The organism is Bradyrhizobium sp. SZCCHNS1050 (genome assembly GCF_032484785.1).
Lineage (GTDB): Bacteria > Pseudomonadota > Alphaproteobacteria > Rhizobiales > Xanthobacteraceae > Bradyrhizobium.
Window position 1 is genome coordinate 4417131 of record NZ_JAUETR010000001.1, and the last position, 112533, is coordinate 4529663.

Genomic DNA, 112533 nt, shown 5'->3' on the forward strand with positions numbered 1-112533 from the left:
GCTTCGCCGATCGATCCGGTGCTGGGCTGATGGCCGGCATCTATGATTTCACCGCGACCTCGCTGAAGGGCGAGGAGGTGCCGCTGAAGCGCTTCGCAGGCCAGGTGCTGCTGATCGTCAACACCGCCAGCGCCTGCGGCTTCACGCCGCAATATCGCGGCCTCGAGGCGCTGCACCGCGCCTATGCGGACAGGGGCTTTGCCGTGCTCGGATTTCCCTGTAACCAGTTCGGCGCCCAGGAGCCCGGCACGGCCGAGGAGATCGGCGCGTTCTGCGCCGGCAAGTACGACGTCACCTTCCCGCTGTTTGCGAAGATCGACGTCAACGGTACCGATGCACATCCGCTCTACAAGTTCCTGAAGGGCGAGAAGACCGGCCTCTTGGGCTCGGCGATCAAATGGAATTTCACCAAATTCCTGGTCGATCGCCGTGGGAATGTGGTGTCGCGCCATGCGCCGACCACCACGCCCGAGGCGTTGAAGAAAGAGATCGAGGCACTGCTGTGAGCGACAACGAGACGACTGCGACCCCATTTCCTGACCGGCTGTCGGTCGATCCGAAGAGCCCCTACTACAATGCGGAGATCCTGTCGCGCGACGTCGGCATCCGCTTCAAGGGCGCCGAGAAGACCAATGTCGAGGAATACTGCATCAGCGAAGGCTGGATCCGCGTCGCCGCGGGGAACGCCAAGGACCGCCACGGCAACCCACTGACCATCAAGGTCCACGGCCCGGTCGAGCCGTATTTCAAGGATTGAGGCGACTGCGCTGCGGGCCTCTGGTGGTCGTATCGGCCAACCTCTAGCCTCAGCGATGAGGCAAACCGCCAACCCAGGACTCGTCATGCCCGGGGCTTGTCCCGGGCATCCACGTCGTCATTCCAGGCGCCCGACATGGATGGCCGGGACGGAGCCCGGCCATGACGGTGTGGAGAAGGGCGGGGTCGAAGCAGCTTTGCCCCCGCGTCGCGATGGGTAATTTAGAACGTTGATCGCAGATATTTGAGCGTCGTTCAAAATTATATTGAACGTCGCTCACATTCCGCTACACTCACCCATATCCGCACCGTCGGCACCGGTCCCGACGCGCGACGTCCCCAGGCGTTTGCGCGATCGGACCCCTGCGTGCCGTCTCCCGGCGGGGTCACAGAGGGTGATGACGATGGCCTATTCGGAACGAGATCTGCGCGCCGCCGCCGGGGCAGGCGCGATCGGGCCCGACGAGTTGCAGCGGTTGCTGACCTACCTCGAGCAACAAGCGAAGCCGGGTCCGGCGGCGCACGCGAAATTCGATGCCGCGCATCTGCTCTGGTACGCCGGCGCGCTGATCGTCATCGGAGCCATGGGCCTGTTCTCGACGGTGGCGTTCTCGCAGATGGGGGGCCGCGCCCTGACGGCCTGCGCGCTCGCCTATGCCGCCGCGTTCGGCTTCGCCGGCGACCACCTCTGGCGCCGGAGCTTGCGCGTCCCAGGCGGCCTGCTGATCGCCATCGCCGTGTCGATGGCACCGCTCGCCGTCTACGGCCTCCAGGCCGAATTCGGCTGGTGGGGCAAGTTCGGCAAGCCCGGCACGGTTCATGACTTCTACGTCTGGATCAAGGGCAGTTGGCTGTTCATGGAGATCGCAACCATCGCGGCGGGCGCGATCGCGCTGCGCTTCTATCGCGTGCCCTTCATCGTCGCGATCATCTCGGTCGCGCTGTGGTTCATGTCGATGGACCTCACGCCCTGGATCTTCAACGTCGGCCATTTCGACTGGGAGATGCGCCGCGTGGTGTCGATCTGGTTCGGCCTCGGCATTCTCGCGGTGGCGTGGATCGTCGACTACAACAGCCACAGCCGCGACTTCGGCTTCTGGCTGCACCTGTTCGGCCTGATGGCCTTCTGGGGCGGGATCACGGCCACCGAAGGCGCGACCGAGCTGGGCAAGGCGATCTACTGCCTGCTGAACGTCGGCCTGCTCGCGATCGCCGTCATCATCGTCCGCCGCGCCTACGCCGTGTTCGGCGCCATCGGCATCACGATGTATCTCGGCCACCTCGCCGACGTCGTCTTCAAGGACTCGCTGCTGTTCCCGTTCGCACTGTCGCTGATCGGCGTCGCGGTGGTCGCTGCGGGGCTGGCCTATCACCGCAAGCAGCGGGTGATCGCGGAGTGGCTGGCCGCGAATCTGCCGGCGGCGGTGCTGCGGCTGCGGCCGCAGCAGGCCGCAGCCTAAGCCGCTGGATCCTGTGAATGTCGCAGCCGCCTTCGAGACGCCGCCTTGGGGCTCCTCCGAGTGAGGTATGTATCCGCAGAGACAGCGTATCCCCTCTCCATGAACACGCCACTCGGCGTGTTCATGATCTGGTGTGCGGTGCCGCCCTCGACTTTTGGCCCTCTTTTGGCCCTCATGGTGAGGAGCGCTACTCACGGCGCGTCCCGAGCCAGAAGGCCCCAGACCACTGAAACTCAGTTTGTGATGTCAGATTCAGATAATGAGAGCCAAGTTGAGCTCGGTATACCGTACGTTGTGCACCTTCTCCGGAGGTCGGCGATGCCTATGCATCTGGTTTCGCTGTGGCTGGTGCTATGCTTTGGCAATGTCTCTCCTGGCCACGCCAACAGCTGGCTTGCTGATGGCAATGAGAGCAGTCTCCGGATGCAGACGGGCAGCTACCAAGCCTATGTCGATCGGATCATCGCAGTCGAAAAGGATCTCGGACCGGTCGCATCCCCGGTGGCTGGGATCTTTCTAAGCGGGCCGGGCAAACCGTGGTTCAATCTCGCAAGCTTCGAGAAGCTACGGCGCTTCAGCGCGCATCATTCCGAGTTCGCCATTCGCTTCATCTCCGAACCGGGGCAGCCCATCAGCCGCCGCGCCATCGCGACCTGGGCGATGCTTGGGCTCCCCACGCCTGATTACGTCAGCTTCCTTCAGAGGATGATCGACTTGCGCGATCAGGACCTGATCTCGTTGCGGGAACTCCGACTCACGGTATGGCCATTTCCTCCCGATGCGGTCGTCTGCGATTATACTGATCCTAATTTGCAAGCTGCACTGCGACGCATCCTCGCCCTTGGTGATCTCACGCCTGAATTCAGGTCAAATGTCGTTGTCATCCTCTCGGGCAAGGTGTCCGAAATCCAAAAGCGAGGCGAGCCTCGTCAATGCCTGAAGTTGCGTTGACCGTGTACAAAACAAACCGGGGCCAATGGAGTAGTGTGACCGATTCGTTAGGCCCGCCGAAAGCGCGACCAACATGCGTCCGCTCATGCATTTTCTGGTGAAACCGATTCACAGCGGCGCTCGCCAGGAAAGTCGCCGGTCGAGTTCAAGCTACGGCGCCAAGCAATTGTTTTGGCTGGGATACCAGTGACAGTGCACAAAACCTCTCGCATTTGGAGACGACGCAGTTACTGCTTCTCCCGCAGCAGGAATTTAACGAGCCGTACGGCTGCCCAAGTTCCTAAGAGGCTGCCCAGACTCACGCCAGCCACGATGCCCAACAGCACGACGATGCTCCAGTCGCTGTGAATGCCTCCCGGCGCGAAACTGAGAGCGAAAGAGCCGATGGCCAGAGCAGCGTATCCAAGCATGGCGGCCCCCAGCGCGAAGCCGATCACGCCTGCGACGCCGATGAACCCTGCTCGTGTGGCTTTCCCCATCCAAACATCTCCGACAATAGGCTGTCCCCGGGACGCAAGAATTCTCTTGCCATCTGTCGGGACCGGCCAGTCTGGATCGTCCTTGGGGCGAACACAAATGCTGCACGCATGCAGTGAGCCGTCAAACTCAAACCTGGAGCAATAATCATGAGGATCACCGTCGAAACCACCGTCGCAGCCCCGATCGATCAGGTCTGGCGGGCCTATACGACGCCGGCCGACATCGTGAAATGGAATGCCGCGTCGGACGACTGGCATACGACCAAGGCGACGGTCGACCTGAGAGAGGGCGGCGCGTTCTCGTCGCGGATGGAGGCCAAGGACGGCAGCATGGGCTTCGACTTCGCTGGCACCTACACGAAGATCGTCGAGCACAAGCTGATCGAATACGCCTTCGGCGACCGCAAGGCCGAGGTCCACTTCGAGCCCGGCCCGAAGGGCGTTGTCGTTCGCGTCGTCTTCGATGCCGAAACGACCCATTCGATCGAGCAGCAGCAGGGTGGCTGGCAGGCCATTCTCGACAGCTTCGCGCGGCATGTGGAGGCGAAACGCAAGGCGTCGTGAGGGCGAGGGGCCGAGGTCCCGGCGGGCGCCGTGCGCGGCGCCCGAATCTTTCACCTTGACAAATTCCGAAAATCAGCAATACTGCGCGCATCCTGTCCTTTTCGCAGAGGGGCGTACGCGTCGTCACGAACGTCGGGGCAGGGATGCGGTGGCCGCAGCGGCGACGGTGGACGACCGGCGTCGCTACGGACGGAGAAGTCGTGTGGTCCTGGCCTCTCGACGCTGAGGTCAAGTCTGCGTTGTTGCTTGACGGCACGCGCGGGCGATGGGGGCAAAAGAGCCCGATCCCCAGGGAGAGCACGAAGGACACCGTTCCAACCATCGCGCAGGGAAGGCCGGAATGCACCGGTCGTACCTGTGGTTCCTGCCCCGTGCATTTTCTCACGCACGGGGGCCATGGGTTGCGGCCAGCACCCGGTCTTCCCTGCGCCCTCTGTATTTGTCGGAGGGACATGTCGATGCAGCACTCGGGCGCTCTGCGCCGCGAGGCTACGGTCGCACGTCCCTGAGCTGTTTGAGATGTGAAAGCGGTCCAACCTCATCGTCGTCCCGGCGAACGCCGGGACCCATACGCCGCGGCGGATGTGGCTTGGCAAGGTCTAACGGCGAGCCTGCCCCAAACCACTCCCTGTGGTTATGGATCCCGGCGTTCGCCGGGATGACGACGGTGGTTGTTGCGAGAACCCACCGTCTAACCGGCGTCATTGCGAGCGCAGCGAAGCAATCCAGGGGGACGCGCGAGACTCTGGATTGCTTCGTCGCTTCGCTCCTCGCAATGACGGAGTTTGGAGTGGCTGTATGTGCCGAGCAATGGCGCGAAATGAACGTGAGAGAGCGCAGCGCGCGTCCGCAATCCCTACGACGACAGCCGCATATCCAGCAGCCGCCGGCCCTCGGCGCGCAGCAGCTTCTTGACCGCGCTCGAGGCCACGACCTCGCCGTCATTGGCATAGGCTTCGTGGTTCTTCTCGATGTCCTCGAGCCGATACAGGTAGTTCACCATCACGGTCGCGGATTCGCGCTGGCCCTTGGACGAGAGGTCGCCGAGCCAGTTGATGCGCTCGAGCCTGGCGCCGTTGCCGAGATGGAAGCGGGCGACGGGATCGATCACCTTGCCCTTCGAGGTGCGTGCCTTCAGGAAGTAGTGCGCGGCGAGCGGCTCGATCACCGGGCGCAGCTCGGCGGTCATCTCGGCATCCTCGACCCAGCGCGGCTCGTTCAGCAGCTTGAGCACGTTGCGATCCTCTTCGGTCGCATCGGTCGTCGACTTCAGCCAGTGCATGAAGCCGGGCACCGGCGACAGCGTGACGAAGGTGTCCAGCTTCGGCAGCTCGCGCCGCAGCTCCTCGACCACCTGCTTGATCAGGAAGTTGCCGAACGAGATGCCGCCGAGGCCGCGCTGGGTGTTGGAGATCGAATAGAATACGGCGGTGCGGGCGCGGTCGGCCGGCACCGGCGGACGATCGACGGCGAGCAGCGGCGCGATGGCGCCGGGGATGGTCTCGGTCAGCGCGATCTCGACGAAGATCAAGGGCGCATCGGGCATCGCGGGATGGAAGAAGGCGTAGCAGCGGCGATCGACCGGATCGATGCGGCGGCGCAGATCGTCCCAGTCGTGGATCTCGTGCACTGCCTCGTAGCGGATGATCTGTTCCAGAATGTTCGCCGGCGTCGACCAGTCGATCTTACGCAGCACGAGAAACCCCCTGTTGAACCATGAGCTCAAGAGATGCACGACGTCGCGATCGAGCGCGGCGAGTTCCGGATTGCCCTTGATGAGATCCAGGAGATCGGTGCGCATCGCCACCAGCTCGGGCGTGCCGCCCGGCGCGCGGTTGAGCCGGCGGATCAGCTCCTGCCGGCGCGGCTCGGAGGCGAAATGCAGCGCGCTCGCGCCTTCGTCCGATGGCGTCGCGCGCCAGTCGTCGATCGCCTTGGCGAGCCTGGCCTTGTCCGGACCGAAATCATGCACCAGCGCGGTGAAGAACGCCTTGCGGCCCTCGGGGTCGAGATCGTGATAGCCGTCGAGAACGTCGCGGGCCATCGCCGTGCCCGAGGCCTCGCCGGCGCCGGACACCAGCGCCTCGCACAGCTCGGCCAGGCTTTTCGCATCATGCTTGTCGACAGGGGCGCCGCCGCCGCGCAGCAGCGTCCGGCCTCGCTCGGAAATTGTGGTGATCAGGTCGGTGAAAAAGGCATTGGCCATCTGATGTCGGTCGAATCCCGGAGCGTGATGAAGGCGATGTTACATGGATTTATGGCAAAGCTGGCGACATTCAAACATAACAAATCGTCAACGCCGCCGTCGCGGCGTGCATATGCGGCCGGCGTGTCATGCACCTGTCTGCTCCGCGAATTCGGTCGGAGTGCGGCCGGTGACCTGCCTGAAGGCATGCGAAAACGCCGGCACGCTGGCATAGCCGAGATCGGCGGCGAGCTGCTTGACGGAGAGGTGACGGTCGGTGGACAGCCGCTCGATCGCGGCCGCGATCCGGGCGCGCTGGCACCACGCCTTGAAGCTCAGCCGCGTCTCCGCCGCGAACAGCCGCGACAAAGTGCGGGCCGAGCTGCCGACCTTGCCCGCCAGGGTCGCCAGGTCCTCCTCGCTCGCGGGAGAGGCGAGGACGAGCTGGGCGGCACGTCTCGCGCGCGGATCCTGCGGCAAGGGGATGAAGGTCGAGGAATCCTCGGCGCGGCGCAATTCGAGCAGAGCGAGCCGCACCAGCAGCGCCGTGCGCTCGGGCCCGCCGTCCGCCGCGAACAGCGCCAGGATCGCCTGGTGCAGCAGCGGCGAGACCTGCACCACGAACTCGCGGTCGAGCCGCGCGCCCCGCGTCTCCCGCTTCAGCCAGTCCAGCTCGAAATACAGCGTCCGCATCTGGCTGTCGGCCAGCATGTCGATGGCGTGGCCATGGCGCGCCGGCACCCAGACCGCGCGGTCCGGTGGCACCAGCCAGCGTCCCCGCGGCGTCGTCACCTGCATCGTGCCGCGCGAGGCGTAGATCAACTGGGATTCACGGTGCATGTGCGGATCGAGCCGCGCACCTTTTTGATAGAGGCGCGCGATCAGATGGACGCCGGGCTCGGTCGTCACCCGGTCGGCGCCGAGCGGCTTCAATGGCGTGTCCACGATGGTCATTGGCGGCTTCTCGTTGGTCGCGTCGACTATAACCGATCCGTCAGGAATCGAGGACAGCTCCCATGAACAGCGCCCGCCGCGTCATCGGCTTCGTCAACGCGGCCCATTTCATCGACCATTATGCGATGCTGATCTTCGCAGCCGCGGTCATCATCATGGGCCCGGCGCTCGGCATGGCCTATGCGGACCTCTTGCCCTATGCGACGCCGGGCTTCATCGCCTTCGGCGCCGGGTCGCTCCTGACCGGCTGGCTCGGCGACCGCTGGAGCCGGCGGCACATGATGCTGATCTTCTATCTCGGCATCGGCTTGTCGATGATCTCGGTCGGCTTGGTGCGGACGCCGTGGCAGCTCGGCGCGGCGCTGCTTTCGATCGGACTGTTCGCCTCGATCTATCATCCGGTGGGAACCGCGATGCTGGTGTCCTATGCCGACCGGCTCGGCCGCGACATGGGGCTGAACGGCGTGTTCGGAAATCTCGGCGTCGCCTCGTCTGCGCTGGTGACCGGCGTGGTCGGGCAATATCTCGGCTGGCGCTTCGCCTTCGTCGTACCCGGGGTGATCACGGTGGCGATCGGCGTGGTATTCGCGCTGGCGGTTGCGCATGAGGACCGCCGGGGATCGAAGCAGGCGGCGGCGCAGGCCCGCGTCGCGCGCGACCAGATGTGGCGCGTGGTGCTGGCGCTGCTGCTGGTGGTGATCGCGATCTCGACGACGTTCAACGCGATCACCGTGGCGCTGCCAAAACTGTTCGCGGAACGGCTGGCGGGGCTGACGCAGAGCCCGGCACTGCTCGGCGTGATCGCGGCCGGTGTCTACGTGTTCGGCGCGATGACGCAGTACACGATCGGGCGGCTGCTCGATCGCCACGCGCTGAAGACGATCGCGCTGCCGCTGTCGCTGGTGCTGGCGCCGCTGCTGTATCTCGCCGCCGACGCGCGCGACTGGGCGCTGATCGTGGCCTCGATCGGCATCGTCATGGGTGCGTTCGGGCAGGTCACCGTCAACGACGCCATGGTCGGCAAGTACACGGCCGAGGAATGGCGTTCGCGCGCCTATGCGGTGCGCTATTTCATCGGCTTCACCGCGGCCGGCGCCTCCGTCGGCCTCGTCGCCTGGCTGTATGAGCGCGGCGGCTTCGTCACCATGCTGCAGGCCTTCGCCGCGCTCTGCCTGGTTGCGGTCATCGCCGCGCTGATCCTGCCGCCGGAGCTTCCGGCGGCGCAGCCGGCGCTGCGGCCGGCGCCGGCGGAGTGAGAATGCGATCCACCCAAATTTTCCCAATTGCCAGGCATCCGCCGCCGGCGCAGCCTGGGCCGATATGCGCGTGCGCATACTGATGAGACCCGATTGGCCACCATGCGGGCGGCTGCGCTGGCGACAAGTCATTGAAGCACGACACCATTGAGGATCGACCGATGATCAATCGCTTCAGGAGAATGCTGGTGCTCGGGATGGCCGCGGCGGCCGGCCTTGCAGCCACGCAGGCGCTGGCGCAGAGCGATGCGCAGCGCAACGCGATCAAGTCGGCGTGCCGGTCCGACTACATGGCGAAATGCGCGAGCGTGCCGCCCGGCGGCACGGCGGCGTTCCAATGCCTGCAGAAGAACATCGCGAGCCTGTCCTCATCTTGTCAGACGGCGGTCAAGGCGCTCGAGCCTGCCGCGGAGGCCAAGCCTGCGGCAGAGGCCAAGCCTGCGGCAGAGGCCAAGCCTGCGGCAGAGGTCAAGCCCGCGGCAGAGACCAGGCCCGCGGCGGAAGCCAAGCCGCCGGGGGAAACCAAGCCTGCCGCGGAAGCCAAGCCGGCTTCGGTGCCGTCCGGCCCGGCCAAGCCGGCCGTCGCCGAGGCGAGCAAGTCTCCCGAGCCTCCGAAGGCAGCGGCGCAGCCGGCCGCGGCCGTTGCGGCCGTGCCTACGCAGTCCCCGGCGGCCAAGCCGGCTGCAGCGGCGTCAGCGCCCGCAGCCCAACCGAGCGAGGCGCAGGTGGCCGCGATCCGGAGTGCCTGCGGCTCCGATTACCGCAAGGTCTGCGGCAGCGTGCCGCCGGGCGGCGCCGCGGCGCTGCAATGCCTGGAGCAGAACCAGGCCAAGCTGTCCGCTCCCTGCGCCCAGGCGATGGCGTCTTCGCGCGGCGGCGCCGCGCCGGCAACTGCGGCTGTCGCCGCGCCCGCGGTGACAACCACCGCTGCACCGGCGGCGCCGGCGCTGGTGCTGCGACCGCTGCGGCCGCTCGAGGAGTTGCGCATCGTGAGGGCCGCCTGCGGCGCCGACGCGCGGGCGTTGTGCAGCGGCATCGAGCCGGGCGGCGGTCGAATCGCGCAGTGCCTCGCGGCCAATGCCGGCGCGCTGACGCCTGGCTGCAAGGGCATGCTCGCGGAGTTCGCGGCCAATCGCTGATACCGGCGAACGCCGCCGTTCACGGTTACCACCGTTGTGCGCACGGGGAGTAGACGAGAGCAAATCCACCCAAATTGTCACAATTGTCGGGCGGGGGAGTCCCAGGCAAGGTCGCGACGGGGTGGATATTTGACCAATCAGATCACGATCAGGAGTTTGAAGATGAGCGCCATTGTCTCACGTGCCATTATTTCCACGCTGTGCGGATTGTTCATCCTGGCGGCGATGCCGTTCGTGTCGATGTCGGATGCCAACGCCGTGGTCTGCGCTCGCGGCGTCGTGCGGGCCGGCTGCGCCGGTGCGGCGGGCGCCGTGGTGGTTCGCAAGCCGCCGGTGGCGGCTGCGGCGTGCCGCACGGTCATCGTCAATGGCGTCGCGGTTCGGCGCTGCGTTTAAGCGACGCTTAATCGGTTTTCGGTATCGAGTTATTTGAAACCGTAATTGCGACGCGCAAGTTTTGCGCGTCGCATGCTGCTTTGCGCAAGCGAGGTAAGCTGTATTTAACGGTGCTCCCGGCAAGGTGCGGCTCGTATCCAACCTGCAATCCAATGGGAGAGGGCCATGGCGTTTTGGCGCTGGCTGCGTGACGCAGCCCTGGCAGCTGCGGTAGTCACGTTTGCCGGCAACGCCGCCGGCGCAGCCGGCTTGAAGGAAGAAATCGCGCCGACCGGCAAGCTTCGCGTCGCCATTGCCGTTGGCCCCGCCGGCGGTGCGTTCTGGTGCGTCAAGTCGGACAGCGGCTATTCAGGCGTTCCGGTCGAACTGGGCAAGGCCATGGCCGCGCAGGTCGGTGTGCCCGTCGAGTTCGTCGAGCATCCAAATTCCAATGCGATCACCGATGAAGCTGCTCGGGGCGTCTGGGATGTGGCCTTCATGCCGAAGGACGCGGAGCGCGAAACCAAGGTCTCGTTCGGTCCGGTCTACGATTCGGTCGAGACCACCTTCATCATCCGCGCCGGTCTCGACGTCGCCAACATCGCCGCGCTGGACCAGGCCGGCACCGAGGTTGCGGCCATCAACGACACGACCGTGCTGCGCGGTGCCAAGGCTTTCCTGAAGAAGGCGACCGTCACCGGCTTCAAATCCTACGAGGAAGTCTATGCGCTGCTCAGCGCCGGCGAGATCGACGCGCTCGCGCTGGCGCGCGATCAATTGAATCTCATCGCCAAGCAGATTTCCGGCACCAAGGTGCTCGCCGAGACCTTCAAGAAGACGGACACCGCGGTCGCGGTGCCGCTGAAGCATCCGCAGTCGCTGGCCTTCGTCACCAAGTTCATGACGGATTCCAAGGCGAACGGTCTGCTCAAGAAGGCCTACGGCGCCAACAATCTGAGCGAGTCGACTTTGCTCACCCAGTAAGCGCACCCGACGCTGCTTGGCCGACTCTCCCACGCCACCGGCGGGGGAGAGCCATCGTCTCAGCCGGCACGCTTCATCGTCAGTTCGGCGCCCGCCTCACAATCGGATCGAGGCCGCTTTCCGCGATGACGTGACGCGCGTCCGGTGATTGCAGGAACTTGATGAGCGCCTCGCCGGCCTCCGGCTCCTTGGCGGCCGTAGCGATGCCGGCGGAGAACACGGTGATCTTCTGCAGTCCGGCCGGCAGCGGCCCGACGATGTCGATGCCCTTCACCGGCTTGAGCTCGCTGATCTGCTGAAAGCCGATCTCCGCTTCGCCCTGGGCGACGATCTCGCCGACGGGAGTGGCCGGAATCATCCGCGCCTTGCCTTTCATCTCGTCCTTGATGCCAAGCTTGTCGAACATCTCGGTGGAGACGTAGACGCCGCTCGCGCTGTCCGAATAGGCGATGGTCTTGGCGGCGATCAGCATGCGTCTCACGGCTTCCGCGTTCGAAATATCGGGATGCGGCGTCCCCGACTTGACCGCGACGCCGATCGGCGAGTTGGCGAGGTCCGCGCGGCTATCCGGCGTCACCTTGCCCTTGGTGGTGAGATCGCTGAGCGCGTAGCCCACCATGATGAGGACATCGGCCGGTTCGCCGCGCTCGAGGCGAACGGGAATCGCATTCGTGGTTGTTCCCATCGACGGGCCGTAGGCAATCGTGACCTTGTGACCCGAGCGCCGCTCGAATTCCGGCACCAGGGATTTGAACGCAGCGGTCATGCCGCCGGAGATCATGACGTGGACTTCTGCGGCTTGGGCCGCGGTGGTCAGGAGGAACGCGGCCGAAGCGGCGAGACCGATGGTGCGGAGATGGGTCGAGAGGATCATGGCAGGCTCCGAGGCGAACGGCTGGAGGCCGGGGCGCCTTGGATAGCCCGACTGTGTCGGGAAGGCCAGCGCTCCACAGGGCCGGCCATCCCTCTGCAATGCGTCGCGCTTGCGGCGTCACTGTGTCTGCAGCGCGGCGAGACTGTTCGCCGCCACCTCAGCCGGCCTGATAGGCCGGCGCGGATGCGAGAAAGTCGTTATACGCGTCCGCATCGGGCGGCGTGAACATCTCGGCCAATGGATTGCGCCGTCGGCGCTGAGCGCCGATGTCGGCAAGCAGTTCATCGAAATGCTTGAAGTGATAGGGCGCGACGCAAAGTCCGCCATACACGCCCGCGGCAGGGCGCTCGATCCGCTTGAAATGCAGCATCATCTCGATGTTGTCGCGCATCTCGCGCTCGCTCGGTTGATGCGCCAGCTGTTTGTCGGCATACCGCACCAGCCAGTTGGCGGCCATGTCCGCACAGAGCACGGTGCAGAAGCTCGAATTGAAGCCGACGAATCCCATGTCGGGAAGATCGGGATTGGCGATCAGCCGATAGAGCCGGTACTGCCCGTCCGGATCGACCAGTCTGGCGCGGTCGGCATCCGACAGAAACGGGACCCCGAGCTTGTAGCCGATGGCGAGGATCGCGACGTCGGCCGGAATTCGTTCGCCGCCGCTGGTCACGATGGTGTTCGGCTCGTAATGGCCGAAGGTGCCGTAGACGGCCTTGATCCGGCCGTCTGCGACCATCGGGAAGAAGTCGGGCGTCGCGATCGGGACTGAGCAGTTCACGCCGTCCTCGATCCTGCCCTTCGGCACCATGTTGCATTTGGCGAGCTTCAACTGCATCTTGAGCAGGCTTTCCAGGCCGCGCCAATTGGCCGAGACGAGCGGCTTGGCCAGCAGATGGGCAAGGCGCGAGAGCGGGCCCATGCCCCAGCTTGGGAACATCTGCTCCTGGGCGCGGATATAGAGGATGCGCTTGAAGTTGATCAGACCGCCGATGAAGTAGGGAATGCGCCACACCGCTTCACGAAGCACGATCGTGACCGAGCGCGCGCCGGAGCGCACGGCGTTGACCGCGATGTCGGTTGCCGATTTCGAGCCGCCGAGGACCACCACGTCGCGCCCCTTCGTGAGCGCGGCATCGTTGTATTTCGAGGAATGCAGGATCAAGCCGCCGGCGGCCGCGAATTGATCTTCGCCGCCAAGCGACAACGTCTGCGGCTCGTTGAACTGACCGGTGCAGACGGCGACGAAATCGAAATCCTCCCGGCGCGTCCGGTCTCCTGTTTTGAGGTCGAGGCTCCATCCAGGCTTGCCGTCACTGCGGCGCTGCATCGCAAGCACGGTCGTGTTCAACCGCATCAGGCGGATGAGGTCGTGGGATTTCGCGTAGTCGGCAAGATAGGCATGGACCTGCGGTCCCTTCGGCCATTCGGGGTAGTGATCCGGCATCGCCTTGTCGGTGTAGCGATAGAGCTCCTTGGGGCTCTGCGTCTGCACGTCGGGATAGGACCGCGCGGGCTCCCAGACGCCGCCGAGATCGACGCTCCGCTCGACGATGGTGACGTCGTGCCCGCGGGCGGTGAATGCTTTGGCTGCAGCCAGGCCGGAGACGCCGGCGCCGATCACACAGACATTCTTTCGGCTGATCATGGGACCTCCTTGTTGTCGAGCGCGCAGCCGCGTTCGGGCGGCATTCGCCCGCCGCGCTGCAGAAGCCCGCGAGAGTTTGATGGCGACGAAGGTCGCCCGGCGCGACCGAGGCGTGCGATGCCGACGGATGCGGCAGCATCGAAATCAGGGCGAGACGGATCTCGCCGATCGCATCTCGTTCGAGCGCAGCCGCTGCTCATGCCGCAGGCGCACGGAGCCGATAGCGATGATCGCGCGCCGTTCGTACCGCAACAAAAGGGCGGGGGCGCCCGCTGGGGCCCGCGCTGCCGCCTAGTCGTTGGCCTCCGGGGGCAGGAAGTCGACCTCGTGTTCCGCCGAGATCCGCACCACTTCGGCTGGATCGGCGAGATTGTCGAGCATGTTGAACAGCGCTTCCAGCTTCTGCATCGGGGAGACCCAGAACAGCGCGCGCGCCGGCTTGTCGGATTTGTTGAAGTAGCCATGCGGAATACCGCGCGGCATGCGCACGAGGTCGCCGGCATTCGCCTTGACCCAGACGCCGTCGAGCTTGAGGTCGAGGACGCCTTCCTGCACCAGGATGAACTCGTCCTGGGTGGGATGAACGTGAACCGGCACGAACTGCCCGGGCTCGCTGTTGGTCTCGAAGGCGAACGTGGAGTCGGTGACGGCTTTCGGATAATAGAGCTGACCCAGGATATTCCAGGTCTTGCCGGCATAGCCGGTACCTGCGCGCGTGATGCCTTTTTCGAGTGTGATCATGCCGGATCTCCTTGCTGCACGCGTGGGAGGATCAAGCCGGGGCGACGCCGAGTCTATCCAGAAAACGAATCCCTCGACGTCAGTTGCTAATTATTATAGGTTTCAAACGATCTCGACGGGCGACGTAGGCCATGACTGCAGATGCAGCCGCTGATCGTAGTTGGAAGTCTCCGGCTGTGCCGCGGCTTACAGCCTATGGCCGTGTTGCAACGCACGATGTCGATGAGGCGGCTGAACAAATAGGCCGCATCTTCTGTCCGCATGGGCTGCAACCGGAGGCGGATACTGCGCGCGATTTCCTCGCTCTGCATAATTGCGCGGCATTCGATGGCTTTTCCATCAACTACGTCGCCTATGGCGGTGCGGTAACCATCGATCCGGGCTGTCTCGACCGCTTCTTTCTGCTGCAGCTCCCGCTGGCGGGGACCGCGCGGGTCTTTGCCGGGGCCGGCGAGGTCGCGACGGCGCCAGACCATGCGGCATCACTGCTGTCGCCGACATTGCCCACGCGGATGGTCTGGGACGCTTGCGCTCAGTTGATCCTGTTGCTCGACCGCCGTCTCGTGGAACAGCGCGCAGCAGCGCTGTCCGGGCGCGCGGTGCAACCGATCGAATTCGATCCCGCAATCGCGTTGTCGGGATGTCCTGGCTCGCGGCTCCGGGCTCACATGCTCGGGCTCGCGGACCTCGCCGAGCGTCTCGGCGGTGGGCGCGGCCTGCCACCGGTTGCGGCAGCCAATTGGCGCGAGACGCTGCTGGACATTCTGTTCGAGCAGCCCGGCAATGGCCTGGCGGAGGCGATCAGGCTGCATTCCGGCCGGGTCGAGACATTGCCGCAGGCCGTCCGCCGGGCGCGTGATCTTCTGGCAGCGCACGCAGCCGAACCGCTCGATCTGGCGCAACTTGCGGCGTCGTCAGGCGTGGGGATCCGGGCGCTGCAGGGCGGCTTTCGCCGCCATTTCGGGATGTCGATCTCCGACATGCTGCTCGACATCCGGCTGGCGCGGCTCAATGCGCAATTGATGGCGGCTCCACCGGAGGCGCGGATCATCGACATCGCCTTCGACCTTGGCTTCACCCATCTCGGGCGGATGGCGGGGGCCTATCGCAACAAGTTCGGGGAGGCGCCGTCGGCCACGCTGCAACGCGTGCAGCGCGGTCGCTTCACGAATTGACGTGCACGAAATCCCGCAGCAGCGGATAGATCTCGTTGTTCCACTTCTTGCCGCTGAACACGCCGTAATGGCCGACGCCGGCCTGCATGTGATGGACGCGGCGATAGGCGCGCACGTTGGTGCAGATGTCCTGCGCCGAGAGCGTCTGGCCGATCGAGCAGATGTCGTCACGCTCGCCCTCGACCGTCATCAGGCCGATGCGCCGGACTGCCTTCGGGTCGACGGGACGGCCGTGATGCATCAGTCTGCCTTGCGGCAGCAGATGCTCTTGGAAAACGTCGCGCACCGTCTCGATGTAGAACTCCGCCGGCAGATCCATCACCGCGAAGTACTCGTCGTAGAAGGTCTTGATCGTCTCGGCCTTCTCGACCTCGCCTTTGGCGAGATGGTTGGCGAGATCCATGTGCTGCTTGACGTGGCGTTCGAGATTCATCGAGACGAAGGCCGTGAGCTGCACGAAGCCCGGATAGACCTTTCGGAAGGCGCCCCTGCATTGAAAGGGCACGTAGTGGATCAGATTGTCCTCGAACCAGTCGATCGGCTTGCTCTTGGCGAACTCGTTGACCTTGGTCGGCTGGATCCGCGTGTCGATCGGTCCGGCCATCAAGGTCAAGGTGGCGGGGCGCGACGGATGGTCGTCCTCGCACATCACGGCGGTGGCCGCGAGTGCCGACACCGACGGTTGGCAGATCGCGACCATGTGCGGCCGCGAACCGAGCTGGCTGAGAAAACTGATGAGATGATCGGTGTAATCTTCCAGACCGAAGCGGCCGTGATCGCGCGGGATGTCTCGCGGATTGTGCCAGTCTGTGATATAGACGTCGTGATCCTGCAGTAGCGTCTTCACGGTGCCGCGCAGCAGGGTGGCGAAATGGCCGGACATTGGCGCGACAAGCAGCACCTTGGGCTGCTCCGGCGCAGCGTCCTTCTTGAAGTGCAGGAGCGAGCCGAACGGCGTCTTGAACGTGACCTCTTCGGTGACGGCGAGTTCGCGGTTGCCGACCATCACGCTATCGATGCCATACGCCGGGCGGGCGTAGGTCAAGGCTGAGCGGGAGATCAGCTCAAGCGCGGCGGACAGACGCCGCATGGCGCGGCTGGATAGCCCTGATGGGATCAGGTTGAGATAGCGCATGGCGGCTGCCGCGCTCTGGCGCCACGGCTCGGTCAGGTCCATGTGGTTCTGATAGGCTTGGTACAGCAGCGCCATCGCGTCCGATCCATTACATGCATTGCTGTATGCAATATCGGAGCCAGAACGGCCGAGTCTTGCCTGAAAAACTGGCATGTCGCTTGCTCGATGATATCTCCGACGTATCCGGCTCCGCGCATGATGCCGGTCGCACGAGCGGCACGATGGGCGAACGACAAACGACAATGCGGCAAGAGGGTAGGGCGACATGGCCAAAGCGACGTTGACCATCAGCAGCAAGAATTACTCGTCGTGGTCGCTGCGCGGCTGGCTGCTCGCCAGGTTTGCCGGACTGGATTTTGACGAGGTGATCGTCGGTCCGGACGACGCATCGGCTCGCGCCGAGATCCTGCTGCTGTCGTCCTCGATCCTGGTGCCGTGCCTGCGCCACGATGGTGCGACGATCTGGGATACGCTGGCGATCGGCGAGTACCTCAACGAGACCTTTCCGGAGGCGGGCCTGCTGCCAGCCGACCGCATCCAGCGCGCGCATTGCCGCTCGATTTCGGGCGAGATCCATTCTGGCTTCACGACCCTGCGGGCGTCGCTGCCGGTCAATCTCAAGGGCCACTTTCCGGGCTTCAAGGTCTGGACGCGGGCGCAGGCCGACATCGATCGCATCTGGGCGATCTGGCGCGACTGCCTGGACATATCCGGCGGCCCATTTCTGTTCGGCCAGCGTGGCATGGCGGATGCGATGTATGCGCCGGTGGTGACGCGCTTCGTGACTTATGACGTGAAGCTCGAGCCGCGGCTCAGGGCCTATGCCGACCTGATCATGGCGATGCCGGAGATGCAGCAATGGATCGAGGCCGCCAAGGCCGAGCCCGAGGAGATCGAGGAGCTGGAGGTCGAGTACTAGGTGTTCTGCCGTCAGCGGCGCGTGCCCGCGGCCCTTTGCAGCCGCGGCTCCAGCGAGAACGGCTCACGCCGCGGGCAGCGGCTGCTCAATTTGAAGCCGGATTTGCGTCTTCTCGGCGCGTGGCGCGAGCTGTCAGCACGTCACCATTGCCGTGTGGCGTCGGCCAAAACCCGGTTGTTGGCAATCAGTTCGGCTCGCGATGCCGCCCTGGCCTACCGATCTCTGCGTTGCAGACAGAGCGTGGCGTGGTTTTCGCATGGCACAATCCGCTTTCGGACGTGGTGGCCGCTGTGGCCGATCGATGGGCCGCAACGGTCGCCGATGTCGCGATCAACCGGTGGAGGCCGTCATGAACCAGCATGCAGTGGTGACCAAGTTCTCGCACGTGAAGCCCGAGGACACCGACTACAAGGGCGGTGGGTTGCGCGACTTCTTCCTGTACCGCGATCTCGGCATCGCCGACGCCACCGGCGGCCAGGTGATCTGCCACCTCGTCAAGGCCAATCCGGATTGTCCGCCGGTAGATGGCACAGGTTGGCATCGCCATGATTGCGATTTCCAGATCGTCATCATGATGAAGGGCTGGGCCCGCTTCATGTACGAGGACAAGCCGACCCTGGTGAAGGCCGGCGACGTCGTGCACCAGCGTCCCGGCATCGTGCACTACCTCTACGATTATTCCCCTGACATGGAATATATGGAGATCGTCAGCCCGGCCGACTTCAAGACGGTCGAGATGCCGCCGGCGACCGACAACGTGCCGCCGGTCACGCCCTGGACCTGAGCGCCAGATCTGCTTCTCCGTTAGTCTTTGGCATCCGGTTGCGGCAAGCGGCCGGAAGCTTCCCCTCACGATGTGGTGGGTCGTCTCCGATGTGTCCGACATCTAGCGTGAACAGATCGCGCACCCGATGCGGCATCCGATTCGGACGCGATTCGTTCCAGCAGCGTTCCAAGGATTAAGACTGCAAGGCAGCGCCGTCGCATTTTGAAACACGGCACGCGCGCTGCCTGTCTCGCGCCTTGGTGCTCTACATTGCCCCTTGCGACCGGTCTGGCGCCGGTCCATCACCCGCGAGGGGAGCATCGATCATGACCTTGACCACATTGGCTTGGCTCGCGCTCGCGGCCTACGGCGCGCATATTCTCGAGGAATACACGTTCGATTGGCGCAATTGGGCGCGGGCGGTGATGAAGCTGCCGGTCGAGTGGAGCGACTTCTACGTGACGAACGCGCTGGTGGTCGTGCTCGGCGCGGTGCAGGCAGAGCTTGCCGAGACGTGGCCGCCGGCCGCGCTCACCTACGCGGCGCTGATGATCATCAACGCCGTCTTCTTCCACATCCTGCCGTTCCTGCGCAGCGGAGGCAGATTCTCGCCGGGGCTGGCGACGGCGCTGATTCTGTTCTTTCCGATTGCAATTGCGATGTGGCGGCGAGCGTGGGGTGACGGTGTGCTCGACGTTGGAACGGCTGCCCTCGCGATCGTCGCCGGCTCGCTGCTGATGGCCTATCCGGTCGTGATGCTCAATCTGCGTTCAAAACCATATTTTCGGCAAGACCGGCCCTGAGCAGAACTCAGGGCCCGGCATGATCAATAAGACGAAGCGCGATCGGCAACGAAGCTCGGCTGCGGACGGCGTCCATTGCGCTCGTCAAATCGCGCGCGCGGGAACCGCCAGCCGATGACGGTGGCTTCGAGCGCGCCGCCGGATTCCTTGTTGTGCCATTTGCCATCAATGTAGAAGCAGGGGAACGGCAGTTGATAGGTGCCGCTGTGATCCTCGCACAGCACCTCGACCGTCTGTCCGGGCGGCGGCTCACCGCTGCCGTCGAATTGCGCCAGCCGTTTTTCGCGCGTAGCCATTCTGTCCATCTCCCTAAAAACGGGTCCCAGCCGGAACTTCAATGCGCGATTGAGGTCTCAGTATGGTATCAATCAGGAAACTCCGTCAGTTCCACGCAAAATCATGTGTTGGGCAAGCCAATGAGAAAATTGTGATGCGAAAATTCATTGCCGCGCGAATCATCTTTGCCGCGAGCGCGCTCGCGACAGGTGTGAGTTCTGCCGGACATGCGCAGGATATTCCGGGCATCGAAATCTGCACTGCAGAAAAGGCGATGGATCGACGGACATCATGTCTGCAGAGCAATATCGATTTCCTGCAGAAGACGATGACCAAGCAATCGCTCGATCAGCAGCAGAAGCTCGATGCGGCGAATCGGCAGATCCAGGCGCTGAAGGCTGCGCTGATCTCGCAGCAGGGCCTGATCGACGAACTCAAGGCGTCGCAGGCGAAACTTGCGGACGAGCTGAGGAAGAAGGCCGATGCGCCGGCCGCCAAGGACGCGGCGCCGGCGAAGCCGGCCGGCAAATAGCACGGCCCGCAGCGCAACAACGATCAAGCGCATGTGGATCTCCGCGCGCAGGATCGGGCGCTTCGATAGGAGAGAGGCGTGTCCACCAACCCGGCCCAGAAAGCGCTCTGGTTCATCGAGAGCCATCTGTCGGCGCCATTGACGCTGGATGAGGTCGCGGCCATCGCCGGCGTGTCGCGCTTCCACATCGTGCGCGCGTTCGCGGCGGCGACCGGCGTCTCGGTGATGCGCTATGTCAGGCTGCGCCGTCTCAGCGAGGCGGCACGGGCTCTGGCCTCTGGCGCACCCGACATTCTCAGTCTCGCGCTCGAGGCTGACTACGGCTCCCACGAAGCGTTCACGCGCGCGTTCCGCGACCAGTTCGGCGTCACGCCGGAAGCGGTGCGCGCCCGTGCGCGCCTCGATGGCCTCGCACTGCAGGAGCCGATCCTGATGAACCAGACCCCGCTCGATGATCTCGCCGCCCCACGCTTCGTCACCGCGCAGCCGCTGCTCGTCGCCGGCCTCGGCGATCGCGTCAGCGTCGACAATGGCGCGGGCATTCCCGCCTTGTGGCGCCGCTTCAACGAGATCGTGCACGAGGTTCCGGCGCGCCGCGGCGTGGTGGCTTATGGCGTGTGCTGCAACGGCGACGATGCCGGCAATTTCGACTACATCGCCGGCGTCGAGGTGGCCGATTTTTCCGACCTGCCTCGGACCTTCAGCCGCGTGCGGGTTCCGGCGGCGACGTTCGCCGTGTTCACCCATGCCGGCCACGTCTCGTCGATCCGCCGCACTGTACACACGATCTGGAATCGCTGGTTGCCGCAGTCGGGCTATGAGGTCGCCGATGCGCCGAACTTCGAGCGCTATGACCAGCGTTTCGGACCCGCTCACCGGCAATGGCGGCCTGGAAATCTGGCTGCCGGTGATCCGCTAAACATCGCGCGCGGTACCAACTTGCGTCGACACGCTGCAAGCGTCTCCCTCAGCAGGGCTGCTCTGCGGTCTCGCGCTCAGCCGCTTGCTTGGCAAGCCGTGTCGGCTTTGCGATAACCTCACGCCTAACAACCATGCGCCGCAGCGCGGCGACGAAAGCGGGAGGTCGTCCGATGTCCGACATGCGCGTGCTCGCCACCGATCTGGAATTTCCGGAAGGGCCCGTGGTGATGCCCGACGGCTCGGTGGTGCTGGTCGAGATCCGCGGCAAGCGCCTGACGCGGGTGTTTCCCGACGGCCGCAAGGAGATCGTGGCGCAGATTCCGGGCGGGCCGAACGGCGCAGCCCTCGGGCCCGACGGCAAGATCTACATCTGCAACAATGGCGGCTTTTCCTGGATTCCGACCGGCAAGATGATCATGCCGGGCCCACAGCCCGAGGACTATCTCGGCGGCTCGATCCAGCGCGTCGATCTGCAGAGCGGCACGATCGAGACCGTCGTCAGCCGCTGCGGCGAGCACGCGCTGCGCGGGCCGAACGATCTGGTGTTCGACCGTCACGGCGGCCTGTGGTTCTCGGACCTCGGCAAACGCCGCGCCCGCGACATGGACGTCGGCGCGTTCTATTACCTCAAGCCCGGCATGAGCGAGATCGTCGAGGCCGTCCACGGCATTCTGCCGGCCAACGGCATCGGGCTATCGCCGGACGAGAAGACGGTCTACATCGCGGAGACGCCGACCGCGCGTCTCTGGGCCTACGATCTCGCCGAGCCCGGCACGGTGAAGCCGCGCGAGGTGATCTATCGCGGCGAGCGCGGCCGCCCGATCGCGGGGCTCGGGGGCTACCAGATGTTCGATTCGCTCGCGGTCGAGGCGAACGGCAATGTCTGCGTCGCCACGCTGGTGACCGGCTGCATCAGCGTCATCGCGCCCGACGGCACGCTGGTCGAGCAGGTGCCGACTGGTGACCGAGTCACGACGAACATCGCCTTCGGTGGTCCCGAGCTGAAGACGGCCTACATCACGCTGTCGGGCAGGGGTGAGCTGGTGGCGATGGACTGGCCGCGACCGGGCCTGGCGCTGAATTTTCTGAACAAGTGACGCTCTACGTGATAGTTCCGTCATCGCGAGCGTCAGCGAAGCCATCCGGAGCGGCACATGCGACTCTGGATTGCTTCGTCGCTCGCTCTCCTCGCAATGACGGACACTGCTGATGCCCTTTCTTGAACCAGTCACCCTTCGCGGCCCGCATGCGAGCCTTGTGCCGCTGTCGGCGGACCATCACGACGCGCTGGTCGAGGCCGTCAGTGACGGCGAATTGTGGAAGCTGTGGTACACCGCAGTTCCGAAACCCGAGACCATGACCAAGGAGATCGAGCGGCGGCTCGGCCTGTTCGCCACGGGAAGCATGCTGCCGTTCACGGTGCTCGATGCCGACGGCCGTGTCGCCGGCATGACCACCTACATGAACGTCGATGCCGCCAACCGCCGCGTCGAGATCGGCTCGACCTGGTATGCGAAGCGGGTGCAGCGCAGCGCGCTCAACACGCAGTGCAAGCGGCTGCTGCTGGCGCACGCCTTCGAGGCGATGGACTGTATCGCCGTCGAGTTCCGCACCCATTTCTTCAACCAACAGAGCCGGCGCGCCATCGAGCGGCTCGGCGCCAAGCAGGACGGCATTTTGCGCAGCCACCAGATCGCGCCGAACGGTACGCTGCGGGATACCGTCGTCTACAGCATCACCGCGGCCGAATGGCCGACCGTGAAGGCGCATCTCGACTACCAATTGAATGACAAGCCGCGCTGACCGCGCTATGGCCGCTTGCCGCCTCGCGCGGCTGACGATGACGAGACCGGGACGAACGACCAGATGGATACCTTCGACTATGTGATCGTGGGCGCCGGCTCCGCCGGCTGCGTGCTGGCGAGCCGCCTCAGCGAGGACCCTGGGGTCACGGTGTGCGTGCTGGAGGCGGGGCCGCGCGACTGGCATCCCTACATCCATCTGCCCGCCGGCTTCATCAAGACCTTCTACATGAAGAGCATCAACTGGGGCTATCAGCAGGAGCCGGGGCCGTACACGGCGGGGCGCAGCATCTATGCGCCGCGCGGCAAGACGCTCGGCGGCTCCTCTTCGATCAACGGCCATGTCTACAATCGCGGCCAGCGCCAGGATTTCGACACCTGGGCGCAGATGGGCAATCGCGGCTGGAGCTATTCCGACGTGCTGCCGAATTTCAAGCGCATGGAGAAGCGCATCGGCGCCGGCGAGGACCAGTATCGCGGCCGCGACGGCAACCTCATCGTGACCACCATGGAATGGAAGGACACGCTGTGCGAGGCTTTCATGGATGGCGCTGTCTCGCTCGGTATCCCGCGCAACCCGGACTACAACGGCGCCATTCAGGAAGGCGTCTCATACGTCCAGCGGACCATCCAGAACGGCCGCCGCGTGTCGTCGGCGACCGCATTCCTGCGTCCGGCCAGCAAGCGGCCGAACGTCGAGGTTCGCACCCACGCCCATGCCACCGGCGTTGTGCTGGAAGGCAAACGCGCGGTCGGCGTGCGTTACAGCCGCGGCGGGCGCGGCGGGGCGCCGGTCGAGGTGCGCGCGCGAAAAGAGGTGATCCTGTCCGGTGGTGCCTACAACTCGCCGCAGCTCTTGCAGCTCTCGGGCATCGGCGCGCCCGCGCTGCTGCAGGAGCATGGCATCGAGGTGCGCCATGCGCTCAACAGCGTCGGCGAGGGCCTGCAGGACCATTACGCGCCGCGCACGGTGGCGCGTGTCAAGAACATCAAGACCGTCAACGAGCTCGCGCGCGGCCTCAATCTATGGGGCGAGGCGCTGAAATGGGCGGTGACGCGGCGCGGCATCCTGTCGCTGTCGCCGACCATGGTCTACTGCTTCTGGCATTCCGGCGAGACCGCCGAGCGCTCCGACCTGCAGCTCACCTTCACGCCGGCGAGCTACAAGGAGGGCGTGCAGGGCCAGCTCGAGGACGAGCCCGGCATGACGGTCGCTTCCTGGCAGCAGCGCCCGGAGAGCCGCGGCTACGTCCGCATCCGCTCCGCCGACCCGTTCGCGCCGCCGCTGATCCAGACCAACTATCTCACCGCCGAGCTCGACCGCCGCGTGGTCGTCGCCGGCATGAAGCTGGCGCGCCGGCTGCTGGCCTCGGCCCCGCTCGCGCCGTACTACGCCTATGAGGATTTCCCGGGACCGAAGGTGAACAGCGACGACGAGTTCCTGGCCGCGGCGACGCAGCGCGCCACCACCACCTTCCATCCCGGCTGCTCCTGCCGGATGGGCCCAGCGGACTCGACCTGGGCAACGGTCGACGACCAGCTCCGCGTCCATGGTCTCGAGGGCCTGCGCGTTGCCGACGCCTCGATCATGCCGCGCATGATCTCCGCCAACCTCAACGCCGCGACCCTGATGATCGGCGACAAGGCGGCGGACCTGATTTTGGGCAAGGCGCCGGTGGCGGAGAGTTTGTCGGCGTAGTTGGGGCCGTCGCCGCTTATCGTTCGAGCCCGTGTCGTGCCGCACGACCAGTGCGCCCCCCTCCCCCTTGCGGGGAGGGGTCGGGGGTCCCCGGGCGCTGAACTAAGTTGCAAGCTCACGTTCGGCAGATGGGCTTCGGCGTGAGCATTGACTTCGCCCTCTACGATTTAGTCTGTCTCGCGCGCGTTCAATCGCACATCATTGACAGTGGGACTCGTGGACCCCCACCCCGACCCCTCCCCGCAAGGGGGAGGGGAGTGCACCGCCTGCGCGGCAGACTATGCTTCCGATCACGAGCTTGACTACTTCACCAGCCTGAATCTCCCGCCCTCGACCTTGATCAGGAACGCCGAGCGTTCGTCGTAGCCGTTGTGGTCGGTCGGGCTCATGTTGGAGAGGCCGTTGTTGAGATAGATATCCTTGCCGCGCTCGAGTTCGTCGCGCAGCGCGGCGCGGAATTCCGGCGTGCCGGGCTTGGCGGCCTTCAGCGCGCCGGGAATGGCGCCCTTGAGCAGGGTTGCGGTGTCCCACAGATGCGCGGCGAAGATGTTGGGCTTGTCGCCATTGGCGGCCTGATAGGCGGAGACGAACGCGTCGTTGGCGCGGCGGAACGGATCCTCGGGCGCCAGATCGTCGGCGATCGAGAACGCTTCGCCGGCGAACACCGCGCCCTCGACATTCTCCTTGCCGAGCTTGATGAACTCCTGCGTCGCGACGCCATGGGTCTGGAAAATCCTCCCCACATAGCCGCGCTCGCGCAGCGCCTGTTGCGGCAGCACCGCCGGCGTGCCGGCCGAGGCGATGAACACCGCGTCCGGATTGGTGGCGATCACCTTGAGCGCCTGGCCGGTGACGCTGGTGTCGCCGCGGGCATAGACCTCGTGGGTGGTCACCGTGAGCCCGAGCTTCGGCGCCAGCTTCGTCACCTCCTGATAATAGCCCTCGCCATAGCCGTCGGACACGCCGATGAAGCCGAGCGTCTTCACCCCGGTCTTGGCGATGTATTTCAGCATCGCCGCGGCCATGATGTCGTCATTGGGCACGACCTTGAATGCCCATTTGCGCTTGTCGTCCATCGGCTGCACGATCGCGGTCGAGGCCGCCAGCGACAGCAGCGGCGTCCTGCTTTCGAGCGCGACGTCGAGCATCGGCATGGTAACCGGCGTCAGCGACGAGCCGATGATGACGTCGACACCGTCCTGGATCACCAGGCGGCGCGCGTTCTGCAATCCCTTCACGCTGTCGGATTCGTCGTCGAGCGCGATGTAGACGATCTTCTCGCCGCCGATCTCCTTCGGCAGCGCGGCCACTGCCTTGATCTGCGGCTGTCCGAGCGCCGAGCCGGGTCCGGTTGCGGACACCACGATACCGACCTTGATGTCGGCGCGCGCGGGCGCGCCGAAAGCCATCGTTGCAGCAATTCCGATCGCCGTGAGCGCGGCTCTCATCGCGTATCCTCCCCGTTGAGCGTGCTCGGCGCGTTGACTGGCCGAGACTTTGGCCGATGAGCGTAGCCGGACCGGCGGCCTCGTGTCTGTCCCCGTGGTTGGTGACGCGGGGCGGCGCTTCCAGCCAGGGCGGGTTGCTGCTAGGTTTCGGCGAACAAAGAGATCCGGGAGGAACGCATGGAGGCTCAGGAGCCTGGCATCGAGGCGGCCGGTGCCGTCGGCGCGATGGTGCTCGCGATCGGACAGCCCGCATTTCCGCAAGTCCTGATCGAGACGTTGCGCATCCTTGCCGATGTCGGTCACTGCATGGTGTTCGCCTTCGAGGACCAGCGCTCGGCGCGCTGCCTGCTCAGCACGGGGAACATCGCGATCGGGCCCGACCTCGGCGCGGCCTATTCGGAGCACTTCCACACCGCCGATCCGAACCGGGATACGATCTTTCGCGAGCGCGCGGAAGCGCGCCACATCCTGCTGCCGAACTTCGCGCGCCGCATGTACCCGAAGGGTTACCGCAAGCTGTTCTTCGAGGACTCCGAGATCGTCGACAAGGCCGCCACCGCGATCTGGGTCGGCGAGCACTGCACCTACGTGAACTTCTATCGTACTGCTGCTCAAGGCGGTTTTGCGCCCCACGAGCGCCAGCGCATCGCCGCGGTCGCCCCGATCGTGGGGGCCATCGTCGCGCGTCATTGCCAGGATCGCGCTGCCGCGATGGATCCGGCCGACAGATTTGCTTCGTTGTTCGCCGCCGGCGGACCGCTGTCGGTCCTGACCGCGCGGGAGAAGGACGTCTGCCGTCGCATCCTCGAAGGCTTCACCTCCGAGGCGATCGCTGGGGCTCTCGGCATCGCCCTCAACTCCGTCTTCACCTATCGCAAGCGCGCCTATGAGAAGCTCGGCATCGCCTCGCAGAACGAGCTGTTCGCGATCGCCCTCCGCCTGATGACGACACCGCGGCCGCTGAACTGAGCGGGGGGCTCGCCTGCTGTCACCCATCGCCGGGACAGACGTTGCCGGAGCGTGCGGCTAGCCTGCGCCGTCAGAACCGGAGACCGAGAGTGAGCACAGCACCGCATTTCGACATCGATACCGCCGCGTTCTGGGCCGATCCCTATCCGGCGCTGGCTCGCATGCGCCAGGAGACGCCGATCGCCTTCGTGCCGCAGCTCGGCAGCACGCTGTTGTGCCGTCGCGACGACATCTTCGTCTCCGAGAAGCAGATCGACATCTTCAGCTCACATCAGCCGCAGGGCCTGATGAACCGGCTGATGGGCCACAACATGATGCGCAAGGACGGCGCGGCGCACATGGCGGAGCGCCAGGCGATCGCGCCGGCGGTGTCGCCGCGCGCGGTGCGGGTGCACTGGCTGGCGCAGTTCCAGGCCCACGCCGACCGGCTGATCGACGCGCTCGACCCGGCGAGGGATGTCGATCTCGTCGGCGATTTCGCGCTGCCGTTCTCGGCCGAGTGCCTGAAGCTGATCACCGGCCTCACCAACATGCGCTTCCAGGACATGAATGCGTGGTCGCAGGCCATGATCGACGGCATCGCCAACTACACCGGGGATCCCGCGGTCGAGGCGCGTTGCAACGCCGCGACATCAGGCATTGACGCTGCCATCGACGACATGCTGCCGGTGCTGGAGAAGACCCCGAACCAGAGCCTGCTTGGCGTGATGCTCGCCACGCAAATGCCGATGGAGAGCATCCGCGCCAACATCAAGCTCGCCATCTCGGGCGGCCAGAACGAACCGCGCGATGCGATCGCCGGCACGGTGTGGGCGCTGCTGACGCATCCCGAGCAGCTCGCGCTGGCCATCCATGGCGAGGTGCGCTGGCTCCAGGTGTTCGAGGAATATGCCCGCTGGATCTCGCCGATCGGCATGTCGCCCCGGCGCATCGCCAAGCCCTGGACGATTCGCGACGTCGCCTTCGAACCGGAGGAGCGCGTGTTCCTGATGTTCGGCTCGGCCAATCGCGACGAGGCGCATTTCACCGACGCCGATCGCTTCGACGTCCGCCGCGACGTCTCCAAGAGCATCGCCTTCGGCGCAGGCCCGCATTTCTGTGCGGGCGCCTGGGCCTCGCGCGCGATGATCGCCGACGTCGCGCTCCCGACGCTGTTCGCGCGGCTCAAGAACCTGCGCCTGCGTGACACCGAGCCGGTGCGCATCGGCGGCTGGGCCTTTCGCGGTCTGCTCAATCTGCCGGTGACCTGGGACGCGACGCAGGATTGATCCTCGCCGCGGCCCTTGCGGGGGAGCGCCGTGCTCAGGCGGCCTCTACGCCCTGCCTGCTGCGATCGCCTGCGCCTCTGCGGCTGCGCGCTGCATGCTGGACGACATCTCGCCGGTGACCGTGCTCTGCTCCTCGACGGCGGCGGCGGTCGAGGTGACGTATTCGCTGACGTTCTGGATCTCGACCTTGATCGCGTTCAGCGCATTGACGACCTCGCTGGAGATCCCGTTCAGTCCGGCGATCTCCGCGCCGATCTTGTCGGTGGCGGCCTTGGCCTGCGTGGCGAGATTCTTGACCTCCGACGCGACCACGGCAAAGCCGCGGCCGGCATCGCCGGCGCGCGCCGATTCGATCGTGGCATTGAGTGCCAGCAGGTTGATCTGCCCGGTGATGTTGCCGATCAGCTCGACGATGCCGCTCATCGCCTGCGTCGCCTCGCTCAGGCGCTTGGCCTGCGAATCGGCGGAGGCGACCCGGTCAGCCGCCCCCATCGCGGTCTCGCGGGACTTCGTCATGGCCTCGGAAATCTCGCGCACCGAGGCGTTCAATTCCTCGGCACCCGCGGCGACGGACTCCATCATGCCGCGGACGCGCTCATTGCCCATCCGCACCAGCACTTGCTTGGTGACGTCGGTGGCGTATTTCACGACCTTGAAGGGCTTGCCGTTGAGGTCGAGGATTGGATTGTAGGAGGCCTGAATCCAGACCTCGCGACCGCCCTTTCCGATCCGCTTGTATTCCGCGGCCTGATATTCGCCGCGGTTCAGGGCGGCCCAGAAGTTGCGGTAGGCCGCACCGTCGCGCTCTGACGGATCGACGAACATCGAATGATGGCGGCCCTTGATCTCGGACAGCGTATAGCCGAGCGCCTGCAGGAAATTGTCGTTGGCGTTGATGATCGTGCCGTCCAGTTCGAACTCGATCACGGCCTGCGATTTGCTGATGGCGGCGATCTGTCCGGCGAGATCGGCATTCCGAAGCTTCTGGGCGGTCACGTCGGTGGCGAACTTGACGACCTTGAAGGGCTTTCCGTTCTGATCGAACACCGGATTATAGGACGCCTGAATCCATACCTCCTTGCCGCCCTTTCCGATCCGCTTGTATTCCGCGGCCTGATATTCGCCGCGGTTCAGGGCGGCCCAGAACTCGCGATAGGCGGCACTGTTGCGCTCCTCCGGCGAAACGAACATGCTGTGATGTTTGCCCTGGATCTCCGGAAGGCTGTAGCCCAGCGCATTCAGAAAATTGTCGTTGGCGGTGACGATGGTGCCGTCCAGGTTGAATTCGATCACGGCCTGTGATCGGCCGATGGCCGCGACCTGAGCGCTGTAGTCGAGGTTCTGCAGCCGCACGCTGGCGTCGGACCACTCGACGACCGTTCCGGCGCGGCTTCCGTCCGGGTGCTTCAAGGGCTGCGCGATCAGATCGAACGTCCACTTGCCGATCTTGATGGTGGCCCGGTGCTCGGAGGCGAGGGCCTGCAGCATGCGGCGCTGGTGGGTCGGGTCCTTGTGGAAGACGTCGATGTTGGTGCCGATGAGGCCGTCGACGCGGAAGTTCGGCAACTGCGTCTTGAGATCGGCCTCCGCCTCACGCATCAGCGCCCGTACCGCCTCGTTCATGTAGACGATGTTGAGCTTGTCGTCAGCGACCATCACCTTCGCGGTGATCGCGTTTGCGGCCAGGGCGGCCAGGGATGCGGCGTTGTTCTTGCGGCCAAACATGATGGTCTCCTGTGCAAACGATCACGCCAGCGATGTGCACATCCTCGTGATCACGCGGTAGTTGCTGTGATCCAGAGACGGCGCTGACTGCGATCATTCCTGAACTCGATGATTCCCGTAAATTCCCGGGGGCTTTATTCAATCTAACAGCTCGTCAGTAAGATTCGGTTAGGCAGCAATCTGCAGAGATGTTCTGATTGTGCAGGAATGGCCGTGAATCTGCGGGGCGTGTTCAAGTGTCGCAGGGCCGGGATTGCCTTAGATCACGATCGACATGATCCTCGGCGCTAGGCTCCAACCAGATTGGATGGTATCGGCTTCGACATGCCAGAGAAGGACATTGCCGAAGTCATCGCGGTGCCGAGGGTGTTTCTCGACAGCCTCGGCATCGGCATCTCGATCGTCGACAGTGCAACGGGACATATCCGGTTTGCGAACGCCGAATGCTGCCGGATCGTCGGATACACGCTGGAGCAGCTCAAGACCGGTGGGCTGACCTTTGTCGATCTGACGCATCCAGAGGACCGGGAGCGCAATCGGCTGCAGCACGACAAGCTGCTTGCAGGCGAGATCGCGACCTATCAGCTCGACAAGCGCTATCTCCAGCCGGACGGAAGCGTCGTGTGGGGACGCGTGACCGTCAATCCGGTCAGGGACGCCAGGGGCCGCCTGAAGTGGTTCTGCGCCGTGGTCGAGGACATCACGACAACCAGGATCCTGGAAGAACAGCTTGCAGCCGCGGAGAAGCTCGCTGGGCTGTCGACGTTCAACCTGATCGTCGATGCAGACGAGTCCAAGGGAGATTTTCCGCCGGCGTCGCCATCGTCGCTGCGCGACATGTTGTGCCACGTGCATCCCGAGGATCGGAACGGGCTCGAGCAGGTCATCCGTCGTGCGATCATGAAGCGAACCGGCTACACGCGCGACTACCGGGTGCTTGGCAAAGCCGGTGCGGTGCGCTGGGTCCGTGGCATGGCGACCTCCGTCTACAGCCCGTCCGACGGACGAACCCATCTCGTCGGCGCGACGATCGACGTCACCGCGGATCATCTCGATCGCGATAGCCAGGTGCCGGAGTCCATTCGCAGGATCCTGGAACACATTGAGACGAACTGGGATCAGAAGATATCGATCCAGCAACTCGCGGTTCGCTACGGCGTCAGCCCCCGCACGGTCTATCAGTACTTCGCGAAGAGTGGTGTGTCCTTGGCCGAGAAGATCAAGCTGACGCGAATCCAACATGCGCACCGCATGCTGTATGATGCGAAAGCGGGTGACACGGTGACGTCGATCGCCCTGCGATGTGGCTTCAGCAATCCGGGGCATTTCGCCAGGGAGTATCGAAAGATCTATGGTGAGACGCCGTCGGAAAGTCTGAGGCAGGCGTCATTGCCGCTGGCGGCGCGGGGTGAAGCCGCCGCTGCTCCGTCCGCCCGCTGATCGTCAGCCGACCTTCACGGCATCACGTCTGGATGGAGCACCGGCCAGATGTGCCCGACGGGCAATCTCCGCATGCTTCGTATGCGCGAAATGCCCGTCGGGTTAGTTTGCCGCAGCCGCGCCGGCTTGCGTCGTCGGGCAAATCAGACCGATGGTCTTGCCCATCCCGCCTCGAGCAGAGGGACGTACGCGTCGTCACGAACGTGGAGGTGGGCTGCGATGGACGTGACGGCTGTGCCAGACGAGCGCAGGCGGCACGGACGGCGAAGTCGTGTGGTCCTGGCCTCTCGACGCTGAGGTCAAGTCCGTGGTCGTTGCTTGACGGCACGCGCGGGCGATGGGGGCAAGAGAGCCGATCCCCAGGGAGAGCACGAAGGACACCGTTAAAACCGTTGCGCGGGGAAGGCCGGGTGGCGGGCTCAAGCGGTGGTCGCAACACCAAGTGTTTTCATTCGTGACAGCAGCTCGTCAAGCGCTTCTGCTGGAGTTTTCCATCCTAGCGTCTTTCTCGGTCGGGAATTGAGCGCTGCGGCCACGGCGGCGATCTCGTCAGCATCGTAGACGCTCAGATCGGTACCTTTCGGGAAGTACTGCCGCAGCAGGCCATTCGTGTTCTCGTTCGTGCCACGTTGCCAGGGGCTTCTTGGATCGCAGAAGTAGATCTGAAGGTCTGTATCGATCTTGAGGTCACTGTGTTGAGCCATTTCGGTCCCCTGATCCCAGGTTAGCGAGCGGCGGAGTTCTTTGGGCAAGGTGACGATGGTGCGCGTGATCGCATCGCGTACCGCTTCAGCTCCGTGTCCGGAGAGCGCAGGCCCATCCTTCGTACGTGGGCCATCGTCAAACCCCGGCAGCCGTGGAAGGTGCAGGAGCATTGTAAACCGCGTGCTGCGTTCGACCAGCGTGCCGATTGCCGAGCTGGCGGAGCCGACGATCAGATCTCCTTCCCAATGTCCCGGCACAGCTCGATCCGCGACTTCGGCCGGACGCTCACTGATCATGATCTCTGGCGATATGAAGCCTTTGCTGCGCTTCCGCGTACGCGCTCGGGGCACGCGCAGCGCACGTCCCGTTCGCAAACAGGACGACAACTCGCGTTTCAGCGCTCCTCGGCCCTGAACAAAAAGCGCCTGGTAAATGGCTTCGTGGCTGATGCGCATCGCCTCGTCATCCGGGAAGTCGATCGGTAAGCGCCGGGCAATCTGCTCGGGACTCCACGCTTTCGTCCACCCCTGATCCTGGCTAGAGCCCGCACGACCGGCCTTCCGCCGAACGCCGCCTGGAGGTGCGACAAACCCTGCAAGCCGCTCTTCAACATAAGCGCGCAAGGCGGCGTTGCTTGCAAGCTTGCTCGGCTTAGGACGCCGGGCCGATCGATCTGCATGCCACTGGGCGGCCGTCGCCCGATAGGCCATCTTGCCGCCGTGCGTGGCCGCATTGCGATCGAGTTCACGGGAGATGGTCGAGGGAGATCGATTGAGACGCCGCGCTATCTCTCGTACAGAATGGCGCTGCGCATTCAGCAGCGCAATCTCTTCGCGCTCAGAAAAAGAGAGGTGCCGTCCGGAGAGCGGCTTCGCTGAAGGTCGGAACATTGCCGGTGCCACGCCGCCCGCTTTTCGAAATAATCGGGGGCCGACAGCATCCGATAATCCAGCAGCCAGCGCAGCATTCTCGCTGTTCAACCCAGCGGCAATCCCACGCCAAAATTTCTGCTGTTCCGCACGCCCCGCAACTGGTGGGCGCCCCAATGATCCCAGCTTGCCCCGCGTTGACCGTTTCTTTCGAATGCCCATCGCAACCTCCTCATCGAGTGTTGCGACGACCAATTGAATCCGCCGGTCTGTCCGGCTGTACCTGTGGTACCTGCCGCCTGCATTCTTTTGAGCAGGCGGGCCACGGGCCTCAGCCGAGGTCCGGCCTTCCTCGCGCCCTCTCGTTGTTCAGGAGGGGCATGATTGCCGCATCACCTGGGCCTCATGGGCGGCGGGAAGGCGGCGTCGTGTCTTATGGGATGTCTCGGGCACAGTGTGATGGAAGGCGCCAACCGCAACCTCAGCCGTCGTCCCGGCCTTGCGCCGGGACCCATAACCCCAGGAATTTGTGTGAGGCACGCTGGTGGATCGATTTCGCTTCGCCACCATGGCCGGTGGCCATGGGTCCCGGCGCAAGGCCGGGACGACACCGGTCGTGACGCGCGAGTTCTGGCAAACGAGACATCGACCGGCGCCACCATCGCGGTTCGCCTTACGCTTCCAGCGCCGTCCTGATCATGCGCGCGAGGTCGGCGCTGACATACGGCTTCGCCAGCAGCAGCACGTCGGCATCGAGCCGGCCATGATGCACGATCGCGTTCTCGGTGTAGCCAGATGTGTAGAGCACCTTCAGCCCGGGGCGGCGCTTCTCGGCCTCGATGGCGAGCTGCCGGCCGTTCATGCCGCCGGGAATGATGACGTCGGTGAACAGCAGGTCGATGCGTTCCTGGCTGTCGATGATTGTCAGCCCATCGGCGGCATTGCTGGCCGACAGGGTGCGATAGCCGAGACGGCGCACCTGAGCCACGACGTAGTCGCGCACCAGCGCATCGTCCTCGACGATCAGGATGGTCTCGTCGCCGCGCGCGACCGCCGGCCGGCCGGGCTCTGCGGCCGGCGTCTCCGGCAGTCCGGCGGCGCGCGGCAGATAGAGCTTGACCGTCGTGCCGTGGCCTTCCTCGCTGTAGATCTTGACGTGGCCGTTCGATTGTTTGACGAAGCCGTAGACCATGCTCAGCCCGAGGCCCGATCCCTTGCCGACGTCCTTGGTGGTGAAGAACGGCTCGAACACCTTGTCGAGCAGTGGAGCCGGAATGCCCTGGCCGGTGTCGCTGACCGCGATCATGACGTAGCTTCCGGGCTTGGCGTCGCGGTTCAGTTGCGCGTAGTGCTCGTCGAGCGTGACGTTCTTGGTCTCCAGGGTCAGCTTGCCGCCGTCCGGCATCGCGTCGCGCGCATTGAGCGCGAGGTTGAGGATCGCGGTCGACAATTGGCTCGGATCGATCAGCGCCGGCGCGCTGTCATGGGCCAGCATCGATTCGATCTCGATCTGCTCGCCGAGCGTCGGCCGCAGCAGACGGCCGGCCTCGACGATGAGCGCATTGATGTCGGTGGCGCGCGGCTGCAGCGGCTGGCGGCGCGAGAAGGCGAGCAGGTGCCGGGTCAGATCGGCGCCGCGCTCGGCGGCGGCGCTGATCATGCCGGCGATGCCTGCGAGCTGGGGCTTGTCCTTGACCGCATCGGCAAGGATCTCGATCGTCCCGGTGATGACGGTCAGGATGTTGTTGAAGTCGTGCGCGACGCCGCCGGTGAGCTGGCCGATCGCCTCCATCTTCTGCGCCTGACGGACCTGGGCCTCGTTGGCCTCGATTTCCTGGAATCGCCGCACCATCGCTTCCGCGGCGCGGCGCTGCCGGATCTCCTCCTCGAGCTGCGCATAGGCCTTCTGCAAGGTGATGCGCGTCGGCAGCACCAGAAGCTGCGGCAGCATCTTGATCATGATGACGATGATTCCGATCGAGGTGACGCCGAGAAAGACGTTGATGACGTCCGTGATGGTCGAGGTCGGTACCCAGAGATCGACGATCGCAAGCAGGCGGGTGACCCCGACGACGGCCACGAAGGTCGCAAGCGCCCCGACGATTCCGCGGAACATGACGTCGCGCCAGCGCCGCCGCAGGAACGTGCCGACGACGAAGGCGATGGTGAAGAAGGCGCTGGCGATCAGTCCGTTGGATACGACCTGCAGCCATGCCCATACCGGCGCTCCCTGCAGACCCGCCGCTTGCACCGTCAACGTCGGCATATGCAAATCATCCTCAACAACGCAACGCGCCAAAATCCGGGGGCGGCCCGGCCTGTCGTCGTCGCAACCCGAACGGATCATTCAGCTTTTCGTCTCCGGCGCAAGGGCAATGGCGGCTTCGACGCGCATCGCGGCAGGGCGCCCTCGCCGCGAATGCCGCTCCGCCGCGCGGCGTCAAAAGCCTGCCACACATCCTTTACCGCCCGGTCACGCGGTTGTTAACGCGCCGACCTAAGCCGCTCGACACCGTCATCACCATGGGGAATGAACGAGATGTCGAACACGATCGCGCACAACCGGCGCGAGTTCCTGCGGCTGCTCGGAGCGTCGGCTGCGACCGCCGCCCTCGGCCAGAGCATCGAGCGCGCGCATGCCATTCCGGCGTTCAACCGCCACGGCAGCATCGAGGACGTCAAGCACATCGTGGTGCTGATGCAGGAGAACCGCGCCTTCGATCATTATTTCGGCGCGATGCGCGGCGTCCGCGGCTTCAACGATCCGCGCGCCGTGAAGCTGCCGAATGGCAATCCGGTGTGGCAGCAGCCGAACGGCGCGGGGGCAGTGATGCCGTTCCGCGTCGACAATGCCGGCCAGGTCTATGTCGAGGACGTCGCCCATGGCTGGAACGACGGCCAGAAGGCCTGGAACAACGGCAACTACGACAAGTGGATCGCCAACAAGGGCACCACGACCATGACCTGCTTGAACCGGCAGGATCTGCCCTGGCACTATGCGCTGGCCGACGCCTTCACGGTGTGCGATTCCTATTTCTGCTCGGTGATGGGCCCGACCGATCCGAATCGCTACTACTTGTGGACCGGTTGGGACGGCAACGACGGCAAGGGCGGCGGCCCGGTCATCACCAATGCGGAAGCCGGCTACGACTGGACCACGTTTCCGGAGCGGCTGGAGAAGGCCGGCATCTCCTGGAAGGTCTACCAGGACGTCGGTCTCGGCCTGACGGCGGAAGGCTCCTGGGGCTGGACCCAGAATCCGTGGATCGGCAATTACGGCGACAACTCGCTGCTGTATTTCCACCAGTATCAGAATTCGCAAGCAGGCAGCCCGCTATACGAGAAGGCGCTGCGCGGCAGCAACATCGCCAATGGCGGCACGTTCGAGAATCTGTTCGACGGGCTGCGCAACGACGTCCGCAACGGCACCCTGCCGCAGGTGTCGTGGATCGCAGCTCCGGAGGCGTTCAGCGAGCATCCGAACTGGCTGCCCGGGCCGGGCGCCTGGTACATTTCCAAGGTGCTCGACATCCTGACGTCGAACCCCGAGCTGTGGAGCAAGACCGCGCTGCTCATCAACTACGACGAGGGCGGCGGATTCTTCGACCATGTCGTCGGCCCGTATCCGGCGATGTCGCAGGCCTGGGGCCAGTCGACCGTCGATGTGAGCACGGACCTCTTCGCTGGCGACGGAAGCCACGTTGCCGGCCCCTACGGACTAGGCGTCCGCGTGCCGATGCTGGTGGTGTCGCCGTGGTCGCGCGGCGGCTTCGTGTGCTCGGAAGTGTTCGACCACACGTCTGTGATCCGCTTCATCGAGCGCCGCTTCCATCACAAGGCGCCCGATCTGTTCGAGAGCAACATCCCGGCGTGGCGGCGCGCGGTGTGCGGCGATCTCACCTCGGCGTTCAACTTCACTTCGCCCAACGAAGGCATGGCGCCGCTGCCGAGCACGGCCGGCTACAAGCCGCCGGCCGCCGACATCACCTCCGGTGCCCGCTTCGACGACTATCATCCGGTGCCGCCGGCCAAGCAGGCGTTGCCGCAGCAGGAGCCGGGCATTCGCCCGGCGCGCCCGCTGCCCTACGATCTCAGGGTCGATGGCGACGCCGATGCTGCGCACAAGACGTTCGCGATCCGCTTCGCCAATCCGGGGCAGGCGGGCGCCTGCTTCCACGTCCGCTCCGGCAACACCGCGACCGGTCCGTGGAGCTACACCGTCGAAGCCGGGAAATCGCTGCACGGCGTGTGGGACCTCGCGGCCAGCGCCGGCCAGTACGATCTGTCGGTGTACGGCCCGAACGGCTTCTTCCGCCACTTCAAGGGCGGCGTCGCCACCACCGCCGCGCTGGTCGACGTCGATACGGTCCATCTCTGTGATTGGGATGATGACGACGATTCGCGCAGCCTTGCGATCGCGCTCACCAACAAGGGGGCGAGCTGTGTCGTGACACTGGCCGACAACTATACGGGACGCAGCGAGCGGCACCGCCTGCAGCGTGGCCAGCGGCTGGAGACGCGGGTTCGCCTGCAGCAGACCCATGGCTGGTACGACCTGACGGTCACGACGGACAGCGATGCCAACTTCAACTGGCAGCTCGCGGGTCACGTCGAGAACGGCCGGCCCAGCATCAGCGACCCGGCGATGGGCAGGATCGCCGCGACCTGATCGCGAACGATATCGGGATGCGCCCGGAGCGATTTGGGCGCATCCTCAAGATGACGAGGTGACGAGACCTTCGGGTGCTGCGTCGTCGGCATTGGGATCGCCGGGCGCCGTCGCCCAGGCAAGTTCGACGAGGGTGACGATGCGGCGGCCGGCACCGTCGAGCTGGCAGACGATGAGCCCCTGGTCCTCGATATAGGTCAGCAGGCGCTGCGCCCGGCGCAACGAATGCGAGCCATAGGCGCGGGCGATCGCCGCGTCACTCGGGCAGGGGCGGCCGTCCTTGGCGGCGCGGGCGATCATCATGAACACGCCCTGCATGTCCTCAGGCAGCAGCGAGGCGCGCAGCGTGACGTCCTGCCAGCCGGCATCGTCGGCCGTCTCGTCGCCGCCGAGCCCGGCGCGGGCGCGGGTCAGCATGCGGCGGAACTCGTTGAGGTCGGGCACGGCCGTGCCCAGCCCCTCGATGCGGCAGCGGACGACGAATTCCTGGTAGAGCACGCCGACGGCGCGGAAGCCGGCGTCGGGCTCGGCCAAGACCGCGCGCAGCACGCGCTCGACGCGGGCTTTGCGTTCGGCGAGCTCCTCCTCGCTGACGGCGGGTGCTGGCGGTTCGGGGCGCAGCTCGAGCGCGGCGGACTTCGCCGCCATGAGCTGGTCGAGCAGCTCCGGTTGCGGCTTGCGCTGCGGCCGCGCGTTGGTCTCGGGCGGCGGTGCGGCGAGAATCACCGCGCGGGCGTCCTCGAGCGAGGCCTCCGGCAGCGGCATCAGCCGCGGCGTCGCGTTGCGCGGCTTGGTGTCGGTCGGGCCGATGCGCAGGCCGAGTGGACGGCGCGACAGCGCGGGGCCGAGCGCCATGAACTGGCCGCGCTCGAGATCGCGGAACGCCTCGGCCTGGCGCCGCTCCATGCCGAGCAGGTCGGCGGCGCGGGCCATGTCGATGTCGAGGAAGGTGCGGCCCATCAGGAAGTTCGAGGCCTCGGCCGCGACATTCTTGGCGAGCTTCGCCAGTCGTTGCGTCGCGATCACGCCCGCCAGCCCACGCTTGCGGCCGCGGCACATCAGGTTGGTCATCGCGCCGAGCGAGGCCTTGCGGGCCTCGTCGGAGACTTCGCCCGCGACGGCCGGTGCGAACAGCTGGGCTTCGTCGACCACGACCAGCATCGGGTACCAGTGGTCGCGGGAGATCTCGAACAGGCCGTTGAGAAAGGCGGCCGCGCGCCGCATCTGATTCTCGGCGTCGAGGCCTTCGAGGTTGAGCACCGTCGAGACGCGATGCATCCGCGCCCGTTCGCCGGCGACCTGCAGCGCGCGCTCGGTGTGGTCCTCGGCCGCGATCACGAGATGGCCGAATCGCTCGGCCAGCGTGACGAAGTCGCCCTCCGGGTCGATGATCGTCTGCTGCACCCAGGGCGCGCTCTGCTCCAGCAGGCGGCGCAGGAGATGCGACTTGCCGGAGCCGGAATTGCCCTGCACCAGGAGCCGGGTCGCCAGCAGTTCCTCGAGGTCCAGGGCCGCAGGCGATCCCGCCGCCGTCTGCCCCATCTCGATTGCAACCGTCATGTGCCCCGACTCAAGCCCGCTTCACGCAGAGGCTGGCGCTTAACAAGCGCGGGCGCGCACGTCGAGCGTTTGCAATGGACTGTCCCAGATTGCGGGATGGGCTGTGGATGGTTCGCAGATGGAACCCGATCGCGGGCTGCCCAGTTCCCTGTCGACGCGCCTCTTGCCGTGAGGGCCGGCGCTTGGGCCCGCGCGCATTTGACGGTACTGTGCGGCGAAAAAGGGGCCAGGAGTGAACGAGCATTCGGATGCCGGTCACGCGACGTTCAAGGCGTTCGCGCGCGGAGCCGACTTCCTGCAGGGTGGCGGGGAGATGGGGGCGCTCATGCGCATCCATGATTGGTCGCGGACGCCGTTGGGGCCGCCCGAGAGCTGGCCTCAGTCCTTGCGCACTTCGATCAGCACCTGCCTGGACTGCGCGTTCCCGATCCTGATCTGGTGGGGCCCGGAGCTCGTCATGCTCTACAATGACGAGTATCGCCTGATCCTCGGCTCGCAGAAGCATCCCGCGGCGCTGGGGGCGCCAGGGCGCGCGGTATGGTCCGAGATCTGGGAGGTCATCGGCCCGATGCTGCGGCACGTCGTTAGGCTTGGCGAAGCGACCCGCTCACGCGACATGCGGCTGTTCATCGACCGCCACGGCTACTTGGAGGAGACCTATTTTTCGTTCTCCTATTCGCCGATTCGCGATGAGACCGGCGGCGTCGGCGGCGTCTTCACCCCCGTCATCGAGACGACGGCCCGGGTCGTGGGCGAGCGCCGTATGCGGACCTTGCGCGATCTCGCCGCGCGCGGCCGTGCCGACAGTCTGGCGCATGCTTGTCGCGAAGCCACCGACGTCCTCGCCGAGAATCCGCATGATGTCCCGTTTGCGCTGATCTACCAACTCAGCGAGGATCAGCGATCGGCACGGTTGTTGAGCGCCGCGGGGGGGCACCCGGACAGCGCCATCGCGCCGGCGCAGATTGCCCTCGACAGTGACGGGCTGTGGCCGATCCGAGCGGCGGCGCGCGCGGTGGCGCCGATTCGCGTCGTGCTGGATCGTGCGAAATTTGCCGGCGTGCCGACCGGCGCATGGCCCGAGCCGCCACAGCTGGCGCTGGTGCTGCCGGTTGCGACGGGCCGGGAGCAGGCGACGGCGATCCTGATCTGTGGCGTCAATCCGCGCCGCGCCCTCGATGCCGAGCACCAGGGCTTCTTCGATCTGATGGCCGCTCAGCTCGGCAGCTCCTTTGCGGAGACGCTGGCCTATGAACAGGAGCGGCGCCGCGCAGAGGTGCTCGCCGAGATCGATCGGGCCAAGACCGCGTTCTTCACCAATGTCAGCCACGAATTCCGTACGCCGCTGACGCTGATGCTCGGTCCGCTCGAAGATGTCCTGCTGCGGTCGCAGGCCTTGCCGCCTGCGGATCGCGACCGGCTGGAGATCGCCGAGCGCAATGTCTTGCGGCTGCTCAAGCTGGTCAACACGCTGCTGGATTTCTCGCGGATCGAGGCCGGCAGGATGCAGGCGGTCTACGCGCCGGTCGATCTCGCGAGCCTGACCGCGGAGATCGCCAGCACCTTCCGCTCGGCGATCGAGGCCGCCGGTCTCAGGCTGATGGTGGATTGCCCGCCGCTGCCGGAGCCGGCCTATGTCGATCCCGAAATGTGGGAGAAGATCGTCCTCAACCTGCTGTCCAACGCGTTCAAATTCACCTTTGCGGGCGACATCGAGGTCCGGGTCGTCACCTGCGATCGTCATTTCGAACTGAGCGTGAAGGACACCGGGACCGGCATCCCGCAGCACGAGCTGCCGCGGCTGTTCGAGCGTTTCCATCGCGTCGCCGGCGCGTACGGCCGCACCCATGAAGGCTCGGGCATCGGGCTCGCGCTGGTGCATGAGCTCGCCAAGCTGCACGGCGGATCCGTCGCAGCGACCAGCGAAGCCGGGCAGGGCAGCACGTTCGCGGTCAGGATTCCCAGGGGACGAAGTCATCTGCCGTTCGACCAGGTCGACGCGGCGCCAGCGCAGGAACCGATCCTTCGCGGTGCGCGGCCCTTCATCGAGGAGGCGTTGCGCTGGCTGCCGGATCCGCCGCCGCTCGACGCGCATGCCGTTCCGGACATCGACATCACCACCCCCTCAGCCGGCAGGGCCGGGCCGCGCCCCCGTATCCTGCTGGCCGACGACAATGCCGATATGCGCGACTATGTCCGCCGCCTGCTCGCCTCGCGCTACGATGTCGAGACCGTCGCCGATGGCGAAGCCGCGCTCGCGGCCATCGCCCGCGACAAGCCCGACCTCGTTCTGTCTGATGTGATGATGCCGCGCATCGACGGCATGCAGTTGCTTGCGCGGCTGCGCGCCGATGAACGGGTCGGCACTATCCCGGTGATCCTGGTGTCGGCCCGGGCCGGAGAAGAGAGCCGCGTCGAAGGCATGGAGGCCGGTGCGGATGACTATCTCATCAAGCCGTTCAGTGCGCGTGAACTGCTGGCGCGCGTCGAGGCGCATCTCAAGATGGCCCGTCTGCGTGCCGAAGCGACGGAGCGGCTGCGCGCCAGCGAGGAGCGCTATCGCGCTTTCGTAACCGCGAGTTCCGACGTCATCTATCGCATGAGCCCCGACTGGCGGGAGATGCGCCAGTTGCAGGGCAAGGACTTCATCGCCGATACAATGAACCCGAGCCAAGGCTGGCTCGCGAAATACATTCATCCGGACGATCAGGCGCAGGTGACTGCGGCGATCAGCAGGGCGGTCGCGACGAAGGGCATGTTTGAGCTGGAGCACCGTATCATCCGGATCGATGGCAGCCTCGGTTGGATCCATTCGCGCGCCATCCCCATTCTCGGGCGTGACGGCGAGATCATCGAGTGGTTCGGGACGGCGCGCGACATCTCCGAGCAGAACAAGGCCGAACGGGAGTTGCGCAAGAGCGAGGAGCGCCTGCGCAGCGCGGTCGAGGTCGGTCGGCTCGGCCTGTGGGACTGGAACGTCGCGACCGGCGAGGTCTACTGGTCGGACGAGCACTTCCGCATGGAAGGCTATGGCGTTGGCGAACTGACTCCGAGCTACGAGGCCTGGGCGGCGCGCATCCATCCCGACGATCGTCCCGCAGCCGAAGCCGCGCTTCACCGCGCGATGGAGGCGCACCAAGAGTATGTCAGCGAGTTTCGCGTGGTGCATCCGGGGGGCGCAATTCGCTACCTCTACGGCCGTGGGCGCTTCTTCTATGACGACGCGGGACGACCGATCCGCATGACCGGCGCCATGGTCGACGTGACCGAGCGGCGTGAATGGGAGGAGCGGCAGAAGGTGCTGGTGGCCGAACTGCAGCATCGCACCCGCAACCTGCTGGGCGTGGTCAGCTCGATGGCCGACAAGACGGCGCGCGCCAGCACCGATCTCGGCGATTTTCGAGCTCGCTTCCGTGATCGGCTGGATACGCTGTCACGCGCCCAGGGCCTGCTGTCCCGCCTCAAGGAGCATGATCGCGTCACCTTCGACGATCTGATCCGTAGCGAGCTGTGGGCTGTCGCCGGCGGTTCGGAGCGCATCGGGCTGTCGGGGCCGTCCGGCGTAAGGCTGCGGTCGTCGACCGTTCAGACCCTTGCCATGGCGCTGCACGAGCTCGCCACCAACGCGGTCAAGTATGGCGCGCTGGCGCAGCCGTCGGGCCGGCTCTGCGTGGTCTGGTCGCTCGAGCGCGAAGGCGCGGAGGGACAGCCCTGGCTGCATATCGAGTGGCGCGAAAGCGGCGTCGACATGCCGCCGCCAGACACGATGCCCAGCGGCACGGGGCAGGGGCGCGAGCTGATCGAACAGGCCTTGCCCTATCAGCTCAGCGCGAGGACCTCGTACGCCTTCGAATCCGACGGTGTCCGTTGCACGATATCGATTCCCGTTTCGCTCACCACACTGGAGCTCGAGGATCATGCCTGAACGCTCGCTTCGCGACCGTCATATCCTCATCGTCGAGGACGAGTACATGCTTGCCGATGAGCTGCGCTGCGCCTTCGGCGACGCCGGCGGCACGATCCTGGGCCCGGTCGGAACCGTCCCCGACGCGCTCGCCTTGATCAAACGCGAGGGGCGGATCGAAGGCGCCGTTCTCGACGTGAATCTGCGCGGCGACATGGCGTTTCCGGTTGCCGATCTGCTAGTCGAACGCGGCGTGCCCTTCGTCTTCACCACCGGCTATGACGAATCGGTCATCCCGGACCGCTTCTCGAAGATCCTCCGCTGCGAGAAGCCGATTGCCGTCGACGGGATCATGCGCGCGCTCGGACGCCTGATCAAGAAGACGGCGCCGCAATGACGCGCCGGTCGGATGGAGCTGGGCGCCTCACACCTCGCGCCGGCTGAGGAAGGCGAGCCGCTCGAACAGGTGGACGTCCTGCTCGTTCTTGAGCAGCGCACCGTGCAGCGGCGGGATCAGCTTGCGCGGGTCGCGCTCGCGCAGCTGCTCAGGACCGATGTCCTCGTTGAGCAGCAGCTTGAGCCAGTCGAGCAGCTCGGAGGTCGACGGCTTCTTCTTCAGGCCGGGCACGTCGCGGACCTCGAAGAAGATGCGCAGGGCCTCCTCGACCAGTCGCTTCTTGATGTTCGGGAAGTGCACGTCGACGATGCGGCCCATCGTATCCGGATCGGGGAACTTGATGTAGTGGAAGAAGCAGCGGCGCAGGAACGCATCCGGCAACTCCTTCTCGTTGTTGGACGTGATGATGACGATCGGGCGCAGCTTCGCCTTGATGGTCTCGTTGGTCTCGTAGACGTGGAATTCCATCCGGTCGAGCTCGAGCAGCAGGTCGTTCGGAAACTCGATGTCGGCCTTGTCGATCTCGTCGATCAAGAGCACCGGTCGCTGCTCGGCCGTGAAGGCCTCCCACAGCTTGCCGCGCTTGATGTAGTTCTTGATGTCGGACACCCTGGAGTCGCCGAGCTGGCTGTCGCGTAGCCGCGAGACGGCGTCGTATTCGTAAAGGCCCTGCTGCGCCTTGGTGGTCGACTTGATGTGCCAGGTGAGCAGCGGCGCGTTGACGGCCTTGGCGACTTCCTCGGCCAGCACGGTCTTGCCCGTCCCCGGCTCGCCCTTCACCAGCAGCGGGCGCTCGAGCACGATCGCCGCATTGACGGCCACTTTGAGGTCGTCGGTGGCGACGTAGTCCTGGGTGCCGGTAAATTTCATTGCGTCTCGCTCATCGTTCGAACTTGTGTTGAGTGGCTACAGCGGCAACGCCGCTGCGGCCTTAAGATGATGGCTGCCATCGGAAGCAGAAATAATCAAGCGCGCCTGATCAATGAGAGGATCACGAGCACGATGACGGCGCCGATCGTGGCGTCCAGGATCGCCCCCAGCGTGCCGCTGGCAAGCGCAATGTGCAGCGCCGGCAGCACGTAGCTTGCGACCAGCGCGCCGATGATGCCGATGACCATGTTGCCGATCAGGCCGAAACCTGCGCCGCGCACGATCAGCCCCGCCAGCCAGCCCGCGACGGCGCCGATGATCAGTGCTGCAATAATACCCATCAAAGCCCCCATTCCACCTGTTGTTCCAGGGATTGTAGAGCAAAATGCCGGCGGGTCCAGCGTGGGGCGTGGAGCGGCCCTTGACGCGCCCTCCCAGCCGCGCGATCTAATGGGCATGTTCCTGCAATTCTTCACAGCACTGCGCGATGCGCAGGTCCCGGTCTCCTTGCGTGAATATCTCACGCTGATGGAGGCCGTCGACGCCGACCTCGCCGAGCATTCGGTCGAGAACTTCTACTATCTCTCGCGCACCGCGCTGGTGAAGGACGAGCGCAATCTCGACAAGTTCGATCGCGTATTCGGCACCGTGTTCAAGGGGCTGGAGAACCTGCTCGACGCGATGGAGAAGGCCGAGATTCCCGAGGAATGGCTGAGGAAGCTGGCCGAGAAATACCTCACCGAGGAGGAGAAGAAAGAGATCGAGGCCATGGGCTGGGACAAGCTCATGGAGACGTTGAAGAAGCGCCTGGAGGAGCAGAAGGGCCGCCATCAGGGCGGTAACAAGTGGATCGGCACCGCCGGCACCTCGCCGTTCGGCGCCTATGGCTACAACCCCGAAGGCGTCCGCATCGGTCAGGAGAAGAACCGCAACAACCGCGCCGTGAAGGTGTGGGACCGGCGCGAGTTCAAGGATCTCGACGGCAATGTCGAGCTGGGCATCCGCAACATCAAGGTGGCGCTGCGCCGGCTGCGCAAGTTCGCCCGCACCGGTGCGCCCGACGAGCTCGATCTGGACACCACGATCCGCGAAACCGCCAACCACGGCTATCTCGACGTGCACATGCGTCCCGAGCGGCGCAATGCGGTGAAGGTGCTGGTGTTCTTCGACATCGGCGGCTCGATGGATTCCCACGTCGCGCAGGTCGAGGAGCTGTTCTCGGCCGCCAAGAGCGAATTCAAGCACATGGAATATTTCTACTTCCACAACTGCCTCTACGAGGGCGTGTGGAAGCAGAACAAGCGGCGTTTCACCGACCGCACGCCGACCTGGGACGTGCTGCACAAGTACCCGCACGACTACAAGGTCGTGTTCGTCGGCGACGCCTCGATGTCGCCTTATGAGATCATGGTGCCCGGCGGTTCGGTCGAGCACGTCAACGAAGAGCCGGGGTCGGTGTGGCTCGACCGCGTCATCCGCACCTATCCACACGCGGTGTGGCTCAATCCGGTGGCGCAGAAGCACTGGGACTATTCTGAGTCCACCACCATCATTCGCCGCATCTTCTCCGAGCGCATGTATCCGATCACGATTGAGGGATTGGAAGCGGCGATTAAGGAGCTGGTCCGGTAGGCAGTCCCGTCATTCCGGGCGGTTCGGTCCTGACCGACCACCCCGAATGACGAGGTCGAAACGGCGCCGCGCGACGGCTGGACACGACGAAGGAAGAAGGCATGCCCCAGACCATCACGCGCGGCATCAAGGCGCTGCTCGATGAAGCCAACGCCGAGATCGAGACGCTCTCGGCGGCTGAGGCGATCGCGGCGGCGAAGCGCGACGATGTCGTGATCGTCGATATCAGGGATCCCCGAGAGATCGAGCGCGAGGGCAGGATTCCCGGCGCGTTCTCGTGCACCCGCGGCATGCTGGAGTTCTGGATCGACCCGCAGAGCCCCTACGCCAAGCCGATCTTTCAGCAGGACAAGACGTTCATCTTTCATTGCGCCGGCGGCCTGCGCTCGGCGCTCGCGGCCAAGACCGCACAGGACATGGGTCTGACGCCTGTCGCCCATATCGGCGGCGGCTTCGCGGCGTGGCGCGACGCCGGCGGGCCGGTCGAGGCCTGGGCGCCGAAGAAGAAGGATTGATCGCTGCCCATCCCGCGCGGACTTGACCCGCGTGTCCATCGCTTCGACAAGGTGGATCGCCGGATCTCAAGTCCGGCGATGACGACTGAATGTGAAGTCCGGAGCTCTTGCGCATGACCATCCACGACGACCCTCTCGTCTCCACCGACTGGCTCGCTGCGCATCTGGGCGATCCCAAGGTGAAGGTGCTCGACGCGACCTTCAAGATGCCGGGTGTGCTGCCGCTGCCGAAGGACGATTATCTGAAGGCGCACATCCCCGGCGCCGTGTTTTTCGACGTCGACGAGGTCTCCGACCATTCCAATCCGCTGCCGCACATGTATCCGAGCGCCGAGCAGTTCGGCCGCGACGCGGGCCGGCTCGGCGTCAGCAATGGCGATACGGTCGTGGTCTATGATTCCGGCGGCTGGGTCGCCGCGCCGCGCGCCTGGTGGATGTTCCTGTCATTCGGCCACACGGATGTGCGCGTGCTCGACGGCGGGCTGAAGAAGTGGATGGCGGAGGGGCGCCCGGTCGAGAGCGGACAGGTCACGCCGGCGCTCGGCACGTTCAGCGCGAAGTTCGATGCCGCGCGCGTGCGCCGGATCGAGCAGATGGTTGCCAATCTCGCCGGCAATGCCGAGCAGGTGATCGATGCACGGCAGGCGCCGCGCTTCGCGGGCGAGGTCGCCGAGCCGCGGCCCGGCCTCCGATCCGGCCATATCCCCGGCAGCCGAAATCTGCCTTATGCGGAGCTGTTTGACGCGGCGACCGGCGTGATGAAGCCGCTCGACCGGTTGCGCGAGGCATTCGGCGCCGCTGGCGTCGATCTCGCCAAGCCGATCGTCACCTCCTGCGGCTCCGGGGTGTCGGCGGCCGTGCTGACGCTGGCGCTCTATCGTCTCGGCATCCGCGACACCGCGCTCTACGACGGCTCATGGTCGGAGTGGGGCATCGAGAACGGTCCGCCGGTTGCGACGGGGCTGGCCTGATCGGCTGGCTCCGCCTATCGCGTGCGCGGCCCGGCAGCCTGCTGGCCGACCGCCTGCGGTTGACCAAACGGCTGCTGTCCGAATGGATCGGGGAAGGCAGTCTGTTGCTGCTGGGCGGCCGCGGCTTGCCGAGCCGACCGGAGCCGCTGGGCGATGCGCCGCTGCTTGGCGCGGCGCGCAGCGATCTGCTTCTCCCGGGCCTGGCGCTTCTTGAGGATGCTCCGGCGCAACTGAACGCTCGCGACCTTCACCGAGGCACGATGCTCGCTGGCGGCAGGCCGCTCCTGATGAGCCGGCTGTTCGGCCAGCGCGGCGAGCTTGGCCGCGATCGGATCGAGCACCGCCGGAACGGGCGCGAGCGCGGTTGAAGCGGCGGCTGCGGTCGTCATCATTGGATCGGCGCTGGCGATGACCTGAGGAACTGGCGGCGGTGGTGCGACCACGGCGGCCGCCGTTTCGCTCGACGCCCGCGGCGGGGCCGGCGCTGCAGTCTCGGGCGAGCTGTCCATGCTCGGCCTGTCGGACGCTTTTTCGACCGGAGCGACGATCGAAGCGGTCGTGTCCGGAATGGGGCGCTCCGGCTTGGTGCTCTCGATCCGGTCGTTCGTCGCGGACGCGGTCGCGACAATGGCGGAGGTGCGGGACGTGTCGACCGTTTCCGCGGGCAGCGAGGGCGTCGGCACGTCGGTGGCCACCGCAACGGGTGTCACTTCGGGCGCTTCTGTGAGCGGCGCCGCCGTCGACGGCGCGCTCGGCTGTTCGGACGTTGCCGGGGCAGCATCGGCCACGACCGGCGGCGGCGTCACCGGCGGTGTCGGAATCGAATCCACCCGCAGCACTGCGAGCACCGGCGTGGGCTCGGCCGGCGGTAGGAACGTCGTGAAGCCCGACGCCTGAGTCGTGCGCCAGGACGCGTTGCTGGCGAACTGCTCGTGGGCGGCGCGCAACAGGGCCGCGGCACCCATGCCGAAGATGGTGAGAGAGATGGAACAGACGATCGCGGCGACCAGAAAACGAAAGCCGGGAAGCATTGACGGTAACTCTCGCCACGGCAGCGGGGACTGCCGAGACATTCGAGCCAGTAGGGAACGCGGTGATCACAGGGAATAGCCGCGTTCGCGACGAGGCCGGCTTCTGCCGTGCATCGCGAATCAGGCTCAGGTCAGAATACCGGAAGTGTTCCCGCCCGCTCGGCAAATCACGGCATCGATAGGGCCTGCGGGGGCTTCGCCGCACTTTTTCGGCGGCGTGAGACTTCCGTGCAACGACGGAGACATGATCACAAATTGCCGAAGTCGGGCCGCTCTGGCCGGAATTGTCTTGAATGCGCCGCTATCTTCGGCCATCTGGCACAGCAAAGGTCCCAATCGGCGGCTTGGGGATACTGCAAGGGCGATGATGATCAGACAAATCCTGACGGTTTGCGCGGTCGCGGCAGCGGGCGTGACGGCAACTTCGTTTGCCGAGGCACAGCAGGTCTATCAGACCGCGCCTGGAGCGTATTCACCGGCGCCGACGCCTTACCCGGCCGACGCGCGCGGGCAGGGGCAGGATTTTGACGCGCTCGACGATGAGGATGCGCCCGGCAATTCCGCGGCGTTGCCGCCGCCCGGCCCGGTGATCTCGCCGGACGATCCGCGCTACGGTCGTCCAGCCAATTCGCCGGTTTATGGTGCTGCGGCTCCGACCGGTCCCATCCTTTCTCCCGACGATCCCCGATATGGACGTCCGGCCGGTGCGACGGTCTATGGGGCCGCTCCGACCGGCCCGGTGATGTCCCCGGATGATCCGCGGTATGGCCGCCCGGCTGGTCCGCCCCCGGTGATCTATGGTGATCGTCCCGCCTCCAGCCAACAGGCCTATGGTGGCGCCTATGGCAACAGCGCGCCTGGTGGCGACGCAGGCGCGCCGCGGCCGCCCGGCGCCGTCGTGGGCGCGGCGCAGGCCCCGTCCGCCGGGGATCGTCCGATGACGGTAGCAGCTCTGCCGCCTGAGGAACAACCCGATGCGGCGCCGGCGCCGCTGCCGGCGAACCTGCGCCGCCAGGAGGTCGACTTCGTCACCAAGGAGCCGCCGGGAACGATCGTCGTCGATACGCCCAACACCTACCTCTATCTGGTGCTCGGCAACGGCCGGGCGATGCGCTACGGCGTCCGCGTCGGCCGCGAAGGCTTCACCTGGACCGGTGTGCAGAAGATCACCAAGAAGACCGAGTGGCCGGACTGGTATCCGCCGAGCGAGATGATCGAGCGGCAGCCCTATCTGCCGCGCTTCATGGCCGGCGGGCCGGGCAATCCGCTCGGTGCCCGCGCGATGTATCTCGGCTCGACCGTGTACCGCATCCACGGCACCAACCAGCCGTCGACGATCGGCAAGTTCGTGTCCTCCGGCTGCATCGGCATGCTGAACGACGACGTCGCCGACCTGTTCGACCGGGTCAAGGTCGGCACCCGCGTGGTCGTGATGCCGGGCGGTGCGCCTCCGGGTTCCAGCAAGAACATGGCTGCTGCCGCGGCCTCACCGGCTCCGGCGCCCGTCCAGGCCCAGGCGACTGTGCCGGCGGCTGGCCAGCCCGCCAACATGCAGCCGCTGCCGCCGCCGGTGACGATCCGCTGAGGCGGGCGTGGTGCGCGCTGATTACGTTGAAAACACCCTCCTCGCGGAGGGTGTTTTGCTGTGAGGGCCGCGCTCGCCTGCTTCAAGCCAGCCGGCGCGGCGGCTCGGCTCCTGCGAGCCAGGTGGCGATACAATCGACCATCTGGCCGTAATGGGCGCGAAAACTCTCCTCGGTGACGTAGCCGAGATGCGGCGTGAGCACGACATTGCCGAGCTGGCGCAGCGGATGGGCGACGGGCAGCGGTTCCACGGAGAACACGTCGAGGCCGGCGCCGGCAATGCGCTTGTCGCGCAGTGCCTGCAGCAATGCGGCCTCGTCGACGATCGGCGCGCGCGAGGTGTTGACGAGATAGGCGGTGGCCTTCATGCGCGCGATGTCGGCCGCGCCCACCAGCCCGCGTGAGCGGTCGCTGAGCACGACGTGGACGGTGATGACGTCGGCGGCGGTGAACAGCTCCTCCTTGGTCGCGTAGCCTACTCCCGCCGCCTCGCAGCGTTCGGGCGTCAGGTTGGGGCTCCAGGCGATCACGTTCATGCCGAACGCCTTGCCGAGCCCGGCGACCTTGGTGCCGAGCTTGCCCAGCCCGATCACGCCCAGCGTCTTGCTCTCGATCTCCACGCCGCCCAGCGTCTGCCAGGGCTGCCCGGCATGCATGAGAGCATTCTCCTGGCCGATCCTGCGGGTCAGCTCCAGGATCAGGCCCATGGTGAGCGCTGCGGTGGGGTCACGGCCATATTGCGTGCCGCAGACCATGATGCCGCGCGCCTTGGCGGCCTCCAGGTCGATGGCGGCGTTGCGCATGCCGGAGGTGATCAGGAGCTTCAGCTTCGGCAACCGCTCGATCAGGGAGCGCGGCAATGGCGTCCGCTCGCGCATCGCACAGATGATGTCGGCATCGGTGAGCGCGCCGGCGGCCGCTTCCTCGTTGCCGAACGGCTGTGTGAAAGCCGTCACATCCACTCTGTCGGCCAGCCGGGGCCAGTCGGCCAATGAGAGGGCCGTATCGTAATAGTCGTCGAGGATCGCACAGCGCAGCCGTGTCATCGGCAGGGTCCATTCATCGGGGGACGGCGGCAATGGTGAATGCCGTCAGGAATGGAGCCATGCTTGCGCGCAACGCGCTGGTTGCGCAAGGCATCGTCACGCTCTCACGCGGAACCAGGAGACATCAGTCGAGGCGGGTCTTCAGCCTGAACGCGGCGTCATGGCCGTACTTGGCGCGCCAGGCGGGGCCGGGGCCGCGCATATAGTGCAATTCTGGCCGGTACGGGTTGAAGGCGCGCGCGACGAATTCGCGCCAGAAGCCGCGGATGTCGTCCGCGATCCCGGATCGGTCTTTGCGGTGTGCCGCCGGAGCGGGCAGGGAGGCTGAGGTGAAGGCTGCCATGACGGGCTCTCGCTGTTGTCGGTCGCGGCTTTTGCCGCTTGGGCGCGCGGGGTCTTGCGGGCCGAGACCGAGTGTCCCGCCGAATTAATTAAAAGATGGTTGCAATTGTCGTGATCCGCCACACACAAGGTGATGGACCCGTATTCGTCCGTGGGCGGCAGGCCGGGCCGGCGCAGGAACGACCGTGATTCTCCCGGCATTTGTTCCCGCCGAGACCGGCTCGCCGGTTGCCCTTTGGGGACCGCGCGGTTACATCAGCGGCAACCATTTTCCGAAAATTCCGGCAGGCTTCAAGGGACACGCGATGGCGCGCCAGTTCGTCTATTTCATGCAGGGTCTGTCCAAGACCTACCCGACCCGCAAGGTGCTCGATAACATTCACCTGTCGTTCTATCCGGACGCCAAGATCGGCGTGCTCGGTGTCAACGGCTCGGGCAAGTCGACCCTGCTCAAGATCATGGCCGGTATCGACAAGGACTATACCGGCGAGGCCTGGGTGGCCGAGGGTGCCCGCGTCGGCTATCTCGAGCAGGAGCCGCAGCTCGATCCGAAGCTCACGGTGCGCGAGAACGTCATGCTCGGCGTCGGCAAGCAGAAGGCGATCCTCGATCGCTACAACGAGCTGGCGATGAACTACTCGGAAGAGACCGCCGACGAGATGACCAAGCTGCAGGACGAGATCGAGGCGCAGGGCCTTTGGGATCTCGACAGCAAGGTCGACCAGGCGATGGATGCGCTGCGCTGTCCGCCCGACGATGCCGACGTCACCAAGCTGTCCGGTGGTGAGCGCCGCCGCGTCGCGTTGTGCAAGCTGCTGCTCGACCAGCCCGAGCTGTTGCTGCTGGACGAGCCGACCAACCATCTCGACGCCGAATCGGTGTCCTGGCTCGAAGGACACCTGCGCAATTATCCGGGCGCGATCCTGATCGTGACCCACGATCGCTACTTCCTCGACAACGTCACCAGCTGGATCCTGGAGCTCGATCGCGGCAAGGGCATCCCCTACGAGGGCAATTATTCGTCCTGGCTGCAGCAGAAGCAGAAGCGGCTGGAGCAGGAGGGCCGCGAGGATGCCGCGCATCAGCGCACTTTGGCGCGCGAGCAGGAGTGGATCGCGGCCTCGCCGAAGGCCCGCCAGGCCAAGTCCAAGGCGCGCTACCAGCGCTATGAGGAGCTGCTCAAGAAGGCCAGCGAGAAGCAGACCCAGACCGCCCAGATCATCATTCCGGTCGCCGAGCGGCTCGGCCAGAACGTCGTCGATTTCGACGGATTGTCCAAGAGCTTCGGCGACCGCCTGCTGATCGACAATCTCACCTTCAAGTTGCCGCCGGGCGGCATCGTCGGCGTGATCGGTCCGAACGGCGCCGGCAAGACCACACTGTTCCGCATGATCACCGGGCAGGAGAAGCCGGACGCTGGCACCATCACCATCGGAGAGACCGTGCATCTCGGCTATGTCGACCAGTCGCGCGACGCGCTCGATGGCAACAAGACCGTGTGGGAGGAGATCTCCGGCGGCAACGAGCTGATCCTGCTCGGCAAGAAGGAAGTGAACTCGCGCGGCTATTGCTCGGCGTTCAACTTCAAGGGCGCCGACCAGCAGAAGAAGGTCGGGGCGCTGTCCGGCGGCGAGCGCAATCGCGTGCATCTCGCCAAGATGTTGAAGTCGGGCGCCAACGTGCTGCTGCTCGACGAGCCGACAAACGATCTCGACGTCGACACCCTGCGTGCGCTCGAAGAGGCGCTGGAGGATTTCGCCGGCTGCGCCGTCATCATCAGCCACGATCGCTGGTTCCTCGACCGCATCGCGACCCACATGCTGGCCTTCGAGGGCGACAGCCATGTCGAATGGTTCGAAGGAAACTTCCAGGACTACGAGAAGGACAAGATGCGCCGGCTCGGCCAGGACAGCGTGATTCCGCACCGGGTCAAGTACAAGAAGCTGACGCGCTGATCCCTGATCTCGCGAGGCGCGACGCGGTCTCTGTTCCGAGACAAAGCGTCGCGCCCCGGCTGCGGCCAGTTGTCGCTTTTCCGCGTGCTGCGATTGCGTAGATACATGATCCGCAATCCCTCCCAGCCGCGAGATTCTTCACATGTCTTCCTCCGACGCGACCCTGTCCTCCAAGGGCGGAGCGCTGCGCCCCATTCCCATGCTGATCTTCGGCTCGCGCTGGCTGCAGCTGCCGCTCTATGTCGGGCTGATCATCGCGCAGGGCGTCTATGTCGTGCTGTTCCTGAAGGAGCTCTGGCACCTGTTCGCGCACGCGTTCGATTTCTCCGAGCAGCAGATCATGCTCGCCGTGCTCGGACTGATCGACGTGGTCATGATCTCGAACCTGCTCGTGATGGTGATCGTCGGCGGCTACGAAACGTTCGTGTCGCGGCTCAATCTGCAGGGCCATCCCGACGAGCCGGAATGGCTCAGCCACGTCAATGCCAGCGTGCTGAAGATCAAGCTGGCGATGGCCATCATCGGCATCTCGTCGATCCACCTGCTGCGCACCTTCATCGAGGCCGGCGCGCTTTCGTCGGGCAAGTCGAACTACACCGAGACCGGCGTGATGTGGCAGACGATCATCCACACGGTCTTCATCCTCTCCGCGATCGGCATCGCTGTGGTCGACAAATTGTCGAATGCCGCGATCGAAGAGGCGAAGCAGGCGGGGCATTGAGCGGCAGCCTCGGGTTCCGTCGGTGGCCTGCTGACGTTCACAAGTGCCGCGGGCTATGGTAGCCCTGAGGCATGGTTCGGCAGCTGCTACTCCGTTTGCGCAGGCTCGTTCTCGTCGGTCTGGCGCTCTGCATGTTCGGCGATGGCCAAGCGAGCGCGGCTGACGCCGCCTTCACGCAGTTCATCAACTCGCTCTGGCCCGAAGCCAAGGAGCAGGGCGTCTCCCGTGCGACGTTCGAGGCGGAGACGCGCGGGTTGGAGCCTGACTACAAGCTTCCCGATCTGCTGCTGCCCGGCCGGCCCGCGACGGGGGCGCCGGCGCAGGCCGAGTTCGTGCAGGTGCCAGCCGACTACATCAAGGAAGCGTCGATCGCGCGGCTGGCCGCGCACGGCGAGAAGCTGATCCAGCAATATCGTCCGGCACTCGCCGAGATCGAGCGCCGCTTCGGCGTGCCGGGGCCGGTCGTGCTTGCGATCTGGGGCCGGGAGACCGATTTCGGCCGCTATGCGCTGCCCTACGATGCGCTGCGCGTGCTGGCGACGCAGGCCTATGTCGGCCGCCGCAAGGACCAGTACCGCACCGAGTTCATCATGGCGCTGAAGATGCTGAGCGACGGCGTGGTGTCGCGCCGCGATCTCAGGGCGTCATGGGGCGGGGCGGTCGGGCTCACCCAGTTCCTGCCGTCGGAGTACTACAAGCACGGTGTCGATCTCGATGGCGACGGCAAGGTCGATCTCTGGCATTCGGTGCCGGACGCGCTGGGCTCGGCGGCGCTGCAGCTTGCCAACAAGGGGTGGCAGCGCGGCCTGCGCTGGGCCTACGAGGTCAAGCCGCCAGCGACTGTCGACTGCGCGATCGGCGTGCCGGAGGTGAAGAAGCCGATCGGCGAATGGCTGCGCGCCGGCTTTGTCCCGGTACGCGGCCAGCGGCTCAGCGCAGCCGAGCAGCAGCAGCCCGCGTCGCTGCTGCAGCCTGAGGGCATCTATGGTCCGGCGTTCCTGACGACGGCGAACTACTTCGTCATCAAGGAATACAATTTTTCCGATCTCTATGTGCTGTTCGTCGGTCACCTCGCGGACCGTATGACGAGCCCGGCTCCGTTCGCGACACCATGGTCGGCGTCAAAGCAGCTTCGGAGCAAGGACGTCGAGGCGATGCAGAAGGGCCTGACGCGGCTCGGTCTCTACGGCGACAAGCTCGACGGCAAGGCCGGCATGCAGACCCGCGCCGCGCTCGGCGCATTTCAGAAGAAGGCGGGCCTGAAGGTCGACTGCTGGCCGAGCGAATCGGTGCTGCAGGCGATCAACGCCGCGCGCTGAGCGGCCGATTCGGTGCGAAGGCCGGAGCCGGCAGTAAAAAGCCCGGCCGCAAGGCCGGGCTTTTCGCATCGAGATGTATCGTCAGGATCAGTAGCAGACGCGAACCGGGCGGGACACCCAGCCATAGCCGTCCCAATAGCGCTCACGGCGCCACACGCACGGCGGCGGGCCCGGCGGAGGGGCTTCGACGTAGACCGGACCGCCATAGGCCGGACGGCTGGATGCGATCGCGCCGCCGAGCAGGGCGCCGCCGATCAGGCCGGCTGCCACGCCGGCACCCACGTCGCCAGCCTTTGCGGCCGGTGCCGTCACGCTCAGCGAACCGGCGATGGTCGCAACCGCAAGCACTGCGGTCAGGATCTTCTTCATGTTCCGAGATCTCCTGGAAGGCGCCCTCGCAGGCGCCGGGTTGGTGATTCACGCACGATCTGGGCCGTCAGCATCGTGAGAAAACACGACAATCCGTCAACCCTTCGTAAACTCTGTTCGACCTGATGCGACGGAAAAACGGTTTTTTCTGGCCGTGCCGGCCACCGCTCTCGAAATTCCGGTGCAAGGTCATGGAATTAATGAAGGTGAACGATCACTCGCAAACCCGGACGCGGCGAATCCGCCAGCCGTAGCCGTCCCAGAAGCGCTGGCGCTGCCAATAGCAGGCGTAGCCAGGATCGGCGACGTAGGCAGGCCCGCCGTAATAGGAGTAGCCCGGTTCGTAAGAATATCCGGGCCCATAATAATAGGGATTGCTGCCCGCAGCGATGGCGCCACCGATGAGGGCACCCCCGAGCAGGCCGGCAGCGACACCGGCGGCGACACGACCATTGCGCGCTTCAGCAGGAGCAGGGGCCAGCGCTGCGGTCGACAGCGTTGCGACGGCGGCCAGGGCCGCAAGAGTCTTCTTCATGACCTTAACCTCTCTCACTCCAGGTCGGCGGATCGCGTATCAAGCGATACGGCAGGTTCACACATCCCGCTTGAATGATCAATGAACGGGGGCGTCCCATTGGACGACCCAAGTCCAGGATACGTTCAATGCTGCATTGCACAAAATTCACTACCGCATTGGAGCTGGCATGACCCCCACAATGGCGATGGTCGTGGCGATCGGATTGACGTCGGCCGTCTGCTACGCGCTGTTGGTTCGTGCCGACCGCAGGCCCAACCGCCGTCGTTCGTCCGCGGACAGTACCAGCGTCGACTCCGACGGGGGGGGGGGGGTCCAGCTCCAGTCAGGGCGGCGGTCTCGCAAGTTGGTTTTCCAATACCTCGCCGGACGTCATGGGAAACCCGATCGACGGCGGAGGTGACAGTGGCGACGGTGGTGGAGGGGACGGTGGTGGTGGCGACTGAGTTGCGCCTGCTCGATCGCCGCCCACCATTGTTATTCGGCGGTAACTTTGATCTGCGGCAAGCTCGTACAGTTGGAGGCATTCTAGATTGATCGGGAAATTGGAATAGCTTCAAAAGCGCCGTTTTCCCTTTGCGCGGGTAGCTGCGGATGACTATCGATACCTGACCAAGGACGATTGGCCGGTTTCTCATGATTGTTTGTTCCTGCAACGTCATCAGCGATCACGATATCCGCAACGCGGTGAAGTCCGCGGACGAACTGCCGCGGAACCCCAAGCAGGTCTACGGTTGCCTGGGGTGCAGCGCGGAATGCGGCCGCTGTGCGCGCACGATCAAGACGATCATCGACGAGGCGCTGGGTCCCTGTGCTCGCGCCTGCCAGGCCGGCTGTCAGCACGGCCACCACCATGGGACGACACCGGTGAAGGCGATCGATGACGACCTTCAGAGCCGTTTCGCGCTCGCTGCCTGCTGACAGGCATTGCCGTCAGTCGCATCGTTCTCCGCCCGAAAAATGCACATGAACGGGGGTCGTCTCCGCACTTCGAACCTGTTATTGAGCGCCTGCGGCCTCTAACTTTTTCGGAGCTTATCCATGCAGGGCGACCCCAAGGTCATCGAATATCTCAACAAGGGATTGCGCAGCGAGCTGACTGCCATCAACCAATATTGGCTGCACTATCGTCTGTTGAACAATTGGGGCCTTCTCGACATGGCGAAGGTCTGGCGCAAGGAATCCATCGAGGAGATGGAGCACGCCGACAAGTTCACCGACCGCATTCTCTTCCTCGACGGCTTCCCCAACATGCAGGTGCTCGATCCCCTGCGCATCGGCCAGAACGTCAAGGAGATCATCGAATGCGATCTCGCCGCCGAGATCGGCGCGCGGACGCTGTATCAGGAAGCCGCAACCTATTGTCATGGCGTCAAGGACTACGTGTCGCGCGACCTGTTCGAGCAGCTGATGAAGGACGAGGAGCATCACATCGATTTCCTCGAGACCCAGCTCGACCTCATCAACCGCATCGGTCTCGAACTCTACACGCAGAAACACGTCGGCGGCCTCGAGAGCGAGCACTGACGGCGTCGGCGAGGCGGCAGTCCGCTTCGGAACGGGAGGCGATTCAGGGCTGGTGTTTCAAGCCTTGAATCGACCGCCCCTGACGTCGAACCCGCTCACGCGATGATGCCGAAGGCGGTGACGGGTACGACCCAATAGACGAGCTGCGTTCCCGCAAACGCGCTTCTGAGCCGCTCGAGGAGCCGCTCGAGATCCTCTTCCGGCAACACGATCCGCACGACGACCTCGTCGGCATGTCCTTTCACCCGCTCTGCAGCGCTCCGCAGCCGGACGCGCGCACCGTGTCCGGCTGCTTCCGAGGCGGTGAAGCCCGTCACGAGATCGGTCTGCTCGCTCAGATGGTCGAGTACCTCGCTGTGAAGTGCATCCGGCACGATCAGGGTCAGGCAGACGGCTTGGCTGCTCATGTGGCTTCCTTCGCAGCAGCGCCGTAGCGGCGATACAGGATCGGCAACAGGATCAGCGTCAGCAGCGTGGACGACAGCAGGCCGCCGATCACGACGATCGCGAGCGGACGCTGGACCTCCGATCCGGGCCCCGATGCAAACAGCAGCGGGATCAAACCCAGCGCCGTGATGCTCGCCGTCATCAGCACAGGCCGCAGCCTGCGCTTGGCGCCTTCGACCACGATGCGCTGCTCGGGGACCCCGTGAGCGCGCAACTGGTTGAAATAAGACACCAGCACGACACCATTGAGCACGGCGATTCCGAGCAGTGCGATGAAGCCGACGGAGGCTGGAACGGAGAGGTATTCACCGCTCGAGACCAGCGCGAACACGCCGCCGATCAGCGCAAACGGAATGTTGACGAGGACGAGCAGGGCCTGGCGCACCGAGCCGAACGTGGTGAAGAGCAGCACGAAGATCAAGCCGATCGCGACCGGCACCACGACCGATAGACGCGCGGCCGCACGTTGCTGGTTCTCGAACTGCCCGCCCCATGTCAGCCGATAGCCGGACGGCAGCGGCAGCTCGGCTGCGACCCTTTGCTGAGCCGCCTGGACGAAACCGACCATGTCGCGGCCGCGGACATTGCTGCGAACCACGCTCATGCGGTTGCCGTCCTCACGATCGATCTTCACCGGGCCATCGACCCGCTGGATGCGTGCGACCTGCGAGAGCGCAACATGCTGGCCGGACGCAAGCGTCAGCGGCAGCGCCGCCAGCATCGTCGGCGCCTGCCGCGTGGCCTCACCGCCGCGGACCAGGATCGGCGTCCGGCGTCCCTCCTCGAGCGCGGTGCCGATCGTTCGGCCTTCGATCTGCGTGCGCAGGGAGGCCGAGATCGAGTCCACCGTGAGCCCGAGCCTGCCCGCCTCCATCCGGTTGACGACGATCGTGTAGTACTGCGCGCCTTCGTTAAGGGTCGTGTAGACGTCCTGGGCTCCATCGATATCGGATAGAATCGCCGACAGTTTCGCTGCGATCTCGTTGAGCTTGGTGATGTCCGGGCCGAAGATCTTGACCGCGACGTCGCCGCGGACGCCGCTGATCATCTCCTGCACGCGCATGTCGATGGGCTGCGTGAAGCTGAGCGAGACACCGGGGAAGCCGGTCAGAACCTCGCGAAGCGTCTCGAGCAGGACATCCCGGTCGCTGGTCTGCCGCTGGTCTGCCGGCTTGAGCACCAAGAACGTGTCGGTCTGATTGGGTCCCATCGGATCGAGCCCGAGCTCGTCCGAGCCGGTGCGCGCGATGATGCCGGCGACGTCTGGCACCTTCATCAACGCCGTCTGCAGCCGGGCATTGATGGCGAGGGACTCGTCGAGATTGACGGACGGCAGCGTCTCCACGCTGACGATGACGTCGCCTTCGTCCATCGTCGGCATGAAGGTCTTGCCCAGCCGGGTGTAGCCATATCCCGCGGCAACGAGGCAGACCAGCGCCGCGATGATCACCTTGCGCTCGTTGCCGAGCGCCCAGTCGAGCGCGGGCGCATAGACGCGCTGCGCTGCGCGGATCAGCAATGGATCGTCATGCGACGCGGATGTGAGCACGAAGGATGTTGCGACCGGAAGCACCGTCAGCGCCAGCAGCAGCGACGCGGCCAGGGCGAAGATGATCGCCAGCGCGACCGGAATGAAGAGCTTGCCCTCCAGCCCCTGCAAGGTCAGCAGCGGAACGAACACGATGATGATGATCAGGACGCCCGAGGCGACCGGCTGCAGAACCTCGCAGACCGAGCGGTAGACGATGTGGATCAGCGGCGTGGTGCTTGCGTGATCGTGCTTTGCGAGATTGCCGACGATGTTCTCGACCACCACGACCAGCGCGTCGATCAGCATGCCGATGGCGATCGCAAGGCCGCCGAGACTCATCAGGTTGGCGGACATGCCGACAGCCCGCATCACGATCAGCGCCATCACGATCGCGAGCGGCAGGCTGAGCGCAATCACCAGCGAGGCGCGCCAATTGCCGAGGAACAGCAGCAGCAGCACGACGACGAGCACCGTGGCTTCGCCAAGCGCCCGCACCACCGTGCCGACGGCGCGGTTGACCAGCCGGCTGCGGTCGTAGAACACGTTGATGGTGACGCTGCTCGGTAGCGACGGCTTCAGCTCATCCAGCCGCGCCCGAACGTCGCGCACCAATTGTCCGGCGTTGGCCCCGCGCAAGCCGAGCACGAGCCCCTCGACCGTCTCGCCCTTGCCGTCTTTCGTGACGGCGCCATAGCGGGTGAGGGCGCCGATCTTGACCCGGGCGACGTCGCTGACCCGGATCGGGATTCCGTCGCGGGTGTCGACGATGATCGCGCGGATGTCGTCGATGCCGCGGATGCTGCCCTCGATGCGGACCAGCGCGCTGTCCTCGCCCTGGTTGACCCGCCCGGCACCGTCGTTGCGGCTGTTGGCCTCGATGGCTTTGCGAAACAGCTCGGACGAGATGCCGCGCGCCGCCAGCGCATCGTTCCGCGGCACGATTTCGAAGGCGCGAACATAGCCGCCGAGCGCGTTGACGTCGGCAACCCCGGGCACGGTGCGCAGGGCCGGGCGGATGACCCAGTCGAGCAAGGTCCGGCGCTCGGCCAGCGACAGATCGGGACTGTCGATCGTGAACATGAACATCTCGCCGAGCGGACTCGTGATCGGCGCAAGGCCGCCGCTCACGCCCTCGGGGAAGTCGCGCGAAATGTTGGAGAGCCGCTCCGAGACCTGATTGCGGGCCCAGTAGATGTCGGTGCCGTCCTCGAAGTCGACGGTGATGTCGGCCAGCGCATATTTCGTCGCCGAGCGCAGGATCTTCTTGTTCGGCAATCCGAGCAGCTCCAGCTCGATCGGGACCGTGATGCGCTGCTCGACCTCTTCCGGCGTCAGACCGGGGGCCTTCATGATGATCTTCACCTGGACCGGCGAGACGTCCGGAAAGGCATCGATCGGCAGGCTCGGCAGGACGACGGCGCCAGCGCCGATCACCAGCAGTGTGCTCAGGATGACGAAGAGCCGCTGCGACAGCGCGAATGCGACAAGCCGCTGTAGCATCTACTGCCCCAGTCGCGAGAGGATGCCGCGCAGCGCCGAGATGCCGCCGATGGCGATCTCGTCCTTGTCCGTGAGGGGGCCGGCGATGACGACGTGATCCTGATCCTCCGCGAGCAGCGTCACGGGGACGAGCCGGAAACCGCCTTCCGTGGCGACGAACACCGAGGTCTGCTCGCCGCGACGGACGAGGCCGCTATAGGGAATCTCCCATGCGCTTTCGCCTGCCGAGATGAAGCCGATGCGAGCGGCCGCCATCTGTCCGGAATGCAGCTCACCGTTGTTTGGAATCTCGGCGCGGACGAGAATGGTCTGCGTGGCGGCATCTGTCGTCTCGGACACCAGGATGACCTGGCCCGGTGTCGCATAGCCTTCGATGTCGACCTTGGCGCCGGTCTTGATGGCGCCGATGTTGGTCGCGGGGATCGCGATCTCGGCCCATAGCGGCGACAGCCGCGCAAGCTTTACCAGGGACGCGGCCTGCTCAAGGCGCTGGCCCGGCGATACCGCGATCTCGACCACGGACGCGGCGCGTGGCGCCGTCACGGTGAGTGTCGCGCTGATCGCCGCCTCATTGCTGAGCCGGGCGATGGCTTCGTCCGACAGCCCGCTGATGTGCAGCATCTGCCGTCGTTCGGCGACGACGATGCTGGCCTGGCGCGCTTCGGCCTGGCTCGACTCCAGCACGCGTTGCGGGATGGCTTTGCCTTCGAACAGGTCGGCGTTGCGCTTCAACTGCTGAGCCGCGAGTCCCTCCTGTGCCAGCGCGTGCAGGTAATCGCGCTGGAGCGAGACGAAGCTCGGACTCTCCAGCGTGAGCAGCGGCTGTCCGACGGTCACGCGATCGCCGCGGGCAACAGCGAGGTTGGTGATCATCCCCGCGACCGGCGCGCTGACGACCCATAGTTGAGGCGTGGGAATGACGATCTGCGCGGGATAAGGCAGCGTCCTGTCCATCCGGCTGGAGATCGGATGCGTCACGCGCACGCCGAGGTTCTGCGCCTGGCTTGGCGTGAGCTTCAGCTCATCATCGGCCAACGCAGCGCAGGACGCGACGACGAGAGCCAGCGCGAGAGACGCGCGGGCCAGACGGCCTGCGGACCGGAAAAACAATCGCTTGAGCATTTCGATCAGGAATCTTCGCGTTCATGCATGACGCATTCTGCACACTATTTCGGCCAATTTCCGTATTTGTTGACCTGCGTCAACAGGGGCCGGTCACGAGCCCGCGAGCCGAGCTGAAAATCTCGCTTGAGACCTGTCTTGTCGCTAACGACTCGCAGCAGTCGCAGTCAGATGGCGCACATGCGCATCATACCGCATCGGCGGGAACGAAACAGCTGATGATGATGTCGCCGCGGTGATGGACGTACCACACCACGGCTTCGCCGATCGGGTTGCCGCGGTCGCGGATGATGGCGCGTTCCGGCACTGGCATCCACCGGCCTTCGATCGGTACCCAATAGGTGCCGTCACGGACGTCATAGGTGGTGCGGTGGCCGTCGGAGACATCGCAGCATGGCACGCCGTTCGGCGCGATCACGCTCTTGAACCACGCGCGGATGTCGGGCGGGACGTTGTCGAACTGCCCGTTGTCGAAGGCGGCCGCGACGGTCGCGCAGGCGAACGAGCCGATCGTGACAGCGGCCAGCATCGTCCTGCGCATTCGTTTGCTCCCTCCGCCGATCTACATGCCGCGCTGCGGCGCCGTCGCCAGCAAGTCGCGCAGCGGCTCGGCGTAGAACTTCGCATTTCCGGTGGTCAGGTGGCCGCGCGTTTCGGCCGAGGTCGGGATGAGGAAGAGCTTGCCGTTGGCGACGCGCTTCATCGCGTCGACCGTGACGCCGGTCTCCGGCGGATTGCGCTCGTCGTCGGCCGAGTTGATCAGCATCACGGTTGCCTTGATCTTGTCGAGATCGGCGGACGGATTGTAGTCGTGCGACGAGTCCCACTGATAGATGAAGTCGTTGGCGTCGGTGGGGATCGGCGTGGCGAGCCGCTCCTCGACCAGCTTGTCGGCCTTGGCGGCGGTCGGTGCCGTGAGCTGGTAGGCGATGGTGCCGCCGGCCGAGGCGGTGGCGTAGGCCGTGACGGCGTATTTCATCATGCGCGGCTGCGCGGTGTAGTTGCCGCCGTTGTAGTCGGGATCGTTGCGGATCGTCTCCAGCATCAGCCGGCGCAGCATCCAGTTGCGGGCCGCCATTTCGGTCGGCTGCGAGGCCATCGGCACCGCGACGTCCATGAAGTCCGGATAGCGCGTGGCCCACACCCAGCTATGCATGCCGCCCATCGAATTGCCGATCACGAGCCGCAGGTGCTTGATGCCGAGCCCCTCGGTCAGCAGGCGGTGCTGCGCGTCGACCATGTCGGCATAGTCATAGGCGGGAAATTTCGTCTTCAGCCCGTCGGAGGGTTTTGACGATTTGCCGTGGCCGATGCTGTCGGGGATGATGATGTAGTACTTGCTCGCGTCGAGCGGCTGGTCCTTGCCGAACAATTCGCCGGCGAAGGTCGGCACCAGCATGCTTCCGCCTGAGCCGCCGGTGCCATGCAGCACCAGCACCGGCTGCCCGGTCGGCTCGCCGACGGTCGTATAGTGCAGCCTCAGCTCCGGCAGCGTCTCGCCGGTGTGAAACTTGAAATCCTTGACGACGAAGTCGCCCTGCTTCGGGGCGGGATAGTTGGCGGCGCGGGCCGGCGCGCAAACAACGACGACGGCGGCAAGAACGGCGGCAAGCGGTCGAAACATGGACTCCCCCTGATCATGCGCGACTCTTCCGGTCGCGTCGGGGGCATGATAGCACGGTCTGCGACCTGGTTCAGTACCGGATTGATGGGACTCATCATGTGCCGCAACATCAAGACGCTGTTCAATTTCGAGCCGCCGGCGACGGAGGCTGAAATTCAGGCCTCGGCCCTGCAATTCGTGCGCAAGCTGTCCGGCTTCAACGCGCCCTCGCAGGCCAACGAGGCCGCCTTCGCCCGCGCGGTCGAGGAGGTGGCCGACGCCGCGCGGCGGCTCCTGACCTCGCTGCAGACCCAGGCGCCGCCGCGCGACCGCGAGATCGAGGCGGCCAAGGCGCGGGAACGCTCGGCGGCCCGGTTCGGCCCGCGCTGAGGCCCATCGTGCCCTGACGGAGGGCGAAGCTCAGAAACCCTCGTCGTCGTGGTCGTCGCGCCCCTGGGCGTGCTTGTCGTGCTTCTTCTTTTTCTTGCCCTTCTTCTTTTTCTTCTTCTTCGGGAGGTCGATGTCGTGCGGATCGTCGTCCTCGAAGGCCTCGTCCAGTGCATCGTCATGCGTGGTGGCGGCGAAGATGTCGCGCACCGCGACCAGCTCGGCCTCGCGCTCATGCGCCTCGCGATCGCGGTTGCGCTTGTAGTCGTCATAGGCGGCGAAGATCTGCTCCAGCCAGGGCATCAGCTGATCGATCGTCGGCAGCGTGCCTGGCGCTCCCGGCTCGCCCTGCGGACCTTGCGGTCCGGCAGGTCCCGGCTTGCCTGGCGGACCGGCCTCGCCGCGGGGCCCCTGCGGGCCGGGCCTGCCTTGCGGACCCGCCTTGCCGTCGGGACCGGGCTTGCCGCGCTGACCATCCGGTCCGCGCCGCCCGGGCTGCCCTTGCGGGCCACGTGGACCCACCGGGCCCTGCAGGCCGCGTCCGGCCGGATTCCTTGCCACTACCGCAACTCCGCTACACGTCTTTGATTCGCAGCGAAGCCTAACAGAGCCGCGACGACGGCAGCAATTGCAGCAGGGCTGCGAGGCCGATTGATCAACATCAATCGGCGCCGCATCCTGATGAGTTCCACGCGATGGGATATCGCGTGGTCGCCGTCGGATCAGGCCGAATAGGCCGGCACCGCGATGCCGTCGGCCGTGTAGATGCGGATCTTGTTGCGCAAGGTACGCACGGGCATGCCGAGCAGCCTTGCGGCGTGGGTACGATTGCCGTTGCAGCGCGCCAGGGTCTGCACGATCAGCTCGCGCTCGATCTCGGACAAGGGCGTGCCGATCAACAGCGGCAGGACCTCCGCCGCGGAGCGCGACGGTGGCATGGCAAGCGGCACGAGTGACGGACTTGCGGCTTCGGATGACAACTCTTGCGACATAACTCCTCCCGATCAACGCCCGCGCCGCCACTGAAACGACGCGTAAACATCGAGACCAACTAAACATCCAGCCCGTAAATCACCGTGGTCGGACAAGGTTAATGGGGCCTTAACGCCGGCGTCCGGCCGCCTCCAGCGCGCCAAATACCCCGAAATCGCCTTGGTTCTGCGCGGGTCTCGACCCATTTCGCCGGCGGCCGGCGGCACATCACGGCCCGCCCGGTCGGCATGCCCTCCGACAGCCATCGTCAATGTCGGCGGCGGGCCGTTTGCATTGCCAAATTCCTGCGGTGAGAGCGCGTCATTTCGAACACACCGGCGGCGGCGCATGCGTGGTGCCGCGCAAAGGGCTAAATTCGGCCCGATCGATTCGCTTGGTGGGGCACGATCGTCACACACGGCCATCGAATGACCTCAAGCCCAAATTCACTTCGCTGGAGACTTCATCCATGACAATTGCATCCTCGCTTCGCGGTCTGCTGGTGGCACTGACGGCTGCTTGCGGCGCCGTCATTCCGGCCACGGCGCACGCGGATGGCGGCTTCATCACGCTGACCATCTACAAGGCGGGGTGGATCATCGGCGGCTCCGGCGGCAGCGGCGTGTTGAACTTCCACGGCCGCGCCTATCCGCTGTCGACCGGCGGCCTCGACTGGGGCCTGGTGTTCGGCGGCTCGCGCACGGTGCTGCGCGGCCGCGTCAGCAACATCTGGCGTCCGTCCGACGTCGAGGGCGTCTACGGCGCCGCCGGCGCGGGCCTCGCCGTCGGCCGCGGCGTGCGCGGCATCGTGCTGACCAACCAGAAGGGCGCGGTGCTGGAACTCTCGGGTGAACAGATCGGCCTCTTGGCGAACGTCGATCTGTCCGGGCTCGCGATCACGATCAGGTAGTTGCGTCATCGTCGTCGTCATCGTGGCTGCGTAGCAACTCACAACAGGTGTCATCGCCCGCCTGCGCGGGCGAGGACCGTCGTTGCGTGCTGAGCACTGCCAACACCATCTCTCTCCCTCGCTCCTGCTCATAAGTCCGCGTTCTCGCCGCACCGCGTGCGCGAGGGATGCATCGTGCGAGCCCCATCGAAAATTGAGAGGGGCAGGGAAGGCCGGGAGCTCGCCGCTCCCATGGTCCGCGTGCAACAGATAAGCACGCGGCAGAACCACAGGTTCGGCGGAGACATCCCGGCCTTCCCTGCGCGCATGGTCTGACGGCTTATACGTGGTCTCCCTGGCGCGCCGGCTTGTTGGCCGCCATTGCACGCGTCACGCTTCCGCATGAGCACGCACGTGATACCAGCTTCGGGGTATCAGGACATCACGACTTCACCGTACGTGACAGCCGCGCTCGTCGGGCGCAGCGATCACGTCCACCGCGGCCCACCTCCACGTATCGTGACGACGCGTACGTCCCTCTGCATGAGGCGGGTTGAGCGGAAACATCGTCCTGATTTGCCCGACGAGGCTGGGCAAGAACTCAGTGTTCACGGTAAGATTTGGAGGCATGACGAATCGGCCGTTCAAGAGCGGCGAGAGCCGCGATCAAGAGAGCCTGCTTCCGCCTCGGATTGAGGATTATGTCGGGCCGGACAATCCGGTTCGTGCGATTGACAGCTACGTCAACGCCCTCGATCTTGCCAAGCTTGGCTTCCGCCACGCCAAGCGGAGGGGATTGGGTGTCGGGCAGCCGCCGTACGATCCGGCGGACCTGCTGAAGCTTTATCTCTATGGTTATCTGAACCAGATCAGATCGTCGCGCCGGCTCGAGCGTGAAGCCGGCCGCAATCTGGAGCTGATCTGGCTGTTGAGGAACCTGAAGCCCGGCTATCGGACGATTGCGAACTTCCGCAAGGAGAACTGGGCTGCCTTGAAGGCGGCGAACCGTAGCTTCGTCCTGTTGCTGCAGGAGATCGGGCTGATCGGCGGGACCCTGGTCGCGGTCGATGGCGCGCTGTTCCACGGCAATGCCAGCAAGGACAGCATCTTCACGCGCGGGAAGCTCGCCAAACAGATCGCCAAGCTCGATGAGGAGATCGAGGCGTACGGCAAGTCTCTCGACACCAACGACGCGACGGAAGCCAAGCGGCCCGGCGACGGCAAGGATGACAACAAGGATGGAGGCGATGTCGGGGACAAGATCAAGGAGCTGATGGCCAAGCGTGAACGCGCACAGTCCGATCTGGAGAACCTGGACAAAGGCGACAAGGGACAGGTGTCGAAGACCGATCCCGATGCGCGGCTGCTGAGCAAGGGCGACCAGACGATCGCAGGCTACAATGTCCAGAGCGTCGTCGACGACAAGCATAAGCTGATCATCGCCAGCGAGGTCGTCAATCGCAGCGATACAGGACACCTTCATATGATGGCGAAGGCGGCCAAGGAGGGCCTCCAGGTCGAGGCGCTGCAGATACTGGCGGATGTCGGCTATTACAACAGCGGGGATCTCAAGGCTTGCGAGGATGACGGCATCACCGCCTATGTCCCGCTGCATCACGGCAATGGCAAGAAGCACGGTCGCTTCACGCGAGGTGACTTCACCTACAATTCCGCAACCGACACCTATCAGTGTCCCGCAGGCCAAGCGCTGCATCCAACGAAGAAGCTCTGGAAGAATACGAGCGGCAGGATGGAACGCCGCTACCTGGCCTCCGTAGCGACTTGCGGCATCTGCCTCCTCAAGGCGTCTTGTCTCTCTGCGAAGGCAAAAAGCCGCAGCGTCTCTCGATGGGAGCACGAAGAGGTGCTGGATCGTCACCGCCAGAGGATGGCGAGCGAACAGGCCGGCCGATTGATGCGCCGCCGCTCAGCCATCGTCGAGCACCCGTTCGGCACGCTCAAGTGCCGCGCCGGCTATCAGCACTTCCTTGTCCGCGGCTTCGACAAGGTTCGCGGGGAATGGAGCCTGATGGCGCTCTCCTACAACCTCACCCGCGTCCTCAACATTCTCGGTTTCGACGACTTCCTCGCCCGCATCGCCGAATGGGCTCTTGCAGCTCTACATGCCACTTCTGGCAAGGCAAGGGGCGCATGGGAGGCGATTTCGTTTGCCCTCATCCGGTTCTGGACCATGATGCAGTCATGGCTCGAAATTGCACCGCGCCGAGCCCTCTCAGCCCCCTAATTCGGATTCTTGCCCAGCCTCGACATGGCAAGCGCGCGGACGTGCGACAAACTAACACGACGGGCAGTTGGTGCATGGCGGGGATGCGGAGATTGCCCGTCGGGTAAGGGTCGAAAATGATAGGGCCGTTCTGAGATCGGGGCACATCAGTCGTTTGCGCTCGAGCGTTGCGCTGTACAACACAGCGCCATCGCCCCTTGTGGGAGAGGGTATCGCCGGCCCACCAACGTAATCGGTTGGGTGAGGGGGGCTCCTCCGCAAGTTGAACTCGTCGAGGTAAACCCCTCACCCAAGCGAGTTTGCCGCTCTGTCCTACATGCCCTCTCCCACAAGGGGCGAGGGCGCAGTCATTGGCACTGCGCGGAGGTCGCCAGTAGTTTGCTCGCAGTGATGATGATGTTACTCATCATCATGGGATCTGAGGTCATCATGGGATCTGAGGCAAAATCGCTTGCCTCAGATCTTTGCCACATGCGCCGCCAGCTCCAGCCACGGCTGCTCCGTCCACGCACCCGACGCCGCGCCGGACGGTGAGGCGAGGACGAACACGGTCGGGAAATCATCCTGCTCCCGCTCCGGCTGCCGCCCCAGCGCAATCGTGCCGGTCGGCTTGCCATAAAACAGGCTCGCGGCCTTCTTGCTGGTGAAGGCGACGGTTGCAGGGCGATGGTGTCGGATCTTTGCGGCGAAACCGGCGACGTCGACGCCGGCCTTCAGCGCGACATGGTCCATGCCCGCGCCCAGCTTGCACAGATCGGTGAAGCCGATGCCGAGCGACAGCAGCGCCGGAAATTCCTGCGGCTGGTACAGCCGCGGTGTCAGGCCGACCGCGAACAGCGTGCGCCAGAAACGGTTGCCGGGATGGGCGTAGTAGTGCCCGGTCGCCGCCGAGCGTTCGCTCGCGGCGGTGCCGACGAAGACGAGGCGCAGGCCGGGCTGGAGCTGGTCGGGCAGGCGGTTCATGGCTGGCGTTGTCGCATTGTTGCAGCCGCTGCAACAGCCTGTTGCAGGGAGGCCGCATTGTTGCTGCGGCGTCCCTGGTCTAGGTGACGCGGAGCCACGGGAGCACCTGATGTCGCAACGTCGTCTGTACTATTTCGCCCTCTCCGGCCACGCGCATCGCGCGCGGCTGATGCTGAGCCTGCTCGGCCTGCCTTGCGAGCTCGTCGAGGTCGACCTCAAGGGCGGCGCGCACAAGCGGCCGGACTTCCTCGCGCTCAATCCGTTCGGCCAGGTGCCGGTGCTGGTCGACGGCGATGCCGTGATCCCCGATTCCAATGCGATCCTGGTCTATCTCGCCGGCCGCTATGACGGCTCCGGCACGTGGCTGCCGCGCGATCCGCTCGGCCAGGCCCAGGTCCAGCGCTGGCTGTCGGCCGCGGCCGGTCCGCTCGCGTTCGGCCCAGCGGCGGCGCGGGTTGCGACCTTGTTCGGCGTGCCGCTGGACATGGCGCGGGCGCACCAGCTCGCCAACAGCCTGTTCGGGGTGATGGAATGCGAACTTGCCGCGCGACCCTATCTGACCGGCGCGACGCCGACCATCGCCGACGTCGCGCTCTATAGTTACACCGCGCATGCGCCCGAAGGCGGCGTATCGCTGACGCCGTACCCCAACGTGCAAGCATGGCTGGCGCGGATCGCCGATCTGCCCGGCTTCGTGCCGATGCAGGCGAGCGCGGTCAGCGCAGCCTGACCGCCGCCATGCACGACTGCGTGCGAACGCCGCTTACAGGAAGCAGCGGCGCTCGTCGCGCAGCTTGAGCTGGATGTTGGTCGCCTCGACGAAGGTCGGCACCGGCTTGGACACGATCTTGTAAGTCGACGGCCACTCCACCGGCTTCGACTGCAGCTCGGTGTTCCAGATCTGGCAGATGCCGGTGTTGTCCCAGCGGATCACGTAGTAGCCGGACTTGGGCGCAGGCGCGGCGAAGGCGGTGGGCACGATCGAGGCGGCTGCAATGGCCGCGGCGGCGGCGAGCGTGGTCAGGCGACGCATGATCAATCTCCTCAAACAAAACAACGACAATCGCCCGCCCGCGCGGGCCACCGGCCTTGCGGCCGGACCAAGGCCAAAGTGGTGCGACAAAAGCGCGCGCGACGCAAGCCGCGCGTGCCGTCATTCACAGCGATGTCCTGGATGTGAACGACGACTTGCCGCCGTCACGTGATGCCATCAGGCGCGCGGGCTCACAGCGTGCAGCGGCCCTGCTGGCGCAGCCTGATCTGCCGGGTCACGGCGTCGTTGAACGTCGGCACCGGCCGGCTGATGACCTGATAGCTCGACGGCCATGCGACCGGCTTGAAGGCGAAGGCCTCGCTCCAGACCTGGCAGATGCCGGTGTTGTCCCAGCGGATGATGTAGTAGCCGGCCTGGGCGGGCGCGGCGGCGAGCAGCGCGGCCGCGAGAGATGCAGCAAAAAAGATTGTGGTGAAACGAGGCATCGTCAACTCCGGCAACGAACTGGCCCGGCCAGCGGGTGGCCCTATGTCGGAGCGGTCTCGTTCATTTTGAAGGCAAGTCTGCAGAACGCGTGCGTCAAAAGCGCGCGATCGTGGTCACCTGATCACTCCTGATGATCCCGGCGGAAGGGGAGGCGGGTTTGCAGGCTCGGCGCGTCGACTTGATTGCGGGGCTGGCGCGGTCGTTTCGGCGACCTCGGCGCACGGCTCAGGGGCGGACGCCTTCGGTGCTCGCGTGCGACGAGAAGCGGAGATCCGCGCCGAAGCTCGCTGCCGGAACCAGCACCGGAGACGCGCCCGTGACGATCGGCGGCGAGGTGACCGGCTGCGCGCGCCGGCGCAGGAAGTGGCGCTCGAGATAGGCGTAGGACAGCGTCGCCGCCACGATCGACAGCGGCAGCCCGATCGCGAGCCGCAGCGGCCACCAGACGCCGTAGCTGTCCAGGAAGTTCAGGATCGGCAGGTGCCAGAGATAGATGCCGTAGAAGATCCGGCCGAGGAAGATCGCCACCGGCCATTCGAAGATGCGATGGCAGATCGTGCCGTGGCTCCGCCCCAGCATGGTCAGCGCGAGGATGCCCGGAAGCACGCCGCACACCATGCTGCCGAACAGATAGTAGTTCATGCTCGGCCCGTCCGCCGGCCAGAACAGGAAGGTGACCGTGATCCAGTAGATCAGCAGCGGCCATGCGAGCTTGGGCCACAGACGATCGAGCGCGGGATAGGCGCCTTGCGGCACCAGCCTGAGCACGACGGCCATGGCGCAGCCTGCCATCAGCGCATCGGCGCGGGTATCGAACGCGGTGTAGAGCCGACGCCACTCCGCCCCGTCGATCACCAGCGCCACGCGCCAGGCCCAGATTGCGGCCGCGATGGCGCAGATGGCCCCGACCAGCCGCCAGGTCACGCCGAACCGCTTCACCAGGATTGCGAAGGTCAGCGGCCACAGCAGATAGAACTGCTCCTCGGTCGACAAGGTCCAGGTGTGGCCGATGTCCTCGATCGTCTTCGGGTCGAACACGTACCAGTAGTTGGCGATATAGGAGAGCGCGATCGCGGCACGCTCGACCGCCGGCAGCAATGGCGGCCGCAGCAGCCAGGTGAACAGCAGATAGGCCGCGAGCATCAGGAGCAGCGGCGGCACGATCCGGGCGAAGCGCCGCGCATAGAACTGCCGGAACCTGATGTGGCCGTGCTTGTCGATGTCCCGCAGCAGCAGGCCGGTGATGTAATAGGCGCTGGCGACGAAGAACAGGTCGATATAGAGCACCGCGCCCGGCACGAGGCTGTGGGAGACATGCGCCGTGACGACGCCCAGCGTCATCAGCCCGCGCATGCCGTCATGCGAGGGAACGTAGCCGAGCGGATAGACCTGGGCCTGGAAGGCCTCCCGGATCGCCTCCCGCAACGGCGCCGTGGCGGTGCCTGCGAGGCGCAACAGGGCATGGATCGGCAATGAATAAAACATCTATCGTGAAATTTTCGGAGATAATGTTTCGGACTATTAAATCTTATTTAAAATTTAAATCGACCGCAAGAGACGAAATAGCAGGACGGGGGCCATCACGACGCAGGGTTGCGGCGGAATGAGGCAGGCCGCCGCGGTGGCGGCAAACGGCGGCGTCAGTGCAGGTGATGCCAAGGGAAGCTCGCGGTGCTGCTGTGGAGCGCAACGGCGTGTTGCCCGGCCGGCATCTTCCACTCGTCGAGGTCGCGTGAACGGCAGAGCGGTGTCCGCTGATCGGCCGCACGATCGCTGGACGACGATCATAGTCATTGACCGTCGCCTCATCGGCAAGACCGCAGGGTGGGCAAAGCGACGTCTCGCTGCATCGCCGCGCGTCGGCTGACGCGTGCCCACCATGCTCTCCGCGGTAGGCACGCCTTCGCCGCCGCTCTGCGAGCGCCGACGGCGGCTTTGCCCACCCTGCGGTGTCGCGGCCGCCGCGACGTCCTCGATCAGCATCTTCTGGAGTGCCGGCGCTAGACGGGTGAATGCGCGTCCACGACGGCGTCAGTGTCACCAACATGGAGTCACAATCATTGGTTGTAATTCACGGAATTGAAGTCTAAAATCCGCGATTGTTTGAGCGCAGCAAATTTTTGAGTTTCATTTCAACGGAGCTTGTCATGGAAGAAGCGCATATCAAGGCTTTCGAGGCTCTACCTCAGTCCACCTCATGCAGGATCATCACGTTCGACAGCGCGACCGTGGTGCCCGGCATCGTTCCGAACACCTACTTCCTGATCGTCACCGGCACCAAGCCCTGGGTCACGATGAAGGTCGAATTGCATCCGCTGATCTATATCCGGCAACCCGAATATTGGGGCATCGAGGTGGTCGGCTGCCAAAGCGGCATCGGCTTGCCGCAGACCGCGCCGTATCACGTTGTCCTCGACATCACACACGTGCGCGGCACGAAGGGGATCGAAGTGATCGGCGCCACGAGCAGGAAGCAGATCAACGTGCCGTAGGTCGGTCGACGGTCGGGTGGGGGGCATTCGCGCGCGCCGAAGCGGATCGCGCAACGCCCTCGGCCTGACCAGCTCACGTTACGACGAGCGCCGCGACACCCTCGATCTCGATCAGCATCTTCGGATCGGGCAGAACGTAGGGCGGGTTAGCGCCCGCGGGACGATTTCACCGCGGAGGGAATGTTTGCCAGGGCGCGTAACCCGCCGCCTGGAATGGTGGGTTACGCGAACGGCGTTCAGCCATGTGCGAGCGTGGAGAGATCGTCGGTTGCCGTCCGCTAACCCACCCTACCGTTTCGCGACCGCCGCGACACCCTCGATCTCGATCAACATCTTCGGATCAGGCAGCGCTGCGACCACGCAGGTGGTGCGCGCGGGGTAGGGTGCCGGCCCGAACGCCGCGGCATAGAGTCGGTTCATGGTCGCGACATCAGCGGCTCGCGTCAGCAGCACGTTGACCTTGACCAACTCGCGGATGGTCGCGCCGCCTTCGGTCAGGACGCGAGTGAAGTTGGTCACGACATTGGTGAACTGCGCGTCGAACTCGGCGGGCAGGTTGCCGTGGGCATCGAAGCCGGGAATGCCGGAGATGAAGAGGAGGTCGCCGATCCGGGTGCCAAACGACAGCGGCGGGGCTTTGATGTGGGGTGGGGCGGGGATGTGGTGGATGGGCATGGGACGTCCATTTCGATCTCGTAACTATTCACAAGAGGCGCAAAGCACGCGCTAGGACCTGGGCAGTGGATTTCGGCAGGCTACCGAAAATTCCTACTAGTGCAAAGGCGACCGGCCACAGGCAGGCGGCTAGACCGAACAACCAGTGCTGCTTTGGCTCGCGGGAAGACCGTCCGGACATCAGATTCTCCTGCTTCTTTCGCCGCGAAGGTGATGTCCTTTCCTACAAAGTACAATGATGAAATAACTTAGTTGGCGGTCGGTTTAACGGGCCACTAAACCGAAATTGATCTAATCCCTTGGATTTACTTACTCGCGTTCCTTGCGGATAGTTGTGGATTGGGAACGTGAAGGAGGCTGTTTCTGCATTCGTCGACCGTTCCTTGTCGCTGAAATTGAGAAGGCGGACATCAGCGACCTTCCGTCATTGTCGCAACAAGCGGCAACCAACGCATCAATTGCGAAATCGAAGGACCGAGCAGACCTCAAACAAGAAAGCCGGGCTTGCGCCCGGCTTCGATGGATGGCCGGATCAAGCCCGGCCATGACGACGGAGAGAGTGGAACTGAGCGGGCTTCAGGACAACGCCTTGTTGCTCTCCTTCACCTTCTCCGCATCCAGATACACGCTGCCGCCCATTTCCTTGAACTTGGCGCTCATCTGGGCCATGCCGTCCTCGATGGTGCCGCTGATGGTCATGCCGACGGTGGCTGGATCATTCAGCGTCGCGGCGTAGTCGCGGACGTCCTGGGTGATCTTCATCGAGCAGAATTTCGGGCCGCACATCGAGCAGAAATGCGCGACCTTGTGGGCTTCCTTCGGCAAGGTCTCGTCGTGGAAGCTCTTGGCGGTGTCCGGGTCGAGGCCGAGGTTGAACTGGTCGGTCCAGCGGAACTCGAAGCGGGCGCGGGAGAGGGCGTCATCGCGGAGCTGCGCGGCGGGGTGGCCCTTGGCGAGATCGGCGGCGTGGGCGGCGATCTTGTAGGTGATGACGCCGGTCTTGACGTCGTTGCGATCGGGCAGGCCGAGATGCTCCTTCGGCGTCACGTAGCACAGCATGGCGCAGCCGAACCAGCCGATCATGGCGGCGCCGATGCCCGAGGTGATGTGGTCGTAGCCCGGCGCGATGTCGGTGGTCAGCGGCCCGAGCGTATAGAACGGCGCCTCGCCGCATTCCTTGAGCTGCTTGTCCATGTTGATCTTGATCTTGTGCATCGGCACGTGGCCGGGGCCCTCGATCATGACCTGGCAGCCCTTGTCCCACGCGATCTTGGTGAGCTCGCCAAGTGTTTCCAGCTCGGCGAACTGGGCGCGGTCGTTGGCATCCGCGATCGAGCCCGGGCGCAGGCCGTCGCCGAGCGAGAACGAGACGTCATACTTGCGCATGATGTCGCAGATCTCCTCGAAATGCGTGTAGAGGAAGCTCTCCTTGTGATGCGCGAGGCACCACTTCGCCATGATCGAGCCGCCGCGCGAGACGATGCCGGTGACGCGGTTCGCGGTGAGGTGGATGTAGGCGAGACGCACGCCGGCGTGGATGGTGAAGTAGTCGACGCCCTGCTCGCACTGCTCGATCAGGGTGTCCTTGTAGAGCTCCCAGGTCAGCGCGACCGGGTCGCCGTTGCACTTCTCCAGCGCCTGGTAGATCGGAACGGTGCCGATCGGCACCGGCGAGTTGCGCAGGATCCATTCGCGGGTGGTGTGGATGTTGCGGCCCGTCGAGAGATCCATCACGGTGTCGGCGCCCCAGCGGATCGCCCACACCATCTTGTCCACTTCCTCTTCAACGGAGGATGTCACCGCCGAGTTGCCGATATTGGCGTTGATCTTGGTGAGGAAGTTGCGGCCGATGATCATCGGCTCCAACTCGGCATGGTTGATGTTGCAGGGAATGATGGCGCGGCCGCGCGCGATCTCGTCGCGCACGAACTCCGGGGTGATGAAGGCGGGCACGGATGCGCCAAAACTCTCGCCGTCGGCAAGCGCGGCTTCGGCACGCTCGAGCTGGGTCTTGCGGCCGAGATTCTCGCGCTCGGCGACGTAGATCATCTCCTTGGTGACGATGCCGGCGCGGGCGAATTCGAGCTGGGTGATCTTGTGGCCGTCGAGGCCGCGCAGCGGCTTGTGATGCGCGGTGAACGACTTTGCGGCCTTGTCGGCGCCGACATTGCCGTTGTCCTCGGGCTTGATGTCGCGGCCTTCGTACTCCTCGACGCCGCCACGCTCGCGCACCCAGGCGGTGCGGGCGCGCGACAGGCCGGCGTTGACGTCGATCGTCACGGTCGGATCGGTGTAGGGGCCGGAGGTGTCGTAGACCGGCAGGTTCGGCTCGCCTGCGCCTTCCGAGAGGATGATCTCGCGCAGCGGCACGCGCAGGTCGGGCGCGGAGTCCGGCGTTGCGTAGATCTTGCGCGAGGACGGCAGCGGGCCGGTGGTGACGGCGGGCAGGGTGGTGTCGGGATTGGAGCGGATGTTCATGGGATCCTCCTTCTCAATTGTTGTTATTCCGGCCAAAGCGCCCGGCGTTCAGAGGCGATGTGTTGGCGGGAGGTCTTGCGGCGAGTGCAGTGCGCCCCCCTCCCCCTTGCGGGGAGGGGTTGGGGGTGGGGGTGCCCGGAATGCGATGCTGATGAGTGGGCGATTCCTTAGAGCTGCAGCGTGCCGGACGTGACGTCACATGGAGAGCTGTGCGCGTGGACCCCCACCCCCGACCCCTCCCCGCAAGGGGGAGGGGGGCACACCGCGTTCGCGGAGGTGATCTCCTGCAACAATTCTCAGACGCATTCGCAAAATCCGCGCGCATCATGCCGGCTCCTTGGTCGCATCGAGCCACGCGCGGACGCGGGCGTCGGGGTCGGGGTTCTGCGTCACGTCGCTGACGACGGCGATGGAGTCGGCGCCGGCGGCGAAGATCTCCGCGGCCTGCTCCAGCTTGATGCCGCCGATCGCGACCAGCGGGATGTTGCCGACACGCTTCTTCCACTCGGTGATCTTCGCGATGCCCTGCGGAGCGAAGCGCATCGCCTTCAGCGTCGTTGGGAAGATCGGCCCCAACGCGACATAGTCGGGCTTGGCGGCGAGCGCGGTCTCCAGCTCGGCATCGTCATGCGTCGAGAGGCCGAGCGTCAGGCCGGCCTCCTTGATCGCGGCGACGTCGGCGTCGGCGAGGTCCTCCTGGCCGAGATGGAGGTGCTGCGCGCCGGCAACGATCGCGGCGCGCCAGTAGTCGTTGACGATCAGCTTCGTCGCCGTGCCCTTGGTGATCGCCAGCGCGTCGGTGACGATCTGCAGCGCCTCGCCGTCGTTGAGGTCCTTCGCGCGCAGCTGCACGGTGCCGACGCCGAGCTTGGTCAGGCGCTCGACCCAGGCGAGGCTGTCGACGACGGGATAGAAGCGATCAGGATACGGCATGCCAGAACGGTGTCCCAACGACAGGGGTGGAGGGCGAGGCGAAATCGCGGGCGTCCATCAGCCCGGCCTCGTAGGCGGTGCGGCCGGCTTCGACCCCGAGCCGGAAGGCGCGGGCCATCGCCACCGGGTCGGCAGCCTTGGCAATCGCCGTGTTGAGCAGCACGGCGTCGTAGCCGAGCTCGAGTGCTTCCGCCGCGTGGCTCGGCGCGCCCAGGCCGGCGTCGACCACCAGGGTGATATCGGGCATGCGGTCGCGCAGCAGCTTCAGCGCGTCGCGGTTGATGATGCCCTTGGCCGAGCCGATCGGCGCCGCCCAGGGCATCACGACCTTGCAGCCGGCATCGACCAGCCGCATCGCGACCGTGAGATCCTCGGTGCAGTAGGGGAACACCTCGAAACCGTCCTTGATCAGGATATCAGCGGCTTCGACGAGACCAACCACGTCGGGCTGCAGGGTGTCGTTGTCGCCGATCACTTCGAGCTTGATCCAGCTCGTGCCGAACAATTCGCGCGCGAGCTTCGCCGTCGTCACCGCCTCGCGCACGCTGCGGCAGCCGGCGGTGTTCGGCAGCACGGTGACATCGAGCGCGTTGATCAGCTTCCAGAACGCATCGCCGGTCTTGCCGCCGGCGGCCTCGCGCCGCAGCGACACGGTGACGATCTGCGCGCCCGAGGCGCGGATCGCGTCCTGCATGATCGCAGGCGAGGGGTAGAGCGCGGTGCCGATCAGCAGGCGGGAGGCGAAAGTCTTGTCGTAGAAGGTGGGCATCAATGGTCTCCGTCATGTCGGACGGTGGTCGCCGCAACGAAGCCTGTCATCCCCGCGAAAGCCGGCGATGACAGTGGTGGTTGTGGCGCGAGCTCCATGAGCATCACCCTCCCTGCCGGGGGGTGATGATCTCGATCTCGTCGCCGGTCTTGAGCTGCGTCTCGGCCCAGCGACTCTTCGGCACCACGTCGTAGTTCAGCGCGATCGCGAAATGGGTGCCTTCGTAGTCGAGCTCGGAGAGCAGCGCGGCGACGCTGGTCGCGCTGATGTCGCGGGCCTCGCCATTGACGGTCACGCGCATCGCATCACCTCGTTGTCGATCTGGCCGTGCGCGAGATAGTTCAAGGTCGCCTGCGCCAGCGCCGGCGCGATCAGGAAGCCGTGGCGGTAGAGGCCGTTGACGCGGATCTCGCGCTCGCCCTTGATGGTGATGCGCGGCAGATTGTCGGGATAGGCCGGCCTGAGCCCCGAGCCGAATTCGAGGATGCGCGCCTCGCCGAACGCCGGATGCACCGAGTAGGCGGCACCGAGCAATTCCAGCGCCGAGCGCAGGCTGACGCCGGTGTCCTCGGCCTCGAGCGACGTCGCCCCCAGCATGAACAGGTTGTCCTCGCGCGGGATCAGATAGAGCGGGAAGCGCGGATGCATCAGCCGCACGGGCCGCGCGAGCTGCACCTCGGCGGTCTCGATCAGGATCATCTCGCCCTTGACGCCGCGCAGCTCGGGCTCGGCGTCGCGCGCCTCCAGCCCGCGGCAGTCGATCACGAGGCCGTCGAGATCATCAGCCGTGACGTCGCTGTTGAACAGCACGCGGCCGCCAGCCTCGACGATGCGCTGATGCAGCTTCGGCAGCACGCGGCGTGGCTCGACATGGCCCTCGGTCGGATAGAACAGGCCCTCGCGGAAGCGGCCCTCCAGCGACGGCTCCAACGCCGCAAGCTGCTGCGCGTCGAGCCGCTGATAGCCGGAGGTGCGGCGGGCGAAGCGGTCGTAGTCGGCGCGGTCGCGGGCATGCGCGATCACCAGCGAACCGTTGAACGGCGTGTCCGGCAGCTCGCGCCGCCAGATGTCGAGCGAGGCGAGCCCGAGCCGGCTGATGATCGGCTCGGCGACCTCGCTCTCGCAATAAGGCGCCAGCATGCCGCCGGCCCAATGGCTGGTGGAGAGCATCAGATCGGCGTCGCTGCGCTCGTGCAGCGTGACCTCGCGGCCCGCGCGCGCGAGCAGCAAGGCTTGCCAGGCACCCGCGATGCCCGCACCGATGATGGAAACGGGGACATCCCCGCGCGTGGTTGTCTGCTGCATCCCTGTCCCTTCGCCGGCATGACCCGGATCAGGTTCAAAGGGTCACCGCATCACGCTGCGGTATCTCAGCTCCCCTCGGAGCTCCCCTCGGAACGCACTTAAAATAGACCGATATCCCCCCGTGTCAACGGAGTGTCACGGAAAGACAAAGCCGGTGGCCCTTGGAACCAATGGCGATCAGTGCGCCCGCGCGTGGCGGCCGGTTGCAATCTTCGGGGTGATGTCGAGCGGGCCGCTCGTCCGCTCGGAGCGGCCGGCGGGCCGCGCGTCGGCCAGGCGCTGCCGCTTGGCCTCCTCGTAGTAGCCCCTGGCGAAGTAGAGCACGGCGCGGTCGTGATCGCCGCGGGCGGCACGGTAGGCGCCGGCGAGATAGCGCACGCCATAGGTGAGATTGGTGTTCGGATCGTGCAGGCCCTGTGCGTCGCCGGTGTAGCCCAGGCCGCGCGCGGTGCCGAGCTTGATCTGCATCAGGCCGATGCAGCCGCAGCGGCCGACCAGGTCCTTCTGGTATTTGCTCTCGCGCACGATGACGCGGTGGATCAGCGATTCCGGAATGTTGTTGGCGGCGGCGTGCACCGCCACCAGCGCGTCGATGTGCGGATGGCCGGTGTCGATGTGGCGCGGCTTGGCCTCGGCCGCCTTGCGCTCGGCCTCGCGGGGCTCGGCCGCAGCGGCCGGGATGGCATCGGTGTCGGCGGGGGCTGAGGCATTGGCGTCCATCGGCGGCGAGCTGTCGGCGCTGCTGACGGCCTCGATCGCCTCGACCTCGCGCGCGGCCTTGGTCACCGCGCTGCGTGCCGCCAGCTCCCTGGTTCCGTCAGAGCGGACATGGGCGAGCTTGACCTTGCCGGCCTTCGGTTTGGCCGCACTGTCCGATGCGGTGCTCGCATCATCGGCAGCCATTGCAGGCGGCACGGGACCAGCCATCGCGAAGCCTGCAATGCAGGCCGTCAGCACAAGACGTCTCATGTGTCAGGATCCCCCGGGAACCACACGCATGCCGAGTAGCCCCCCAGCACGCGCTTTACACTTTGCACACCGTAATTGGCGCAAACGCCGGGCGATAATGTGGCAACAATGGGGCGAGGACGCCGGGTCGGGTCCGGATGCGCCGGCGGTTTACCGCGAATTATGCCGTGCATGCTTGGCTGGGCGGAGCAATTCCGCCAACGGGGCCATGCCGCGATGACGCTGTCCGTCACCCACACCGAAGCGACCGCCGGGCGCGCGCAGGCGCTGCTGCCACTATGGGTCGGCGCCGGCGTCTATGCGCTGCTGCTGATCTCCGGCAACCGGCTGCTCAACGATCCCGACACGCTGTGGCAGATCACGGTGGGGCAGTGGATCATCGATCATCGCGCGGTCCCGGAGGTCGACGTCTATTCCTTCACCATGCGCGGCGCGCCCTGGATCTCCACGCAGTGGCTGGCGCAGGTCGCCTATGCCGCCGCTTACACGTTCGCCGGCTGGACCGGGCCGGTGGTGCTGGCGGCCTCGGCGACCGCGCTGTCCTTCGCGCTGTTCGCGCGCGCCCTCGGCCGGCATCTGCGCGACGCCACGACATTGGTGTTCGTGGTCGCGGCGTTCCTGCTCTGCCTGCCGCATCTGTTGGCGCGGCCGCATGTGCTGGCGTTTCCGATCCTGGTCGCCTGGATCGCCGGACTTGTCGATGCGGCCGATCGCAGGGCTGCGCCGCCATGGCAGCTGGTGCCGTTGATCGCGCTGTGGGCCAATCTGCATGGCGGATTTGTGTTCGGCCTGTTCTTCATCGCGCCCGCCGCGCTCGACGCGCTGGTGAATGCCGATCGCTCGGCCCGCTCCGGCCTGGCGCTGCGCTGGGCCGGGTTTGCGGCGCTCGCGCTGGCGGCGAGCTGCTGCACGCCCTATGGCTGGAATGCGCTGCTGGCGTCGCAGAAGATCCTCTCGCTGGGCCAGGCGCTGCCGCTGATCGTGGAATGGAAGGCGACCGATTTCCAGGGGCTCGGTCCGTTCGAGATCTGCCTGCTGATCGCCATCGGGGTCGCGCTGTTCCATGGTCTCAGGCTGCCTCCGGTGCGGATCCTGATGCTGCTCGGCCTGCTGCACATGGCGCTGGCGCAGGCGCGCGCGGCGGAGATCCTGGCGTTGGTCGGCCCGCTGGTGATCGCCGCACCGCTGGCGCGGCAGGCGGGCGCGTTGCCCGTGCTGCCGCAGGGGCGCGCGTCGGGAGCGGCGCTGACGGCGGCAGTGATGCTCGCGCTCGGCGCCGGCACGGTCGCCTCGGCTTCGATCCTGAACTACACGCCAAACATGCGCGGCACCCCGGTCGCGGCCGTGACCGAGCTGAAGAAGCTCAACCTCACGCGGGTTCTCAATGACTATGATTTCGGCGGCTACCTGATCTCAGCCGGTGTCGCGCCGTTCATCGACGGCCGCACCGAGCTCTACGGCGAAAAGTTCTTCGTCGATCACAACGCCGCGTCCGGCCTGATGGAGCCGGACAATCTGTTCCGCCTGCTCAAGGACTACGACATCGAGGCGACCCTGCTGCGGACGCAGAGTGCTGCGACCAAGCTGCTCGATCACGTCGACGGCTGGCAGAAGGTTTATGCCGACGACATCGCCACCATCCATCTGCGCAAGGCGGGTGCCCGTCATGTCGCGGAACCGGCGGTCTCTTCCGGCGGCAATTGAATCAAACGTGTTGATCCCATCTCCGTGAGGTCGGATGTCGCGCGGCATCCCGGCGCGTGCAAAACAACCGCCGCGCGGCTAAGATCAGGGCCGTCAGTTCGACAGCATGCCTGACTCATTCAAGAAGACTGAACAGAGAGGGAGCGCGTCATGGCCGTGAAGGCAGCCGACGATCATTCACCCAGCACCGACCATTCATTCGATATCGACGCGATGCCATCCACGGTTCGCGTCGTGGATCTGCCGCGCAACAATCCCTGCGCCCAATGTGGCGAGGCGATCGCATTGCCGTCCTGGGTCGAAAAGGATGGCCGCCGCACCGCCTATCTCTGGCACTGCCGCCTCTGCGACTACCGCTACGAAACCATCGCCTTCTATGCCGAGTCCGTCGACGAGAACGGCGCGATGGCAGCGTAGGTGGGTTGGACTGATCGCTGCCAGCCGTTGCAGCGCTGACGGTCGACTCCCTCTCCCTGTTCTTACGGGGGCGCGACGAGCTTCGCTCGCGCTGAGAGGGGGGGAGGGGCAGACGCACGGGAAGCGCCGATGGGGAGATCTGTACCCCCTCACCCGGATTGCATCTGACGATGCAATCCGACCTCACCCCGCAGGCGGGGGAGAGATGAAACCGAGCTAGCAGCAATAGGCTTACACCAGCTCCAGCCAATGTAGACCTGTTAGTCGGCTCCCGTGCTAGGCGCGGCGGTGCGGCTTGGCGATGTGAGCGACGTCACCCGGATCCCCCGAACGTCACAAAGTGACACTGCCGCGGCGCACTGAGGCTGCTTGTCGCGCAGCATGACGAAATCGTGGTTCCCGCGGAACGCCGACTGTCCATTGCCGTTCTCTCGTCACCATCCACCTAGAGGAGACACCACATGATGATGAAGACTGTTGCGGCCGGCCTCGCCGGTTCCCTGCTGCTCGCGACCGCCGCCTTTGCTGCGGAGAGCACCACCACCACAACCAACACCACGATCAAGAGCGACACCACCGTCGCGTCCTATCAGGGCGACTGGCGCAGCTCCAAGCTCGTCGGCGTGAAGGTCTACAACAACAACAACGAGAATGTCGGCTCGATCGACGATCTGCTGATCGACAAGAGCGGCGCAGTCAAGGGCGTCGTGATCGGCGTCGGCGGCTTCCTCGGCATGGGTGAGCACCTCGTCGCTGTCTCGTTCGATCAGGTCAAGTTCTCGGACCAGCCGGTTCAGGCCAACACCGCCTCCAACGCTCCGGCCTCGGGCAAGGCGACCACGCCGCCGGCCACGACGACCGGCGCCGCCACCGGCACTTCGTCATCCTCGTCGATGAGCTCCTCGAAGAATCGCTGGTATCCCGACCATGCGATGATCAACGCCACCAAGGACCAGCTGAAGTCGATGCCCGAGTTCAAGTACTCGGAGTAAACGGCGTCACTGACGTCTAGCTGACTGCCCAAGCGGCGCGCCCGGATCCGTCCGGGCGCGTTCGCGCGTCATGCTGCGGGGCGCAAGGTGGTCTGGCCGAGCGGCAGCTCGATGCGGGCGATCAGTCCGCTTGGCTTGCGATCGCGCAATGACAGCTCGCCGCCATGCGCCTGGACGATCGCCTTCGCGATCGAGAGGCCCAGGCCGAACCCGGTGGCCTCGTCCATGTTGCGGGCGTCGTCGCCGCGCACGAAGGGCTCCAGCATGTCGGGCTTGCGCGCATCGGCGATCCCGGGTCCATCATCCTCCACGTCGATCGTCAGGCACTTCCCCGACGCCACCAGTCTGATGACGGTTTCCTTGCCGTACTTCACGGCGTTCTCGACCAGGTTGGTGACCGAACGCATCAGGTCGTCGGGACGCACCGTCGCCATCGCGTGCGCCGGGCCGATATAGGTGACGCTGTGGCCGACATCGGCGAATTGGTCGGCGACGAGCTGCAGGATGCTCGCGATATCGACCAGCGTCATCGGCTCGAGCTTGCGGCCGTTGCGCAGGAATGACAGCACCGAGCCCAGCATCGCATGCATCTGATCGAGATCGGCCAGCATGCGATTGCGCTGCAGCTCGTCCTCGACGAACTCACAGCGCAGCCGCATGCGGGTCAGCGGTGTCCGCAGATCGTGGCTGATGGCCGCCAGCATCTTGGTCCGGTCGTTCATCAGCGCCGTGATGCGTTGGCGCATACGGTTCAGGGCGCGCGCCAGCGACCGGATCTCTTCCGGTCCGCGCTCGGGCAGGGCAGTGGCATCGCCATCGAGGCTGAAGCTCTCGGCAGCCTTGGCGAAGCTCGACAGCGGTGAGGTCAGCGCGCGGGCCGCCCACAGGCCGAGCAGTGTCGTGCTGATCAGCGCGAACATGATCGTCGTCAGCCATGGGGCGCCCCAGAACGGTGGCCGGTGCGGCCGGTCGGCCATTCGAGCCGAAACCATGTTGCCATCGGGCAGAGCGAAGATGACGGTGCGCGTCTGGGAGCCGGGCGGCGGCATGAAGACGCGATAGCCTGGGCCAAGGCCACGAAAGCCGCCTGGACCGTGAGGCCGTCCGTCGGCGAGCTCCGGAGGGGCCGGCCGTCGCTCGTCGCCACCGGTCCCGGCCTCGACGTCGGGGCCGGCCGGCTCGCGCCGGCGGCCGGAAGCACCCGGCAGAGGCCCCACGTGAGGCTTGAGCTCGAACTCAGGATAGGCGCGGGCAATGTCGGAGATCAGTCGAGGCCGTTCGGCAGCGGGTGCGCGTCCAAGAATGCGGATGGCGGTCGCGAGCTGAAGTGGCCCGACTTCGTTTTCGGGGTCGGGCTGCTCGGCGCGATAGATCAGGAACGTCGCCGTGATGATGGCATGGAGCGCCACGATCGAAATGGCGACCAGCGCCGTGATCTGGCCGCGGATTCCCTTGAGGTTGAGAAAGCCGAACGACATCATGACATCGCCATTCGATCGGGCCGGTCAATGGCTTTGCGGGCCAGTCACCACCTCGACGACGGGTGTGAACATGTAGCCGCCGGAGCGCACGGTCTTGATCATGGTGGCCTCCTGCGGGTCCGGCTCGATCTTGCGGCGGATGCGGCTGACCAGCACGTCGATCGAGCGCTCGAACGAGCCGGCGCTGCGGCCCTGCGTCAGGTCGAGCAGGCTGTCGCGCGACAGCACGCGGCCCGGCCGCTCGCAGAAGGTGCGGAGCAGATCGAACTCGGCGCTCGTCATCGCGACGCGTGCGCCTTCGGGATTGCGTAGTTCGCGCAGCCGGAAGTCGATCGTCCAGCCGAGGAAGCTCAGCGCCGTCGCGCCTTCGGTTGCGCTCGCCGTCATCGCGGCCGCCTGCCGGCGCAGCACCGCGTTGATGCGGGCGAGCAGCTCGCGCGGATTGAACGGCTTTGGCAGATAGTCGTCGGCGCCCATCTCCAGTCCGAGGATGCGGTCGACGTCCTCGCCGCGCGCGGTGAGCATGATGATCGGCACCTGCGATTCCGCGCGCAGCTTGCGGCACAAGGTCAGGCCGTCCTCGCCGGGCAGCATGACGTCGAGGATCAGGAGATCGACACGGTGGTCGCCCATGATGCGGGTCATCTCGCGGCCGTCGGTCGCGGTGGTCACGTTGCAGGCATTGTTGCGCAGATATTTCGCGATCAGCGTCCGCGTCTCGCGGTCGTCCTCGACGACAAGAATGTGTGGTTGTGTCTGGGCCATACCGACAAGTGACCTAGAATCGCGGCGTTTTGCGAAGAATTTTGTTACGGAATATTTCCTGCGACGGGCGCGCGGAAAGGGCCCGACAACGTCTCTCTGCGCCGTGTTGCGGAATTCGTGAGGGCGCGTCAAGCCTCGCGAAACGTATGGCCTCGGGGCCGCCGCACGCTCGCGCGATACGGCTGCATCGGGTTACCGGAAACGGCGCGGACATTCGTAAGTGTCGCCAGACCAGGGCAGGTCCGATTGAATCATTGCCGGTCGTTGCACGGTCCGCAAACGCGTGCAGCGACGGGATGCGACGTTCCGAAACGGCCCGTCACAGTCCTGGCAATGTATTGACTCGAACCGACATCGTGCCCTCCGCCGAGGCGATCACGCGCAGCACGGTGGCGTCGAAGGCGATGTCGGTCAAAGCGAGGTTGTTGATGTCGGTGTCGACGCGGATGCCGTTCTCGTTCTTCTGCAACTCGGAAATCGCGGTCGCGATCTTGTCGCGGACATTGTCGGCGAACGGCTTGAGATCGACCACCGACCGCTCTAGCAGCGCGCGTTGCAGATGTGGCACCACGGCGCGCGCGGCGGCGCCGAGCAGGCCGAACGCCGCGTCGGATTCGACGGCGAGCTGCAGGTCGGACAGCCGCAGGATCTGCTGCGCCTGATCGACCATCGGCCGTCCCCAGATGTGCACCGTCGCGTCGGCGCCGAGGCCGAAGAAGCTCTCCTTCTCTTTTCCCTTCACCTGCAGCGAGATCAGCAGCCGGTTGCCCGAGGGCACGACGGTCGCATGCTTCACCGTGACCGTGACCGGGCCGGAGCCGTCCTCGGGGAACGTCCGCCCGGCGAGCTGCGAGTCGACGAGCTTGCTGAGCTCGGTGAATGGGACATCGATCGGAACCGCGACGTTGACGGTGCCCGCGGTGGGCGGAACGATCGTGATCTTGTCCGGGAACGGGCACTCCGGCTTGGTCTCGGCTGCCGTGACCCGGGTCTCCGCCTCGATCCCCATGGTGACGCTGACGACGTTCGCATCGATCGCGGGCTGCGCGGCCAGCGCCCGTGTCGGCTTGATCTCGAGCCAGACGGCGGGCAGTCCCGGCGTGGTGCCCTGAAGCGGCACCGAGCGGCAGGCGCGGGCCCACTGCGCCTGCGCCACGCGCCGCATGGTCGGGTCCTTGCGCAGCCTGTCGCTGAGCGCGCTGAGCTGGTCGTTGACGGTCTTGTCTATGACCGGCTTCATCTGCGCGGGCACGTTGACGCGGGCGCCGGCGACGGTCAGCGCGGTGTCGCCGAGATTGACCTGGGCGGTGAAGTTCGGCTCGACATACCAGGAGGCGGCCAGCCGTGGCCGCATCGCGATCAGGACGTTGCCCTTGATGTCGGCGGTGGCGTTCAGGTTCTTGATGTTGATGCCGCCAATCTGCTTGGCGGCATCCGCGCCGAGCAGGCCGCCGATGGCGTCGCCGAGCGCGCCGGTCGCTTTGGCGGACAGCGATCCGGTGACGTTCAGCCGGCCCGAGAGCGGCGTCGCCAGCGACAAAGTGTCCTGGGTGCCGGTGGCGGCGATGGCGCCGCGGGTGACCGTCCAGCCGATGTCGGCATTCTGCAGGATCTGGTTGACGGGGTTGTCGGCCTTGCCGGAGAAATTGCGCGGCGTGGCCTTTTCGGCGGCGTCACGAATCGCGCCGAGCGAGATCGATACCGGCGTCATGATGATCGAGTTGCGCGTGGCCGGCGGCAGCGGCGGCAGTTGGGTCAGCTGCGGCGCCGGCGTGCTGCCCGAGAACAGAAACACCTCCACGATGATGATGCCGATCAGCACGACGGCGGCAAGGCCGGCGGCGCCGATCAGGATCAGCCGCAGCCGAGGCGGCGAGCGCCGCGGCGGCCGCTGCGTTTTCGGGGCGAGCGGATGCGGCCTGCTCTGCCAATCCGGTCGCGGTGTCGGAAGGTTCATGTCGGATCCACGGACTCCAACTGCCGCGCCGGCCCATGCCGGAAGCGGCGAGATCGCGGTTAATACAAGATTGCCGAGCTTACAGGGCCGGACGGAGGCGCGCCAGGGCAGCCCGTGACGCGGACCATCATCAATCGGCCGTGATGGTGAACGGCGGCATGCGCGCAAAGAAATGACCGCCGCGGCTTTCGGGCCTCGGCGGTCCAGTCAGGGAGGATCCGGGAGAAGGAACGAGCGGTGCGGCCCGGGCAGGTCAGCGGGTCATGCGGCCGAGATCGGCGCGGCGCTCCATCGGCAGCACGATCACCTTGGCGCCGACGCTGACGCGGGCATAGAGGTCGATCACGTCCTGATTGGTCAGACGGATGCAGCCCGACGACACATGCGTGCCGATCGTCTCGGGCGCGTTGGTGCCGTGAATGCGGTAGACGGTGCCGCCGAGATACATCGCGCGGGCGCCGAGCGGATTGCCGGGACCGCCGGCCATGTGACGCGGCAGATAAGGCTGGCGCGCGATCATCTCCGGCGGCGGCGTCCAGTCCGGCCATTCCGCCTTCCTGGTCACCGACTGCACGCCGGACCAGGTAAAGCCGTCGCGGCCCACGCCGATGCCGTAGCGCATCGCCTGGCCGCTGCCGAGCACGTAGTACAAATACTTGTTTGGTGTGTCGATGATGATCGTGCCGGGTGCCTCGCGGGTGGCGTAGCTCACGACCTGGCGGCGCAGGCGCGCGGGCATCTCATAAGCGGTCGCCTCATCCTCGCGCGGCGTGATCAGTTGCGGCGTCGTTGCCGGCGGCTCGTAGGTCGCCATCGGCGGCGGCAGCAGGAAAGGGAACGGGAGCGGGGCCGGAGGCGCGGCTTGCGTCGGCGTTGCCGCAGCGAACGTACCGACGATCAGCGCAGCGAACAGGATGCGGGATCGCGAACCGACTGTGCCTGACGTGAACATGGACGTCCCCTCGTTTGATCGCTTGGTGCGCGCCGTGCTTGTCTCGACCGGCGTCGTCAAAATCAGTTGCCTGCCATCATTCTCTGCGGCGCATTGACCCGCGCCCGATGTTGCAACTCATAGGGGAGAAAAGTTTCGTTGCGTTTGCGCGCTGCGCGCAAAAAGGTTTCGTCGGCTTAACCGTTTGTTTCATGACGGTTTCACGACAGCAGCCGCGCGGGACAGCCACAGATCGCGGGGAAAACAGCAGTTGGCGGGCAAAAAGACCCTTCGACAGTTCGATGACGTCACACGCCTGAAATAACAATGTCGGAATTTGCGGCTGTTCAGAATCGCTGCAACTTTCCGGATCGCCTTATGCGGATCTTAATCGCAACCGACGCCTGGCACCCGCAGGTCAACGGCGTGGTGCGCACGCTCACCTCGCTGGCTCGCGCGGCCGCCGGCCTCGGCGCCGACATCACCTTCCTCACGCCGGAAGGCTTTCCGTCGTTCGGCGTGCCGACCTATCCGGGCCTGCGGCTCGCCGTGACCAACGGCCGCGAGATCGCCCGGCGCATCGAGGCGGCGGCGCCGGATGCGATCCACATCGCCACCGAAGGCACGATCGGCTGGGCGGTGCGCCGCTACTGCCTGCGCCATGGCCTGCCGTTCACGACGTCCTACACGACGCGCTTTCCGGAGTACGTCGCTGTGCGCACCGGCATTCCCGATGCCGTCGGCTATTGGGTGATGCGCCGCTTCCACGACGCCGCCGCGATGACCATGGTCGCGACCAATTCGCTGAAGCAGGACCTCGCGTCGCGCGGCTTCAAGCGGCTCGGCTTCTGGACCCGGGGCGTCGATACGAAGCTGTTCAATCCGGACGCGCCGGTCGCGCTGGATCTGCCGCGTCCGGTGTTCATGACCGTCGGCCGCGTCGCGGTCGAGAAGAACCTGGAAGCCTTCCTTGCGCTCGACCTGCCGGGCTCGAAGGTGGTGATCGGTAACGGCCCGCAAAAGGCGGAGCTGGAGCGTCGCTTCCCGGCGGCGCATTTCCTCGGCGAGAAGACCGGCAACGATCTGACCGCGCACATGGCGGCCGCCGACGTCTTCGTGTTTCCGAGCCTGACCGATACATTCGGCGTCGTGCAGCTGGAGTCGCTGGCCTGCGGCACGCCTGTCGCGGCCTTCCCCGTCACCGGTCCGCTCGACGTCATCGCCGATCATCCGATCGGGGCGATCGACAGGGACCTGCGCGCCGCCTGCCTGAAGGCGCTGACGATGTCGCGCGAGACCTGTCGGGCATTTGCGCTCGACCGCTCCTGGGAGAACAGCGCGCGCCAGTTCATCGGCAATCTCGCCGTGCTGCAGCCGTCCCGCGTCGTGCGTCCGACACCGGTGCTGGCCGGTCAGAGCGCCGTGCGCGGCTGACGGCGAACTTTGCGTCACTCCATCAATTCCAAACCCAAGTGAGATGTAACGATGGCAGAAACCATGAAGCTCGGCGGCGCGCGGGAGCTCGACTTCGATCGCGAACAGGTCGAGCAGGCCTATGACCGCTGGGCACCGATCTACGACCTCGTGTTCGGCGGCGTGTTCGAGAAGGGCCGCAAGGCCGCGATATCAGCCACGAACAAGCTCGGCGGGCGCGTGCTCGAGGTCGGCGTCGGCACCGGCATCTCGCTGCCGCTCTATGCGCCGCATGTCCGCGTCTTCGGCACCGACATCTCCGAGGCGATGCTCGGCAAGGCGATGCGGCGCGTCGCCGACCAGCGGCTGAAGAACGTCGAGGGTCTCGCGGTGATGGACGCCGAGCAGCTCGACTTTCCCGACGATTCGTTCGACGTCGTTATGGCGCAATATGTCGTCACCGCGGTGCCGAACCCGGAGGTCGCGCTGGACGAGTTCGCGCGCGTGCTGCGCCCGGGCGGCGAACTGATCATCCTGACCCGCGTCAGCGCCGATGACGGCCTGCGCCGGGTGATCGAGCAGGCGCTGCAGCCGGTGGTGCGCCGGCTCGGTTTCCGTACCGCCGAGTTCGGCTGGTCGCGCTACCTGCGCTGGCTCGCCGGCGCCGAGCGCATGGAGCTGGTCGAGCGCCGCCTGATCCCGCCGCTCGGCCATTTCTCGCTGGTCCGCTTCCGCAAGCTGGAGCGTGCCGCCGCGGCCTGAAGCCGCGGCCGCCCTCTATCGCCCTGCGACGTTCTACGTCGTCCGAAACGTTTCGCTGCGTCCGATCGCATGACATCTTGATGATGTCATGCGATCTACACCGAATCCCTGTAAACGACCTGCAACTCATTCTTCGGAGCAACCATGATCAAGCATTTCCTGGAGCAGCTGCGGATCCAGCGCTGGGACGACCATCGCTACTATCATCACAGCCGTATCAACCAGAGCCTCCACTTCGTCAGCGCGCTCAGCTTCATGATCGCCTACGTGATGATGGTGTTCGACCCGCTGGTCTCGGCGCTGATCGGCTGGCTGGTGTCGATGACCTCGCGCCAGGCGGGCCACTTCTTCTTCGAGCCGAAGGGCTACGACCACGTCAACCAGGCGACCCACGAGCACAAGGAAGAGATCAAGGTCGGCTACAACCTGCAGCGCAAGGTCGTGCTGATGTCGATCTGGGCCGCGGCCCCGGTGGTGCTCTATCTGCAGCCGACCCTGTTCGGCCTGCTGCCGCCCTGGACCTCGGCGATGGAATTCGTGCGCGAGACCGCCAAGCTGTGGCTCGTGATCGGTATCGGCGGCCTGCTGTTCCGCACCATTCATTTGTTCTTCATCCGTGACGTCGAGACCGGGCTGGTCTGGATGACCAAGATCATCACCGACCCGTTCAACGATTTCATGCAGTACCGCGCGGCTCCGCTGGCGCTGCTGCGTGGCGAGCTGATCGACCCCGGCCTGCACCTGATGAACGAAGGCCTCGAAGAGCAGCACGCCTGAGCCGGCTTGAAGCCCAGAGTAAAGCGATGCCCGGGCCGGTCCCGGGCATCGGTGTTTGTGGGGGGCTGTGAGGTGAAATCGAGCGAGCTTGCAGCCATGCGGCACGTGCCACCTTCCCCTGGAGGGGGAGGGTCGACGCGTGCGAAGCGCGCGTCGGGGTGGGGTGATCTCTCCACTTGCTCACCCGCACCTCATGTGCGGACAGGCCGTCACCCCACCCCGGCGCGCATTTCGCTTCGCTCATGCGAGCCGACCCTCCCCCTTCAGGGGAGGGTGGTTGCGCCGTCAGCGCCCGAATGCGGCGCCGAGCATCTCTTTCAGAATCTGGCGCTTGATCGCCTTGTTGGTGAGCGTGCCGTCGTTCCACCACCAGCCGTCCTGCTTCATCTTCTCGGCCGCCGAGACGAAGCGCTTCGTCACCTCGGCAAAATCGGCGTCGGTGTAGTTCAGGCTGAAGATCAAGCGGCCGGTGCCGACCCAGCTCAGCGCCAGGCCCTCGGCACGCAGGTAGTATTGCAGCATCCAATTGTAGCGCGACGGCACGGTGTATTCGACCAGCCAGATCGAATGCATATTGGAGACGCGCACCGGCAGGTCGTGCTCGGCCAGCGCGGCGTTGAGCTGCGCGGCGCGGCCATTCCAGGTTTCATCCAGGCCGTCGTAGATGGCGCGGAGGTTCGGGCTGTCGAGCCGGCTCAGGAACTCGTCCATCGCCGCCATCACATAAGGATGCGAGTTGAAGGTGCCGCGGGCGAAGCAGATGTCGGCCGGGCGGTCGTCGCGGAAGCGGCGCATCAGCTCGCGCTTGCCGCAGACGACGCCGATCGGCAGGCCGCCGCCGAGGCTCTTGCCGTAGGTCACCATGTCGGCCTTGACGCCGAAATACTCCTGGGCGCCGCCCGGCGCGAGCCGGAAGCCGAGGAACACCTCGTCGAACAGCAGCACGATGCCGCGTTCCGTGCAGACCTCGCGCAGCTGCTTCAGCCAGGCGGTGTAGGCTTCGCGGTCGTAGCGACCCTTGCGCGAGGAATCGACCAGCGCCGAGTCGCCGGGCGCATTGCCGTTCGGATGCAGCGCCTGCAGCGGATTGACCAGCACGCAGGCGATGTCGCGCCGCGTGCGCAGGACGTGCAGCGTGCGCTCGGACATCTCGGCCAAGGTGTAGGTCTCGTGCGGCGCGATCGGGTTGCCGACGCCGGGCTGTACGTCGCCCCACCAGCCGTGATAGGCGCCGGCGAAGCGGACCAGATGCGTGCGGCCGGTGTGGTAGCGGGCGAGCCGCACCGCCTGCATCACCGCCTCGGTGCCGGACATGTGGAACGAGACCTCGTCCATGCCGGACAGCTCGGTCAGGCGCTTCACGTTGTCAGCGACGACCGGGTGATAGAGCCCGAGCACCGGGCCGAGCGCGCTCGCGCGCCGCTCGGCAGCCGCGATGCACTCCTTGTAGAAGTCATAGCCGAAGATGTTGACGCCGTAGGAGCCGGTGAGATCGTAGAACCGGTTGCCGTCGAGATCGGTCAGGGTCACGCCGGAGGAAGCCTGCATGAACGAGCCGGCGCCGAGCTGCTCCTTGACCAGACGGCTGTACTGGAACGGGACCCGGTAGCTCTGGGTGAACTGCAGGTCGGAGATGCGGCTTGCGGCTTCCGCCGTCAGCGCGCGGCTCTTGGCGAACTTCTCCTGGAACAGCGCGCCGAGCCGGAAGAAGCCGTCCTGGCGCTTCGTGGCGATCGCCCGCGGTGCGCCGTCGGACCGGAAGAAGTCGTCGATCTCGAACTCATAGCGCGGGATCAGCCTGGAGATCCGGCGCGACATCTTGGAATGGCCCGCCAGCGAGCGGTGCTTGGCGCGCGACAGTTCGATGCGGGCCTTGACCTTCGGGGCCATGGCGGCCGTCACGGCAGCGCCAACGGCGAGCGATACATAAGGAATCGAGTTTTCCATCATGTCCAAAAGCGCTAACCCCTCCTGCTGACAGATTCATGACAGTCAAAAGCCTGATCGCCTCCGTCACCCAACAGGAAGACCTCAACTTCCTGCTCACCAACCGCGTGCCGCGCGCCGCGCTGACCCGCTTCATGGGCTGGTTCTCCAAGATCGAGAACCCGCTCGTCCGGGACGCGTCGATCGCGCTGTGGAAGCTGTTCTCCGACCTCGATCTCTCCGAGGCCAAGGAGAGCCGCTTCAAGAGCCTGCACGCCTGCTTCACGCGCGAGCTGAAGCCCGGCCTGCGGCCGTTCGATCCCGATCCCGCCATCGTCACCAGCCCGTCCGACGGCATCATCGGCGCCCACGGCCTGATCCGCGACGGCGAGCTCTACCAGATCAAGGGCGCGCCCTATTCGCTGCGCGAGCTCGTCGCCGATCCGGCCGTGGTCGAGACCCATCGCAACGGCAGCTTCGTCACCTTGCGTCTGACCTCGAGCATGTATCACCGCTTCCACGCGCCGGCCGACATGACGATCGAGCATGTCAGCCTGATCCATGGCGACGTCTGGAACGTCAATCCGATCGCGCTGAAGCGGGTCGAGCGGCTGTTCTGCAAGAACGAGCGCGCGGTGATCCGCACGCATCTTACCTCCGGCGAGCCGTTCACGATCGTGCCGGTGGCGGCGATCCTGGTGGCGAGTATCCGCCTGCATGCGCTCGACCGCGTATTGAACGCGCAGACCGAGCGACCGCTCGCCTATGCCTGTAACAACAATGTGCGCAAGGGGGACGAGCTCGGCTGGTTCGAGCACGGCTCCACCATCATCCTGCTCGCGCCCGGCGACTTCACATTCTGCCCCGATGTGGCGGAAGGCGCCCGCATCCGGGCCGGACAGCCACTGTGGCGCAGGCGCGTCGCCGCCGGATGAATGTCAGGTCCACGCTTGCGGAATCTCGATTTCGGCGTTGCGCAGTCCTATATCGGAGCGTTCAACTGACGAATCAGACCGCGGGAGTTGCGGTCGTTGCGGCTCGGGAGAGGCGATGGCGAGAGCGCCGATCATGGCGGCAGGGGGCATCGTGCTGCGGCGGGAACAGCCGCCGCGCATCGCGGTCGTGCGCCTGCGCAAGCGCGACGAATGGGTGCTGCCGAAGGGCAAGCTCGACGACGGCGAGACGCCGCGCGACGCCGCCAGGCGCGAGGTGCTGGAGGAGACCGGCCACAAGGTCACCGTGCATGAATTCCTCGGCACCCTGGTCTACGATACCGGCACGCGTGCCAAGGTCGTGCACTACTGGCGCATGGAAGCGGCCGACGAGCCGTCGCAGCCGCTGATGGACGATGTCCGCGCCGTCGACTGGCTGCCGCTCGATGCGGCGGTGGGGCGGCTGTCGCGCGATCATGAGAAGACGTTCCTGGAGACCGTCGGGCCGTACGCGCTCGCAGGCCTGATCCGCAAGACCAAGGCGAAGTCCGCGCCCGAGGTGGTGGCGAAGACCGCCGCTGACAAGAAGCCGGTCGAGAAGGTCGCAGCGGAGACGGCGGCGGTCGCGGCAAAGCCTGCAACCGCCAGGAAGCGCCGCAGCCGGGTCGTGGAGCCCGCCCCAGCGCCGGCTCCGGAGATCGCCGACTTCGCGATCGCAGTGCCGGGCGAGCAGCCCGCCGAAGCCGTGCTTGCGGCTGCGGCGCCCGACCTCGGTCAATCCGAACCGACTGCTTCGGATCCGGCAGCAGTGCCGGCGGAGGCCCACCCGGTCCCGATGGCGGCCGAACCCGCTGCAAGCGCGCGTGAGCCGGCGGACCTCGAGCGTATCGAGGCCGTGGCCGCAGCGATCAAGTCGCTCGTGCCGAGCAAGGCCGCGCCGGATGCCGAAAGCAGCCCGAGTAAGGACAGGCCGTCGGACGTGCCGAATGCCGGCGCAGAAGCCGCCGCGCCGCGCGAAGACGTGGCCGCCGCGGATGCGGAGGCGCTGGATGGTGCGCCACGCCGCAGCCTGGCCCAGAAGATGCGGGCGTGGCTCGGCCGCGCCGCCTGAGTCTGGTTGACGAAACGATTGATCGGCAAGCGGTTCTGCCGTGCACATTCTGCGCGTGCCGGCTGAGCAATTCCTGCTGTCCGCTGCTCGAAGATTGCCAAGAACCATTCGCGCCATCGCGGGTTGATGCGGGTCCGTCAACGGAGACCCCGCATGAGCCCGTCGCCACCGCGCCAGAGCGCCGCGTCCACCGCAAAGCCTGCCCCTCTGTCCGTCACGCTTCAGATCAATGGCCAGTCGCACACGCTGTCGGTGGCACCCTGGACCACGCTGCTCGATCTCCTGCGCAATCATCTCGACCTCACCGGCACCAAGAAGGGCTGCGATCACGGCCAATGCGGCGCTTGCACCGTGCTGATCGACGGCCGCCGCGTGCTCTCCTGCCTGACGCTCGCGGTCATGAAAGACGGCGCCGAGATCACGACCATCGAGGGACTCGCCAAGGGTGATGAGCTGCACCCGCTGCAGCAGGCCTTCATCGATCACGATGCCTTCCAATGCGGCTATTGCACGCCGGGCCAGATCTGCTCGGCCGCCGGCCTGATCGCCGAGGGCAGGGCGAAGACGAAGGACGAGATCCGCGAGCTGATGAGCGGCAACATCTGTCGTTGCGGCGCCTATCCGAACATCGTCGGCGCCATCGAGCAGGCGATGGGAGGCAGCCGATGAACAATTTCGACTACGCGCGCGCCAGCGATGTCGCCGAGGCCGTCAGGCTGAAGGCGGCGACGCCGGAGGCCAAGTTCATCGCCGGCGGCACCAACCTGATCGACCTGATGAAGTATCACGTCGAGCAGCCGCGTCAGCTGATCGACATCAGCCACCTGCCGCTGACGAATGTGGAGGAGACGAGCGCCGGCGGCGTCAGGATCGGCGCGCTGGTCCCGAACAACACGCTCGCCTATCACCCCCTCATCGAGAGCCGCTATCCGCTGCTGGCGAGCGCGATCCTCGCCGGCGCCTCGGCGCAGCTGCGCAACATGGCCTCGACCGGCGGCAATCTGCTGCAGCGGACGCGCTGCGCCTACTTCTACGACGTCGCCACGCCCTGCAACAAGCGCACGCCCGGCGCCGGCTGCTCGGCGGTCGACGGTCTCAACCGCGGCCATGCCATCCTCGGCGCCAGCGCCGATTGCATCGCGACCCACCCCTCCGACATGTGCGTGGCGCTCGCCGCGCTCGACGCCAAGGTGCTGGTCGCGGGCTCCTCGGGCGAGCGCGTCATCGCCCTTGCGGACTTCCATCGGCTGCCCGGCGACCGGCCGGATCTCGACAACACGCTGCGCGTCGACGAGATCATCACCGCGATCGAGCTGCCCCCGCAGGGCTTCGCCGCGAATCACAACTATCTGAAGATCCGCGATCGCCTGTCCTACGCATTCGCGCTGGTCTCGGTCGCCGCTGCGCTCGAGCTCGACGGCGGCCGCATCGGCGAGGCGCGCCTGGCGCTCGGCGGCGTCGCCCACAAGCCGTGGCGCAATGAGGCCGCCGAAGCCGCGCTGCGCGGGCAGGCGCCGGATCCCCAGGCGTTCGGCCGCGCTGCGAAGATCCTGCTGAGCGATGCGAAAGCCGCCACGCACAACGCCTTCAAGATCCCGCTGGCGCGCCGCGCCATCGTGCGCACCCTGACCCAGGCCGCGAACGCAACGCCCCAGATTCAAGCCATCAAGACCATCCGGTGATGTCATGACAGCTCGCATCGGCACAGCCACCTCCCGCATCGACGGCCGCGCCAAGGTCACCGGTGTCGCCAAATATGCCGCCGAGTTCACCGCGCCAGATCTCGCCTTCGGCGTCGTGGTCAATTCCACCATTTCGAAGGGGCGGATCGTGCGCATCGATACCAGCCGCGCCCTGGCTGTCGACGGCGTCCTCGACGTGCTGACCCACGCCAACCGGGTCAGGATGGCGGACAAGGATGACGCCTATCGCGACGAGGTCGCGCCGGAGGACGGCTCGCCCTATCGTCCGCTCTATGACGACCGGGTGCATTTCAACTACCAGCCGGTGGCGCTGGTCGTCGCCGAGGACGAGGACACTGCGCGTTTCGCGGCGACGCTGGTCGCGGTAGAGTATCTGGCCGAGAGCTTCGCGACCGACCTGCATGCGCGGCGCGAGCAGGCTTTCAAGGTCGACAAGCCGCTCAAGCCGCGCGGCGACGCGACAAAGGCGCTTGCCGGCGCAGCCGTGCGTCACGATGCCGACTATGGCGTCCCGATCGAATATCACAACCCGATGGAGCTCTACGCGTCGACGGTGCTCTGGCGCGAGGGCGGCAAGCTCGTGGTCTACGACAAGACCCAGGGCGTGCAGAATGTGCAGCGCTACGTCTGCAGCGTGTTCCAGCTGAAGGAGGACGACGTCCAGGTGATGTCGCCGTTCGTCGGCGGCGCGTTCGGCTCCGGGCTGCGGCCGCAATACCAGGTGGTGCTCGCCGCCATGGCCGCGCTGAAGCTGAAGCGCGCGGTGCGCGTCGTGCTCAGCCGCGCCCAGATGTATGGCCTGTGCTATCGCCCTGCGACGATCGAGCGGCTGGCGCTCGGCGCCCGTGAGGACGGTACGCTGGCGGCGCTGACGCACGAGGCCGTTGCGATGACCTCGCAGCACGAGGCGTTCTCGCGCAACGACATCGGCTGGGGCGATGTGCTCTACACCTCCGCCACTTCGCGCGCGACGCACCGCCTCGCCAAGCTCGACGTGCCGACGCCCGGCGACATGCGCGCGCCCGGCGCCGCCAGTGGCATCTACGGGCTGGAATGCGCGATGGACGAGCTCGCCGTCGCGCTGAAGATGGATCCTCTCGAATTGCGCCTGCGCTGCTATTCCGATCGGGATCAGGACAAGGATCTGCCGTTCTCCAGCAAGCGGCTGAAGGAGTGCTATCAGCAGGGCGCCGAGGCGTTCGGCTGGTCGAAGCGCAATCCCGAGCCGCGGTCGATGCGTGATGGCCGAGAACTCGTTGGCTGGGGCATGGCGAGCGGCGCCTGGGAGGCACTGCAGATGCCGTTCGCGACGCGGATCATGATGACGGCGAATGGACATGTCGAGGTGGCGAGCGCGACCTCCGATATCGGCACCGGCACCTACACGATCATGGCGCAGGTCGCCGCCGACATGCTCGGCGTGCCGCTCGACAGCATCAATGTGAAGCTGGGCGACTCCACGCTGCCCAAGGCGCCGGTAGAGGGAGGTTCGTGGACCGCAGCCTCGATCTCGCATGCGATCGTCAACGCCGCCGATGATATCCGGGCGGAGCTGTTGAAGATCGCGCACACCATCCCGGGCTCGCCGTTGCAGGGGCTCACCGCCGACGAAGTGACGCTCGCCGATGGCGCCATCGTCGCCATCTCCGATCGCAGCCGGTCGTTGGCGATGTCGGACGTGATGCGTCACGGTGGCAAGGACCGCATCGAGAAGGAGCGCGGCTCGGATTTCGAGGACGACGACAAGCACGCCCACAACGCCCACTCGGCGGTTTTCGCCGAAGTGAAGGTCGACGAGGAGCTCGGCGTCATCAGAGTGACGCGCATCGTCAATGCCGTCGCCGCCGGGCGCATCCTCAACACCAAGACGGCTTCGAGCCAGATCATGGGCGGGGTCGTCATGGGCATCGGCATGGCGTTGCACGAAGAAGCCCAGATCGACCAGCGGTTCGGGCGCATCATGAACGCCAACATCGCCGAATATCACATGCCGGTGAATGCCGACGTTCACGATATCAAGGTGATCTTCGTCGACGAGGAGGATCGCATCATCAACAAGATGGGCATCAAGGGCGTCGGCGAGATCGGCATCGTCGGCGTCGCCGCGGCGATCGCCAACGCGGTCTATCACGCCACCGGAAGGCGCATACGGGATTTGCCGATCACGCTGGACAAGCTGGTGGGGTGAACCGTCTTCTCTCGGCCATAATGGCGCCGGAGCGAGCCGCGCTCGCCACACCGTCTCCCTTGTTGGTGCCGTTTCGAAACATCTCTCCATTCTTCCGCCCCACGCCGTCCGAAATCTCGGAGAAGGATGCGCCGCCCGCGAGAGGGCGATCATCGTGGGCGTGAGGCGGGAGAAGCATGGTCGAGATCGACGTCGCGGCTTTCGTGAGATCCTGTACCCCCGCCACCATCCGCCTGATGATGCTGTGCGCGGCGCTCGGCCTGTCGGGCTGCGCCACGGCGCAGATGACGCAGAGCGGCGCGCTCGCATCCTATCAGTCGCTGGCGGAATCGAACGGCCTGCTCGCCAAGTCGCAGCTCAACGTCGACAAGGACAATGTGCTCGCGGCCCAGACCGTGCGTATCATGCCGACATCCTTCTCGGGCCAGGCCGGCGCGGTGCTGACGGACCAGCAGCGGCAGCTCGTCGCCAATGCCGTCGACCGCGCGCTGTGTCTCAACCTGAGCGAACGCTTCACGGTCGTGGCGCCCAATCAGAGGGCCGATCTGACGACGCGCACCTTCATCACCCAGGCGACGCCGACCGATCCGGTCGCCGCCGGTGCGTCGAAGGTCGTGTCGGCCGTGCCGGGCGCGCTCGGCGTTCCCGTTCCGGTGCCGCGGCTGCCGATCGGGCTCGGCAGTCTCACGATCGAGGCTGAGGCACTCGACCGCAAGGGCCGGCAGCAGGCCGCAATGGTATGGGCGCGCGGCGCCAATTCGTTCACCAACTCGCCGGTGCTGTCGCAGGCCGGCGATGCCTATGATTTGGCAGGTTCGTTCAGCGCCGATTTCGGCCAGATGCTGGTGACCGGCGAGACCCCGTTCGGAAAGGTGCCGAAGCTGCCGTCGATCGAACGGATCGGCGCGGCGCTCGGCGGCAAGCCGAAGAACGCGGCGTGCGAGGCGTTCGGCAGGGATCCCGGGGTCATCGGCATGGTCGCCAACCGTCTGGGCGCACCGCCGGAATGGGTCGACAAGGGCGCTGTGCCAAGGGACGCACAGGCGAGCACGCAGATCGCGAAGCAGTAGCGGTCATCTGCATCCGCATGCCGCCGTGGGAATGCGAGACGCGGCCGCGTCGGAAAGCATAAGCGCGCAGCTGGTGCTGGCACACCTCGGATCGGGGCGGCGGCCGGTGTGCGCTACTCCGCCGCCTCGCTCTTGCCCTCGATCAGCAGCACGTCGAGGCTCTCGATCTCCTGCATCGCGCGGCCGGCGATGCCCTGCAGGTCGCCATACAGGCCCGCCGTCGAATCCAGCACGCTGCGCAGTTGCTCCTCGCGCTTGGCCCACAGCCGCATCATGGTCTTGCGCTCGCGGTCGAGATCCGACTGCATCTCGGTGAAGCGCTCGACGATGGCGTCGATGCGGTGGCGGAAGCGGGGCCCCGTGAGATAGGCGTAGACCATCTCCATCTTGGTCTGCTGGCCCTCCTGCGCGAGCTTACTGCAGGCGACGTCGATCAGCGACTGCCGCAGTGCCAGCGACAGTGGCAGCGCGAAGCGCGGCTCGGCGACCCAGACGCCGTCGATCAGGTCGAAGCCGTCGACCCCCTTGGGCAGCGCGCTCGAGACGATCAGCGCGATGTCGGCCTTGGCGGCGCGCAGGTCGTCGCGCAGCTTCACCAGCCAGCCATCGCTCCAGTTCTTGGTGCGCTTGGATTCCCACAGAATCGCGCCGCAGGCCTGGCCACCGGGGCCGACCACGCGATGGATCACGTCGCCGCCGAACTCGCCCTTCGGAACCGGCTCGACCAGGTCGCGGGGAAAGCGCGCGCGCAGTTGTGACTCCAGCTCGATCTCCAGTGCCTCGCCCTGCAGCTGCTGCGAGCCCTGCTCGGCCTTGCGGCGAAGCTCCTCGATCTGGCGCTGCATGCCTGCGATCTGGGTCTCCTTCTCGGCGACCTTGGCCTTCAGAGACTCCTCCGCCTCGAGCCGCGCCTTGTCGCGCACCGCGACGAGATTTTCCTGCACCTTGGTCTCGATGGTGAGATCGAGCTCGCGGCGGGCCTCGTCGAGCTCACGCTGCTTGCGCATCATCTCCGCCTGCGCCTTCTGCGCATCCGCCAGCTTGGCGTCCTTGCTGACGATGGCCTCGTGCAGCTCGGCGAGCTGGCGATCGCGGTTGCCCATCTCGTCGGCCACCGCCTGTCGTGCCTTCTCGGCCTCGGCCTGCGCGATCGCAGCGCGTTCGGCCTTCAGCTTGGTGGCGACCTGCTGGTCGATCGCAGCCTTGGCCTGTGCGATCTGCTCCTGCGCGGCCTTGAGCTGCGCCTCGCGGCGGCCGAAATCGGCTTCTTTCGCCTGGAGCTGCCTCTCGAACTGCCGGCGCGTCTCCGCGATCAGGGGCGCTGCGAGCTGCTCGGTCAGCTTGATCTCGGTGCGGCAGGAGGGGCAGACGATCTGAGGATCGGTCATGATTCGCTTCCTTCCATGAAAGCCGAATCTAACCGGCCGCCGCGTGGCGTTTAACCCACGCGAACGGCTTATCCCACGCAATTATCCGCGATTCACGCCCCGTGCGGCGTGGCCTCGGACGTCGCCGTCGTGTCCGGCGCCTTGATGCGGAACCAGGCGACGTAGAGCGCCGGCAGGAACAGCAAGGTCAGCACCGTGCCGACGATGATGCCGCCCATCATCGCATAGGCCATCGGACCCCAGAACACTTCGCGCGCGATCGGGATCAGCGCCAGCGAGGCCGCGGCCGCCGTCAGCATGATCGGCCGCATGCGGTGCTCGGTCGCCTCCATCACGGCCTCCCACGGCGGCCGTCCTTCTTCGCGCAGATGCTCGATCTGCACGATCAGGATCACCGAGTTTCTGATCAGGATGCCGATCAGCGCGAGCACGCCGAGGATGGCGACGAAGCCCAGCGGCGCGCCGCTCGGCAGCAGTGCTGCGACGACGCCGATCAAGGCCAGCGGGGCCACCGCGAACACCAGGAACAGCCGCTGGAAGCTCTGCAGTTGCAGCATCAGGATGGTGGCCATGGTGAACAGCATGATCGGGACGACCGCGATGATCGGCGCCTGGCTCTTGGCGCTCTCCTCGACGCTGCCGCCGGTGACGACCTTGTAGCCGGCCGGAAGCTTGGCGTCGAAGGCCGTGATCGCCGGCTTGAGCTGATCGACCACCGTGTTCGGCTGCACCTGATCGATCACGCTGGCCTTCAAGGTCAGCGTCGGCTGGCGCGAGCGGCGCCAGATCTCCGGCTGCTCGATCTGGTAGCGCAGGGTCGCGAGCGCCGCGAGCGGGATCGACTGGCCGTTGGATCCGGAGAGCTGCAGGTCGCGCAAGGTCTCCAGCGACTGCCGTTCCTTGGCCTGGGCGCGGCCGCGTACGTCGATCAGATAGATGTCGTCGCGCACCTGGGTGATCGAGGTGCCGTCGAGCACGCTGTTCAGCGCATTCGCGATGTCCTCCGAGGTGACGCCGAGCTGGCGCGCCTTGTCCTGCAGCACGTCGACCTTCACGACGCGCGCCGGCTCCATCCAGTCGAAGATGACCGCCCCGAGATGGCTGTTGCCGCGCAGGACGCCGGCCAATTCCTGCGCGATCTCGCGCACCTTGGCGACATCGGGCCCGCTGACGCGATACTGCACCGGGCGGCCGACCGGCGGGCCGATGTCGAGCAGATGCACATAGGCGTCGGTGCCGGGGAACGTCTTGGTCAGATAGGCCTGCAGTTTGGCGCGGGCGCGGTCGCGCGCCTCGAGGCTCCTGGTGACGATGATGATCTGGCCGAACGACACGTCGGCCGGCTGCACGTCGAACGACAGCACGAAGCGCTGGGCGCCGGAGCCGACATAGGTCGACCAATGGTCGATGTCGGGATTGCCCTTCAGCGCCTCCTGCTCGAACTGCGCCATCTGCGCGTTGGTCTCGGCGATCGAGGAGTTCTGCGGCAGGTTGAAGTCGATCACCAACTCGGTACGGTCGGAGGAGGGGAAGAACTGCTGCTGCACGAAGCGCATGCCGAACACCGACAGCCCGAAGATCAGGACCGTGGCGACGATCGTGGTCCAGCGGTTCCGCATGCAGGCATTGAGCATGGCGCGGAAGATCCGCGTCAGCCGGCCGCCCTCGGCATGGTGACTCGGCAAGGTCGCGGGCAGGATGGTGACGCCGAGCAGCGGCGCGAACAGCACGGCGACGATCCAGGACACGACCAGCGACACCGCGATCACGACGAACAGCGTGAAGGTGAACTCGCCGGCGGCGCTGTTGTTGAGGCCAATCGGAATGAAGCCCGCGACCGTCACCAGCGTTCCCGTCAGCATCGGGAAGGCGGTGGAGGTGTAGACGTAGGTTGCGGCCTTGCGCAAGGAGTCGCCGACCTCGAGCCGCGCCACCATCATCTCGACCGCGATCATGGCGTCGTCGACCAAGAGGCCGAGCGCGATGATCAGCGCGCCCAGCGAGATGCGCTGCAGCGAGATGCCGGTGTAGGCCATGAACAGGAAGGTGATGGCGAGCACCAGCGGGATCGAGATCGCGACCACGAGGCCGGCGCGGACGCCGAGGCTGACGAAGCTGATCGCGAGCACGATGATCACGGCCTCATAGAGCGCCTTGGTGAAGCCGCCGACGGCTTCCTCGACGATCTTGGGCTGGTCCGAGACGAGATGCACGCCGACGCCGACCGGCAGGTCGGCGATGACCTTGGTCATCTCCTCCTTCAGCGCCTCGCCGAAATCGAGCAGATTGGCGCCGGCCTTCATGCCGATGGCAAGCCCGATCGCCGGCTGGCCGTTGAAGCGGAACAGCGACGTCGGCGGGTCCTCATAGCCGCGGGTGATGGTGGCGACGTCGGTGAGCGGGAAGAAGCGGTCGTTGATGCGCAGGTTGATCGCCTTGAGGCTCTCCTCGGAGGTGAACTGGCCGGAGACGCGTACGGCGACGCGCTCGGGGCCGGCCTGCAGCACGCCGGACGGCGACACCGCATTCTGCGCCTGGAGCGCCGTCAGGATGGTGCGCTGGTCGATGCCGAGCGCGGCCACCTTGCGCGGCGAGAATTCGAGATAGATCACCTCGTTCTGCGCGCCGACGATGTCGACGCGGCCGACATTGGGCACGGTCAGCACCTTGGCGCGAACCTCCTCGACGCGGTCGCGCAGCTGGCGCTGGCTGAGGCCGTCGCTGGTGAAGGCGTAGATGTTGCCGAACACGTCACCGAAGCGGTCGTTGAATCCCGGCCCGACGACGCCGGACGGGAAGTCGCCCCTGATGTCGTTGATCAGGTTGCGCACCTGCAGCCAGGTCGGGACGACGTCGCGTGCCTTGGTGGTGTCGCGCAGATTGACGAACACGGTGGTCTGGCCGGGCACCGTCAGGCTCTTGGTGTAGTCGAGCGCCGGCAGCTCCTCCAGCTTCTTCTCGATGCGGTCGGTGACCTGGCGCGTCATCTCCTCGGCGGAGGCGCCGGGCCATTTGGCCTGGATCAGCATCGTCTTGATCGTGAAGGACGGATCCTCCTCGCGGCCGAGATGCACGTAGGAGAAGAGGCCCGCAGCCATGAAAGCGATCATGAAATACCAGACGAGCGAGCGGTGCTCGAGCGCCCAGTCGGAGAGGTTGAAGGACTTCACGGCTGAGATTCCTGATCGATGCGGACGGACTGGCCATCCTTGAGACTGTGCACGCCGGCGGTGACGACGCGCTGCCCGGCTTCGAGGCCGCCGGTGACGCGGACGCTGCCGTCCTCGTTGCGGGCGATCGTGATTTCCTGTCGCTTCACCGTCTTGCTGGTAGCGTCGACCAGCCAGACGAAGCTCTTGTCGTTCTGCTCGAGCACAGCCGAGCGCGGCAGCCGGATGACGGTCTTCTGCTCGATATCGAGCGAGGCGGTCACCGTGGTGCCGAGCCGCATGATCTCGGGCGGATTGTCGAGCGTGATGCGGATGCGGCGCGTGCGCGTGGTGGCGTCGGCGCGCGGCGCGATCTCGCGCACCTTGCCGGCGGCGCTGACGCTGGGATCCACCTGTAGCCGCACGGTGAACGGCGTGCCGGCCTGCAAGGCCCCGGCAATGTCGTCGCCGACATCGATCACGGCCTCGCGGATGTCGGGCCGCGCCACCGTGACGACGCTCTGTCCCGGCGAGACGACCTGGCCGACCTCCGCGCCGACCGCGGTGACGATGCCGGCGAAATCCGCCTTGAGCTGGGCGTAGCCGAGCTGCTCACGCGCCTTGGCGAGATTGGACTGCGCCTTGACGACGGAGGCCTGGGCGGCCGCGCGCGACTGCTCGGCGCTCTCCAAGGTCGCCTTGGTGGTGGCGTCGGTTTCCAGCAGGGTGCGCTGCCGGCCCTCGGTGCCGGTCGCATTGGTCAGTTGCGCCTGGCTGCGCGAGACCTCGGCGGCCGAGGCACGCACGGCGAGCTCGAGCGCGGCCGGATCGATCGCCGCGACGACCTGGTCCTGCTTGACCATGTCGCCGACATAGACGGGCCGGGCGATCAGCCGTCCGAGCACGCGGAAACTGAGATCGGCCTTGTAGCGCGGCTCGATCGTGCCGGTGACGGCCGAGCCGTTGGCCGCCTGCGGCTCGATCTTCATCGACAGCACCGGCCGGACCGGCTCGGGAGCGGCGGCCTTTTCGTTGCAGCCGGCGAGCAGAGCGAGCGCGCCGAGCGGAAGAACACAACGCATGGGCGTCATCACGACCGCTTCTCCTCGTTGAATGCGATCTGTTGGCCGACGCTGAGCAGCTTGCCGCCATCGGTCACGACGCGGTCACCCGGTTGCAGCCCGGCCGACACCACGATCGCGCCGGTCTCGTAGTCCTCGATCGTGATCGGCTTCAGCGACACGGTCTTGTCGGCGGCATCGACCAGCCACACCGCCGGCGTCTTGCCGGCCGCGGTGAGCGCGCTCCAGGGCAGCACAATGCGTTGCTCCGGCTTGATGAAGCCGGTGACGCTGACAGCGCTGCCGAGGATCATCTCGGGCGGCGGATTTTCGATTGCCATCTTGACACGGACGGTCCCGGATTTGGGATCGATGGTCGGCGAGACTTCGCGCACTTGACCCTTGGCCGTCACTGAGGGATCCGAGAGCAGCGCAATCGCGGCCTTGGTGCCGTCGAACTTCAACGACAGCGCCGCCTCGTAGACGTCGACCACGGCATCGCGATCGCCGTCACGCGCGAGCGTGAACACGGACTGCGCCGCCTGCGCCACTTGGCCGACCTCGATATTGCGCGCGGTGATCGTGCCGTCGGCGTCGGCGCGCAACTCGGTGAAGGTCAGCGCGTCCTTGGCGGTGTCGCGCTGGGCCTTGGCGGATTCCAGCGAGCCTTCCGCCGTCCGCAGCGTCTCCTGGGCCTGGTCGAAGGTCGCGCGCGTCGTGAAGCCGCTGGAGAGCAGCGTCTGCTGCCGATTGAAGTTGGAGGTCGCGACCTTCACCTGCGACTCCGCGGCGGTCACGGCGGCCTCGGCGGAATCCAGGTCGGCCTGCTGCTCGGCCGGATCGATCCTGGCGAGCAACTGTCCGGCCTTGACGTGCGCGCCGACCTCGACGAGCCGCTCCGTGACGCGGCCGCTGACCCTGAACGACAGGTCGGCGAGCACGCGCGCCTGGACGTCGCCGGTCAGCGTGATCGATTGCCGGCGCTCCGACAGCTTGACCACCTCGGTTCGCACCAGCCGGGACGGCGGTGCGGTTGCGGCCGTTTTCTGCTCGCAGCCGGCCAGCAGCAGGCCGACGGCAGCACAGCCGGCCGCGGTCAGCAGGCGTGAGCCCGGCGCCCGAAGGAAGGGGAATCCTGTGAATGGAGACATGGTCGTATCTTCGGCCCGGTTGGGTGGTGGCGATCATTCCCGTCCTGCCGCGCAAGCACGCAAGGACCGGAAAGCGCCTGTTGGTCGTCAGCAGCGCGCAGAACCCGCGCAGCCGCCCGCCGTTGCAGGCAAGGTTCACGCGAAAGTTGAACACCATCCTCTTGACAGTGCGTGAATTAGACAATCAAATCTAGAATAATTCGTCTAGTAACATTCTCGTGGCGGTTTCGAATTCCCCCTGTGCGGGTTGCCGGGCGCTCCCGTTGGGACATCGGCCATCGCTGCCGCCGCGGTGAGCCAAGGCATGACGCGAACGTGCGACGCAAAGCTGCGACTGACCTGAATGACCCCGCGCGCACGACATCACGTGCGCCGCGCCAGGCGCGGGGCCGTGAGCGGCGCGAGCAGCTGCTCGACGCCGCAGCCGCCATCATCGCCGAGTCCGGGATTGGTGCCGTCAGCATGCATGCCGCGGCCCAGCGCGCCGGCGCCTCGATTGGCTCGGTCTATCATTTCTTCCGTGACAAGGATCAGATGCTGGATGCGCTCGCCGAACGTCACGATGCCGAGCTGCAGCCGGCATTCGATCGCGTGCTGCAGCGGAGCGATGCGGAATGGGCAGCGTTGGCGCCCGCCGAGGTCATCGAGCAACTGATCGGCTGGGCGATCCGCTACTTCGTCCGCAATCCCGATGCGCTGGCGACGCTCGATCTGCACGACCAGACCGTGCATGCCGAGTTCAGGGCCGTCATCGACCGCGTCATGCGCGCCAGGCTTGGCGACGAACTGGGCAAACAGGCGGCCACTACGCTCGATGCCGTCGTGCTCGGCACCCTGCTGTTCACGCGCGAGCAGGATCCGCGCAGTCGCGACATCGTGGTCGCCGCGTTGCCGGAGATGATGGCTACCTATCTGAACGCTCTCGAGGCGAAGCGGAAGCGGACGAAGGCATGAGGTACAGGCGGCGTATCGATGCGATCAGGGCAGCTATTTGAACGGCCACGCGCTGCTCTTCCGATGCATCGCCACTGTGCGCGGCGTCGCCGTGTCCGCGATCGGCTGGGCCGGAAGGACGATCTGGTCGTCGACGTTCCAACGATCGAGCTCGTAGCGCCATTTGCCATTCTCCGATGTGCGATAATCGCAGTCCTTCAGCGCGCGATCGCGAGACGGTGGATCGATGACCGTAGACGTCGTTCGGCGCTGGCGACGATGCTGACGATCAGGCGGAACGACGAGGCCGGCGCGGACGTACGCATCCCGCTCATCGCACGGGGCCCGCCGGCGACGGCGTGTCGACATGATCCATCGTCGTCATCGACACCGGCTGCGGCTCGTCGATGAGAGCGGAGCGATCGCGACGACGTGCCAGACGCCGCTCGCTGCTCCGGTCGCGCCTGATGGCGATCCCTTCGACCAGCCGGGCCACGACGCCGACCACGGCAAAGCTCAAGAGCAGCGAGATGCACAGCAGCCCCAGATAGAGCTTCAGCACCGAGCTTGCGAAGCAGGCAAGCGCGATGAGCGCGACAATGGCCAGCCGGCCTTTGACGGAGATCGACATGATGGGGCGTTTCGCTGGTAGCTGATTGTGGGCGCCACTCTAACGCCATGTTTTCTGCCGCCAAGCCGCGTCCCAATGGGTGGTAAATTTTGCCGCAAGGTCATGACGACAATCGGATGTGCTCCAGCTCAATCGTCGTCGCACGCGTCGCAGTTCAACTCCGCGTTGCGAAGATCCGGTTGTCCTTGTGCCGGCTTCTCGCATTCGTCGTGGGGAACCGAAGCGAGCATCCATCGTCGCCGGGGTCCGGTCTTCCCTGCGCCCTCTCGTTACGATGAGGGCCGAGATATCGCACGATCCGGGCGCATCGCGTCGCGGCAACGCGAAGCCGCGTCATCTCTCCGAGTAACGGATCAAATGCGTTTCTGCGCATCAGTACCCGACGAGACCGGCTGTTTGAGATGGCCAGCAAGACGATCGGCAGACGTGCTGCTACTGCGCGCTGGCCCACGCCGCAAGCACGGCGCGCTCCTCGCCGGTGATCTCGGTGATGTTGCCGGGCGGCATCGCGTTGGACCAGGCGGCGTTGCGCGCGATCAGCCGCGCATTGCGCTGGATGTGCTCGGCGGTGTCGAGCCGCACGCCCCGGGGCGCGCTGACGATGCCGTCCCACACCGGCTCGGCGGCATGGCACATGCTGCAGCGGGAGGTCACGATCTCCTCGACCTGCGCGAAACTCGGCTGTGCCGTTGCGGCGACCTTGGCGTCGCGTGGGCCGGCCGCGGACAGCAGCAGGATGCCGATCATGCCGGCGGCGGCCACGCCCCACACCCACCATGGCGACGGGTTGCCCTTGTGACGCTCGTTGAAGAAATGCCGGATGACGGGTCCGAGCGCGAGCACGATGGCGACGATCACCCAATTGTAGCGGGTGCCGAACAAGAGCGGATAGTGATTGCTGATCATCAGCACCACCACCGGCAGGGTCAGATAGTTGTTGTGGACCGAGCGCTCCTTGCCGGCCTTGCCAAGCTTGGGATCCGGCGCCTCGCCGGCGAGCAGCGCGGCGACGATCTTCTTCTGGTTGGGGATGATCACCGCGAACACGTTGGCTACCATGATGGTGCCGATGATGGCGCCGATCTGGTTGAAGGCGCCGCGGCCGCTCAGCACGTGGGTGAAGGCGTAGGTGAGCGCGACGAGGAAGATGTAGCCGCCGATCGCGAATGGCAGTTCGTGCCGGGCAAGGCCGCTGCGGCAGGCGGCCTCGTAGAGCAGCCACGCCAGCGCCAGCGAGCCGAAGCTGAACAGGCCGGCCTGAAGGGGCGTGAGATCGAGGATCGACTTGTCCACCAGGAACAGGTCGGCGTTGAGATAGTACACCACGATCATCAGCACGAAGCCGGACAGCCAGGTGGTGTAGGCCTCCCATTTGAACCAGGTCAGCTCGCTCGGCATCTGCGCCGGGGCCACCAGATATTTGACGATGTGGTAGAAGCCGCCGCCATGCACCTGCCAGGCCTCGCCCATCACGCCGGTCGGCAGGCCCTCGCGCGGCCTCAGGCCGAGGTCGAGCGCAATGAAGTAGAACGAGCTGCCGATCCAGGCGACGGCGGCGATCACGTGCAGCCAGCGGAAGATCAGGCTCAGCCATTCCGATATGATCGAAGCCCACATCGTGCGCTCATCTCCTTCGACAGGGCAAGTCCAGAGCCGAGTGCCTGCGTCTCATCTGTGGCATCGATCGCATCTGATTTCCAGCGCGTCGCTGTGGCAGTCAGTGCACAACAGATTAGCTGTCATGCGCGCGTGATGCGGTGGACTCCGGTGGCGCGATTGCGTTCAATGTGGCGGTCTGACAAGCGGGACGGGCGGAATGACGAGACTGGTTCTGATCATGCTGGTGCTGGGACAGTTCGCTAGTGTGCCTCTGGCGGCGGCGCAGACCGCACCCAAGCAGAGCACGGCCAAGCGCGCCGATGCCTGCGCGCCGATCGGACGAACCGAGGACGGCAAGCTGGTCTATGCGATGAAATGCGAGAGCATCCCCAAGCCGGTCGCTCCCGCCGCCCCGCCACAGGCGGCCGCCCAGCCGTCGGAGCCGGCTGCGGAACCGGAGCCCGAGACCCGGCGGAGCGGCGTGTTCGGTTGGTCGTACGATCGCCGACCCAAGCCATAGCGCAGCCGTTTCCCCAGACCGGCTCATTCGCCGAATTTCTCCTGCAACTGCGGAAGCAGCCGGTCCGGCTTGAATGGCACGACCGCGAAGCGGATGCCGGTCGCAGCGCGCAGCGCGTTGCCGAGCGCGGCGGCGACCGGATTATAGGGGCTCTCGCTCATCGACTTCGCCCCCAATGGGCCGATCGTGTCGTGGGTGTCGGCAAACAGCACCTCGGTGCGCGGCACGTCGGCATAGGACGGCAGGTGATAGTCGCGGAAGCGCGGATTGATCACGCGGCCCATGTCGTCGATCACGATCTCCTCGTACAGCGCGGCACCGAGCGCTTGGGCCACGCCGCCCTCGACCTGGCCCCGGCACTGCATCGGATTGGCGACCCGGCCGGCATCCGCGGCCTGCACGCTCTTGAGGATCCTGATCTCGCCGGTCCCCTTGTTCACAGCGACGCGAAAGCCCTGGACGTTGAACGCGACCGAGCGCGGCGTGCCCTGCGAACTGCCGCTCGCGGTGAGCGGCGATCCGCTGGCGTTCGCGAGCTCGGCGAAAGCGAGACGGTGTGCGCCGCAGGTGATTGCATCATCGGCGATCACGCAGGCGCCGGGAGCGACGTTCCACCTGTCGGCAGCGAACCGCTTGATCGTCTCGGCCAGCGCCTCGGCCGCAGCCTGGGTCGCGCGTCCCGCGACGAAGGTGCCTGTCGAGCCATAGGCGCCGGTGTCGTGGCCGCCATGCGCCGTGTCGGACTGCTTCAGCGTGATGCGATCGACGGTGGTGCCGAGCACGGTCGCGGCGATCTGGCGATGGACGGTGCTGGTGCCGTTGCCGAATTCGGCGGTGCCGACGGTGAGCACGAAGCCGCCGTCGTCGCGCAGGCTGACGGTGGCATCGGCGATATGGCCATCGGGCGGCACGGTGTCGATCATCGTCAGCGCGATGCCATCGCCCTTCAGCCACTCGGCCGCCAGCTCCGGCGTCGGCGTGGCCTCGGCCATCGCGCGCTCGACCAGATCAAGGCACTGGTCGAGCCCGTAGGAGCCGTACAGCACGTCGCTGGGCTCCGATGCCGGCGGCGCCAGCATGGCATCGCCCAGCCTGACGATGTTGCGGCGTCGCATCTCGAAAGCGTCGATGCCGAGCTGCCGCGCGAGCTCGTCGATCGCGGCTTCGACCGCGAAGGTGGTTTGCGGCAGGCCGTAGCCCCGATAGGCGCCGGCCGGCACCGTGTTGGTGTAGACGGCGAGGCCGTCGACCTTCTTGTTGGGACAATTGTAGACCGAGATCGACTCGGCGCAGGCATGGAACAGCACGGGCCCGGCATGATTGCCGTAGGCGCCGGTGTTGGAAAGAACATCGAGCTGCAGCGCGGTCAGCTTGCCATCCTTGTCGGCGCCGGCCTTGACCGTGACGCGCATCGGATGCCGCGTCGAGGTCGCGATGAACTGCTCCTCTC

At 65.7% G+C, this 112533-nt stretch carries 102 protein-coding genes, 1 pseudogene and 1 riboswitch (2 of these 104 running past the window's edge); of the genes and pseudogenes, 53 read left to right on the forward strand and 50 right to left on the reverse strand.

The genetic code is table 11. The annotated features are described in order from the left end of the window. The 5 genes from QX094_RS19925 to QX094_RS19945 all read left to right on the forward strand — a co-directional run. Positions 1-30, forward strand: partial view of an amidase family protein gene (locus tag QX094_RS19925; RefSeq protein WP_315750216.1) — the final stretch only. 1365 nt of this gene lie to the left of the window's left edge; the window shows 30 of its 1395 coding nt (coding positions 1366-1395); its start codon lies off the left edge, out of view; its stop codon occupies positions 28-30. Beyond that, entirely contained in the window at positions 30-506 is a 477-nt protein-coding gene (locus QX094_RS19930; protein ID WP_315750217.1) for a glutathione peroxidase, read from the forward strand. Before QX094_RS19925 ends, QX094_RS19930 begins: the two co-directional genes overlap by 1 nt. Beyond that, entirely contained in the window at positions 503-757 is a 255-nt protein-coding gene (locus tag QX094_RS19935) for a DUF3297 family protein (RefSeq protein ID WP_315718031.1), read from the forward strand. Before QX094_RS19930 ends, QX094_RS19935 begins: the two co-directional genes overlap by 4 nt. A 403-nt stretch (positions 758-1160) precedes the next feature. Next, positions 1161-2216: a hypothetical protein gene (locus QX094_RS19940; protein ID WP_315750218.1), complete on the forward strand. Its 1056-nt coding sequence runs from the start codon at positions 1161-1163 to the stop codon at positions 2214-2216. A gap of 318 nt (positions 2217-2534) precedes the next feature. Beyond that, positions 2535-3167 carry a hypothetical protein gene (locus QX094_RS19945; protein WP_315750219.1) on the forward strand — a complete coding sequence of 211 codons (633 nt, stop codon included), beginning with the start codon at positions 2535-2537 and terminating at the stop codon, positions 3165-3167. Between the two features lie 227 nt (positions 3168-3394). Here the strand turns inward: QX094_RS19945 and QX094_RS19950 are convergent, their stop codons facing one another. Next, positions 3395-3646 carry a hypothetical protein gene (locus tag QX094_RS19950; RefSeq protein ID WP_315750220.1) on the reverse strand — a complete coding sequence of 84 codons (252 nt, stop codon included), beginning with the start codon at positions 3644-3646 and terminating at the stop codon, positions 3395-3397. Positions 3647-3793: 147 nt separating this feature from the next. Here QX094_RS19950 and QX094_RS19955 point away from each other — a divergent pair, with 147 nt between their 5' ends. Beyond that, complete coding sequence (locus tag QX094_RS19955) at positions 3794-4210, forward strand: SRPBCC family protein (RefSeq protein ID WP_315750221.1); 417 nt, start codon at positions 3794-3796, stop codon at positions 4208-4210. Between the two features lie 856 nt (positions 4211-5066). On the opposite strand, the gene QX094_RS19960 is transcribed toward QX094_RS19955, so the two are convergent. Beyond that, positions 5067-6416 (reverse strand): malonyl-CoA decarboxylase, encoded by a 1350-nt coding sequence (locus tag QX094_RS19960; protein WP_315718038.1) that lies wholly within the window; start codon positions 6414-6416, stop codon positions 5067-5069. Between the two features lie 126 nt (positions 6417-6542). Beyond that, complete coding sequence (locus tag QX094_RS19965; protein ID WP_315750222.1) at positions 6543-7349, reverse strand: helix-turn-helix transcriptional regulator; 807 nt, start codon at positions 7347-7349, stop codon at positions 6543-6545. Between the two features lie 62 nt (positions 7350-7411). On the opposite strand from QX094_RS19965, the gene QX094_RS19970 reads away from it, so the two are divergent. The 4 genes from QX094_RS19970 (at position 7412) to QX094_RS19985 (ending at position 11103) form a co-directional block, all read left to right on the forward strand. Beyond that, positions 7412-8605 (forward strand): MFS transporter, encoded by a 1194-nt coding sequence (locus QX094_RS19970; protein ID WP_315750223.1) that lies wholly within the window; start codon positions 7412-7414, stop codon positions 8603-8605. Positions 8606-8766: 161 nt separating this feature from the next. Next, positions 8767-9744: a hypothetical protein gene (locus QX094_RS19975; protein ID WP_315750224.1), complete on the forward strand. Its 978-nt coding sequence runs from the start codon at positions 8767-8769 to the stop codon at positions 9742-9744. A 162-nt stretch (positions 9745-9906) separates the two neighbouring features. Continuing rightward, on the forward strand, positions 9907-10140 hold the full coding sequence (locus tag QX094_RS19980) for a hypothetical protein (RefSeq protein WP_315718042.1): 234 nt from the start codon (positions 9907-9909) through the stop codon (positions 10138-10140). Positions 10141-10305: 165 nt separating this feature from the next. Further along, positions 10306-11103: a transporter substrate-binding domain-containing protein gene (locus QX094_RS19985; protein WP_315718044.1), complete on the forward strand. Its 798-nt coding sequence runs from the start codon at positions 10306-10308 to the stop codon at positions 11101-11103. A 79-nt stretch (positions 11104-11182) separates the two neighbouring features. Here QX094_RS19985 and QX094_RS19990 read toward each other — a convergent pair whose 3' ends face one another. From QX094_RS19990 to QX094_RS20000, 3 genes are all read right to left on the reverse strand, one after another. Next, entirely contained in the window at positions 11183-11977 is a 795-nt protein-coding gene (locus QX094_RS19990) for a substrate-binding domain-containing protein (protein WP_315718045.1), read from the reverse strand. Between the two features lie 157 nt (positions 11978-12134). Further along, the gene (locus QX094_RS19995; protein WP_315750225.1) at positions 12135-13622 is read right to left on the reverse strand and encodes a flavin-containing monooxygenase; all 1488 of its coding nucleotides are present in this window, start codon (positions 13620-13622) and stop codon (positions 12135-12137) included. Positions 13623-13913: 291 nt separating this feature from the next. Next, positions 13914-14363 (reverse strand): cupin domain-containing protein, encoded by a 450-nt coding sequence (locus QX094_RS20000; RefSeq protein ID WP_315718048.1) that lies wholly within the window; start codon positions 14361-14363, stop codon positions 13914-13916. Between the two features lie 131 nt (positions 14364-14494). On the opposite strand from QX094_RS20000, the gene QX094_RS20005 reads away from it, so the two are divergent. Continuing rightward, complete coding sequence (locus QX094_RS20005) at positions 14495-15538, forward strand: AraC family transcriptional regulator (RefSeq protein ID WP_315718049.1); 1044 nt, start codon at positions 14495-14497, stop codon at positions 15536-15538. On the opposite strand, the gene QX094_RS20010 is transcribed toward QX094_RS20005, so the two are convergent. Beyond that, positions 15528-16748 carry a polyhydroxyalkanoate depolymerase gene (locus tag QX094_RS20010; RefSeq protein ID WP_315750226.1) on the reverse strand — a complete coding sequence of 407 codons (1221 nt, stop codon included), beginning with the start codon at positions 16746-16748 and terminating at the stop codon, positions 15528-15530. The genes QX094_RS20005 and QX094_RS20010 overlap by 11 nt on opposite strands. A 190-nt stretch (positions 16749-16938) precedes the next feature. Here QX094_RS20010 and QX094_RS20015 point away from each other — a divergent pair, with 190 nt between their 5' ends. The 3 genes from QX094_RS20015 (at position 16939) to QX094_RS20025 (ending at position 19161) form a co-directional block, all read left to right on the forward strand. Continuing rightward, positions 16939-17592, forward strand: coding sequence for a glutathione S-transferase family protein (locus QX094_RS20015; protein WP_315718051.1), 654 nt, complete (start codon positions 16939-16941; stop codon positions 17590-17592). A gap of 349 nt (positions 17593-17941) precedes the next feature. Continuing rightward, complete coding sequence (locus QX094_RS20020; protein ID WP_315718052.1) at positions 17942-18376, forward strand: cupin domain-containing protein; 435 nt, start codon at positions 17942-17944, stop codon at positions 18374-18376. Between the two features lie 308 nt (positions 18377-18684). Further along, positions 18685-19161: an HXXEE domain-containing protein gene (locus QX094_RS20025; RefSeq protein WP_315750227.1), complete on the forward strand. Its 477-nt coding sequence runs from the start codon at positions 18685-18687 to the stop codon at positions 19159-19161. A gap of 23 nt (positions 19162-19184) precedes the next feature. Here the strand turns inward: QX094_RS20025 and QX094_RS20030 are convergent, their stop codons facing one another. After that, positions 19185-19457, reverse strand: a complete 273-nt coding sequence (locus tag QX094_RS20030) for a hypothetical protein (RefSeq protein ID WP_315718054.1) — start codon at positions 19455-19457, stop codon at positions 19185-19187. 134 nt (positions 19458-19591) lie between these two features. Here QX094_RS20030 and QX094_RS20035 point away from each other — a divergent pair, with 134 nt between their 5' ends. From QX094_RS20035 to QX094_RS20055, 5 genes and pseudogenes are all read left to right on the forward strand, one after another. Further along, complete coding sequence (locus QX094_RS20035; RefSeq protein WP_315718055.1) at positions 19592-19969, forward strand: hypothetical protein; 378 nt, start codon at positions 19592-19594, stop codon at positions 19967-19969. 78 nt (positions 19970-20047) lie between these two features. Continuing rightward, positions 20048-20888 (forward strand): annotated as a pseudogene (locus QX094_RS20040) (GyrI-like domain-containing protein). Positions 20889-21060: 172 nt separating this feature from the next. Beyond that, positions 21061-21987 carry an SMP-30/gluconolactonase/LRE family protein gene (locus tag QX094_RS20045; RefSeq protein WP_315718056.1) on the forward strand — a complete coding sequence of 309 codons (927 nt, stop codon included), beginning with the start codon at positions 21061-21063 and terminating at the stop codon, positions 21985-21987. A gap of 112 nt (positions 21988-22099) precedes the next feature. Continuing rightward, positions 22100-22693 carry a GNAT family protein gene (locus tag QX094_RS20050; protein WP_315750228.1) on the forward strand — a complete coding sequence of 198 codons (594 nt, stop codon included), beginning with the start codon at positions 22100-22102 and terminating at the stop codon, positions 22691-22693. 63 nt (positions 22694-22756) lie between these two features. Then, complete coding sequence (locus tag QX094_RS20055) at positions 22757-24391, forward strand: GMC family oxidoreductase (protein ID WP_315750229.1); 1635 nt, start codon at positions 22757-22759, stop codon at positions 24389-24391. 302 nt (positions 24392-24693) lie between these two features. Here QX094_RS20055 and QX094_RS20060 read toward each other — a convergent pair whose 3' ends face one another. After that, entirely contained in the window at positions 24694-25839 is a 1146-nt protein-coding gene (locus QX094_RS20060) for an ABC transporter substrate-binding protein (RefSeq protein ID WP_315750230.1), read from the reverse strand. 177 nt (positions 25840-26016) lie between these two features. Here QX094_RS20060 and QX094_RS20065 point away from each other — a divergent pair, with 177 nt between their 5' ends. Continuing rightward, positions 26017-26808, forward strand: coding sequence for a helix-turn-helix transcriptional regulator (locus QX094_RS20065; RefSeq protein WP_315750231.1), 792 nt, complete (start codon positions 26017-26019; stop codon positions 26806-26808). Between the two features lie 89 nt (positions 26809-26897). Next, positions 26898-28076, forward strand: coding sequence for a cytochrome P450 (locus tag QX094_RS20070; protein ID WP_315750232.1), 1179 nt, complete (start codon positions 26898-26900; stop codon positions 28074-28076). A gap of 45 nt (positions 28077-28121) precedes the next feature. Here the strand turns inward: QX094_RS20070 and QX094_RS20075 are convergent, their stop codons facing one another. After that, positions 28122-29801 (reverse strand): PAS domain-containing methyl-accepting chemotaxis protein, encoded by a 1680-nt coding sequence (locus tag QX094_RS20075; RefSeq protein WP_315750233.1) that lies wholly within the window; start codon positions 29799-29801, stop codon positions 28122-28124. A gap of 324 nt (positions 29802-30125) precedes the next feature. Between QX094_RS20075 and QX094_RS20080 the strand changes: the two genes are divergently transcribed. Next, positions 30126-31241 (forward strand): PAS domain S-box protein, encoded by a 1116-nt coding sequence (locus tag QX094_RS20080; RefSeq protein ID WP_315750234.1) that lies wholly within the window; start codon positions 30126-30128, stop codon positions 31239-31241. A 419-nt stretch (positions 31242-31660) separates the two neighbouring features. On the opposite strand, the gene QX094_RS20085 is transcribed toward QX094_RS20080, so the two are convergent. Both QX094_RS20085 and QX094_RS20090 read right to left on the reverse strand, forming a co-directional pair. Further along, complete coding sequence (locus QX094_RS20085; RefSeq protein WP_315715219.1) at positions 31661-33037, reverse strand: IS30 family transposase; 1377 nt, start codon at positions 33035-33037, stop codon at positions 31661-31663. A gap of 451 nt (positions 33038-33488) precedes the next feature. Further along, on the reverse strand, positions 33489-35081 hold the full coding sequence (locus tag QX094_RS20090; RefSeq protein WP_315717857.1) for an ATP-binding protein: 1593 nt from the start codon (positions 35079-35081) through the stop codon (positions 33489-33491). Between the two features lie 273 nt (positions 35082-35354). On the opposite strand from QX094_RS20090, the gene QX094_RS20095 reads away from it, so the two are divergent. After that, the gene (locus QX094_RS20095) at positions 35355-37484 is read left to right on the forward strand and encodes a phosphocholine-specific phospholipase C (RefSeq protein WP_315750235.1); all 2130 of its coding nucleotides are present in this window, start codon (positions 35355-35357) and stop codon (positions 37482-37484) included. Positions 37485-37529: 45 nt separating this feature from the next. Here QX094_RS20095 and QX094_RS20100 read toward each other — a convergent pair whose 3' ends face one another. Next, positions 37530-39044, reverse strand: coding sequence for an ATP-binding protein (locus QX094_RS20100; protein ID WP_315750236.1), 1515 nt, complete (start codon positions 39042-39044; stop codon positions 37530-37532). Positions 39045-39276: 232 nt separating this feature from the next. Here QX094_RS20100 and QX094_RS20105 point away from each other — a divergent pair, with 232 nt between their 5' ends. Both QX094_RS20105 and QX094_RS20110 read left to right on the forward strand, forming a co-directional pair. After that, entirely contained in the window at positions 39277-42969 is a 3693-nt protein-coding gene (locus QX094_RS20105; protein WP_316174840.1) for a PAS domain-containing protein, read from the forward strand. After that, on the forward strand, positions 42962-43345 hold the full coding sequence (locus QX094_RS20110) for a response regulator (protein ID WP_315717853.1): 384 nt from the start codon (positions 42962-42964) through the stop codon (positions 43343-43345). The genes QX094_RS20105 and QX094_RS20110 overlap by 8 nt, the downstream gene beginning before the upstream one ends. Before the next feature lie 27 nt (positions 43346-43372). Here QX094_RS20110 and QX094_RS20115 read toward each other — a convergent pair whose 3' ends face one another. Further along, positions 43373-44215, reverse strand: coding sequence for a MoxR family ATPase (locus QX094_RS20115; RefSeq protein ID WP_315717852.1), 843 nt, complete (start codon positions 44213-44215; stop codon positions 43373-43375). Between the two features lie 95 nt (positions 44216-44310). Continuing rightward, positions 44311-44556, reverse strand: a complete 246-nt coding sequence (locus QX094_RS20120; RefSeq protein WP_315717851.1) for a GlsB/YeaQ/YmgE family stress response membrane protein — start codon at positions 44554-44556, stop codon at positions 44311-44313. Positions 44557-44671: 115 nt separating this feature from the next. Here QX094_RS20120 and QX094_RS20125 point away from each other — a divergent pair, with 115 nt between their 5' ends. The 3 genes from QX094_RS20125 to sseA all read left to right on the forward strand — a co-directional run bounded on the left by QX094_RS20125 (position 44672) and on the right by sseA (position 47333). Then, positions 44672-45847 carry a VWA domain-containing protein gene (locus tag QX094_RS20125; protein ID WP_315750238.1) on the forward strand — a complete coding sequence of 392 codons (1176 nt, stop codon included), beginning with the start codon at positions 44672-44674 and terminating at the stop codon, positions 45845-45847. Between the two features lie 101 nt (positions 45848-45948). Further along, a complete protein-coding gene (locus QX094_RS20130; RefSeq protein WP_315717849.1) occupies positions 45949-46362 on the forward strand; it encodes a rhodanese-like domain-containing protein in 414 nt (137 codons plus the stop codon). Between the two features lie 113 nt (positions 46363-46475). Further along, the gene (gene sseA, locus QX094_RS20135; RefSeq protein WP_315750239.1) at positions 46476-47333 is read left to right on the forward strand and encodes a 3-mercaptopyruvate sulfurtransferase; all 858 of its coding nucleotides are present in this window, start codon (positions 46476-46478) and stop codon (positions 47331-47333) included. Between the two features lie 14 nt (positions 47334-47347). Here sseA and QX094_RS20140 read toward each other — a convergent pair whose 3' ends face one another. Beyond that, positions 47348-48364: a hypothetical protein gene (locus QX094_RS20140; RefSeq protein ID WP_315750240.1), complete on the reverse strand. Its 1017-nt coding sequence runs from the start codon at positions 48362-48364 to the stop codon at positions 47348-47350. Between the two features lie 364 nt (positions 48365-48728). Here QX094_RS20140 and QX094_RS20145 point away from each other — a divergent pair, with 364 nt between their 5' ends. Then, complete coding sequence (locus QX094_RS20145; RefSeq protein ID WP_315750241.1) at positions 48729-49949, forward strand: L,D-transpeptidase; 1221 nt, start codon at positions 48729-48731, stop codon at positions 49947-49949. A gap of 82 nt (positions 49950-50031) precedes the next feature. On the opposite strand, the gene QX094_RS20150 is transcribed toward QX094_RS20145, so the two are convergent. Next, on the reverse strand, positions 50032-50994 hold the full coding sequence (locus QX094_RS20150; protein ID WP_315750242.1) for a D-2-hydroxyacid dehydrogenase family protein: 963 nt from the start codon (positions 50992-50994) through the stop codon (positions 50032-50034). Positions 50995-51118: 124 nt separating this feature from the next. Beyond that, on the reverse strand, positions 51119-51337 hold the full coding sequence (locus tag QX094_RS20155) for a hypothetical protein (RefSeq protein ID WP_315717844.1): 219 nt from the start codon (positions 51335-51337) through the stop codon (positions 51119-51121). 304 nt (positions 51338-51641) lie between these two features. On the opposite strand from QX094_RS20155, the gene ettA reads away from it, so the two are divergent. The 3 genes from ettA to QX094_RS20170 all read left to right on the forward strand — a co-directional run bounded on the left by ettA (position 51642) and on the right by QX094_RS20170 (position 55331). Then, a complete protein-coding gene (gene ettA / locus QX094_RS20160) occupies positions 51642-53291 on the forward strand; it encodes an energy-dependent translational throttle protein EttA (protein ID WP_315717864.1) in 1650 nt (549 codons plus the stop codon). A 142-nt stretch (positions 53292-53433) separates the two neighbouring features. After that, the gene (locus tag QX094_RS20165; protein WP_315750243.1) at positions 53434-54012 is read left to right on the forward strand and encodes a TIGR00645 family protein; all 579 of its coding nucleotides are present in this window, start codon (positions 53434-53436) and stop codon (positions 54010-54012) included. Between the two features lie 131 nt (positions 54013-54143). Beyond that, on the forward strand, positions 54144-55331 hold the full coding sequence (locus QX094_RS20170) for a lytic murein transglycosylase (protein ID WP_315717841.1): 1188 nt from the start codon (positions 54144-54146) through the stop codon (positions 55329-55331). An 87-nt stretch (positions 55332-55418) separates the two neighbouring features. Here QX094_RS20170 and QX094_RS20175 read toward each other — a convergent pair whose 3' ends face one another. Then, entirely contained in the window at positions 55419-55700 is a 282-nt protein-coding gene (locus tag QX094_RS20175; RefSeq protein WP_257169446.1) for a hypothetical protein, read from the reverse strand. Between the two features lie 214 nt (positions 55701-55914). Further along, on the reverse strand, positions 55915-56235 hold the full coding sequence (locus QX094_RS20180; RefSeq protein ID WP_315717840.1) for a hypothetical protein: 321 nt from the start codon (positions 56233-56235) through the stop codon (positions 55915-55917). A 636-nt stretch (positions 56236-56871) separates the two neighbouring features. Between QX094_RS20180 and QX094_RS20185 the strand changes: the two genes are divergently transcribed. Next, a complete protein-coding gene (locus QX094_RS20185) occupies positions 56872-57156 on the forward strand; it encodes a bacterioferritin-associated ferredoxin (protein ID WP_315717838.1) in 285 nt (94 codons plus the stop codon). A gap of 120 nt (positions 57157-57276) precedes the next feature. After that, positions 57277-57762, forward strand: coding sequence for a bacterioferritin (bfr, locus tag QX094_RS20190; protein WP_315717837.1), 486 nt, complete (start codon positions 57277-57279; stop codon positions 57760-57762). 95 nt (positions 57763-57857) lie between these two features. On the opposite strand, the gene QX094_RS20195 is transcribed toward bfr, so the two are convergent. The 5 genes from QX094_RS20195 to QX094_RS20215 form a co-directional block, all read right to left on the reverse strand. Beyond that, complete coding sequence (locus QX094_RS20195; RefSeq protein ID WP_315717836.1) at positions 57858-58169, reverse strand: DUF3240 family protein; 312 nt, start codon at positions 58167-58169, stop codon at positions 57858-57860. After that, complete coding sequence (locus QX094_RS20200; protein ID WP_315717835.1) at positions 58166-61240, reverse strand: CusA/CzcA family heavy metal efflux RND transporter; 3075 nt, start codon at positions 61238-61240, stop codon at positions 58166-58168. The genes QX094_RS20195 and QX094_RS20200 overlap by 4 nt, the downstream gene beginning before the upstream one ends. Next, complete coding sequence (locus QX094_RS20205; protein WP_315717834.1) at positions 61241-62362, reverse strand: efflux RND transporter periplasmic adaptor subunit; 1122 nt, start codon at positions 62360-62362, stop codon at positions 61241-61243. 187 nt (positions 62363-62549) lie between these two features. Further along, positions 62550-62903 carry a hypothetical protein gene (locus tag QX094_RS20210; RefSeq protein ID WP_409977983.1) on the reverse strand — a complete coding sequence of 118 codons (354 nt, stop codon included), beginning with the start codon at positions 62901-62903 and terminating at the stop codon, positions 62550-62552. A gap of 21 nt (positions 62904-62924) precedes the next feature. After that, positions 62925-63986 carry an alpha/beta fold hydrolase gene (locus QX094_RS20215; RefSeq protein WP_316188098.1) on the reverse strand — a complete coding sequence of 354 codons (1062 nt, stop codon included), beginning with the start codon at positions 63984-63986 and terminating at the stop codon, positions 62925-62927. Between the two features lie 96 nt (positions 63987-64082). On the opposite strand from QX094_RS20215, the gene QX094_RS20220 reads away from it, so the two are divergent. Further along, the gene (locus tag QX094_RS20220) at positions 64083-64355 is read left to right on the forward strand and encodes a DUF2277 domain-containing protein (RefSeq protein WP_315717862.1); all 273 of its coding nucleotides are present in this window, start codon (positions 64083-64085) and stop codon (positions 64353-64355) included. 30 nt (positions 64356-64385) lie between these two features. On the opposite strand, the gene QX094_RS20225 is transcribed toward QX094_RS20220, so the two are convergent. Continuing rightward, positions 64386-64913, reverse strand: a complete 528-nt coding sequence (locus QX094_RS20225; protein ID WP_315717832.1) for a collagen-like protein — start codon at positions 64911-64913, stop codon at positions 64386-64388. A 161-nt stretch (positions 64914-65074) separates the two neighbouring features. Then, the gene (locus QX094_RS20230) at positions 65075-65344 is read right to left on the reverse strand and encodes a helix-turn-helix domain-containing protein (protein ID WP_315717831.1); all 270 of its coding nucleotides are present in this window, start codon (positions 65342-65344) and stop codon (positions 65075-65077) included. 449 nt (positions 65345-65793) lie between these two features. On the opposite strand from QX094_RS20230, the gene QX094_RS20235 reads away from it, so the two are divergent. Together QX094_RS20235 and QX094_RS20240 are read left to right on the forward strand one after the other, a co-directional pair. Next, positions 65794-66234 carry a hypothetical protein gene (locus QX094_RS20235; protein WP_315717830.1) on the forward strand — a complete coding sequence of 147 codons (441 nt, stop codon included), beginning with the start codon at positions 65794-65796 and terminating at the stop codon, positions 66232-66234. 532 nt (positions 66235-66766) lie between these two features. Further along, on the forward strand, positions 66767-68458 hold the full coding sequence (locus tag QX094_RS20240) for an IS1182 family transposase (protein WP_316183803.1): 1692 nt from the start codon (positions 66767-66769) through the stop codon (positions 68456-68458). A 456-nt stretch (positions 68459-68914) separates the two neighbouring features. Here QX094_RS20240 and QX094_RS20245 read toward each other — a convergent pair whose 3' ends face one another. Continuing rightward, positions 68915-69421 carry a mismatch-specific DNA-glycosylase gene (locus tag QX094_RS20245; RefSeq protein ID WP_315717829.1) on the reverse strand — a complete coding sequence of 169 codons (507 nt, stop codon included), beginning with the start codon at positions 69419-69421 and terminating at the stop codon, positions 68915-68917. A gap of 109 nt (positions 69422-69530) precedes the next feature. Here QX094_RS20245 and QX094_RS20250 point away from each other — a divergent pair, with 109 nt between their 5' ends. Beyond that, complete coding sequence (locus QX094_RS20250; RefSeq protein WP_315717828.1) at positions 69531-70151, forward strand: glutathione S-transferase; 621 nt, start codon at positions 69531-69533, stop codon at positions 70149-70151. Between the two features lie 33 nt (positions 70152-70184). Here the strand turns inward: QX094_RS20250 and QX094_RS20255 are convergent, their stop codons facing one another. The 3 genes from QX094_RS20255 to QX094_RS20265 all read right to left on the reverse strand — a co-directional run bounded on the left by QX094_RS20255 (position 70185) and on the right by QX094_RS20265 (position 72386). Next, positions 70185-70454 (reverse strand): hypothetical protein, encoded by a 270-nt coding sequence (locus QX094_RS20255; protein WP_315827115.1) that lies wholly within the window; start codon positions 70452-70454, stop codon positions 70185-70187. A gap of 191 nt (positions 70455-70645) precedes the next feature. Beyond that, positions 70646-70900 carry a hypothetical protein gene (locus QX094_RS20260; protein WP_315717825.1) on the reverse strand — a complete coding sequence of 85 codons (255 nt, stop codon included), beginning with the start codon at positions 70898-70900 and terminating at the stop codon, positions 70646-70648. Between the two features lie 226 nt (positions 70901-71126). Next, positions 71127-72386 carry an acyltransferase gene (locus QX094_RS20265; RefSeq protein ID WP_316174839.1) on the reverse strand — a complete coding sequence of 420 codons (1260 nt, stop codon included), beginning with the start codon at positions 72384-72386 and terminating at the stop codon, positions 71127-71129. A gap of 662 nt (positions 72387-73048) precedes the next feature. Between QX094_RS20265 and QX094_RS20270 the strand changes: the two genes are divergently transcribed. Further along, on the forward strand, positions 73049-73393 hold the full coding sequence (locus QX094_RS20270; protein ID WP_315717823.1) for a hypothetical protein: 345 nt from the start codon (positions 73049-73051) through the stop codon (positions 73391-73393). 288 nt (positions 73394-73681) lie between these two features. Here the strand turns inward: QX094_RS20270 and QX094_RS20275 are convergent, their stop codons facing one another. The 7 genes from QX094_RS20275 to QX094_RS20305 form a co-directional block, all read right to left on the reverse strand. After that, positions 73682-74068 (reverse strand): RidA family protein, encoded by a 387-nt coding sequence (locus QX094_RS20275; protein ID WP_315750250.1) that lies wholly within the window; start codon positions 74066-74068, stop codon positions 73682-73684. A gap of 576 nt (positions 74069-74644) precedes the next feature. Then, a complete protein-coding gene (gene thiC / locus QX094_RS20280; protein WP_315750251.1) occupies positions 74645-76546 on the reverse strand; it encodes a phosphomethylpyrimidine synthase ThiC in 1902 nt (633 codons plus the stop codon). A gap of 324 nt (positions 76547-76870) precedes the next feature. Beyond that, on the reverse strand, positions 76871-77479 hold the full coding sequence (locus QX094_RS20285; RefSeq protein WP_316174838.1) for a thiamine phosphate synthase: 609 nt from the start codon (positions 77477-77479) through the stop codon (positions 76871-76873). Further along, positions 77466-78248, reverse strand: a complete 783-nt coding sequence (locus QX094_RS20290; RefSeq protein WP_315827107.1) for a thiazole synthase — start codon at positions 78246-78248, stop codon at positions 77466-77468. Before QX094_RS20290 ends, QX094_RS20285 begins: the two co-directional genes overlap by 14 nt. Before the next feature lie 103 nt (positions 78249-78351). Beyond that, complete coding sequence (gene thiS / locus QX094_RS20295; protein ID WP_315750253.1) at positions 78352-78549, reverse strand: sulfur carrier protein ThiS; 198 nt, start codon at positions 78547-78549, stop codon at positions 78352-78354. Further along, a complete protein-coding gene (locus tag QX094_RS20300; protein WP_315717817.1) occupies positions 78540-79553 on the reverse strand; it encodes an FAD-dependent oxidoreductase in 1014 nt (337 codons plus the stop codon). Before QX094_RS20300 ends, thiS begins: the two co-directional genes overlap by 10 nt. Next, positions 79541-79651, reverse strand: a riboswitch (TPP riboswitch). It overlaps the preceding gene by 13 nt. A gap of 79 nt (positions 79652-79730) precedes the next feature. Then, positions 79731-80522, reverse strand: a complete 792-nt coding sequence (locus QX094_RS20305; RefSeq protein WP_316183802.1) for a lytic transglycosylase domain-containing protein — start codon at positions 80520-80522, stop codon at positions 79731-79733. 216 nt (positions 80523-80738) lie between these two features. On the opposite strand from QX094_RS20305, the gene QX094_RS20310 reads away from it, so the two are divergent. From QX094_RS20310 to QX094_RS20320, 3 genes are all read left to right on the forward strand, one after another. Continuing rightward, positions 80739-82226 (forward strand): hypothetical protein, encoded by a 1488-nt coding sequence (locus tag QX094_RS20310; protein WP_316183801.1) that lies wholly within the window; start codon positions 80739-80741, stop codon positions 82224-82226. A gap of 150 nt (positions 82227-82376) precedes the next feature. Then, positions 82377-82643: a hypothetical protein gene (locus QX094_RS20315; RefSeq protein WP_316183800.1), complete on the forward strand. Its 267-nt coding sequence runs from the start codon at positions 82377-82379 to the stop codon at positions 82641-82643. Positions 82644-83104: 461 nt separating this feature from the next. Beyond that, positions 83105-83635 (forward strand): PRC-barrel domain-containing protein, encoded by a 531-nt coding sequence (locus QX094_RS20320; protein ID WP_315750256.1) that lies wholly within the window; start codon positions 83105-83107, stop codon positions 83633-83635. A 68-nt stretch (positions 83636-83703) separates the two neighbouring features. On the opposite strand, the gene QX094_RS20325 is transcribed toward QX094_RS20320, so the two are convergent. The 4 genes from QX094_RS20325 to QX094_RS20340 form a co-directional block, all read right to left on the reverse strand. Continuing rightward, the gene (locus QX094_RS20325; RefSeq protein WP_316183799.1) at positions 83704-85116 is read right to left on the reverse strand and encodes an ATP-binding protein; all 1413 of its coding nucleotides are present in this window, start codon (positions 85114-85116) and stop codon (positions 83704-83706) included. A 24-nt stretch (positions 85117-85140) separates the two neighbouring features. Continuing rightward, entirely contained in the window at positions 85141-85881 is a 741-nt protein-coding gene (locus QX094_RS20330; protein ID WP_315717811.1) for a response regulator, read from the reverse strand. 319 nt (positions 85882-86200) lie between these two features. Further along, positions 86201-87838, reverse strand: a complete 1638-nt coding sequence (locus QX094_RS20335) for a DUF4403 family protein (protein WP_315717810.1) — start codon at positions 87836-87838, stop codon at positions 86201-86203. Between the two features lie 253 nt (positions 87839-88091). Beyond that, positions 88092-88790: a L,D-transpeptidase gene (locus QX094_RS20340; RefSeq protein ID WP_315717809.1), complete on the reverse strand. Its 699-nt coding sequence runs from the start codon at positions 88788-88790 to the stop codon at positions 88092-88094. A gap of 357 nt (positions 88791-89147) precedes the next feature. Here QX094_RS20340 and QX094_RS20345 point away from each other — a divergent pair, with 357 nt between their 5' ends. From QX094_RS20345 to QX094_RS20355, 3 genes are all read left to right on the forward strand, one after another. After that, complete coding sequence (locus QX094_RS20345; RefSeq protein ID WP_315750258.1) at positions 89148-90203, forward strand: glycosyltransferase family 1 protein; 1056 nt, start codon at positions 89148-89150, stop codon at positions 90201-90203. 51 nt (positions 90204-90254) lie between these two features. Continuing rightward, positions 90255-90944, forward strand: coding sequence for a class I SAM-dependent methyltransferase (locus QX094_RS20350; protein ID WP_315717807.1), 690 nt, complete (start codon positions 90255-90257; stop codon positions 90942-90944). Positions 90945-91088: 144 nt separating this feature from the next. Further along, positions 91089-91721 carry a hypothetical protein gene (locus QX094_RS20355; protein ID WP_315717806.1) on the forward strand — a complete coding sequence of 211 codons (633 nt, stop codon included), beginning with the start codon at positions 91089-91091 and terminating at the stop codon, positions 91719-91721. Positions 91722-92006: 285 nt separating this feature from the next. Here QX094_RS20355 and QX094_RS20360 read toward each other — a convergent pair whose 3' ends face one another. Further along, entirely contained in the window at positions 92007-93671 is a 1665-nt protein-coding gene (locus tag QX094_RS20360; RefSeq protein ID WP_409998622.1) for an aminotransferase class III-fold pyridoxal phosphate-dependent enzyme, read from the reverse strand. Between the two features lie 35 nt (positions 93672-93706). On the opposite strand from QX094_RS20360, the gene asd reads away from it, so the two are divergent. The 6 genes from asd to QX094_RS20390 all read left to right on the forward strand — a co-directional run bounded on the left by asd (position 93707) and on the right by QX094_RS20390 (position 100651). Beyond that, positions 93707-94582 (forward strand): archaetidylserine decarboxylase, encoded by an 876-nt coding sequence (asd, locus tag QX094_RS20365; RefSeq protein ID WP_315750259.1) that lies wholly within the window; start codon positions 93707-93709, stop codon positions 94580-94582. 115 nt (positions 94583-94697) lie between these two features. Then, on the forward strand, positions 94698-95690 hold the full coding sequence (locus QX094_RS20370; RefSeq protein WP_315750260.1) for an NUDIX domain-containing protein: 993 nt from the start codon (positions 94698-94700) through the stop codon (positions 95688-95690). Positions 95691-95843: 153 nt separating this feature from the next. Continuing rightward, entirely contained in the window at positions 95844-96359 is a 516-nt protein-coding gene (locus QX094_RS20375; protein ID WP_315750261.1) for a (2Fe-2S)-binding protein, read from the forward strand. Next, positions 96356-97372 carry a xanthine dehydrogenase family protein subunit M gene (locus QX094_RS20380; protein ID WP_316174826.1) on the forward strand — a complete coding sequence of 339 codons (1017 nt, stop codon included), beginning with the start codon at positions 96356-96358 and terminating at the stop codon, positions 97370-97372. The genes QX094_RS20375 and QX094_RS20380 overlap by 4 nt, the downstream gene beginning before the upstream one ends. A 4-nt stretch (positions 97373-97376) precedes the next feature. Continuing rightward, positions 97377-99581: a xanthine dehydrogenase family protein molybdopterin-binding subunit gene (locus tag QX094_RS20385; RefSeq protein WP_316174825.1), complete on the forward strand. Its 2205-nt coding sequence runs from the start codon at positions 97377-97379 to the stop codon at positions 99579-99581. Between the two features lie 176 nt (positions 99582-99757). After that, positions 99758-100651: a DUF3313 domain-containing protein gene (locus QX094_RS20390; protein ID WP_409977982.1), complete on the forward strand. Its 894-nt coding sequence runs from the start codon at positions 99758-99760 to the stop codon at positions 100649-100651. A gap of 113 nt (positions 100652-100764) precedes the next feature. Here QX094_RS20390 and QX094_RS20395 read toward each other — a convergent pair whose 3' ends face one another. From QX094_RS20395 to QX094_RS20410, 4 genes are all read right to left on the reverse strand, one after another. After that, entirely contained in the window at positions 100765-102039 is a 1275-nt protein-coding gene (locus tag QX094_RS20395; RefSeq protein WP_315717800.1) for a DUF2130 domain-containing protein, read from the reverse strand. Between the two features lie 92 nt (positions 102040-102131). Further along, positions 102132-105209 (reverse strand): efflux RND transporter permease subunit, encoded by a 3078-nt coding sequence (locus QX094_RS20400; RefSeq protein WP_316174823.1) that lies wholly within the window; start codon positions 105207-105209, stop codon positions 102132-102134. Then, complete coding sequence (locus QX094_RS20405) at positions 105206-106282, reverse strand: efflux RND transporter periplasmic adaptor subunit (protein WP_315769637.1); 1077 nt, start codon at positions 106280-106282, stop codon at positions 105206-105208. Before QX094_RS20405 ends, QX094_RS20400 begins: the two co-directional genes overlap by 4 nt. Beyond that, positions 106279-107400, reverse strand: coding sequence for an efflux RND transporter periplasmic adaptor subunit (locus QX094_RS20410; RefSeq protein WP_316174822.1), 1122 nt, complete (start codon positions 107398-107400; stop codon positions 106279-106281). The genes QX094_RS20405 and QX094_RS20410 overlap by 4 nt, the downstream gene beginning before the upstream one ends. Positions 107401-107715: 315 nt before the next feature. Here QX094_RS20410 and QX094_RS20415 point away from each other — a divergent pair, with 315 nt between their 5' ends. Continuing rightward, positions 107716-108354: a TetR/AcrR family transcriptional regulator gene (locus QX094_RS20415; protein WP_316174820.1), complete on the forward strand. Its 639-nt coding sequence runs from the start codon at positions 107716-107718 to the stop codon at positions 108352-108354. A gap of 310 nt (positions 108355-108664) precedes the next feature. Here QX094_RS20415 and QX094_RS20420 read toward each other — a convergent pair whose 3' ends face one another. Together QX094_RS20420 and QX094_RS20425 are read right to left on the reverse strand one after the other, a co-directional pair. Next, positions 108665-108964: a hypothetical protein gene (locus QX094_RS20420; protein ID WP_315717796.1), complete on the reverse strand. Its 300-nt coding sequence runs from the start codon at positions 108962-108964 to the stop codon at positions 108665-108667. 432 nt (positions 108965-109396) lie between these two features. Further along, entirely contained in the window at positions 109397-110581 is a 1185-nt protein-coding gene (locus QX094_RS20425; protein ID WP_315717795.1) for a urate hydroxylase PuuD, read from the reverse strand. Between the two features lie 199 nt (positions 110582-110780). Between QX094_RS20425 and QX094_RS20430 the strand changes: the two genes are divergently transcribed. Next, positions 110781-111083, forward strand: a complete 303-nt coding sequence (locus QX094_RS20430) for a hypothetical protein (protein ID WP_315717794.1) — start codon at positions 110781-110783, stop codon at positions 111081-111083. Between the two features lie 23 nt (positions 111084-111106). On the opposite strand, the gene QX094_RS20435 is transcribed toward QX094_RS20430, so the two are convergent. Continuing rightward, positions 111107-112533: the 3' portion of a molybdopterin-dependent oxidoreductase gene (locus tag QX094_RS20435; protein WP_315717793.1), read on the reverse strand. The gene runs 1288 nt beyond the window's last position; the window shows 1427 of its 2715 coding nt (coding positions 1289-2715); the start codon falls outside the window, past its right edge — the gene reads right to left on this strand; it ends in the stop codon at positions 111107-111109.

What these genes read in the sequence shown, in the direction of transcription:
- QX094_RS19930 (WP_315750217.1), top strand. Translation starts at nt 30, where the DNA reads ATGGCCGGCATCTATGATTTCACCGCGACCTCGCTGAAGGGCGAGGAG.
- QX094_RS19940 (WP_315750218.1), top strand. Translation starts at nt 1,161, where the DNA reads ATGGCCTATTCGGAACGAGATCTGCGCGCCGCCGCCGGGGCAGGCGCG.
- QX094_RS19945 (WP_315750219.1), top strand. Translation starts at nt 2,535, where the DNA reads ATGCCTATGCATCTGGTTTCGCTGTGGCTGGTGCTATGCTTTGGCAAT.
- QX094_RS19950 (WP_315750220.1), bottom strand. Translation starts at nt 3,646, where the DNA reads ATGGGGAAAGCCACACGAGCAGGGTTCATCGGCGTCGCAGGCGTGATC.
- QX094_RS19955 (WP_315750221.1), top strand. Translation starts at nt 3,794, where the DNA reads ATGAGGATCACCGTCGAAACCACCGTCGCAGCCCCGATCGATCAGGTC.
- QX094_RS19960 (WP_315718038.1), bottom strand. Translation starts at nt 6,416, where the DNA reads ATGGCCAATGCCTTTTTCACCGACCTGATCACCACAATTTCCGAGCGA.
- QX094_RS19965 (WP_315750222.1), bottom strand. Translation starts at nt 7,349, where the DNA reads ATGACCATCGTGGACACGCCATTGAAGCCGCTCGGCGCCGACCGGGTG.
- QX094_RS19970 (WP_315750223.1), top strand. Translation starts at nt 7,412, where the DNA reads ATGAACAGCGCCCGCCGCGTCATCGGCTTCGTCAACGCGGCCCATTTC.
- QX094_RS19975 (WP_315750224.1), top strand. Translation starts at nt 8,767, where the DNA reads ATGATCAATCGCTTCAGGAGAATGCTGGTGCTCGGGATGGCCGCGGCG.
- QX094_RS19980 (WP_315718042.1), top strand. Translation starts at nt 9,907, where the DNA reads ATGAGCGCCATTGTCTCACGTGCCATTATTTCCACGCTGTGCGGATTG.
- QX094_RS19985 (WP_315718044.1), top strand. Translation starts at nt 10,306, where the DNA reads ATGGCGTTTTGGCGCTGGCTGCGTGACGCAGCCCTGGCAGCTGCGGTA.
- QX094_RS19990 (WP_315718045.1), bottom strand. Translation starts at nt 11,977, where the DNA reads ATGATCCTCTCGACCCATCTCCGCACCATCGGTCTCGCCGCTTCGGCC.
- QX094_RS19995 (WP_315750225.1), bottom strand. Translation starts at nt 13,622, where the DNA reads ATGATCAGCCGAAAGAATGTCTGTGTGATCGGCGCCGGCGTCTCCGGC.
- QX094_RS20000 (WP_315718048.1), bottom strand. Translation starts at nt 14,363, where the DNA reads ATGATCACACTCGAAAAAGGCATCACGCGCGCAGGTACCGGCTATGCC.
- QX094_RS20005 (WP_315718049.1), top strand. Translation starts at nt 14,495, where the DNA reads ATGACTGCAGATGCAGCCGCTGATCGTAGTTGGAAGTCTCCGGCTGTG.
- QX094_RS20010 (WP_315750226.1), bottom strand. Translation starts at nt 16,748, where the DNA reads ATGGCGCTGCTGTACCAAGCCTATCAGAACCACATGGACCTGACCGAG.
- QX094_RS20015 (WP_315718051.1), top strand. Translation starts at nt 16,939, where the DNA reads ATGGCCAAAGCGACGTTGACCATCAGCAGCAAGAATTACTCGTCGTGG.
- QX094_RS20020 (WP_315718052.1), top strand. Translation starts at nt 17,942, where the DNA reads ATGAACCAGCATGCAGTGGTGACCAAGTTCTCGCACGTGAAGCCCGAG.
- QX094_RS20025 (WP_315750227.1), top strand. Translation starts at nt 18,685, where the DNA reads ATGACCTTGACCACATTGGCTTGGCTCGCGCTCGCGGCCTACGGCGCG.
- QX094_RS20030 (WP_315718054.1), bottom strand. Translation starts at nt 19,457, where the DNA reads ATGGCTACGCGCGAAAAACGGCTGGCGCAATTCGACGGCAGCGGTGAG.
- QX094_RS20035 (WP_315718055.1), top strand. Translation starts at nt 19,592, where the DNA reads ATGCGAAAATTCATTGCCGCGCGAATCATCTTTGCCGCGAGCGCGCTC.
- QX094_RS20045 (WP_315718056.1), top strand. Translation starts at nt 21,061, where the DNA reads ATGTCCGACATGCGCGTGCTCGCCACCGATCTGGAATTTCCGGAAGGG.
- QX094_RS20050 (WP_315750228.1), top strand. Translation starts at nt 22,100, where the DNA reads ATGCCCTTTCTTGAACCAGTCACCCTTCGCGGCCCGCATGCGAGCCTT.
- QX094_RS20055 (WP_315750229.1), top strand. Translation starts at nt 22,757, where the DNA reads ATGGATACCTTCGACTATGTGATCGTGGGCGCCGGCTCCGCCGGCTGC.
- QX094_RS20060 (WP_315750230.1), bottom strand. Translation starts at nt 25,839, where the DNA reads ATGAGAGCCGCGCTCACGGCGATCGGAATTGCTGCAACGATGGCTTTC.
- QX094_RS20065 (WP_315750231.1), top strand. Translation starts at nt 26,017, where the DNA reads ATGGAGGCTCAGGAGCCTGGCATCGAGGCGGCCGGTGCCGTCGGCGCG.
- QX094_RS20075 (WP_315750233.1), bottom strand. Translation starts at nt 29,801, where the DNA reads ATGTTTGGCCGCAAGAACAACGCCGCATCCCTGGCCGCCCTGGCCGCA.
- QX094_RS20080 (WP_315750234.1), top strand. Translation starts at nt 30,126, where the DNA reads ATGCCAGAGAAGGACATTGCCGAAGTCATCGCGGTGCCGAGGGTGTTT.
- QX094_RS20085 (WP_315715219.1), bottom strand. Translation starts at nt 33,037, where the DNA reads ATGGGCATTCGAAAGAAACGGTCAACGCGGGGCAAGCTGGGATCATTG.
- QX094_RS20090 (WP_315717857.1), bottom strand. Translation starts at nt 35,081, where the DNA reads ATGCCGACGTTGACGGTGCAAGCGGCGGGTCTGCAGGGAGCGCCGGTA.
- QX094_RS20095 (WP_315750235.1), top strand. Translation starts at nt 35,355, where the DNA reads ATGTCGAACACGATCGCGCACAACCGGCGCGAGTTCCTGCGGCTGCTC.
- QX094_RS20100 (WP_315750236.1), bottom strand. Translation starts at nt 39,044, where the DNA reads ATGACGGTTGCAATCGAGATGGGGCAGACGGCGGCGGGATCGCCTGCG.
- QX094_RS20110 (WP_315717853.1), top strand. Translation starts at nt 42,962, where the DNA reads ATGCCTGAACGCTCGCTTCGCGACCGTCATATCCTCATCGTCGAGGAC.
- QX094_RS20115 (WP_315717852.1), bottom strand. Translation starts at nt 44,215, where the DNA reads ATGAAATTTACCGGCACCCAGGACTACGTCGCCACCGACGACCTCAAA.
- QX094_RS20120 (WP_315717851.1), bottom strand. Translation starts at nt 44,556, where the DNA reads ATGGGTATTATTGCAGCACTGATCATCGGCGCCGTCGCGGGCTGGCTG.
- QX094_RS20125 (WP_315750238.1), top strand. Translation starts at nt 44,672, where the DNA reads ATGTTCCTGCAATTCTTCACAGCACTGCGCGATGCGCAGGTCCCGGTC.
- QX094_RS20130 (WP_315717849.1), top strand. Translation starts at nt 45,949, where the DNA reads ATGCCCCAGACCATCACGCGCGGCATCAAGGCGCTGCTCGATGAAGCC.
- sseA (WP_315750239.1), top strand. Translation starts at nt 46,476, where the DNA reads ATGACCATCCACGACGACCCTCTCGTCTCCACCGACTGGCTCGCTGCG.
- QX094_RS20140 (WP_315750240.1), bottom strand. Translation starts at nt 48,364, where the DNA reads ATGCTTCCCGGCTTTCGTTTTCTGGTCGCCGCGATCGTCTGTTCCATC.
- QX094_RS20145 (WP_315750241.1), top strand. Translation starts at nt 48,729, where the DNA reads ATGATGATCAGACAAATCCTGACGGTTTGCGCGGTCGCGGCAGCGGGC.
- QX094_RS20150 (WP_315750242.1), bottom strand. Translation starts at nt 50,994, where the DNA reads ATGACACGGCTGCGCTGTGCGATCCTCGACGACTATTACGATACGGCC.
- QX094_RS20155 (WP_315717844.1), bottom strand. Translation starts at nt 51,337, where the DNA reads ATGGCAGCCTTCACCTCAGCCTCCCTGCCCGCTCCGGCGGCACACCGC.
- ettA (WP_315717864.1), top strand. Translation starts at nt 51,642, where the DNA reads ATGGCGCGCCAGTTCGTCTATTTCATGCAGGGTCTGTCCAAGACCTAC.
- QX094_RS20165 (WP_315750243.1), top strand. Translation starts at nt 53,434, where the DNA reads ATGTCTTCCTCCGACGCGACCCTGTCCTCCAAGGGCGGAGCGCTGCGC.
- QX094_RS20170 (WP_315717841.1), top strand. Translation starts at nt 54,144, where the DNA reads ATGTTCGGCGATGGCCAAGCGAGCGCGGCTGACGCCGCCTTCACGCAG.
- QX094_RS20175 (WP_257169446.1), bottom strand. Translation starts at nt 55,700, where the DNA reads ATGAAGAAGATCCTGACCGCAGTGCTTGCGGTTGCGACCATCGCCGGT.
- QX094_RS20180 (WP_315717840.1), bottom strand. Translation starts at nt 56,235, where the DNA reads ATGAAGAAGACTCTTGCGGCCCTGGCCGCCGTCGCAACGCTGTCGACC.
- QX094_RS20185 (WP_315717838.1), top strand. Translation starts at nt 56,872, where the DNA reads ATGATTGTTTGTTCCTGCAACGTCATCAGCGATCACGATATCCGCAAC.
- bfr (WP_315717837.1), top strand. Translation starts at nt 57,277, where the DNA reads ATGCAGGGCGACCCCAAGGTCATCGAATATCTCAACAAGGGATTGCGC.
- QX094_RS20195 (WP_315717836.1), bottom strand. Translation starts at nt 58,169, where the DNA reads ATGAGCAGCCAAGCCGTCTGCCTGACCCTGATCGTGCCGGATGCACTT.
- QX094_RS20200 (WP_315717835.1), bottom strand. Translation starts at nt 61,240, where the DNA reads ATGCTACAGCGGCTTGTCGCATTCGCGCTGTCGCAGCGGCTCTTCGTC.
- QX094_RS20205 (WP_315717834.1), bottom strand. Translation starts at nt 62,362, where the DNA reads ATGCTCAAGCGATTGTTTTTCCGGTCCGCAGGCCGTCTGGCCCGCGCG.
- QX094_RS20210 (WP_409977983.1), bottom strand. Translation starts at nt 62,903, where the DNA reads ATGCGCAGGACGATGCTGGCCGCTGTCACGATCGGCTCGTTCGCCTGC.
- QX094_RS20215 (WP_316188098.1), bottom strand. Translation starts at nt 63,986, where the DNA reads ATGTTTCGACCGCTTGCCGCCGTTCTTGCCGCCGTCGTCGTTGTTTGC.
- QX094_RS20220 (WP_315717862.1), top strand. Translation starts at nt 64,083, where the DNA reads ATGTGCCGCAACATCAAGACGCTGTTCAATTTCGAGCCGCCGGCGACG.
- QX094_RS20230 (WP_315717831.1), bottom strand. Translation starts at nt 65,344, where the DNA reads ATGTCGCAAGAGTTGTCATCCGAAGCCGCAAGTCCGTCACTCGTGCCG.
- QX094_RS20235 (WP_315717830.1), top strand. Translation starts at nt 65,794, where the DNA reads ATGACAATTGCATCCTCGCTTCGCGGTCTGCTGGTGGCACTGACGGCT.
- QX094_RS20245 (WP_315717829.1), bottom strand. Translation starts at nt 69,421, where the DNA reads ATGAACCGCCTGCCCGACCAGCTCCAGCCCGGCCTGCGCCTCGTCTTC.
- QX094_RS20250 (WP_315717828.1), top strand. Translation starts at nt 69,531, where the DNA reads ATGTCGCAACGTCGTCTGTACTATTTCGCCCTCTCCGGCCACGCGCAT.
- QX094_RS20255 (WP_315827115.1), bottom strand. Translation starts at nt 70,454, where the DNA reads ATGCGTCGCCTGACCACGCTCGCCGCCGCCGCGGCCATTGCAGCCGCC.
- QX094_RS20260 (WP_315717825.1), bottom strand. Translation starts at nt 70,900, where the DNA reads ATGCCTCGTTTCACCACAATCTTTTTTGCTGCATCTCTCGCGGCCGCG.
- QX094_RS20265 (WP_316174839.1), bottom strand. Translation starts at nt 72,386, where the DNA reads ATGTTTTATTCATTGCCGATCCATGCCCTGTTGCGCCTCGCAGGCACC.
- QX094_RS20270 (WP_315717823.1), top strand. Translation starts at nt 73,049, where the DNA reads ATGGAAGAAGCGCATATCAAGGCTTTCGAGGCTCTACCTCAGTCCACC.
- QX094_RS20275 (WP_315750250.1), bottom strand. Translation starts at nt 74,068, where the DNA reads ATGCCCATCCACCACATCCCCGCCCCACCCCACATCAAAGCCCCGCCG.
- thiC (WP_315750251.1), bottom strand. Translation starts at nt 76,546, where the DNA reads ATGAACATCCGCTCCAATCCCGACACCACCCTGCCCGCCGTCACCACC.
- QX094_RS20285 (WP_316174838.1), bottom strand. Translation starts at nt 77,479, where the DNA reads ATGCCGTATCCTGATCGCTTCTATCCCGTCGTCGACAGCCTCGCCTGG.
- QX094_RS20290 (WP_315827107.1), bottom strand. Translation starts at nt 78,248, where the DNA reads ATGCCCACCTTCTACGACAAGACTTTCGCCTCCCGCCTGCTGATCGGC.
- thiS (WP_315750253.1), bottom strand. Translation starts at nt 78,549, where the DNA reads ATGCGCGTGACCGTCAATGGCGAGGCCCGCGACATCAGCGCGACCAGC.
- QX094_RS20300 (WP_315717817.1), bottom strand. Translation starts at nt 79,553, where the DNA reads ATGCAGCAGACAACCACGCGCGGGGATGTCCCCGTTTCCATCATCGGT.
- QX094_RS20305 (WP_316183802.1), bottom strand. Translation starts at nt 80,522, where the DNA reads ATGAGACGTCTTGTGCTGACGGCCTGCATTGCAGGCTTCGCGATGGCT.
- QX094_RS20310 (WP_316183801.1), top strand. Translation starts at nt 80,739, where the DNA reads ATGACGCTGTCCGTCACCCACACCGAAGCGACCGCCGGGCGCGCGCAG.
- QX094_RS20315 (WP_316183800.1), top strand. Translation starts at nt 82,377, where the DNA reads ATGGCCGTGAAGGCAGCCGACGATCATTCACCCAGCACCGACCATTCA.
- QX094_RS20320 (WP_315750256.1), top strand. Translation starts at nt 83,105, where the DNA reads ATGATGATGAAGACTGTTGCGGCCGGCCTCGCCGGTTCCCTGCTGCTC.
- QX094_RS20325 (WP_316183799.1), bottom strand. Translation starts at nt 85,116, where the DNA reads ATGATGTCGTTCGGCTTTCTCAACCTCAAGGGAATCCGCGGCCAGATC.
- QX094_RS20330 (WP_315717811.1), bottom strand. Translation starts at nt 85,881, where the DNA reads ATGGCCCAGACACAACCACACATTCTTGTCGTCGAGGACGACCGCGAG.
- QX094_RS20335 (WP_315717810.1), bottom strand. Translation starts at nt 87,838, where the DNA reads ATGAACCTTCCGACACCGCGACCGGATTGGCAGAGCAGGCCGCATCCG.
- QX094_RS20340 (WP_315717809.1), bottom strand. Translation starts at nt 88,790, where the DNA reads ATGTTCACGTCAGGCACAGTCGGTTCGCGATCCCGCATCCTGTTCGCT.
- QX094_RS20345 (WP_315750258.1), top strand. Translation starts at nt 89,148, where the DNA reads ATGCGGATCTTAATCGCAACCGACGCCTGGCACCCGCAGGTCAACGGC.
- QX094_RS20350 (WP_315717807.1), top strand. Translation starts at nt 90,255, where the DNA reads ATGGCAGAAACCATGAAGCTCGGCGGCGCGCGGGAGCTCGACTTCGAT.
- QX094_RS20355 (WP_315717806.1), top strand. Translation starts at nt 91,089, where the DNA reads ATGATCAAGCATTTCCTGGAGCAGCTGCGGATCCAGCGCTGGGACGAC.
- QX094_RS20360 (WP_409998622.1), bottom strand. Translation starts at nt 93,671, where the DNA reads ATGATGGAAAACTCGATTCCTTATGTATCGCTCGCCGTTGGCGCTGCC.
- asd (WP_315750259.1), top strand. Translation starts at nt 93,707, where the DNA reads ATGACAGTCAAAAGCCTGATCGCCTCCGTCACCCAACAGGAAGACCTC.
- QX094_RS20370 (WP_315750260.1), top strand. Translation starts at nt 94,698, where the DNA reads ATGGCGAGAGCGCCGATCATGGCGGCAGGGGGCATCGTGCTGCGGCGG.
- QX094_RS20375 (WP_315750261.1), top strand. Translation starts at nt 95,844, where the DNA reads ATGAGCCCGTCGCCACCGCGCCAGAGCGCCGCGTCCACCGCAAAGCCT.
- QX094_RS20380 (WP_316174826.1), top strand. Translation starts at nt 96,356, where the DNA reads ATGAACAATTTCGACTACGCGCGCGCCAGCGATGTCGCCGAGGCCGTC.
- QX094_RS20385 (WP_316174825.1), top strand. Translation starts at nt 97,377, where the DNA reads ATGACAGCTCGCATCGGCACAGCCACCTCCCGCATCGACGGCCGCGCC.
- QX094_RS20390 (WP_409977982.1), top strand. Translation starts at nt 99,758, where the DNA reads ATGGTCGAGATCGACGTCGCGGCTTTCGTGAGATCCTGTACCCCCGCC.
- QX094_RS20395 (WP_315717800.1), bottom strand. Translation starts at nt 102,039, where the DNA reads ATGACCGATCCTCAGATCGTCTGCCCCTCCTGCCGCACCGAGATCAAG.
- QX094_RS20410 (WP_316174822.1), bottom strand. Translation starts at nt 107,400, where the DNA reads ATGTCTCCATTCACAGGATTCCCCTTCCTTCGGGCGCCGGGCTCACGC.
- QX094_RS20420 (WP_315717796.1), bottom strand. Translation starts at nt 108,964, where the DNA reads ATGTCGATCTCCGTCAAAGGCCGGCTGGCCATTGTCGCGCTCATCGCG.
- QX094_RS20425 (WP_315717795.1), bottom strand. Translation starts at nt 110,581, where the DNA reads ATGTGGGCTTCGATCATATCGGAATGGCTGAGCCTGATCTTCCGCTGG.
- QX094_RS20430 (WP_315717794.1), top strand. Translation starts at nt 110,781, where the DNA reads ATGACGAGACTGGTTCTGATCATGCTGGTGCTGGGACAGTTCGCTAGT.